This is a genomic window from Rathayibacter sp. VKM Ac-2804 (genome assembly GCF_009866655.1).
Classification (GTDB): Bacteria; Actinomycetota; Actinomycetes; order Actinomycetales; family Microbacteriaceae; genus Rathayibacter.
In genome coordinates, this window is record NZ_CP047420.1 from 3,894,741 (window position 1) to 4,010,083 (window position 115,343).

Sequence of the window (115,343 nt, forward strand, 5' to 3'; positions counted from 1 at the left end):
CGCGTGCTTCTCATGGAATTCCTCTCTCACTGCGACCGGCGACGACGAAGCGGCACCTTCTGGGGCGGCCTCGGCCGGTCACGAGGAGCCATTGTGTTCGAGGCGCACCGCACCCCTTCTCCTCCTGTCGCGCAGTGCGGCATGCCCGCCTGACCCGCTCGAGACGCCGGAAGTCGCGGTGGTCACTCCCGAGTACCGCGGCTTCTGCGGAGTCGATGCCACGACGCAGAAGTTGCGGTAGTCGCATTCGACTACCGCAACTCCTGGCACTGAACCGCTTCTCATCGACGACCGCCGAACGAGCGGTCGACGGGGCCGGCGCAGAGGTGGGCGCCGCGCTCGGGCCCGGTGCAGACCCGCTGTCTACAGCTTCTTCTCGAACAGGTCCCGCCGTGTCCCCTCCTGATCAGCGCCGGAACCATCGACATCCACAGCAGTGACCTTCACCAGATCGCCCGGCTCCGCTTCGAGCTTGAGCAGCATCTGCTCACCCTCGTGATACGCCGTCCGAACACCACGGTCGACACCAGCGCGCAGACCGTTCAGGCCGTTCGCGAACTCGGCACCCTTCACACCGTTCACCCAGATCGTCACCCGCTTCTCGGGAACGGCGAGCGCCTTCGAGATCCGCACGACCGCTCGCTGATCCTCATACGACACCGACGCCACCGGACCGTCCTGAGGGTGCATCAACCCCTCGAACAGCACCGGATCCGCACCGCCCCGATCAGCAGCAGTCCCGGCGACATCGGCCAGAGTGACCTTCACCTGATCACCCAGCTCCGCCTCGACCTTGATCACCAGCCGATCGCCCTTGTCAGAGGCCGCCCAGACACCGGCTCCCAGACCGTTCATGCCGTTCACGACGTCCGCGGTCTTCACGCCGTTCACCCAGACATCCACCCGCTTCTCGGGAGACAGGATCGCCTTCGGCAGAGAGATGACCGCCCGATCCTCCTCGTACGACGCCGTCACCAGCGGAGCACCCGCAGGCGCGTCCTTCGACGGGGTCGGAGCGGGGGTCTCGGTCGTCGGAGGAGGCGGCGCCGTCGTCGGAGTGGGCGGCGCGGTCGTCGGAGCGGGCGGCGCCGTCGTCGGCTCGGGCGCACCGAGCGTCCCGGCGAACAGCCTCTGCCGTCGGAGGGAGTCGTCGAATTCGGTGTCCAGTGATCCCAGGTACTCGGTGACCGCCACACGCTCACCGGGCTTCACACCGGGGATGTGGAAGGTCGTCCGACCGCCGACGGCATCGGCCGTCGTGCTCGCGACGCCCCGCGTCTCGTCGTCATGGATCTGAGCGACGAATCTGCCCTCGACGATGACCACGATCCGCTTGTCCGTCCGGTAGACGTCGTCGGACAGCGTCACCAGGGCCTGATCGCCCGAGAGCGACACGTCCACGAACGACGACTGCGCGGGCGGTGCCGTCTCCGCAGCGGGCTCGACCGGCGCTACCGGCAGAGGCCGCCCGGGCAGGCGTGCATCCGGGCCACCCGGCTGCTGCGTGTCGGACATATCCGCCTCGCCGCGGTCGGCCTGCCCGGCCGGCACGTCCGTCACGGACGGGCCGAGGAGTCCCGGGCTCGACCGGTCCGACTCCTCATGCTGGACGATGCCGCCGGCACCCCCGTCGAGCGGCTCGGCCATCGCCGGCGTCGCCGACAGCATCCCGAGCAGAGTGGTCGCGGCGAGACAGGCCGCCGCGGTGCGTGTGTTCTTCATGGAGATTCCCTTCGATGAAGGCGACCAGCGAGACGGCAGCCCGTCCGGGAACGGCCACGGCTGGTCGCATCGAGACATTCTCATCTGGACCCACCGACGATCGCTTCGCTGTGGCGCGAGACGCACCCCCGCCATGGAGACGCCCGCGCGCAGAGGGTGCGGGCGTCTCCGCGACGACCGCACCCTCCGCGTCCCGCCCGACCGAGCCGGAGCCTCAGTCGAGTCGGCTAGAGCTGCTGGTCGACCAGCACGCCCTCCCGGAGGTCGGGGCTGAGGGGGTCGTTCAGCTCGCCGCCGTACTGCAGCACCTCCAGCCGGTCTCCGGGCTTCGCCTGGGTGTACTCGAACGACCTGTCACCGTCCTTGTTCGAGCTGCCGTCCTGCCCGTCGGCTCTCTCGCCCTGGATCTCCCCGCGGTACTGCCCATCGATGCGGACGACGATCCGCTTGTTCGCATCGGTGAACTCAGAGGGGACGCGTACGACAGCGCGTCCGTTCTCGAACGACGCGGTCACCGGCGGCTTCTCACCCACCTTCTGGTCGAGGAGCTTCACCTTCCGGAACTCCGAACCGATCCCGTCGCCCAGATCTCCGCCGTACTCCCAGGCCTCCAGCCGCTCCCCGCGCGCGACCCCGCGCAGCGAGAACATCTTGTTCGTGCCCTCGTCCCACCGGATCACGCCGTCGTACGCCGTGTTCCCCATGATCTGAGTGATGGGTCGCCCGTCGGCGAAGAACACGATCCGCCTCCTCGCGGAGAGGTACTCCGCGGGCACGCCCACCACCGCTCGGCCGTCCACGAACGACGCCTGCACGCCCGGCAGGTCGATCCGCTTGCGGAGGAAGTGAGCGTCGTCGGCCGGGTCGGCCAGCGTTCCCAGGTACTCGGAGACCTGCACACGAGCCCCGGGCTTCGCGATCTCGAAGCGGTACTTCGCCTCGTCGTCCTGGATCACCGTGCTCACCGCCCCTCGGGCCTGACCGGCGAAGATCTGCCCGACCACCTCCCCGTCGGCGAGCACCACGTAACGGGTCCACGCAGTGACCAGGGTGTCGGGCACCGTGACCGCGACCTCGCCGTCCTCGAAGTACGCGGTCACACCGGAGCTCTCCATCGGCCCGTAGGGCACTGCCTCGTCCGAAGGCGCACTCTGCGACGCGCCGACGTCGCCGGACAGCGGCGCCGCCAGGGCCGGCGTCGCCGTCAGCAGGCCAAACAGGGTCGTCGCGGCCACGCAGGCCGCCACAGTACGGGTGTTTCTCATCGGGTTCCCTTTCCTCGATGCGACCAGCAGCGAAGGAGCGGCGCGTCTCGGAACGGCCGCAGCTGGTCGCGACGAGACATCCTCACCTGGTTGTCTCGACGATCAGCCGGTCGTGGCGCGCCGTGCACGCTCCGCCGCTGGAAGGAGTCGGTCGTCCGGCCGACGGCCGCCGCGCCAGACAGTCGCTCACAGTCGCCGCACATATCGCTGAGTATCGTTCGGAGCGACACGGTCGTTCGGAACGGCACACTCGGAAGACATACGGAGGTCACCATGAAGAACCAGTCCTCGACCGGCGCGTTCGGCGCCGGCAACCCCATCGACGGCATCTGGCAGGCGATGGAGCAGGCCCGCGCCGGCTTCGAGAAGCGCACCGGCAGCCGCGTCGGCCGCGGCGACGTCCGCGCCGCCGTCCTCGCACTCCTCGCCGAGCAGCCGATGCACGGCTACCAGATCATCCACGAGATCGAGGAGCGCAGCGGCGGCAGCTGGAAGCCGAGCCCCGGCTCCGTCTACCCGACCCTGCAGCTGCTCGCCGACGAGGGCCTGATCGCCGCCGACGAGTCCAACGGCCGCAAGACCTACAGCCTCACCGACTCCGGTCGCGCGCAGGTCGCCGCCTCGGGCACCGACGCCCCCTGGTCCGAGTCCGACCAGGTCGACTTCGGCGCACTGCCGAAGGCGGGCGTCGCACTCGCCCAGGCCGCCGCGCAGGTCGGCCGCTCGGGCACCCCGGCTCAGATCCGGCAGGCCGTCTCCGAACTCGAGGACGTGCGCCGACGCCTGTACGCGATCCTCGCGCAGGACTGACCCGGGTGGCGCCGGTCCGCCCGGGTCTGACCGACCCGGGCCGCCGAGCCCGCAGCGACCAGCGTCGCTACCGCCGCATTCTGCGGTTCGCCTCCTGGCACCTCGCGGTGACCTGGTTCTTCGATCTGCTGCTGCCCCGCATCGGGCTGACGGCGGTCGCGCTGCGCACCCGCCCGCAGCGGATGCGGCGCTTCGCGCGCAGCTTCCACGTCCTGGCCGTCGACCTCGGCGGTCTGATGATCAAGGTGGGCCAGTTCATGTCGTCGCGCCTGGACGTCCTGCCGCCCGAGATCACCCGCGAGCTGGAGGGCCTCCAGGACGAGGTGCCTCCGGTGCCGTTCCCCCGGATCCGGGCCCTCGCCGAGTCCGAGCTGGGGACGACGCTCGCACGCGCCTACGCGGACGTCGACGAGACGCCCGTCGCCGCCGCCTCGCTCGGCCAGGCGCACCGCGCCCGGCTCTCCCCGGTGGACGCCGCCGACTCCGGGCACGAGAACGCCATCGTCAAGGTCCAGCGGCCCGGCATCGACGAGATCGTCGAGGTCGACCTCGCGGCGCTCCGGCGCATCGGCGGCTGGCTGACCCACGTGCGCCTCGTCTCCGACCGCGTCGACGCGCCCGCGCTGGTCGAGGAGTTCGCGGTCACGAGCCTCGAGGAGATCGACTACCTGCGCGAGGCGGCCAACTCGGTGCGCTTCGCCGCCGACTTCGCCGGCGATCCCCGCGTCGCCGTCCCGGACGTGATCTGGGAGCGCTCGACCCGCAAGGTGCTCACCCTGCAGGACGTCACCGCGATCAAGATCACCGACGCCGAGGGTCTCGCCGCCGCCGGGATCGATCCGCGCGACGTCGCCCCGGTGTTCGCCGCGGTCATGTTCGACCAGCTCTTCACCAACGGCTGGTTCCACGCCGACCCGCACCCGGGCAACGTCTTCGTGACGCCGACCCCCGGCGGCGAGCTGCCCTGGCGGCTGACCTTCATCGACTTCGGGATGATGGGCGAGGTGCCGCCGTCGACGAGGGCGGGACTGCGCGCGATGCTGATCGCCGCCGCCTCGCGCGACGGCAAGGGCCTCGTCGACGCGGCGCGCAACGTAGGGGTGCTGCTCCCCTCGGCCGACTCCCGCGAGCTCGAGCGCGCGATGACGCAGCTCTTCGCGCGCTTCGGCGGCATGGGCTTCGCCGAGCTGCGCGAGGTCGACCCGCGCGAGTTCCGCGACTTCGCGATCCAGTTCGGCGACGTGGTGCGCTCGCTGCCGTTCCAGCTGCCCGAGAACTTCCTGCTCATCATCCGGGCGATGTCGCTGACGTCGGGGGTGTGCAGCGCGCTCGATCCGGCGTTCAACCTCTGGGACTCGGTCGAGCCCTACGCGCAGCAGCTGATCCGGGAGGAGCGCGGCAACGTCGCGCAGGACGTGGGCCGGCAGGCGCTCGACACGCTCGGGCTCCTCGTGCGCCTGCCGCGGCGCCTGGACGAGCTGGCGACGACCCTCGAGGACGGGACGCTCGCGGTCACCGTGCCGACGGTAGAGCGCCGGCTGAACCGGCTCGAGGGGACGGTCCGGAGGATCGTCTCGGCGGTGCTCTTCGCCGGGCTGCTCATCGCGGGTGCGGTCGTCCGGGCCGACGACACCGTGTTCGGCACGGTGCTGATGGCGGTCTCCGCGCTGCCGCTGCTGCACGCGCTGTTCTCGCGCTCGCGCCTGCTCTGAGGCACGCCCGCGACGGACCGGTTCCCGCCACATGGTCGGACTGCGCCGATTTGTGGAGGCCCGCTCGGACGAGGTCCACGGTGGGATCACGGTCGTTCACCGACGAACGCCCGACCAGGTCCGAGGAAGGGAGTCGTGATGATCTTCGCATTGATCGCCTATCTGATCTCGATCTTCGAGTGACCCGCCCGAGCGATCGCGGCCACCCGCCCAGGGTGACCGCGACCGGCCCGGCGTCCTCGCTGCAGTGCCGCAGCGCGCGACCCCCGCACGCCCTGCGACGGCGGGTCCAGGGACGAGCCGGGGTCAGTTGCCCCGCAGCTCCTCCTCGAGCAGCGGGTACCTCGCGGACCTCGACCCGATCGGTTCGCCAGGACGACCGCCGATCACCGAGACCTCGAGGCGGTCGCCCGCCTTCGCCGGTCCCATCCGGAGGAAGACCCGGTCGCCGATCGACCACCGGCTCGCGTAGTAGGCCGAGCCCGAGTAGGTCTCGCCGACGTACCGGTCGTTCACCAGCACGACGATCCGCGTCCTCGACCGGAGGAGTCCGGCGGACAGGTCGATCACCACGTCGCCGCCCTCCAGGTGAGCGTGGATCGAGTCGTCGACGTGCGACACGGACCCGCCCACGGGCGCGAGGTACGGATCCTGGGGCGTCGCTCCGGCGCCGGCCGCAGCAGCGGTCGCCGGTGTCGCGGACGCGAGGCCGAGGAGCGCTGAGGCGATCACGCCGATCGTCACGGTGCGCAGGAGCATCATCGGGGAGCCTTTCCGTCGGACCCCTCGGATCGAGCGCAGAGGTCGAGACCAGCGCGCGTCGGCGTCGCCGAGAGGGGTGGTCGCCCATCCTGCAGGAGGGGGCCGAGCAGAGCGTCATCGCTGTCACGGATGAGCACGAATGGCACGGATCCGAGCCCCGAACCGCGCCGGAACCGACCGATCGCGCCGCCTCGCACCGCGAGCGCCACGGAGTCGAACGCGCTTCCGCCGTCGGCGACAGTGGCGGCGGTCTCAGCGACCGACCCCACTCCGACACCACGAAAGGACACGCCATGATCCCCAACGCGCTCGTCGCGATCTTCATCGCCTTCTTCGGCTCGCGCTAGCGGACCGCCGACTCCAGCTCGCCGGCGGGAGGAGGCGGGCCGTCCGTTCCCCGCCTCCTCCCGCCGTCGCACTCGCGCGCGCCACCCCCGGGCAGCGACAGGTCCGCGCTCACGGCAGGACGATCACCTTCCCGGTGATCCGGCCGGCGGCCGCCTCGGCATGGATCGCCGGCAGCTCGGCCAGCGGCACCCGGCGGGTGACCTCGACGGCCAGGGCGCCGGCGTCGACGAGCGCGACGAGCTCCGCGAGCCGGTCGCGGTTCGGGAGCACGAACACCGTCGCCGCGCGCACGCCGCGACTCTCGTCGCCGGGGGTGGTCAGGAACGCGGTCGTGCTGACGACGACTCCCCCGTCGCGCACCGCCGCGACGTACGCCGCGAACCGGTCCGGCTCGAGCGGCGCCAGGTTGAGCAGCACGTCGACCTGCTCGCCGAGGGCTCCGAGCACGTCGGTCGTCGTGTGATCGACGACCTCGTCGGCTCCCGCGGCACGGACGGCAGCGCTGCTGCGCGGACTCGCCGTCGCGACCACGCGCACGCCGGCGCGCTTCGCGAGCTGCACGGCGTACTTCCCGACCACCCCGCCCGCGCCGACGATCAGCACCCGCTGACCGGCCTCGAGCCGGCCGTCGTCGAACAGCGCCTGCCACGCGGTCAGCGCGACCGACGGCAGCGCGGCCGCGTCGGGCAGCGGGATGCTCCTCGGAGCGGCGACGACCGCGTCGGCCGGCGCCAGGACAAGGCCGGCGGCTCCACCGTCGCGCTCCATCGGCAGGAACGCGACGACCGGATCACCCACCGCGACCCCCTCGACCCCGTCGCCGACCGCGTCGACCGTGCCGGAGACGTCGTACCCCGGCACGTGCGGGAGCTCGACCGGGATCGGCAGGACGCCGCCGCGCATGCCGGCGTCGGCGACGTTGAAGGCCGAGGCTGCGACCCGGAGCCGCACCTGCCCGGCGCCGGGAACCGGGACCGGGATCTCCTCCTGGACGAGGACCTCGGGTCCGCCCACCTCATGGAATCGCACTGCCTGCATGATCATCTCCGTTCCTCATTTGCTTCCAATTCGAAGCACTGAGTCGACGCTAACACTGCTTCCAATTCGAAGCAAGACTAGGATCGACGACATGACGGACGCCGCCCTCACCCCGACTCAGCTCTCGGCCTACCTGGCCTTCACCGAGGTCGGCAGCCTGCTGCGCCCGGCGGTCGAGCAGCAGCTGCGCGAGGCCGGCGACCTGAGCTACCTCCAGTTCCAGCTGCTGGCGCGCCTGGGCGACGCCCCGGACGGACGACAGCGGATGACCGACCTCGCGGACGGCGTCGCGCACAGCCGCAGCGGCCTCACCTACCAGGCGCAGCTGCTCGAGCAGCGGGGGCTCGTCACCCGCTCGCCGTCACCGGACGACGAGCGCAGCACCGTCGTCGCGCTGACCGCCGCGGGGCGGGAGATCCTCCGAGCCGTCTTCCCCGGGCACATCGCGACCGTGCACGGGCTGCTGTTCGCCCCGCTCACCGAGGCGGATGCGGGTGAGCTCGCGCGCATCCTCGGGCGGGTCGGCGAGCACCTGCGGGCGGCGCCGCCGAGGTCGGCGCGACGGCGACGGTCGAAGCCCGCGAACGGCTCCCCGCTGACCGGACCTCGCGAGTCCTAGAGCAGACCGGTCAGCACGCCGCCGTCGGCGCGCAGGGCCGCTCCGTTCGTGGCGGAGGCGCGCGGGCTGGCGAGGTAGGTGACGAGCGAGGCGATCTCGTCCGGCTCGAGGAAGCGCTCGACGAGGGAGGTCGCGCTGCCGCCGATGATCGCGGCGCGGAGGGCGTCCACCGGAACGCCCTGCGCGGCCGCGATGCCCTCGACGCTGCTCGCGACGCCGTCCGACCAGGTCGGGCCGCCGAGGACCGTGTTGACCGTGACCCCGGTGCCGCGGGTCAGCTTGGCCAGGCCGTTGCCGAGCGCGAGCATCCCCGCCTTGGTCACTCCGTAGTGCGTCATGTCGGCCGGGACGTTCACGCCGGACTCGCTGCTGACGAAGACGATTCGGCCCCAGCCGGCCTCGATCATCGAGTCGAGGACGTGTCGGGACAGGCGGACGCCGCTCATCACGTTCACCGTGAAGAAGCGCAGCCACTGCTCGTCGGTGATCGCCGCGAAGGGAGCGACCTCGAACAGGCCGACGTTGTTGACCAGGACGTCCACCCGGCCGAGGCGCTCCAGCAGGCGGTCCACGGACTCCGCATCGGCGAAGTCGGCGGCGAGGCCGGAGACGACGGCGCCGGGGACCTGCGCGCCGAGACTCTCGACCGCCGCACCGACACCCGCCTCGGTCCGGCCGTTCACCACGACCTCGACACCCTCCCGCAGCAGGGCGAGCGCGATCGCCCGGCCGATGCCCTGCGTCGAACCGCTCACGAAAGCGCGCTTGCCTGTTAGTTCCAGATCCATTCCGGTCGTCTCCCTCGTCTGCCGCACGCGATTGCTTGCCTGGGAAACTGTAGCCGATTCACTTTCCCGGTCAAGTGAATCGGCGCTACGCTCATGAGGTGACCGGCCCTGATCCCGCCCCGCTGAGCGGCGACGACCTCGCAGCGTGGAGCGCGCTCGCGACCGTGCTCGAGTGGCTCCCCGCGACGCTCGACGCACAGCTGCTGCGCGACTCCGGCCTGAGTCACTTCGAGTACGGCGTCCTCTACGCCCTGGCCGCCGCTCCGGAGCGGACCCTGCGGATGAGCGCGCTGGCGGGCTACGCGAACAGCTCGCTGTCGCGGCTGTCGCGCGCGGTCTCGCGGCTGGAGGCACGCGGCTGGGTCGAGCGGCGACCGGATCCGGGCGACGGGCGCACGACCCTCGCGACACTGACCGCGGCCGGCGCCTCCCAGCAGGAGCAGGCGGCACCCGGCCACGAGGCCCTGGTCCGCGCCGTGGTCCTCGATCCGCTGAGTGCACGGCAGCGCCGGGAGCTGCAGGCGATCGCCTCGACCATCGCACGGGCCATCCGCCCGGACGACTCGTGGACACCGCCGGAGGGCCGCTCCTCCCGGTGATCCGGCGAGCCGCGGCCCGGCAGTCGAGGGGGCACGGGACGTGCGGAACGGCGCCGATCGGGGGCGGCGGGCGACCGTTCCGAGCGCCGCGTCAGCTCACGACGATGCGGGTGAAGACGGTCGTCTCGCCGTCGGCGGCGTTCACGTAGGCGTAGCGGCGGGCGGTGGAGAAGGCGACGTGCTGGCCGACCGCGAGCCGGACGTCCGCCTCGCCCTCGCGCTCGAGCACGAGGGCGCCTGCGGTCACGAGGAGGATCTCGTGCCAGCCCTCCGGGTCGGGCTGCGCCCGGTAGCGGTCGCCGGGACCGAGCGTCCAGGTCCAGAGCTGCGCCTCGGCGCGGGCCGGGACGGACGCGAGCAGGACCGCGACGCTGGCCGCGTCGTCGCCGCGCCAGGCCACCTCGTCGATCGCGGCGGGGACGGAGCCGGGCGCGGAGACGAGGGCGGTGAAGCTGGAGCCGAGCGCGACGGCGAGCCGGTCGACGCCGGTGAGACTGATGTTCGCCTCGCCCGCCTCGACGTTGACGATGGTGCGCCGGCTGATGCCGGAGAGCTCGGCGAGCGCCGCCTGACTCAGCCCGGCCTCCAGCCGCGACCGGCGGAGGTTGCTGCCGATGTGGGCGAGGACGGCGGCGGGCTCTGGCGTGCGCATCGTTCTGCACTCTATAGTGTGCAGAATGCTGCGCACCCGCCTCCTCTCGGCCGTCCGGTTCTCGCGACCGGAGTGGGCGCTGATCGGGATCACCGCGCTCTGGGGCGGCACCTTCCTGGCGGTGCACGTCGCGATGCAGCACAGCGGGCCGCTCTTCTTCGTCGGGGTGCGGTTCCTCGCGGCGGGAGTGATCAGCGCCGTGGTCTTCCACCGGTCGCTGCGCGGGATGCGGCGGATCGACCTGGGAGCCGGGGCCGCGATCGGCGCGATGATCTTCCTCGGCTACGGGCTGCAGACCTTCGGACTGCAGAGCATCTCGAGCAGCACCTCCGCCTTCCTCACGGCGCTGTACGTGCCGCTGGTGCCGCTGCTGCAGTGGGTCGTGCTGCGGCGGCGGCCCGGGGTGCTCACGCTCGTCGGCGTCGGGCTGGCGTTCGTCGGGCTGCTGCTGATCGCGGGCCCGCAGACCGGAGTGGGACTCGGGGCGGGCGAGGTCGCGACGCTGATCAGCACCCTCCCGATCGCCGCGGAGATCATCCTGATCAGCGCGTTCGCCGGGCGGGTCGACCTCGGGCGCGTGACGGTCGTGCAGCTCCTGGTCGCGGGCGGACTCTCGTTCGCCTGCATGCCCTTCGCCGGGGAGGCGATCCCCGCGTTCTCCTGGGTCTGGCTCGTCGCCGCCCTCGCCCTCGGCGCGAGCAGCTGCCTGATCCAGTTGACGATGAACTGGGCGCAGCGCTCGGTCTCGCCGACCCGGGCGACGATCATCTACTCCGCCGAGCCGGTCTGGGGCGGGATCATCGGGCGGCTCGCCGGCGACCGGCTGCCGGCGCTCGCGCTGGTGGGGGCGGCGCTGATCGTCGCGGGGACGCTCGTGAGCGAGCTGCGGCCGCGGGGGGCGAGCGAGAACGCGGCGGAGGTGGATGCGCGAGGACCGGAGGAGCCTCTTGAGGCGGCCACCCCCTCTTCGGAGCCGCTCGACCGCACCTCAGGCTCGTGAGTGCTCGCCCGAGACTGGCCCACGGCCAGGAAGTTAGGTTAGGTTAACCTTCGCAACCCCCGTCACCCCCTTCGAAGGATCGCCGTGCCCGTCTCCCGCACCCCCCTCCGCCGCACGCCTCTGCGCGTCTCCGTCGTCGCCGCGCTCGGCCTCTCCGCCCTGCTGCTGACCGGCTGCTCCGCGGGGGCCGACGCCGCCGGCACCGACGGCAGCACCGACGGCAGCACCGACGCCGCCGCGACCGGCGCGGGCTTCCCCGTCACTGTCGAGCACGCGTTCGGCGAGACGACCGTGGAGTCGGCCGACCGCGTCGTCGCGACCAGCTGGACCAACCAGGACGTGGCGCTCGCCCTCGGCGTGACTCCGGTCGGCTTCGCGAAGGCCTCCTACGGCGACGAGGACGGCGACGGCCTCCTCGCCTGGACGAAGGAGGCGCTCGACGCGAGCGGTGCCGAGACGCCCACGCTCTTCGACGAGACCGACGGCGTGCCGTTCGAGGCGATCTCGGACCTCACCCCCGACGTGATCCTCTCCGCCTACTCCGGCATCACGCAGCAGGACTACGACACCCTCACGCAGATCGCCCCGACCGTCGCGTACCCCGGCCTGCCCTGGGCGACCACCTGGCAGGACTCCGCGAAGCTCGACGGCGAGGCGCTCGGGCTGGGCGACGAGGCCGAGGCGAAGGTCGCCGAGGTCGAGGACGAGATCGACGCCGCCGTCGCCGCGAAGCCCTCGCTCGCCGGCAAGACCTTCACCTACGGCTGGTACGACCCGACCGACGCCAGCACCTTCACCTACTACACCGGCAACGACGCGCGGGTGAAGTTCGTCGAGGACCTCGGTCTCGAGCTCGCTCCGAGCGTCGTCTCGCTCACCGGCGACTCCGAGCTGTTCAGCGGCACCGTCAGCTCCGAGAACGCCGACCAGCTCGACGCCGACGTCCTCATCGTCTACGGCGACGACACCACCCTCGCGGCGCTGCAGGCCGACCCGCTGCTCTCCAAGATCCCCGCGGTCGCCCGCGGCTCGGTCTACGTCCTCACCGACGACTCCTCCGCCGCCATGGCCACGTCGTCGCCGAACCTGCTGAGCATCCCGTGGGTGCTCGACGAGTACACCACCGGCCTCGCGACCGCCGCCGACAAGGTGTCGTGACCGCCGAAGCCACGGCACCCCACCGGCGCCCCGGACGCGGCGACATCCGCCTCCGGGGCGCCGGTGCGCGCTGGCGCATCCCGGCGCTGATCGCGGTCCTCGCCGCGCTCGTCGTCGCCTCGGTGCTCTCGCTCGTCTACGGCTCCCGCGAGATCCCCTTCGGCGAGATCTGGCCCGCGCTCACCGCGCCCGACCCGGACTCGATCGTCGACGCGGCGGTGCAGGGCCGCGTCCCGCGCACGGTCCTGGCGCTGCTCGTCGGCGCCGCGCTCGGGCTCGCCGGCGCGGTGATGCAGGGGATGACCCGCAACCCGCTCGCCGACCCGGGGATCCTCGGGCTCAACGCGGGCGCCTCCCTCGCCGTCGTGCTCGGGATCGCCACCCTCGGGGCGGCGACGCTCCCCCAGTTCATCTGGCTCGCCTTCCTCGGCGCGGCGGCGGCGGGCGCCTTCGTCTACGCGGTCGCGTCGCTGGGACGCGAGGGCGCCACTCCCCTCAAGCTCGCGCTCGCCGGCGCCGCGACCGCCGCGGCCCTCGCCTCGCTGATCAGCGCCGTGCTGCTCACCCAGGACGCGACGCTCAACCGGTTCCGGTTCTGGCAGGTCGGCGGAGTGGGCGGCGCCGAGTTCACGAGCATCCTGAAGGTCCTGCCGTTCCTCGCGGTCGGCGGCGTGCTCGCGGTCGGCAGCGCCCGCGGACTCGACGCCCTCGCCCTCGGCGACGACCTCGCGAAGGGACTCGGCCGCCGCGTCGGCCGCACCCGCCTCGTCGCCGGGCTCGCCGCGGTGCTGCTCTGCGGAGCGGCGACCGCGATCGCGGGGCCGATCGGCTTCATCGGGCTGACGGTCCCGCACCTCGCGCGGCGGTTCACCGGGCCGTCGCACTCCTGGCTGCTCCCCTCCTCCGCACTGCTCGGCGCGCTGCTGCTCGTCGTCGCCGACGTGCTCGGCCGGGTCGTCGCGCGGCCGAGCGACGTCGAGGTGGGCATCGTCACCGCACTGATCGGGGCGCCGGTGCTGATCGCGATCGTGCGGCGCTCGAAGGTGCGGGCCCTGTGAGCGCCGCCCCGTCACTCCGCTCTTCTGCGGGCGCTCCCCCGCTCGGCGTCGCCGCGGGCCGTCGCCGCCGGGCGCGCCGCACCGTCCTCGGCTGCACGGCGCTCGCGCTGGTCGCCCTCGCGCTCGTCGTCGTGTCGCTCACCGTCGGCAGCACCGTCTACTCGCCGCTCGAGGTGCTGCGGGTGATGCTCGGCGAGACCGTGCCGGGCGCCTCCTTCACCGTCGGCACCCTGCGCCTGCCGCGCACCCTCACTGCCGTGCTGGTCGGCCTGGGCTTCGGGATGGGCGGCGTGATCTTCCAGACGATGCTGCGGAACGCGCTCGCCAGCCCGGACATCATCGGCATCACCTCGGGTGCGAGTGCGGCAGCGGTCGTCGCGATCGCGTTCTTCGGACTCTCCGGCGGCGCGGTCTCGGTGATCGCGGTCGCGGCGGCCCTCGTCACGGCGCTGCTGATCGCCTGGCTCGCCGACGGCAGCGGCGTGATCGGCGCCCGGCTGATCCTGATCGGCATCGGGATCGCCGCGATGCTGCAGAGCGTCATCGCCTACGTGCAGACCCGAGCGCAGTTCGAGGACGTGCAGGAGTCGCTGCGCTGGCTGACCGGCAGCCTCAACTCCGCGTCCTGGGCGGGGGTGCCCGCGCTCGCGCTGTCGATGCTGGTGCTCGCGCCGCTCGCGCTGCTGCTGGCCGGGCGGCTCTCGATGCTGCAGCTCGGCGACGAGTCCGCGACCGCGCTGGGAGTGGACGTGCGGCGCAGCCGGCTGGGGCTGCTCGCGGTGGCGGTGTGCCTGGTCGCCGTCGCGACCGCGGCCACCGGGCCGATCGCGTTCGTCGCCTTCGTCTCCGGGCCGATCGCGCGGCGGCTCGTGCCGGACGCGCGCGTGCCGCTGATCCCGTCGGCGCTGGTCGGGATCGTCGTGGTGCTCGCGGCGGACCTGGTCGCGCAGCACATCGCCGGGCTCGCCTTCTCGGGCGCCCGCTTCCCCGTCGGAGTGGTGACCGGTGCGCTCGGCGCGCCGTTCCTGCTCTGGCTCCTCGCCCGCCGCAACCGCACCGGAGGATCCCTGTGACCGCCCCGACCTCCCCCGTGGCCGCCGGTCACTCCACGCTGTCCGTCGACGGTGTGACGCTCGCCTACGACGAGCGGGTGGTCGTCGACGGGCTGTCGCTGACGGTGCCGACCGGGGCGATCAGCGTCATCGTCGGGGCGAACGCCTGCGGCAAGTCGACGCTGCTGCGCGCGATGGCGCGGCTGATCACGCCGAGCGCGGGGGCCGTGCTGCTCGACGGCGAGGCGATCCACCGGCTCCCGACGCGGCAGGTCGCGCAGCGGGTGGGACTGCTGCCGCAGACGCCGATCGCGCCCGAGGGGATCGCCGTGGCGGACCTGGTGGCGCGCGGGCGGTACCCGCACCGCGGCTGGTTCGGGCGGGGCGCGTCCGCGGACGACGACGCGATCGTGGAGGACGCCCTGCGCGCCACCGGGACGCTCGAGATCGCGGACCGGCCCGTCGACGAGCTGTCCGGCGGGCAGCGGCAGCGGGTGTGGATCGCGCTGGCGCTCGCGCAGCGGACCGACGTGCTGCTGCTCGACGAGCCGACGACCTACCTCGACGTGTCGCACCAGATCGAGGTGCTCGACCTGCTGACCGATCTCAACCGGGAGCGCGGCACGACGATCGTGATCGTGCTGCACGACCTGAACCTGGCGGCGCGGTACGCCGGCCACCTCTTCGCGGTGCGGGCCGGGGCGCTGTACGCGTCGGGGACGCCGGCCGAGGTCGTGACCGCGGACACGGTGCGCGCGGTCTTCGGCATGGAGTCGCGCGTGATCGCGGACCCGGTGTCCGGGACGCCGCTGGTGCTGCCGATCGGGCGGCACCACTCGGGGTGAGGGGTCCAGCATGTCGCGCCGAGGCGTCCTCGGACGGTCGAGGCGTCCCGGTGCTGCTGGACGTCTCGACCATTGCGGGACGCCTCGGCGGGGTGCACTCCATGATGATCGAGTAGCCCGCACAGCGGGCGTATCGAGATCCACCACCGTCAGAACGCGAGTCTGCAGACCCGCCCTGCTGATGACGGCGGGTCTCGATACGCCCCTACGGGGCTACTCGACCAACATGATGCGGCGCCGCCGCGTCCTTCTTCCCGCCACCGAGACGCGAAGCGTCTTCCCCGCTCGATACGCCCCTCCGGGGCTACTGGACAGCATGGGGCGGTGGGAGCGGTTTCCTGGGGCCGGTGTCGGAGGCGTGTGGCACCCTCCTCCGAGGAGTCCGCAGGCGGCGGACGGAGCGGAGCGGCATGATCGAGCTGGACCTGAGCGGACGGACGGCCCTGGTGACGGGGTCGGGGCAGGGCATCGGACTCGCGATCGCCATCGGGCTGGCACACGCCGGCGCCGAGGTGGTCGTCAACGCGCGATCGGAGCGGTCGGTGCGCCGAGCGATCAAGGACGTGCGCGCGGCCGTGCCCGACGCCTCCGTCCGCGGTGTGGCGGCCGACGTCTCGAGCGAGGCCGGGACGGCGAAGCTGCTCGAGTCGGTCCCGCGGGTCGACGTGCTGGTGAACAACCTCGGCATCTTCGGCAGCACCGAGCCGCTCGACATCACCGACGACGAGTGGCGGCGCTACTTCGAGGTCAACGTCCTCACCGGCGTCCGCCTCACCCGCGCCTACCTGCCCGCGATGACGGAGGAGGGCTGGGGCCGCGTCCTCTACATCGGCAGCGACTCCGCCGTCGTCACGCCGGCCGAGATGATCCACTACGGCGTCTCGAAGACCGCCCTGCTCGGCGTCTCCCGCGGCTTCGCGAAGGCCGCCGCCGGCACCGGCGTCACCGTCAACAGCGTCCTCGCCGGGCCTACGCACACCGGCGGCGTCGAGGACTTCGTCTACGAGCTCGTGGACCACTCCCTCCCCTGGGAGGAGGCGCAGCGCGAGTTCATGCGGCTGCACCGCCCGCAGTCGCTGCTCCAGCGCCTGATCGAGCCGGAGGAGATCGCGAACATGGTCGTCTACCTGGCGTCGCCGCTCGCCTCGGCGACCACGGGCGCCGCAGTGCGGGTGGACGGCGGGTACATCGACGCGATCGTGCCGTGAGGGCCGGGACCCGAGGCGCGTGCACGGACGGCAGGAGGACCTGGCGCACCAGCTCAGGAGGCTGAGCACTGCGTCGGATCACGACTCGCAGGACCGACACCACGCGCCACCGTTAAAGATGAAACCGCCGTGATCGAGGCGATCTACGGCGGTTTCCGAAACCCGACCGCGGCCGGTGCCGGGGGGATATGACCCCGACCATATCATTGTGGACGTGATCCCACAACTCAGCGAAGGAGAGCAGAAGGCTCTGATCGCGAGCCTCGCGAGGCAGCGCTTGCGCAGGTTCCGCGCCGCCACGACCGGCGACCGGGACGCGGTGGCCCTTTATCTGCTCGACGCGGAACTTGCCGCGCACCTCCACGCCGCGGTGCGCTTCGCTGAGGTAGCGCTCCGCGAGGCCCTTCACCGCTCGCTGGCGGCTGCCTACGGCGAGAGATGGTTCCAGACGCAGCGAGGGCTCCTGGACAAGAAGGTCGACGCAGCGTTCGGCGAGGCCGAGGCGACAGTCGGTATCGGCGCTCCGGCCGGGAAGATCATCGCTCACGTCATGCTGGGGACCTGGGTGAACCTCCTCGGAAAGGGTGACGAGAAGCTCGACGGAACGCGTGCGCACTACGTCCGAGACCTCTGAGAACCTGCCCTGAAGCACGGCCTCTCGAAACCGCGCAAGGAAGTCGCGCGTCTGGCCCAACGCATGAATTGGGCTCGCAACCGGATCAGTCACTGCGAACCGGTCGTCTTCGGTCTGCCCATGCCGGGACTCGGCGCCCCGGGTCTCCAGGTGCGCAAGTCGCCGGAGCTGATCCTCGTCGACATCCAGGAGATCCTGCGCCTCACGGCTCCCGGCTTCTCCACCTGGCTCGATCGATGGACGGTGACGCGGAGACTCTGCACCGAACGGCTGGCAGTGCAAGCTCTCGACCACATCGCCCGGGACGGATCCATCCAGCTCGAGCGCTGACGCGGGTGAGGAATCCGACGCCGATCGTGAACACGGCGGCCACCGCTGGCCTCCGCCCAGTACCGGACCGCGGTTCGGGTGGACGGCGGGTACATCGACGCGATCGTGCCGTGACGCCGGCACTCGAGGCGCCAGGCGCCGGAAGCCTCAGCGCGCCGCTGCCGGCGCCGGGGTCGGGAGCGTCAGGGACGTGAAGCGCCGCACCTGCTCCGTCAGGGCGCGCTCCGTCGGCAGCCGCTCCATGGAGGATGCGCCGTAGAAGCCGTCGAGGCCGACCGCGTTGCTGAGCACGTACTGCGCGTCCTCCGGCTCGGCGACGGGGCCGCCGTGCACGAGCACGATCACGTCGCTGCGGACTCGGCGGGCGGCGGCCGCCCAGGCCGTAGCCAGCTGGACGCCGTCGTCGAGGGTCCGTGCGGTCTCGGCGCCGATCGAGCCGCCGGTGGTGAGGCCCAGGTGCACCACGACGACGTCGGCGCCCGCCTCGGTCATCGCGACCGCGTCCTCCTCGGAGAAGACGTACGGCGTGGTCAGCAGGTCCTCGGCACGCGCGGCGCGGATCAGCTCGACCTCCTTGTCGTAGCCCATCCCGGTCTCCTCGAGGTTGGCGCGGAAGTTGCCGTCGATGAGGCCGACGGTCGGGAAGTTCTGCACGCCCGAGAAACCCTGGTCCTTCAGCTGCCGGAGGAAGCGCGGCACGTCCAGGAACGGATCCGTGCCGTTCACCCCGGCGAGCACCGGCGTGCGCTGCGGCACGCCGAGGATCTCGCGCCCCATGTCGACGACGATGTCGTTCGCGTTGCCGTAGGCGAGCAGGCCGCTGAGCGAGCCGCGGCCCGCCATCCGGAAGCGACCGGAGTTGTAGATGATGATCAGATCGGCTCCGCCGTCCTCCTCGCACTTCGCCGAGAGGCCGATGCCGGCGCCGGCGCCGACGATCGGCTCGCCGAGGGCGACCTTGGTGCGGAGACGGTCGAGGATGTCGGTGCGGGCGACGAAGGTCATGAGTGCGCTCCCTGGAGGGTCGGTGTGCGGGGTGCGGTGATCGCCGCATGCAGCCGGGCGACGGCCGCCTCGGCGAAGGCCGGATCGTTGATGTCGGTGTCGAGCTCGACGAGCTCGACCGGGGAGCCGGCGAGTCCGGCTCGGACCGCTCCGAAGAGCGCGTCGTCGGCCTTACCGTCGGCGAAGGGTCCGCCGGGCACGGCGATCGCCGAGACCCCGCCGAGCGGGAGCAGCACAGTGGTGGGCCCGGAGGACTCAGCGACCCGCGCGGCCAGACGCGCGCCCAGTTCGGCACACTCCGCGGCGGTCGTCCGCATCAGCGTGACGCTCGAGTTGTGCACGTGCAGCCGGCGCTCGTGGAAGCGCTCCGGAACCGTGTCGACGGCGCCGAAGTTCACCATGTCGAGCGCGCCGACCGAGACCACCTGCGGCACGCCGGCGGCGGCCGCGGCGCGCAAGCGGTCGGGCCCCGCGGAGAACACTCCCCCGACGAGCTCGTCGGCCAGCTCGGTCGTCGTCAGGTCGAGCACCCCGGCGAAGAAGCCCTGCCGGATCAGCGACTCCATGGCCTTCCCGCCCGACCCGGTCATGTGGAAGACGAGCACCTCGTAGCCGAGCTCCTCGAGCCGCTCGCGCGCCCGGGTCACGCACGGGGTGGTCACGCCGAACATGCTGGCGGCGATCATCGGGCGCACGCCGTCGTCGGGGACGGGCTCGGCGGCGACCATCCCGGCCATCGCCGCCGCGGCGTTGACGAGGATGCGCAGCGAGATCCGGTTCAGCCCGGCGATGTCGACGACCGAGGGCGCGAGGATCAGGTCGCTGCTCCCGACGTACTGCTCGGTCGCTCCCGACGCGGCCGTCGAGACGATCAGCTTCGGGAAGCCCAGCGGCAGACCGCCGAACGCGGTCGCCGCCAGCGAGGTTCCGCCCGTCCCGCCGAGCGCGAGCGCGCCCTGCACGGAGCCCTGCGCGACGAGGTCGCGGACGACGGCGGTCGCTCCGGCCGCCATGACGGCCATCGCAGCGCCCCGGTCCCCCGCGGCGGCGAGCGCCGCAGCGCTCGAGCCGCCGGCGTGGGCCACCGTGTCGCGATCGATGTCCGGCGCGAGCCCCGGTGCGCCGAGCACTCCGGCGTCGATCACGATCGAGTCGACGCCCGCCGATCTCAGGCGGTCGCGGAGGAACGCGTACTCCTCGCCCTTGGTGTCGAGCGTTCCGAGCAACACGACGGTGTGCGGCATCGCGAGGTCCTTCCTCCTCCGGCCCCGTCGCCATCGGTCGATTGACCCGGCCGGGGATTGCTCCCATGATGTGCCGATGACGTATCAGGCAGCGAGTGCCAATGCCTTCCGATTGGTCGCGGTCGGCGCGAACCGGCTCCTCCGGCTGCTCGGCGAGTGGCAGCAGGGCGAGGGGGCCCTGCACGAGGAGCTCGCCGCGGCGCTGCGCACGCTCATCCGCAGCGGGGCGCTGCCGTCGGGGTCGCGGCTGCCGTCCGAGCGGATCCTCGGCGCGGCACTCGGCGTCAGCCGCAACACGGTGACCAAGGCGCTCGACGACCTCCGCGCCGAGGGCCTGCTCTCGAGCCGACGGGGTGACGGGACGTACGTCAGCGCCTCGCGGCATCCGCAGACCAGTCGCGGCGGCGACCGGCTCCGCTCGTTCGTCGGCGAGGCCGCGGCCGTCGACCGCATCGATCTGCGGAGCGCGGCGCTGCCCGGCCTGCCGATGGTCGCGGACGAGTTCAACGCGATCGACAGCTCGCGCACCCGCGATCTCGTGGCCGGCCACGGCTACATCCCGGCGGGTCTCGCCGAGCTCCGGCTAGCGGTCGCCGGGTACTACACCGACCTCGGACTGCCGACGACGCCGGAGCACATCCTGATCACCTCCGGGGCGCAGCAGGCCCTCCGGCTCGCCGCCGCGGTATTCGTCGCCCCGGGCGCCACGGTGCTCGTCGAGGAGCCGACGTTCCGCGGGGCCATCGAGTCGCTCAAGGCGCTGGGCGCACGCCTGGTCGGCGTGACCTCCGGACCGGACGGCATCGACGTCGACGAGCTCGCGAAGCTGACGGTCGCCCTGAAGCCGGTGCTGATCGTGGTGCAGTCCACCGCGCAGAATCCGACGGGCTCGGTGCTCGACCACTTCCGCCGGAGCCGCCTGGCCACCCTCTCGGCGCGGCACGGCGTTCCGGTCATCGACGACGCTACGCTCGCCGACACGATCATCGACGGCGAGCGCCGTCCCATCCCGCTCGCCGCGGGCGGGGAGTTGATCATGACCGTCGGCTCGGTGAGCAAGTCGTTCTGGGGCGGGCTGCGCGTCGGCTGGCTGCGCGCCCGGCCGGACCTCGTCGCCGAGCTCGCCGCGGTGAAGGGCGGCGAGGATCTGGGCACCTCGGTCCTCGCGCAGATCGTGGCCGCGCGGCTGCTCGGGCGGATCGAGCGCGCTCGCGACGAGCGGCTGCTCCTGCTGTCGGAGCACCGGCGCCTGGTGCTCGACGCCGTGGCGGAGCACCTGCCGAGCTGGTCGCCGCAGATCCCGCAGGGCGGCGGCTCGCTCTGGATCAAGCTCCCCGAGCCTCGCGCGACCGCCCTGGCGCAGCGTGCGGAGCGGGCGGGGGTGCGGATCCTTCCCGGTCCGACCTTCAGCGTCGACGACCGCCTCGACGACCACGTCCGGATCTCCTACGCCAACGACCCGGCGCTCACCCGGGCCGGGATCGAGATCCTGGCGACGACCTGGAACACGCTTCCCGACTGAGGGCGCCCCGTGGGCCAACGTGCCCGTATTGGCTCTCTCCTCGACCGGATCGGCCCTCCAGGCTGAACTCGAAGCGGCGACCGTGCCGCTCGACGCCGAGGTCGAACACCCTGACCTCGTCGTCCGACGAGGAGGTCCGGATGAACGACAGCGCACGAGTGACCGACAGCGCAGGACGAACCGACAGCGCAGAGCAGAACGACGGCGCAGAGCAGACGAGACGGCACCGCATCGCGGTGGTGGGCGCCGGTGGCGTCAGCGAGATGCATTTCGACGGCTTCCGCCTGCGGCCCGAGCGGATCGACGTGGTCGCCGTGATCGACCCCTCGCCCGAGCGGCGGGAGTGGGCCACCTCGACCTACGGCGTGCCGAGCGCCTTCGCGAGCATCGCCGAGGCCCTCGCGGCCGTCGAGTTCGACGTCGCGGTGGTCTGCACCCCGAGCCACGTCCGGCTCGAGACCGTCCGCGAGCTCGCCGCGGCCGGCAAGCACCTCCTGGTCGAGAAGCCCTTCGCCGACGGGATCGACGAGGCGCGCGAGCTGGTGCGCATCACCGATAAGGCGGGAGTGCAGCTGGCGGTCGACCAGAACTTCCGCGAGCACTACGGCTTCGAGCTCGCCCGCGAGCTGATCCAGGCGGGCCGGATCGGCCGGGTCCGCGTGATCAACCACCGCGAGCTGATGCATCGCGTCGATGAGGGCTGGCGCAACGATCAGCCCCACCACGCGCTGATGGTGATGGGCGTGCACTGGCTCGACGGCTTCCGCCGGCTGATCGACCAGGACGCCACCTGGCTCACCGCGACCACCTTCTCGTCGCCGTCCGTCCCCGCTGTCGGTGAGACGGACGCGAACCTGCAGATCCGGTTCGGCGACGTCACCGTCACCTACACCGACAGCTTCTCGAGCTGGATCACCCAGTGGGACACCGTCGTCCTCGGCGACGAGGGCACCCTGCACATCACCGGCGGCGGCATCGTCCTGGCCGGCCCCGACGGCACGGAGCGGATCGAGAACCCGCTGTCGACGGGCGAGGCGAAGCCGCTCACCGCCTACGGTGCGCTGGCCGGCCTCCTCGACGCCGTCGAGACCGGGGTCGAGGCGCCCAACTCCGGCCGCGACAACCTCAAGACCGTCTCCCTGATCGACGGGGCCTACCGCTCGGCCGAGACGGGTGCGCCGATCGATCTGGTGAACGGGCTCCTGCCGTGACCACCGTGCTGGAGCCGGCGCGTCGCACGCCCGCACCGCCGCCCGCGGTGACCCCGCCGGCGCGCACTCCCGTCGCGGCGTTCCGCGAGCTCCTCCAGGTCCGCGCCTTCGCGATCCCGCTGCTCCTCGTGTTCGCGGTGCTGTTCGCGTATCCGCTGGTGCAGTCGCTCTACTGGAGCTTCACCGACTTCGGCGGCTACAGCACCGAGGTGTCCTTCGTCGGCCTCGACAACTACGCGGCGATCTTCACCGACCCGTCGATGATCGCCGGCCTCGGCTTCACGATCCTCTTCACGCTCGGCACGACGGTCCTCGTCACGGTGATCGCGATCCCGGCCGCGGTCGTGCTCAACCGGGCCTTCCTCGGCCGGAACTTCGTGCGCTCGGTCTTCTTCTTCCCGTCGATCCCGAGCGTCGCGATCCTCGGCCTCGTCTGGGGGTTCATCCTCTCGCCGCTCGGCTCCGGCGCCCTGAACTCGCTGCTGCGGAGCACCCTCGGCATCGGACCCGTGCCGTGGCTGTCCGACTCCGCGCTCGCCCAGCTCTCGGTGATCGTGGTGGGGGTGTGGTCGACCGCCGGCTGGCACGCGATCCTCTACCTCGCCTACCTGCAGTCCATCCCGGCCGATCTCTACGAGGTCGCGACGGTGGACGGGGCGAGCGCCCTGCAGAAGTTCCGGCACATCACCGTTCCGCTGCTCACCCCGGCGCTGACGATCAGCTGCCTGCTGCTGATGACCAGCGGCCTCAAGGTCTACGAGCTGCCGTTCACGCTGACCAGCGGCGGGCCCGGATTCTCGACCAACACGATCACGCAGACGATCATCCAGAACGGCATCTCGCAGGCCCAATTCGGCCGAGCCTCGGCCCTGGCCGTCGTCTTCATGCTGCTCGTCGGCGCCATCGTCGCCGTGCAGCTCCTGCTCTCGAACCGACTCGAACGGAGGACGTCATGAGCCGCACCGTCGCCGCTCCCGCGACCGCCCCCGATCCTGCGGCTGCCCCCGCGCGCACCGCCGTCCGGCGCTCGGAGCTCCTGCGGCCGGGTGCCCTGCTCACCAGCGCGATCATGCTGCCGCTGGCGCTGATCGTCGGCCTGCCGTTCTACTACATCGTCGTCAACACCTTCAAGACGCAGGCCGAGACGGCCGCCGCTCCGCTCGCGCTGCCGACGGTCTGGCGGCTCGACACGTACACCCGCGTCATAGAGAGCGTGCCGATCGTGCAGGCCTTCGGCAACACGCTGCTGGTGACCGCGGTGTCCATCATGCTGATGCTGCTGATCGGCTCGCTGGCCGCCTTCTCGGTGATCCTGCGCCGGTCGCGGTTCGTCACGATCGTCTTCGTGATCGCCTTCCTCGTGCCCGGGCAGGTGACGCTGATCCCGCTCTACCGGCTCTTCGCACAGCTCGGGCTCGTCGACTCGCTGTGGGGGCTGATCCTGATGTACACCGCAGGATCCGTCTTCTGCTACTTCCTCATCGTCGGCTACATGCGCACCATTCCGGGCGAGATGATCGAGGCCGCCAAGCTCGACGGCGCGAGCCCGTTCCAGATCTACTGGCGCATCGCGCTGCCGCTCATCCGGCCGATCCTGATCACGGTCGGCGTGTTCCAGACGATGTGGGTGTGGAACGACTTCCTCACCCCGGTCGTCTTCCTCAGCTCCCCGCAGAACCAGACGCTGGTGCTGCAGGTGTACAAGGCGGTCGGCGAGTTCTCGGTCGACTGGCCGGCGTTCCTCGCCCTCTCCGTCCTCGCCCTGATCCCGATGGTGATCTTCTTCGTCGCCATGCAGCGGCACATCGTGAACGGCCTCCTCGCCGGCAGCGTCAAGGGCTGACCCCTCCCTCTCTCTCCTTCTTCCTTCCTCTCTCCTCCAGAAAGCGAATCCTGCAATGACGCACAGATCCCGCACCCGCACCCGACTGCGCACCGCCTTTCTCGGCGGTGTCGCGCTCGCCCTCGTGCTGAGCGGCTGCTCCGCCGCCGGTGGCGACGGCCGCACGACCCTCACCTTCATGACCTGGGACAGCCCCGAGGTCATGGAGCCGGTGGTCGCCGCCTTCGAGGAGGCGAATCCGGACATCCGCGTCGAGGTCTCGCACGCGCCTCCGGTCGCCGAGTACATCTCGACGCTGCAGAACCGACTCCTGGCCGGCACCGCCGCCGACGTCTTCGTGATGGGCTCCGAGAACAAGACGAACCTCATCGACGGCGAGCTCGTCGTCGACATCACCGACGAGCCCTACATGGACGTCGTCGCGCCCCTGAACAAAGAGATCCGCGGCAGGGACGGCCGCACCTACGGCCTCTCGATCTCGTCCTGGTCGACGGGGCTGGCCTACGACGCCGATCTCGTGGCGTCGCTCGGCTACGACGAGTTCCCGACCGAGTGGGACGACTTCGTGCAGCTGCTCCGCGACATCAAGGAGACGGGCACGACCCCGTACCTCGAGCCGTGGAGCGCGCTGCCCGACAGCATCGCCTCGAGCGTCGGCGCCGCGAACGCCCGCAACGGCGTCAGCGATCTCGACGCCTTCGACGGCGGCGGCTCCTTCGAGGAGAACTGGGCGGAGCCGCTCGGCCAGTGGGCCGAGCTGTTCGACGGGGGCCTGATCTCGCAGGACGTCGTCGGAGTGAACGGCGACCAGGTGCTGGAGGAGTTCGTCACCGGGCGCGCCGCGATGATCCCGATGGGTCCGTGGAACGTCACGAAGGTGCCGGAGCTGAACCCCGACCTGAACTGGGCGATCGCGGGCTTCCCGCAGCCCGACGGCGAGCCGTGGTTCTCGGGCAACGCCTCGCCCGGCTGGGTGATCAACGCGAAGGCGAAGCAGCCGGAGGCCGCGCAGGCGTTCCTCGGCTTCCTCGCCAGCCCCGAGGGCGTCGCCTCCTTCCAGAAGGCGACCAACTCGATGACGACGACGACCAACTACGAGCCCGCGATCGACGAGCACCTCGCGCCCAACCTGCTCGCCCTGCAGGAGGACCGGGTGTACCTGCCGCAGGCAGCCTGGCCGCGCTATCAGGACGCGCTGAACGTCGAGATGGTCGCGCAGCTGCAGCTGATGGCGCAGGGGCAGCTGACTCCCGCCGAGGTCGGGGCGGCGCTGGACGCGAAGGTCGCGCAGCTCGGGGGCTGACGCTCTCGGCGCCCGGCCTGTCCGGGCCGGGCGCCCCTTTTCTTACTTGATGACACTGACGGAGGAGACGACATGATCGAGAACCAGACCCGCCGCGGCGGCTTCGTGCCCGCCGGAGGCGCCACCACGGTCCCGCAGGACTGGGGCCGGCTCGAGTGGATGATCGCCGGATCGGAGGGGAACTCCGACGTCCTCACCGTCGGCAAGTGCTTCATCCAGCCCGGCCGCAACAATCCGGTGCATCACCACCCCAACTGCGACGAGGTGCTCACCGTGATCCGCGGCCGCATCCGCAACCGGGTGAACGACGACTACGTCGAGATGGGGCCGGGTGACACCATCTCCATCCCGCTTGGCGCCACCCACAACGCCGTGAACATCGGCGACGAGGAGTGCGAGCTGCTCATCGTGTTCGACACGGCCGAGCGCGAGGTGATCGGAGAATGAGCGTGTCGCGGCCGGCGCGGCTGGCGTTCTCGAAGTTCCTGGAGCCTGCGGAGGTTCCGGTGCTCGTGTCGAGCTTCCGGGCGGAGGGGTACGAGGGGCTGCAGCTGAAGGGGGCGCAGTACGCCGAGTACGTGGGAGATCCTTCTCGTGCCTTGGCTTCGCTGGGGGAGGATCCGGGGATCTACTCGGCGCTGATCACCGGGGATTCGCTGGACGAGGCGGGGCAGGAGCGGATCGCGGCGACCATCGCGTTCGCCGCGGCGGTGGGGGCCGAGCGGATCGTGTTCTGCCACGGGCATCCGCATGAGGGGGTGGATGCCGCGATGCGGCGCTCGTTCGCGTCGACCCTGACCGATATCGCCTCTCGGTCGCGGGACGCCGGCGTGGCGTTCTCGCTGCACCACCACACGGACCAGCCGGTGATGGAGCTGGCTGACTTCCGCGAGTTCTTCGACGGGATGGAGCCGGGGGTGCTCGGGCTGACCGTGGACACGGCGCATCTGGCGCGGTCGGGGATCGAGGATCTGCCCGGGTTCATCGACGAGTTCGGAGCGTTCGTGGACAACCTGCATCTGAAGGACTACTCGGTGCCGGTCGGGCGGGACGGGGAGTGGCGGATCGCCGGGGAAGGCGTGCTCGACCTGGACGGTGTGCTGGCCGCGCTCGGGCGGGCGGGGTACGCCGGGTGGATCTGTGCGGACGAGGAGAGTGAGGCGACCCTGGAGGAGGGGCTGCGGCGGTCGCGGGAGTGGCTGCGGCGGCAGCGGGGGTGAGGAGGGATGGTGCGGGCTTGGGTGTGACCGTCGGTCCGGCCCACTGAGGCTCTTGAGCTAAGCCAGCAAGGGGGCTCCAATTTCCGCGCCCCCTCAACGTTTCGCCAGACCACAAGTTCGCGAGGAGCCGCGATCCTGCAAGCTCAGCCCGACGGCTGGGACAATCTCCTGACGATCGTCCGCTTCCGTCTCGTTCGCCACCCTGTTCAAGCGCCCCGTTCTTTCCGTTTTCTCTACACGACCCGGCAATCGTCGAGGCGCCAATGGACCCCTTCAAAACATCGGCAGGATGCTTTTCATCCCCACCTGCCGAGCACCTGACATCTATCGCCCTCAGCCGGAGACGATCGGGGCCCAGCGGGTGGTGAAACGGCGACAGACCGCTCAACGGCCCCGCCGTACTTCGCCGCACCTGTAAAGCGCATCAGAATCGTGCACTGCCCTTCGACGCGCTCCAGCTCTCATGCGCGCTGCGGAAGCAACCGGCGCACAATGACGGTACGAGCTTCCGCCGGACCCACAGCAGCTGCGGATGGGTGGGCGGACCTGGGGGGGGGCGTCACCGAGGCTCCCAGCGCAACCTCCCACGACACGGCTTGCCCTCGAGGGTCGACACCACCGTCATACACCGAGGACGCCAACGACCAGTCGCAACGCAGCGCCACCAAGACCCAAGGTGCCGACCGGCGACTCGACCCGCGGCCCGGGGCCGGGGCCCGTCAAGACGCCACCTCGACGCGCCTGGTGGCCCACGAGCATCCGGCGCTTCGGTAGTCTGATCGCACGGGGGAACGAGCGGCGAGGAGCGTAACTTGTACTTGGGTGAGCCGCACAACAATTCTGAGTCAACAGATCTCGACAACGCGATTGCTCCTACTTCACGCCCATTGCCCTCGGTATCAATTGGCGACGCCTTCGACAAAGTCGTGCAGCTAGCGCCTCTTTCGGTGGACTGCGTTGTAACCAGCCCGCCATACTGGGGTCTCCGGTCGTATGGGCACATACACGACGACTCGGTGCTAGACCGGTGGACATCGGCGCATCCTAGTATTCTCAAAACGGCGATGGCGAATCACGCGCCCGGTTACGCCTGGTACCGCGCAAATGGTGGTGTTCTCGGGTTGGAGCCTTACCCACAATGGTTTATAGGCCACCTCGTCGAGATCTTTGAGCGCCTGAAACCGTCCCTGAAAACTACCGCAAGCATCTGGGTCAACTTGGGCGACACTTACTTTGCGCGGTGGTCGAGCATCCGATCCGATGGACGCCAAGGACTCGGTGCCGGAACTCGAAGCAGACGCCGCACTCCGTCCGGCGGAGTACTGACCGACAAGCAACTGCTTATGATTCCCGCGCGCTTTGCTATCGCGATGCAAGAAGCGGGATGGATTCTCCGCAACGACGTCATATGGGCGAAGACAGCTGTACCGCCTCGCGCCGAGGGCGACCGCCTCCGCCTTTCTCATGAGCACTTGTTTCACTTCGTCTTACGCCCAAAAACCGGTAGAGCGAAGTACTACTACGACGTATCCGCAGCCGAACCAAGAGCTAACGATGTCATTCAAGTCGGAGCCCACAAAGGATCCGACGGACACAGCGCCACATTTCCGAAGGAACTTGTTCGCCCAAGAATCGAAACCTCCTCCCCGCCCGGCGGTCTTGTCGTCGACCCTTTCTGTGGAACCGGACGCGCTCTAGAAGCCGCAATCGACGCAGGGAGGCGTGCATACGGAATCGAGCTTTCTGAGCACTACGCGCGTACTGCTCGACGGAACGTACGACAAGCGAAAGAACGAATTCTAGCGAAAGAATCTGATGATTGACGATAAGGCAACGACACGTAATCGGAACGTGGTAGCCGACCTCTCGCGACTGGCCGACGGCCAATCGGCCAGAGAAGTCATCCGACACGACGCGTTAGAGGCCATTCTGCGCGAGCTTGACTCTATTCACCCAGAGGCTCCCGACTCTATACTCGCAACGTTGCTCGCAAAGAAGATCAACACACAATGCGAGTAACTTTCTCAACTCCAGATGGGAATCTGCGAATCATTCCCACCATTCCCGACCTACCTCTAGCGAGGCTGGAGGGACGTAATGGGATCGGCAAGACGCTAGCGGCAAGACTGCTCGAGCTAATCAGCGGACAGCCCCCGTATGCCGGGCTTCCGCGGGCCTGGAAAAGCTTGGTCGAGCAACTCGGCAGAGTACGAATAGAAATCGAAGAGATCGGACATCACTCAATCCTGGTAATGCTCGACAGCAACGATTGGGATGTGGATAACCAAAGCAACGCAGTTATCAACCCCGGTCAGGTCTACCTGGACGGCAATGCAGTGTCCTGGGATGATCTTCGATCCATTCTGCAAGTGCGACGCATCGCCGGTGACGAGACATTGGGTGAGACCATTGGATTAGCCCTCTACCAAAAGTCTCTAGACGTAGAGATAGTATACAAACGAGTCTCTGCGAAGGCCGACAACTGGTCCAGATCTTGGGATTCATTTCGAATCTCCGCGCACCATCCTCCGCATGACCTAGTTGCACTGGTTCGCGAATTGGACGAGAAAGACGGCGAGCGGAAAATACTTTCGCTCAGGGGCGAAGAAATGTCTACTGCACTCAATAAGGCAACACGCACTCTGGCCCATCTTCAACAACTATCGAATATTGTCGATCAAATGCCTAGCCTTGAGGACTATCGGAAGGCTTGGTCGCTTCGCCAAGAGTTGGCTCAGCAGATTTCCGTTATCGAACGAAGCCTCATGAACCGCAGCGGGAACAATCCGACCCTGTCAGAGGGCGAATTCCGGCGCCTTACGAAAAGAGTGCGGATAAGACGAGACGCTCATACTCGCGCTCTTTTCGCGGAAAACGGTATTCTCAGTGCGCTTGAGCTAAGTTCTCGACCCTCCTCAGCCGAAATTGCAGCACTGCTTCGCGCCTCACAGCAACGCCTCCAAGAACTGGAAAATAATCGAAAATCTCAATTCGCCGCCGGGTCGATTCGGGACACCGCAGCGTCAATTGAGCAGACCCTCCTTAGCCTCCCTCAAGATCTCCACGGAGAGGTAGTCGTGGAGCTAGATCGAAGTGTGACTGTCGATGAACTTGCCGGGGGACTCGCGAGACGGAGGGAAAGCCTTCGAGACGTCCCCAAATCATCAACCGTTCTCAGTATCGAACGGGAAATCAAAGACATATCTGAAAGAATTGACCTTCTTTTTGAGCTACCTGCTGTGATGACCGCCGCTCGGCGAAAAGAAGAAAATTATCGGCAGGCAGATGACGACCTCGAGAATTTTTTCGATCTTTCCGAAACCGAAAGAGCGGACCGAGAAGTGATCTCTGAAGAGCTGGAAAGTAGACGCGAGCAATTTGCAAAAGCAACAAACGTCTTACTCCTCGCATTGCTCCGCCTGCGGACAGCAACCGGCACCGAGACAACTTCGAGCGATGCGCGTCATGCCCTTGAACTGATCGAGGACGAGGAAGAAGATGTCGAGGATTCGGCTTCCACTACAGAAATACGAATTATCGATCCATCAGCTCTTGCCTCAGAAATTGAGGAAGTTGTCCAAGCATCGCGTACGGAGATTCAGGAGCTTAATGCCGTAAGTCTCTCAACCGATTGGGAGACGATCCTGCCATCCGTTCTCGAACAGTGCGAACGCGACATTGTGGGCATCAGGCGCGAGCAAGAGTTTCTTTTCGGCGAAAAGGAGGCTAATGAGTTGGTCTTGGAGCAGGTGCGAACTTCAGTTGCTGACCTGCGAGCAGCCCTGGCTTCTTTTGCGGCTTCACTGTCCACGGCCGATGAGTGGGAAAAAGTTCGAAGCGCCGCCGACCACTGGTTCAGAGCAAAGGGATCTTCTATCGATATTCTGCCTGGGCTCGTCTCGCGACTTCGATCGTCTGCATTTGTGCCGAAGCTGTTACAATATGAAGAGCTTTTAGTAGAATTCGCCACAGACTTGACCGAGCTGATTGACGCGCTGGAGGAGTCCGCGGGGGTGGTGCGCGATCAATGGGGTCTAGCAACAAGCTATATGACTCGCGAAGCCCATAACCTCGCTCCCCGGCTGGTTCACTCAGCCGGCGAGAGTTGGCAGTTCACACAACTAAACGACTCGGATGCTGGTCGACTCTTACAAACCTGGGTCGAAGGGGAGGTTGCCAGCATCCTTTCCCAAGAGGTGTTGCGGGAGGAACTCTTTGAGGGAGCGGCCGAAGTTGATTATGACCTTGATGCACGATCGGTGGTGTGGCGGTCGAAAGAGGGAAGACGCCGACGGCGCCCGCTCGAGGCCTTCTCTTCAGGCGAGCAAGTATTCGCCTACACTCGGGCGAAACTTGAATCCTTACGTCCTATCGCTGAATCCTCTGAGCACTTCCTCATTTTCTTAGATGAATTCGGAGCGTTCGTTGCAAGGGATCGTTTCGGCCAGCTAATGCACTACGTGCAAACTGACGTCATTGGCACCATCGCCGATCAGGTTATCGTCATGTTGCCTACGAGCGATAGCGACTCCGAGTTTGAAGCCAGAAAAGAATCAGCCGCGTTCGCCACAGCAGACTATCTGGTTGAATCGCTCGCCGTTCAAGAGCGGTTGGTATGAAGTGTTCGGACTTAGCGAAGAGCTGTCGACCGACGAGGCCAGCGCGCTTCATGACGTGCTAATACGAGTGCTGCAGGGGCAGTTCGAGAGGGTGTCAGGTATAGAGATCGCGCCCGAGACTTGGACGGAGATCGATCTACGAGCTATGTTGATCAGCCTTCGGCGGTGGTTTAATCCCATTTCTAGTGGGCGGAAGCTACGGGATGAGCTGGCGAATCTGCCGACTATTCGCGTAGATTTACAGTCTTCATGGTCTCAGCTCTTCGTAACTGCTGGCAGGGACCGCTTGTTGGTTACTCCTGAGGGCGTCGTTGTACTCTGGCTTCTGAAAAGCGATGCTGTTCATCTGAGTCGTGGATTTCATGTACAACTCCGAGGAAATCGGAACACTGAACTCGGCCTGCTTACGCTGGCCTCTGTGTACAAGTCGTGGAACGAGCAGCGTTTACGAGGTGTGACGGACCTTCTCGAGAAGGAGACAACTACTCTCCGACCTACCGCAGCAGGCCTACTGTTTGTCCTGCTGATCAATAGAAACACGGATTACTCGCGAAGACTTCCATCTCCGCAAAACAAGCAGCAGTCAGATGAAATTTCCCGAGCGATCGCATTACCAACACTTGCTTTCGCGCATGGTTTGACGCAACACGCGAAGGCAAGCGAACGAGGCTTAGATCTATATAGGGGATGGGCTCTTGGTGAGCTTGCGCGGCGACTTGGGGAAGGTCTACATCGCGGTGCAGATGGAATCTGGATAGATCCCGAGTGGGAGCTGGCAGCTCGACTTCGGTTGCGTGAAGCTCTCGCTGGACGTTCCGCTTCAGGAATAGCGATAGACGAGGCGTTACTCCAGTATGAGGAGATTCGACCTGCTTTGAGCGCTCTGCACATCGCATTCGAGCGGCCCTCGAACACGCGCAGAATACGAAATGAGTTGCTCAGTTGGGCCGATCGAGGTGACGCATTGTGAGTATCCAGACGGTCGACATTCTCGAATGGCTGCGCACAGCGCTGAAGAATCACGAAGCACGAGAGTTTACTGATGAGGCACGATTACTCGCCGTGTGGCTTGCGGAGCGCGAAAAGTGGATTCCTATTATCAGTGAGGTCCTACAAGCGGAAGATGGGGTAGTTGTCGACTCGGTTGGCGCCGGTGCTGACTGGATTGACTGCGGGGCGATTCAAGTGGATGTCCCGGACCTAGTTTCGGCGGTGAGCTTCGTGCTCGACAGTTACAACACCCACAATGCGAACGCTGAGCTTCAGCTCGAGGTGATCGGAAATCGCGCGCGAGTAATTGGAGCACAGGAATATGTTGCCGTCAATGCCGCTCAGCGGGCCCTGCGTGACATCGCCACCGGCCTGTGTAGCATCCGGCTTCGCGAGTCGGAGCTGGTCGCTTTTGCTTATTCCGAGACTTCCTTCGAGCACGACCATACTCAGTTGATTTGGAACGTAGTCACGCGGCTCCCCGAGTTGCTCCAAATGGTCAACGGCTCGGTCATGCTCTTGTCCTGCGAAGGACAGCTCAACTTTGACATCCATTGCGAGGGAAATCCAAGTCTTCTCGCCCGAATTGGTTCAGAAGGCATTGCTTGGCGCAACACATGGGCTAAATCCTTGGTACCACTGGATACTGTGAGTAGGCAAAAACCGGAATCCATGCCTCTCCTTGTTCTCTTTCTAGGCGCTGGGGCAAGTGTGGGCTTCGGGCTCCCGTCAGGAGACAGGCTGCGAAACGAGGTCTTGGGCAGACTTACGGGCCGGACTGTTGACGAAAGTACTTTCGAAGAGGTTGCTCACGGCTGGTGGAAAGATCTGGCCGCTACGCAACAACTGACCGAGTTGGAACTTACGCTAGGCGAGCGCGTCTTTGTCGAGACACTAACTCTTGAAATGGTTCTCGAGCACGAGCAAGAGCAGGAGTCGCAACGATTCTCTAGTTCGCTTTCCAGTTTTGCGGAGTCGCACGATAAGATCGTCGAGAGCTTGCGAGCGCATCCTCCCCTAGACGATCCCTTGCGGTCCCTTGTCGCACTAAGGCAGCGTCTTGTACTGATCACGGTAAACTTCGATCAGGTCATCGAAGCGCGCTGCGGTCCCGGTGATGTTAGGAGCTTTTCAACCCAACACGAACTGGAAGGATTTCCCGCAGCACTTCAGGATTACATTCAGAACGGCGGACCAGTGCCCCTGCTGAAGATGCACGGTGATATCAAAAAGCCCGAAACAATTGTCGCAAACATCAGTCGGACGTCAGCGGGCTTAAATGAAGCTCGTTTCAGTGCGATTCGAAGTGTTATAGATGCGATGGCAGGGAGCCAATTCCGACCGTGGTGGTACGTGGGTTATAGCATGCGAGACAGGGACTTGGACACAGTATGGAAGGATCCAATCTTTTACAAGTTCCAAGAACGATGGGTTTCTCCATTTGCCGACCCGAACGTCTTGGCGTTTCTGCGTGCGTCTCGGGTGCAGGGTTGGACAGATGAACAACTGGTCATCAAAGATTTGAACGACCGGCTTATCACCTGGACTGCGGACGATTTCTTCCGGCAACTACAGCTCAAAGTTGGCCCAGGCTGGAATGCCAGAGGTCGCTTGGGCGGTGTTCCGCCCGGGCTGAATCCTTAGCCGCCGCACCCTGTGACTTTGACTTGCGCATCATTATATTGATGACCAATCTTTTTCGGCCGTTCGAACCGCGGCACGTCGATCGTGTAGGGCCTGATCACCCGATTAGTGGCTCGTTGCGTCTGGTTAGGGATAAGGGAGATCGCAAAGGGTTCAGCGATTACACGCCTGCCAGGGTGGTCAACCGCTGACGCGACGGCACCCTCGGCGCTAGTACCCGGTGCGGCCATTTGGCCGTGTTATACCCGTGCCTAGCGCGGGGGTCGTGATCGTTCTCGCCCGGATGCGGCCTCGCGCAATCCTGTGTTTGGGGTGGACGAGCGGCGCGTGATGGGCGACAAGGTGCTCGTCTGCACAAACCCATCGCTGGACTTACCCTGCTCGCGATCCGTCTCGACCGAGACGCGAGTGGCAGCCTCAACCGCGACCAGCGGAGAGCGAGGGCTTTCTGCGTCTCGATCTTCGTGACGGAGGGGCGTGGCCCGCGCGGTCGCTCGATTCGGTCCTGATGAGTGGCAGCGACGAGCCACTGGCGAGGCGAGCTTGCGCAGCGCGCCCGCCGGCGTCTCGGCGACTTCGTTTGCTGTATCGACGGCTCCCGTGGAAACCGATTGGGGGTCAGCGACGGTCTCCTGCGCTTTGATATTCGCCGCGGATGGTTGCGCATTCTGAGGCTGTGTTTCGCGACGCCGGAGCCCTGATCAGATCTCGAGACGTTGAGCACGGCGAAGGCGCGCGCGAGGAAAAGCCCGCGCTCCCCTCTTCGAGCAGTTGAAGCGACGGACGCCTGGACATCGGCTGCTCCCCATGTAGGAATCAACGACGGCGCCAAGGCGTGACGCTCGTCTGCTGCCCCCGCGATTTACGACGGGAAGCAGCCACTTCACGCAGTGTCTTCCCGTACCCGGACCGCCCGTCTTCGGTGTCCGCCCGCCTCCGCTGACCCCCGGCCGTGGGCCGCAGCGCGGGTCGTCGGGTGGCTTGTCGCCCCGCCGAACGGCCTACCGGCCCGGCGGAGCGCTCCCGACCTCCTGTGAGACAGCTGGACGGACGCCCCGCCAGAAGGCGTGGACGAGCGCTTCCGCACCCCCGCGGGCGATCTTGACCGTTTTCTCAGCCGCCGGTTACGTTCCGCCTGGAGCGAGGGGCCGCTACGAAGCCGCCCGGGTACTCCTCGGGGAACGGGACCATCACGATGAAGAAGACGACCAAGGGCGCCATCGCGGCCGGCGCGGCTGTTGTACTGCTGCTCGGCGGCGCGGGCACGCTCGCGTTCTGGAGCGACTCGGCGCCGATCGACGCCGGCGAGATCGAAGCCGGCAACCTGACCCTCGCCGTGGCTCCGGGCGTCTGGAGCGACGCGACTCCGGGCACCACGACGGGCGCGGAGTTCGACCCCGCCATCGACCGCATCGTGCCGGGCGACGTGATCCGCTACACCACCACCGCGACCGTCGCGGGCATCGGCAAGAACCTCGAAGCGACGTTCACGGCCGTACTGCCCGACGCTGCAGGCGACCTCGCCGAGTACGTCGACACCGCGCTCACCGTCAACGGTCTGAGCGACGAGGGCGCGTCGATCGACGTCGACTTCGAGACCGGTGGCACTCAGACCTTCCCCGTGGTCGTCACCTTCACCTTCGATCCCGCCACGGCGAACCTCGACGGTCAGAACGAGACCCTCGACCTGGCCGAGTTCCAGCTCCTGCTCGAGCAGACCCCCAACGGCGTCACGCCGTAGTCAGCGCGCGACTCACCCAGCAGCCCCATGCCCTCTCGGCTCTCCGCCGTCGCCCTCGGTGCAGCGGCCGTGCTCACCCTCGCTCTCGCGGGGATCGGCACGGCCGCCTACTGGAGCGACGCGGAGACCGTGCCGGGCACCACGCTCCGCTCCGGCAGCCTCGATCTGCTGGCGGGGACGGCGGCCGCGCAGGTGCAGGACCACGTCTTCACCGCCCTCGATGCGAGGAACGCGGGGCCGGGCAGCGTCGCCCAGGCACCGCTCACCCTCCGCAACGCCGGCACCGAGGACCTGCGCTACCGGCTGGACAGCACCGTCGTGACGCCGACGGCCGCGGCCTCGGCGTTCACCACCGCCGCGACCCTCGTGTCGTCGGCGGCCTCGTGCCCGGCGACCGGCACCTCCGCCGGTCTCGCGCTCGTGACCACCGCGCCGCTCGGCTCAGCGACCTCGGCGTACCGGAACCTGCAGAAGGGGAGCAGCGAGGTGTGGTGCATCCGCGTGACCCTGTCGCCCTCCGCCCCGCAGGCCTCCCTGCAGAGCACCAGCACCACCATCGTGTTCCGCTTCCGGGCGGAGCAGCTGTGAGCGCCCCCGCGAGCGTCGAGGCGGACGCCGGAGCGGGGCGGCACGCCGCCGTGCGCTCGAAGGCTCCGCGGCTCAAGGAGGACGGTGCCCTGGTCTGGGTGGGCCGGGTGCTCTCCTGGCTGGCGCTGTTCGTGACCGTGGGCGTGCTGCTGGCGACGGTGGTGGTGCCCCGCGTGACCGGGGCGACCGCCTACACCGTGCTCACCGGCTCGATGCGGCCGGGGCTGCCGCCCGGCGAGCTCGTGGTGATGCGGCCCGTCCCCGCCGACTCGATCGGCGTCGGCACGGTGATCACCTATCAGCTCGCCTCGGGCGAGGGCGCCGTGGTGACGCACCGCGTGATCGCCACGGCCGAGAACGCGCGGGGCGAGCGCACCTTCGTCACGCAGGGTGACGCGAACAATGTGGCCGACCAGGAGCCGGTGCGCGAGGTGCAGGTCCGCGGCGTGCTCTGGTACCACCTGCCGTGGCTCGGCTACCTGAACAGCGCGCTCACCGGTCCGCAGCGCGGCATCGCGACGATCGTCGCCGTGAGCCTCCTCGGCGGCTACGCCCTCGTGATGTTCGGCGGAGCCCTGCTCGACCGCCGCCGGAAGTCCAGGAGGGTGTCGTGACCGGCCCCTCCCGGCGCGCGTGGACTGCGCGGCTGGCCGCCGCCGTCGCCGCGGTGGCGCTGGGCGCGATCGCTCCGCCTGTCCTCGCGCCGGCGCTCGCCCTCGTCGCCTCCCCCGGATCGCTGCCGGTGTCGGAGCAGGGGCTCGATCTGAGCACCGACGGCGACGAGTTCGCGCCGCGGATCGACGAGCCGCTGCTCCGCGGGACGGAGCGCATCGTGCCCGGCGGCACGTCGACCGCCGTGCTGTACGTGCGCAACAGCCGCGCCGAGGACGCCCAGGTGACGGTGGTGCTCGACACCCCGCCGAGCACTCCGCTCTGGGAGGTGCTGGACGTGACGGCGACGGCGGAGGGACGCAGCGTGCCGGTCGCCGAGTCGCTCGAGGTGACCCCCGCGGGCTCGAGGAGCGACCGGCGATCGCTGAGCCTGGGCAGCCTCCCGGTGCCGCCCGGCGGCGTCCTTCCGGTGAGCCTGACGTTCCTGATGGATCCGGCGGCGGGCAACGAGTACCAGAGCATCAGCGCGTCGGTGCGGCTGAACGTGACCCTCAGCGAGCGCCTCGACGGGGCCGGAACCGGTGCCGGGTCCGCCGACGATCGCGGTCCATGGCCGCTCCATCTGCCGTCCACCGGCCTCGCCCTCTCGCCGCCGCTGCTCCTCGCCGCCGCAGGCGCGATGGCCGCCGGCCTCGCCCTCCTCCTCGCGATGCACTCCCGGCGCACGCCGTCCGCCGCCACCGCCGTTCCCGACCCGCACGACCGACCCCGAAGGCAGTCCCCGGATGTCCCGTCCTGAACTCCCGCCGAGCACCTCGGCCTCGCCGCGCTCCCGCCACGCCGCGGAACGCCGCCCGAAGCGCTTCCGTTCGCGCAGCGTCCGCGTGCGCGCCCTGCTCTCCGTCGGCATCCTGCTCGGCGGCGGCGGCGTCGCCACCCTCGCGGCCTGGTCGGACAACGCGACGGCCACCACCACGTTCAGCACCGGGAACATCGACCTCAAGCTCAACAGCGCCGATACCATCACCATCCCGAATCTCACCAACCTGCGCCCCGGCAGCACGCAGGCGGTGGCGATCGCGGTGAGCAACACCGGCACGCTCCCCGTCACGTACACCGTCGTCGGCGCCGGCACCGGGACGCTCGGTCCCGCGCTCACCGCCGCCGTCTACACCGGCGGCACGCCCACGAACCCCGCCGGCGGCACCACCTCCTCCTGCAGCGGCACCGCGATCACCACCACGGGCGCGTCAGCACCCTCGGTGGTGGGCACCCTCGTCGGCACGGGCCGCCCCCTGGCCGGCACCACCGGCACCCCGCAGGTCATCGCGTCGGAGACGCTCTGCGTGCTCTTCACGCTGCCCACCACCGCGGCGACCACCCTGCAGTCGCAGTCGACGAACATCACCCTCACCTTCACCGCGACCACCACCTGAGCCTGTGCCGACCGCCCACCACCTCGCCGAGTCGCCGGACGCCTCCCACCGGGACGATCCGCTGCACGACGCGATCGAGCCCGCCGAGGCGTCGGCGCGCGCCGACGTGCCCGCGCGCCTCGGGCGGATGCGGGCCGTGCTCCGCGAGCTCCTGCTCACGGTCGGAGCGGTGCTCGGCACCCTCTGCCTGCTGTCCGCGCTCGCGGCGCTGCTCTTCGGCATCACTCCGCTCGTCTTCCAGAGCGGATCGATGGGGCCCGCGATCGAGACGGGGGCGCTGGGGATCGCCCGCGACATCCCTGCCGCGGACGCGCGGCCGGGCGACGTGGTGAGCGTGGAGCTGCCCACGGGGGTGCGGATCACCCACCGCGTGGTCTCGAGTACGCCGGTCGGCGGCGACCGGGTGTCCCTCGTGCTGCGCGGCGACGCGAACGGGGTGGACGACGCGGAGCCGTACGTGGTCGACCGGGTGGACCTGCTGCTCACGAGCGTGAACCGCGTGGGCTACGTGGTGAGCGCGCTCGCGAGCCCGCCGGCGCTGTTCCTGGGCGGGCTGCTGGCCGGGCTGCTGCTCATGGTGGCGTTCGCTCCGACGCGGACTGCGCGCCCGACGGCGGCCCCGCAGGCGGCGACCGGCCCTCGCCGCCGGCACCGGCACGCGGCAGGGGGCGCCCTCGGTCTCACCGCCGTGCTGCTCGCGGGCGCGGGCGTCGTCGCTCCCCCGCCGGTGGGGACCACGGCCGCCTTCACGGACACCGCGCTCGCGACGACGACCGCCGCGACCGGCGCCCTGGCGGTGCCGACGATCGACAGATGCACCGTCTCCCTGGCGGGCCTGGTGACCCTCGACTTCACGGTCCCGACGGCTTCGATCACTCAGACCGGGATCGTGGCCACCTACGGCACGGGCGCCTCCACGACGTCGACGACGCCGGTCGAGCCGACGGTCCGCACCATCAGCTTCACCCCCGTCAACACCCTGCTGGCCGTCGGCTCCTCCTGGCCCGTGACGGTCTCCACGGTGCTCACCGGTACGACGTGGCGGGGCACCTCGCCGTCCTACACGGTCACCACCGCGCTGGGCATCGGCGGCATCACGGTGCGCACCTGCAGCCCGACCTAGACGTCCCGGTCCTGCTTCAATGACCTGATGACCTCCCGCGCCGACCACCTCGCCGACTTCGCCGAGTTCCTCACCGCCTCGCCGTCCTCCTTCCACGCCGCGGCCGAGACCGCCCGGCGGCTCGCAGCGTCGGGATTCATCCCGGTCGACGAGAGCGCCGCGTGGCCGACCGCCCCCGGGCGCTACTACGTGCTGCGCGACGGGGCGGTCATCGCCTGGCACGTGCCGGCCGGCGCCTCCGCGGTGACGCCGTTCCGGATCCTCGGCGCGCACACCGACTCCCCCGGCTTCAAGCTCAAGCCCCGGCCGACCGTGGAGTCGAAGGGCTGGCTGCAGGCCGGCGTCGAGGTCTACGGCGGACCGCTGCTCAACTCCTGGCTCGACCGCGAGCTCGAGCTGGCCGGCCGGATCGTCACCCGCGACGGCGCCGAGGTGCTCGTGCGCACCGGTCCGTTCCTGCGGATCCCGCAGCTCGCGATCCACCTCGACCGCGAGGCGAACGACGGCCTGAAGCTCGACCGGCAGAAGCACACCGTCCCCGTCTACGGCCTGGGCGACGCGGACGGGAACGACCTGCTCGGGATCCTCGCCGCGAAGGCCGGGCTCGACACCGCCGCCGACATCGCCGGCTACGACCTCATCACCGCGGACACCCAGCCGCCCGCGCGCTTCGGCCTCGACGACGCGCTCTTCGCGGCCGGGCGGATGGACGACCTCAGCTCGGTGCACGCGGGACTCGTCGCGCTGCTCGCGGCGAGCGCCGACGACAGCGCGGCGCCGCACATCAGCATGCTCGCCGCCTTCGACCACGAGGAGCTGGGCTCCGCCAGCCGCTCCGGAGCGAGCGGCCCGTTCCTCGAGGACGTGCTCACCCGCATCGGCGCGGCGCTCGGCGCGGGTGTCGACGAGCGCGCCCGGGCGATGGCGGGCTCCTGGTGCCTCTCCGCCGACGCGGGCCACTCCGTGCACCCGAACTACCCGGAGAAGCACGACCCGGTGAACCAGCCCGTCGCCGGCAAGGGGCCGCTGCTCAAGATCAACGCCTCGCAGCGCTACGCGACCGACGCCCGCGGCGCGGCGCTCTGGGCGGGAGTGTGCGCGCGGGCGGGCGTGGACTTCCAGGAGTTCGTGTCGAACAACACGGTGCCCTGCGGCTCCACGATCGGACCGCTCACCGCGACCCGGCTCGGGATCTCGACCGTCGACGTCGGCGTACCGCTGCTGTCGATGCACTCCGCGCGGGAGCTGGCGCACGTCGACGACCTCGTCGCCCTCACCCGCGCGATCGAGGCGTTCTTCTCCGCTGTCGACTGACGCGGGCGGGCCTGCAGGCCGCCGTCTCGACGGTGGCGGATCTCGATACGGGCGCTGCGCGCGCTCCTCGATCAGCAAGGGTCGGACCCGGCCCGTTCGACGAGAAGTGTCGGCAAGGCCCGTGCAGAACAGCATTTCTCGTCGAAGGGACGCGTCACCTCCCAGGGAGGATCGTCGCGGGCGGGCGATCGACGGGCGCCCCAGGATCGCAACCCCCTTGTCGGGGTCCCCGGGTACGCGGTGCTCTGGGACATGCGCGAAGTGAAGCTCGTCCGTCTCGTCAGCCGTCTCGAGAACGTGGCCGCCCTCGATCCGCTCGTCGACCGCGTCAAGAAGGTGGTCGACGCGGTCATCCGCCCGCAGCCCGTGCGCGACGTGCTGCACGGCGTCCCGATCGGGCACCCGGTGCATCCGCTGCTCGTGCTCGTGCCCACCGGCGCGTGGGTGTCGGCGGCGGTCCTGGACCTGCTGCCCGGCAACGAGCGCGCCGCTCGCACCCTGATCGCCCTGGGCGTGGTCAGCGTGCTGCCCACCGCCGCCGCGGGCTACACCGACTGGTCCGAGCTGCACGAGCAGCAGAAGCGGGTCGGGCTCGTCCACGCGGCGGCCAACGTGGCCGGAACCGTCCTCTACACCGCGTCCTTCGTCCAGCGCGTGCGCGGACGGCGGGCGAGCGGGAAGGCGCTCGGCATGCTCGGCCTCGCCGTCGTCTCCGGCGGCGGCTACCTCGGCGGCCACCTCAGCTACCGGCAGGCGGCGGGCGCGAATCACACGGAGGACGTCCCGCACCGCTTCCCCACCGGCTGGCAGACCCTCGGACCGCTCGCCGAGCTGCCCGAGAGCACCCCCGTGAAGAAGACCGTCGCCGAGACCCCGCTGCTCGCCGTCCGCCGCGGCGACCGCGTCGACGTGCTGTCGAACGTCTGCAGCCACCTCTCCGGCCCCCTCGACGAGGGCGAGCTGCGCGGCACCGGCGCCGACGCCTGCATCAGCTGCCCCTGGCACGCGAGCGCCTTCTCGCTCGAGACCGGCGAGGTTGTCCGCGGCCCGGCCACCTCGCCGCAGCCGCGCTTCGAGACGCGCGTCACCGACGGCCTGGTGGAGGTGCTGCTCCCGCACGCGGGCTGAGCGGGACCGCCGCGCGCCTCACTCCACTCGCGGCCACTCGCTCGTCAGCGACGCCTCGATCGCCCGGTGGCGGAATCCGTAGAGCTTTCCGCGGTCGATGATCCCGCGGACGGTGTCGAGACGCTGCGCCGTCGTCCCCACCTCCGACGGCTTCGACAGACCGAGCGCGCGGGCGATCCGGGTGAGCTCCGCTGTCGACTGACGCGGGCGGTTCTGCAGGCCGCTGTCTCGACGGTGGGCGGATCTCGATACGCGCGCTGCACGCGCTACTCGATCAGCATGGTGGGGCACCCGCCGGTCGAAGTGGGGCGCCCGCCGGTGTGCCCCGCCATGCTGGTCGAGTAGCGCCGGAGGGGCGTATCGATCGGTGAAGCCGCTTCGCGTCTCGGTGACGGGGGGAGGACGCGGTTGCGCCGCAACATGCTGGTCGAGTAGCCCCGCAGGGGCGTATCGAGACCCGCCGTCATCAGCAGGGCGGGTCTGCAGACTCGTCCTTATGGCGCTGGTGGATCTCGATATGCCCGCTGCGCGGGCTACTCGATCAGCATGACTGGACGCGAACCGGGCCTCAGCCGGCCAGCGGACCCCGTCAGCCGTCCAGTCGCCGGCGAGCGACGCGACGAATGGACGCGGACGGGGCTCTGCGACGGAAGCAGGCCCCGTTCGGGGTCCACTCGACGTCAGGGACGCGAGCCGGGTGCGCTTCCCAAGGGATGTCGTCACGACGCGCTCGGGCAGCGCTTCTCGTCCGACGGAGCCGGATGACGGGCGCCGCCTCAGCGGTCAACTCGGAGCTCGTCCTCGGCGAGCGCCGCGAGTTGCGCGCGGTAGTGCGCCAGCTGCGCGTCCTTGTCGGTCTGCGGGTCGCGCGGGAAGAGCGGGTCGGCGCGGGACCAGTCGTCGGACGCGGGGATCCGGTGCTCCTCCTCGATCCACTGCGCGAAGGCGGCCGTCAGCCGGGCCGCCTCCGCCGCGCGGCCGAGGCGCTGCAGCGCCCGGATCGAGGAGACCGTCTGCGCGTCGAAGCGCGGAGCCGTCACCGCGTCGCCGGTCAGGCCCGCGGCCGCGTCCCAGTCGTCGCGGGCGCCGGCGTCGTCGCCGAGCCGCGAGCGCGCGTCGCCGCGGCGGAACAGGAGATCCGCCGTGGACGCGTGCGGAGGGCGGGCCTCGCCGAGGCACGCGGGCGGCGCGAGAGCGGCGCAGAGGAATGTGAGCGCGTCGGTCGGCGACGAGGCGTCGGCGAGCGCGAGCATCGTCGCGTCCCAGACCTCGAGGACGCGGCCCTCCCGAACCCGGCCCTCGAGGTCGCGACCCTCGCGAACCCAGCCCTCCAGGTCGCGACCCTCGCCGCCTCCGCGCGGCTCGAACCGGCGCCCCAGCAGCAGCCGCTGGGCGCACCCGGCCCGGCCCGCCTCGACGAGCAGCGCCGCGTACTCGAGGGTCAGGTCGTCGCGCTCGAGGACGACGGCCTCGTTCTCCTCGAGCAGGGCGAGCCTCCCCTCGTGCCCGAGGTGCGCGCGGAGCCGGTCGTACTCGGCGAGGAGCTGCGCGTCGCCGGGCGCGATCGACCGCGCGTGCTCGAAGTAGGCGAGCGCCGCCTCCGGATCGCCGTACGCGGCGCAGGACGCGACCCCGAGGTCGCGCAGGGCGAGCACCCGCACGCGGGCCCTCGCATCGTGGGCCGCGACGAACCACCGGGCGGCGAAGGCGTCCTCGATCCGGCCCTTCCCGTCGTACCAGTCGCCGAGGAGGAAGCGGGCGGTGGTGTCGTCGGCGCCGGCCGCCTCGAGCGCCTCGACGTCCTCGAGGCGGATCGCTCGGCGGCCCTCGAGCGGAGAGAGCCGGGCCTCCCGCCGCGCGGCCCGCGCCTGCTCCGTCCGGCCCTCGCACTCGTGCAGGAGCGCGGCGTGGTATTGCGCCGGCACCCCGATCCGCGCCTGCCCGGGCGGGAGGCGCTCCTCCGCCTCGACCGAGAGGGTGAGCAGCCGCAGCGCGTCGTCCCGCAGCCCCGCCGCCCGGTACTCGAGCGCCACCGCGACCAGCACGGCGGCGTCGTCGGGGAGCGGCCGGCCGGCGAGGTCGCGGGCCCACGGGTCGAGCGGGTCCCGGTCGAGCAGTCCCCGCAGCAGCGCCGTCGACTCCTCCTCCCGCCCGGTCCGCCGGAGCACGGTGACGAGCAGGGCCGTCGCCCGCGCGTGCTGCGCGTCGGTCGCGAGCACCTCGCGCAGCACCCGCTCGGCCTCCGCCGGGCGATCCCCCGCGGCGTGCAGCTGCGCGAGCGCGACGCCGGCCGGGTTCCGCCAGGCCGCCGTCCTCCACGCTGTGCCGAGGGCCTCGTCGGCCTCGTCCGCCCGCCCCTGCCGCGCGAGGAGCACTCCCAGCCGGTAGTGCGCCTCGGAGTCGGCCGGTCGCGCGCCGCGGGAGGTCAGCCGCGCGATCGCGGAGCGGAGACGGCGCTCCGCCTCGTCGAAGCGAGCGGCGTCGGTCAGCGTCCGCGCGAGCGCGACGAGACAGCGGACGTCGCCCGGATCCCGCCAGACGGCCTCCTCCCAGTAGTGCTCCGGCACGCAGGCGGCACGGGGGCGCTCCTCGAGGTCGCGGCCGAGGAGGAACAGCTCGTCGTTCGAATCCACGTCCTCCGGCGGAGGCGGGTCGGTCCTGGACGTTCGACCGGTTCCGAGCTCGAGAATGGCAGCGTTGTCATTGCGCATGACGCCCAGTCAAGGCCGGACCGACGGCGCGGCGCAGGTCGCATCCGGTGGAAGATCTGGACAGAACGCTGATCCGAGGGCAAGCTCTCCGGATGACCATCGGCGCAGGGTTCCCGGGAGAGACCATGCACGTGCTCCCCCGCCCCCGCGTGCGGGAGGCGCTGACGCAGCCGGGGACGGCGCACCTCCTCGTCACCGACTGCGGCCACTTCCCCGAGGCGCGCTCGCACGGGCGGGTGCGGAGCCGGCCCATCGCCGACGCCGTCGTCCTGGTCTGCACCCGGGGCTCGGGCTGGTGCACCACGGCGGCCGGCGCCTTCACCGTGACCGCCGGGCAGGTCGTCCTCCTGCCGCCCGGCGAGCCGCACGCCTACGGAGCCGACGACGAGGACCCGTGGACGCTCTGGTGGCTGCACCTCACCGGCAGCGATCTGCCCGAGTTCCTGCGGGCGGCGCGCGCGACGGCCGACGCTCCGGTCCGGACCCTGTCCGACGTGTACGCCGCAGTCGCGCTGATCTCGGCGGTGATCACGCACCTCGAGCGCGATGCGACGACCAACAGCCTGCTCGCCGCATCGGGGGCCGCCTGGCATCTGATGGCGGTCCTCGCCTCGGACCGCCCGCCGGGCGACGCGCGCAGCACCGCACTGGAGCGCGCCGCCCAGTTCCTCCGCGATCACCTCACCGAGAGCATCGAGGTCGCGGAGCTCGCGTCGATGGCGCGTCTGAGCCCGTCGCACTTCGCGGCGCTCTTCCGCCGCCGGTTCGGGATGCCGGTGCTGCGCTACCGGACCGAGCTGCGGATGGCGCGGGCGCGGGAGCTGCTCGACATGACGGAGCGGCCGATCGCCGAGGTCGCCGCGGCCGCCGGCTACGACGACTCCTTCTACTTCGCGCGGCAGTTCAAGCGGATCCACGGACTGACGCCGCACGCGTACCGGACGCGGAACTGACCGCGGGTCGGCCGGGCGGGAGCAGCGGCGCGGGTCACCCCCGCGGCCCCGCGACCGAGCCGCCCGGGCGCCAGGGGCCGCCGATGCGCTCCTGCAGCAGCGGCGCGGCGGGGTCGGCGAGGCGGGCGAGCAGCGCCTCCACCCCGCGGCGGCCGAGGGCGTGGCCCGGGGCGACCAGCACGTCGAGCGCCGGATCCGCGAGGTCGGCCACGTCGGGATCGGAGGCGAGCAGCACGATCGAGAGGTCCTCCGGCACCCGCACGCCGCGGTGGCGCAGCTCGTGCGCGAAGCCGACCGCCGCTCCGCCGTTGATCACCAGGACCGCCGTGGCCGCCTCCGGGTCGAGCGAGCGGGCCAGCGCGCGCCCGCCGGCCGGCGTCTCCTCGCAGTGGAGCAGGACCGTGGACAGGCCCTGCGCAGCGGCGGCGCCCTCGAAAGCCTCCCGCGTGCGCGCATAGGGGCCGAAGTCGGCGCCGCCCTCCGGTCCGAGCACGAGGGCGATACGGCGGTGCCCCTGCGCGGCCAGGCGCTCGAGCGCCTCCTCGACCATGCCCTCGAAGTCGATGTCGACCCAGTCGAGCGCGGAGGGGTCGCGGGTGCGGCCGAGCAGGGCGAACGGGGTGCCGGAGTCGCGCAGGACCGCGACCCGCTCGTCCTCCGAGGTCACCTGCATCAGCACGACGCCGTCGAGCAGCCCGTCGGCGCGCAGATCGGCGAGCTTCTCCGAGCCGCCGATGGTGGGCCAGAGCACGATCGAGTAGCCGTTCTCGGCGGCGGCCTCGGCGGCGCCGGCGAGGAAGGTCGTCGCGGTGTTCAGCGGGCGCGAGGGCACCAGCGGGTAGACGATCGCGATCATCATCGAGCGCCGTCGGGCCAGCGCGCGGGCGAGGGCGTGCGGGCGGTAGCCGAGCTCGCGCATCGCCTCGCGGACCCGGGCGGCGGTCTCGGGCGAGACCGGCTTGGTGGCGTTGACGACGAAGGAGACGGTCGCGATCGACACGCCCGCGCGGCGCGCGACGTCCTGCATGGTCGCCATGCCGTCTCCTCCCGGGTGCCGCGCCCGATGCGGTTGACGCGGGGGCGCGATGTCCCGCAGTCTAGGAGCACGCGCCGGTAAAGCGCTTAACCGCCGCTCCGGCGCCTCGACACCTCCGACGAAGAAGGATCACCCGTGACCACACCCGCAGCCCCCCTCCGTGTCCTCGTCTGGGGCGAGAACCGCCACGAGCAGATCGAGGAGAAGGTCCGCGCGATCTACCCCGACGGCATGCACACCACGATCGCCGCCGGCATCACCGAGAACCTCGGCGAGCGCGCGACCGTCTCGACCACCACGCTCGACGAGCCCGAGCACGGCCTCACCGAGGAGGTCCTCGCCGGCACCGACGTGCTGGTCTGGTGGGGCCACATGGCGCACGACGCCGTCGCCGACGAGATCGTCGAGCGGGTGCAGCGCCACGTCCTCTCCGGCATGGGGCTCGTCGTCCTGCACTCCGGCCACTGGTCGAAGATCTTCGGCAAGCTGATGGGCACCACCTGCACGCTGCGCTGGCGCTCGGCCGAGGACCGCGAGATCGTCTGGACCGTCGACCCGACCCACCCCATCGCCCAGGGCGTGCCGCATCCGTTCACGATCCCGCAGCAGGAGATGTACGGCGAGTTCTTCGACGTCCCCGCGCCCGACGAGCTGGTCTTCCTCTCCACCTTCTCCGGCGGCGAGGTGTTCCGCTCCGGGATGACCTGGAAGCGCGGCCACGGCCGGATCTTCTTCTTCTCGCCCGGCGACCAGGACTTCCCCGTCTACCACCACCCGGACGTCCGCCGCGTGATCGCGAACGGCGTCGAGTGGGCGCGCTCCGACCGGCCCGAGCGCTCGCTCCCGGTGCTGCAGCGCTACGAGTCCGGCGAGTTCTTCGCCGGCGAGGACTACCGGGGAGCGCTCGTCCGATGACCGTCCGTCTCGTCCAGGTCGGAGCGGGCGCCATGGGGCGCGCGTGGATCCGCACCATCCGCGACCACCCCGACGCTGAGCTGGTCGGCCTCGTCGACCTCGACGTCGAGCTCGCCGAGCGGGCCGCCGAGGAGGAGGGGGTCGCCCCGATCGCGGTCGGCAGCTCCGTCGCCGAGGTCGCCGCGCGCTCCGGCGCCGACGCGGTCGTCAACGTGACCGTGCCGCGCGCGCACCTGCCGGTGAGCAGCGAGGCGCTCTTCGCCGGGCTGCCGGTGCTCTCGGAGAAGCCGATCGCGCCGACCATCGCCGAGTCGCTGATCCTCGCCGCGACGAGCGAGGTCGCCGGGCGGCTGCTGATGACGAGCCAGTCTCGGCGCTACTACCCCGCGATCGCCGCCTTCCGCGAGCAGGTCGCCGGGCTCGGGCAGCTGGGCACCGCGTCGGTCCTCTTCGCCAAGGCCCCGCACTTCGGCGGCTTCCGCGAGGAGATGCCGCACGTGCTGCTCGTCGACATGGCGATCCACGCGTTCGACGCGGCGCGCTACGTGCTCGACCGCGACCCGATCGCCGTCTACTGCGAGGAGTACAACCCGGGCTGGAGCTGGTACGCCGACGGCGCCGCGGCGAGCGCCGTCTTCGAGTTCGCCGACGGCGTCCGCTTCAGCTACACCGGCAGCTGGTGCGCCGACGGGCTCGAGACGTCCTGGAACGGCGACTGGCGCGTGAACGGCGCGGGCGGCACCGCGCACTGGGACGGCGACGGCGCCCCCTCCTGGCAGGCGCGCGAGTCGGACGAGGTGCGGACCGCGACGCTCGAGCCCGGCCCGCAGGAGATCGCGGGCTCGCTCGCCGAGTTCGTGCGCGTGCTCGGCTCCGGCGCCGTGCCCTCCGGCGAGGTGCACGCGAACGTGCGGAGCCTCGCGATGGTCGAGGCGGCGGTGCGCTCCTCCGAGACGGGCGCGCGCGTCCGGATCGACGACGTCCTGGAGGAGGGCTACGCCGAGGCGCTGGGCCTCGCGCGCGACGACCGCGTGCGCGCCGCCCTGGCCGGCTGGGGCTCGGCGGCGGCGGGCCTCGCGGCCCGCTGACCCCGCGGATCTCGAGACGACCGCTGCGCGGCCTCCTCGATCAGCAGGTACTCGCCAACGGACCCGCAACGGGGCTCGAGCCCCGAGCGGTCCCCGACGCGCGTCCAGTCGCGAGCGCCGACCCGTGCGAGTGGACGCGCATCGGGCGCTGCGCTTCGGTCGGACCCCGTCCCGCGTCCACTCGGCCATGCTGGTCGAGCAGCCGCGCAGGGGCGTATCGAGACCCACCGTCACCGACAGGGCGGGCCGCAGAGTCCTCACTGTCGAGGCGGGCGTCCCCCGGGCGTTCGCCCGCCGGACACCTGCGCGCGCCGCCGCGTTCACCTGCGGCGGCCAGCGTGGGCGGGTTCCTTCGAACCCGCTCAGGAGACCCGTGCCCCGTCACTTCGCCCCCCGCCGCACCGCCGGCGCCGCATTCACCCTCGTCCTCGCGAGCTGCACGCTCGGCGCCGCACTGCCCGCCGCCGCCGCCGGCGACTCCTTCTTCACTCGCATCGCGACGGTGCCGGCGTACCTCAACGCCGCCGACCCGGCCGTCGACTCCGCTGTCGCCGAGATCTCGAGCGCCTCCCCCGACGGCCGCCTGGTCTACTCCACCGACTCCGCGGGCCAGCGGATCAACGTCCTCGACATCAGCGACCCCGACGCGCCGAAGCCCCTCGGCGGCGTCGGCGTCGGCGGCGAGCCCACCTCGGTCTACGCGACCGGCGAGTACGTCCTCGCGGTCGTCGACACCTCCGACGGCGACTTCGCGAACCCCTCCGGCCACGTCAGCGTGCTGCACGCGAGCGACCTCGCCCCGGTCGCGACGATCGAGCTCGGCGGCCAGCCCGACTCCATCGACGTCACCACCGCCGGCGACCTCGCCGTCATCGCGATCGAGAACCAGCGCGACGAGGAGTTCACCCCCGAGGGCGCCGAGGAGGGCGACCTCCCGCAGGCCCCCGCGGGGGAGCTCGTCGTGATGGACCTCACCGCCGACCCGTCCGCCTGGGTCGCCGAGCACATCGCGCTCACCGGCCTCGCGGGCCTCGACACCCCGAGCGACCCGGAGCCCGAGTACGTCTCGATCAACCCGGCCGACACCGCCGTCGCGGTGACCCTGCAGGAGAACAACGCCGTCGCGATCCTCGACCTGGCGACCCGCACCGTCACCGCGTCCTACTCGGCCGGCACCGCCTCCGTCTCCGGGATCGACACCCTCGACGACGACCGCATCGCGCTGACCGACTCGATCACCGACGTCCCGCGCGAGCCCGACGCGATCGGCTGGGTCGGCGACGACCACGTCGCCATCGCGAACGAGGGCGACTGGAAGGGCGGCACCCGCGGCTGGTCGATCCTCGACGCGGCCTCCGGCTCCGTGGTCTGGGACGCCGGCAGCACCTTCGACCACCTCGCCGTCAGCCTCGGGCTCTACCCCGACAAGCGCTCCGACGCGAAGGGCTCCGAGCCCGAGGGCCTGCTCTCGGCGACCTTCGACGGCGTGCCGTACGTCTTCGTCGGCGCCGAGCGCGCCAACTTCGTCGCGGTCTACGACGTCTCCGACCCGACCGCGCCGCGCCTCGTGCAGGCGCTGCCGTCCACGCCCGGCCCGGAGGGGCTGCTCGCCCTGCCCGAGCGCGACCTGCTGGTCGTCTCGAGCGAGACCGACGACGCCGAGGCGGCGGTGCGCGCGAGCGTGCAGCTCTACGCGCTCGGCGCCTCCGCCCCCGCCTTCCCGACCATCGCGTCGGCCGACGTCGACGGCTCGCCGCTGCCGTGGGGCGCGCTCTCCGGCCTCTCCGGCGACTCGGCCGCCGCGGATCGGCTCTACGCCGTGAGCGACAGCGCGTACGCGCCGAGCACGGTCTACTCGGTCGACACGTCGGTCGTGCCGGCGCTGGTCGACGCCTCGCTGACGGTCACCGAGGCGGGTGAGCCTGCCGCGCTCGATCTGGAGGGCATCGCCGCGCGCGAGGACGGCGGCTTCTGGGCCGTGACCGAGGGCGCGACCGGGCCCGAGAACGCGCTCCTGCGCCTGGACGCCTCCGCCGCCGTGCTCGAGCGCATCGCGCTCCCGGCCGAGCTGGGCGACGCGCTCGGCTCGCAGGGCTTCGAGGGCGTCACCGTCGAGGCGGGCGCCGACGGCGAGATCGTCTGGACCGCGCTGCAGCGCGAGGCGTCGATCGACGCCGACGGGATCGTGCGGCTCGGCCGCTACGACGTCGCGGCCGGCAGCTGGAGCTTCTTCGGCTACCCGCTGGAGGCGCCGTCCGGTGCCGAGGGCGACTGGAACGGCCTCTCCGAGATCACGCTGACGCCTGCCGGGACCCTCGCGGTCATCGAGCGCGACAAGCGCAACGGTCCGGACGCGGCGCTGAAGGCCGTGTACACGGTGCCGCTGCCGACGGGGCCGGGCGCCGCGCTCGGCGAGGAGCTCCCCGTGCTGGAGAAGACGCTCGCCGTCGACGTGCTGCCCGCGCTCGAGGCCGGCAACGGCTGGACGCAGGAGAAGCTCGAGGGCCTGGGCGTCACCGGCGCCGGCGAGGTCTTCGCTGTCACCGACAACGACGGCGTCGACGACGCGAACGGCGAGACGGTGCTGGCGTCGCTCGGCTCCGCGGTGGACGTGTTCGGAGCGGCGGTGACGCCGACCCCGGTGCCGACGACCGAGCCGACCGCGGTGCCCACCGCCGTGCCCACTGCCGTGCCGACGGCTGAGCCGACCGTTGCGCCCACCGCACAGCCCACCGCCGGACCCACGGCCGAGCCCACCACCGCGCCGACCGCGCAGCCGATCGTCGCGCCGACGCACCCGGCCGGTGCCGTGCCGCCGCGGACGGGCGCGGGCTCCGGCTCGCTCGCCTCCACCGGCGTCGAGACCGGCTGGCTCTCGGCCGCCGCGCTGTCCCTCCTCGCCGGTGGAGCCCTCGTGCTCGGCCTCGCCCGGAGGCGCCGCACCGCGCGCTGACCCCCCAGGATCTCGAGACGTCCGCTCCGCGGCCTCCTCGATCAGCAGGACTCTTCTGCTGGTCGAGCAGGCCGCGGCACGCGGCCCCACATGCTGGTCGAGCAGGCCGCGGCACGCGGCCCCACATGCTGGTCGAGCAGCCGCGGTACGCGGCGTATCGAGACCCGCCGTCCTCAGCAGGATGGTTCTGCAGACTCCTCTGTCGACGCGGGTGGATCTCGATACGGCGGCTGCGCGGCCTACTCGATCAGCAGGAGTACTCCAACGGACCCGCGACGGGCCCTGTGCATCGAGCGGGCCCCCGTACGCGTCCACTCGCCGATGCTCGCTCGCGCGAGCGGACGCGCATCGGGCGATGCGCTCCCGCCGGGCCCCGTTCCAGGTCCACTCGCCCGCCCCTGCCTGCTGGTCGAGCAGCCGCGGGACGCGGCGTATCGAGACCCGCCCGTCCGGGCACGAGGATCTCGATGCACCAGCTGCTGGGCCTACTCGATCAGCACGAGTTCGCCGACCAACCTGCAACGGGCCCAGAAGATCGAGCAGGCCCCCCCACACGTCCACTCGAGGGCGCCGACTCGCGCGAGTGGACCTCCTTCTTGCTGGTCGAGTAGCCGCGGGACGCGGCGTATCGAGACCCACCGTTCTCAGCAGGGCGGGCCGGCAGACTCCCCCTGCTGTCGCCGGTGGATCTCGATACGCCCGCCCCGCGGGCTACTCGATCAGCGAAGTGGGAGGCCCGCGAGACGGCCGGAACCCCCGGCACGCGGAAACACCTCCGGCTCGTCGAATCCGTGGATTCCGACGAGCCGGAGGTCGTTCCGCGAGCCGGAGGTGCGGACCGGGGGGTCAGCTGCCGGAGGGGGCGTCCGACTCCTCGGGGGTGGCGGTGTCGCTCGGGGCGTCGGGAGCGTCCCCGGCGGCGGGGCCGGTGCCGGGGCGCGCGGGACCGGCAGGGGGGCCTCGGCGGCCGGCGGCGCGGGCGGGGTCGGCGCGGAGCCGTCGGCCGGGGGCGTCGGGAGCTCGCGTCGCCCGCGGGCGCGGCCGGGGGTCGGCGGCGTCACGGCGTCGCCGTCCGCGGGCGCCGCGGGGGGGTCGGGAGCACTCCGTCGGCGGGCGGGGTCGCGGTCGCGCCGTCCGCGGGCGCGGTCGGAGGCGTGGGCGCCTCGCCGTCGGCAGGGGCGGCGGGCGGGGTCGGCATCTCGCCGTCGGCGGGAGCAGCCGGAGGCGTGGGCGCCTCGCCGTCAGCGGGGGCAGCCTGCGGGTCGGGGTCTCGCCGTCAGCGGGGGCCGCGGGAGGGGTCGGCGCCTCGCCATCAGCGGGTGCCGCCGGCGGGGTCGGCATCGAGCCGTCCGCGGGAGGCGTGGGCGCCTCGCCGTCAGCAGGAGCAGCCGGAGGCGTGGGCGCCTCGCCGTCAGCAGGAGCCGCGGGAGGCGTCGGAGCCTCGCCGTCGGCGGGCGCAGCCGGCGGGTCGGCATCGCGCCGTCCGCACCGGGCGCCGGAGGCTTCGGCAGTCCGGCGCCCGCGGGTCCGCAGGCGGCCGGGCCGGTCGAGGCCGGGCCGGTGAGGGTCGGCGCGTCGCTGGAGTCAGGGGTCGGCGTCGCACTGGCCGTCGCGACCGGCGTGGTCTCGATCGTGCTCGTCGGGCCGGAGGTGGGAGCCGAGTCGGCGAAGGCGGCGGTCGAGCCGATCGCGGCGAAGCCGAGGGCGCCGGCGGCGATGCAGAGCGCGATCGCGCGGGTCCGGGGGCGGCGCGGGCCGAAGCCCGAGCCCTGGGTTCCGGGGGTGCGGCTGTCGGGGGTCTTGCTCATGGGAGTCTCCTCGGTCCGGCCCGGTGCCGTTCCCGTTCGGGAGCGGTTGCGGCCGGTTCCATTTCAGATTCCGAGCCGAATCTGAAGCGGTCCTTAAGAACAGAGGCTCCCCAGCGGAGTGGCGGTCGACGCCGATCCGCGCCCCCTACGGTCGGAGCATGCTCCCCTCCGCCCGCGTGCTCCTCGTCGAGGACGACGACGCCATCCGCTCCTCCGTCGAGGCCGCCCTCCGCGGCGAGCGCTACACCGTGCGCGCCCTGCCGACCGGCGAGGACCTCGCCCGCGAGCTCGCCGACTTCGCGCCCGACCTGGTCGTGCTCGACTGGATGCTGCCCGGCCCGAGCGGCATCGTGCTCGCCGAGCGGATCCGGCGCACCAGCGACGCGGCCGTGATCATGCTGACCGCGCGCGACGCCGTCGACGACCGGCTCCGCGGCTTCGACGAGGGCGTCGACGACTACGTGGTCAAGCCGTTCGTCCTCGCCGAGCTGGTCGCCCGGGTCACCGCGGTGCTCCGCCGGCGCGGCCGCGTCCCCTCGATCATCGAGATCGGCGACCTGGTCGTCGACCCCGACGCCGGCCGCGCCCGCCGCGGCGGCGAGCCCCTCGACCTCACCGCCACCGAGTTCCGCCTCCTGGCGTTCCTCGCGGGCAGCCGCGGCCGCACGCTGACCAAGACGCAGATCCTCACCCAGGTCTGGGGCTACGACCACGTCGACCCGAACCTCGTCGAGGTGCACCTCAGCTCGCTCCGCAAGAAGATGGAGGCGCACGGCGACCGCCTCATCCACACCGTCCGCGGCCTCGGCTACCGGGTGGAGGCATGAGCGTCCCGGCAGGCACGGCCGCCGCGGGCACCACCCCTGCAGGCACTGCCGCCGCGCGCCCGGCCACCGCCCCGCTGCGCACCGGCTCCCTCCGCCTGCGCACGGTGCTCGCCGTGCTCGCGCTGCTCGCGGTGCTGCTGCTGGCGCTGTCCGCGACGGTGCAGGTCGTGCTCGGCGAGCGCCTCCGCGATCAGATCGAGGAGCGCCTCGCCGATCGCGCCTCCGCGGCCGCCGCCCTGGTCGGCACGATCGCCGACGACGAGCTGGCCTCGCGGCTCTCGGCGCAGGGCGTCGCGGTGCGGATCCAGAGCCCCGACGGCGAGGAGGTCGTCGCCGGCCCGACCCCCGAGCAGCTGCGTCAGGGGCCGGGAGCGGCGGACCAGCTGGGCGAGCCGCCGAGCCCGCCCGGGAGCACCAGTGCCGCCGTGCCCACGCCCCGCGACGCCACCGTCACCGTCACCGTCGCCTCGAGCAGCGTCTCCGGCGACGACGGGCTGATCACCCTGCAGTCCGTCCTCAGCGACGGCACCGTCCTGACGCTCAGCAGCGAGGCGGGCTCGGTGGGCTCGACCCTCGCGTCGCTGAACGGGATCCTGCTCGGCGCCTCGGCCGTGTTCCTCCTGCTCGCCGCCGGCGCCCTCGTCCTGGTGGTCCGCGCGACACTCCGCCCGCTCGAGCGGATGACGACCGTCGCCCGCTCGATCGCGCACGGCGACCGCGGCCGGCGCCTGCGCCCCTCGCGGCCGGGCACCGAGCTCGGCCGCACGGCCACGGCGTTCGACGAGATGCTCGACGACCTCGAGCAGGCCGAGCAGTCGGCCCTGGCCGCCGAGCGCCGGATGCGCGCCTTCGTCTCGGACGCGGCGCACGAGCTGCGCACCCCGGTCGCCGGCATCCAGGCGGCGGCCGACGCCCTGGTCCGCGCCGACGGCACCGAGGAGGAGCGCGAACGGCTGTCGGTGCACGTGGTCCGCGAATCGCTGCGCGCCGGTCGGCTCATCCAGGACATGCTGCTGATGGCGCGGCTCGACGAGGGGCTCGCCCTCGACGCCCGGCCGCTGGACGCCGGCGCGGTGGCGGCCGCCGCGATCGAGCGGCAGCTGCTGCGCGACTCCGGCCCCGGCTCCGGCCCCGAGATCGTCCTGCAGCGCGACCCCGCGGCGCCGCCCGTGCACGCCGACGCCGACCGACTCGGCCAGATCGTCGGCAACCTGCTCGAGAACGCCGCCCGCTTCGCCCGCTCCCGGATCGACGTCACGCTCGCGCACGCCGACGGCCGGGTCACCGTGACGGTCGACGACGACGGCCCCGGCGTCCCCGAGGCCGACCGCGACCGCGTCTTCGACCGGCTCGTCCGCCTCGACGACGCCCGCAACCGCGCGGACGGCGGCTCGGGCCTCGGCCTGCCCATCGCCCGCGGCCTCGCGCGCGCCCTCGGCGGCGACCTGGTCTGCCTCCCCGGGGCCGCCGGAGCGCGCTTCCGCGTGATCCTGCCCGCCGGCTGAGAAGGACCACCCTGCGGCGTGGGATCCCCCTGCGGCGTGGGACCCCCATGCTGATCGAGTAGCCCGCGAAGCGGGCGTATCGAGATCCCCCACCGCCAGAACAAGAGCCGGCAGACCGGCTCCGCTGCCGACGGCGGGTCTCGATACGCCCCTGCGGGGCTACTCGACCAGCACGACGGGGAGCCGCGCGTGAGAACCTGCACAGCACATCCGGCGAATGCGCAAGTACGTGTTCAGGGGACGACTCTCGCGCGACGATGGGCGGGATGGACACGATCGACGAGCGCAGCGCCTGGGCGCGGACCGTCGTCGAGCGCGACTTCGGCGTGTGCCTGGTCGACTTCGTGCCGATCATCGGCGGCCTCGATCACGGCGCTCAGGTCTGGTTCGCGACCGACGACACCGGTGCCCCGTGGAGCGTGAAGGCCTCCCGCCGCGACGGCCGCTTCGGCCTCGCCCTCGCAGCCGCCCTCGGCGACGCGCGGGCGCCCGGCATCGCCGCGCCCACCCGCGCCCGCGACGGCCGCCCCTGGACCGAGGACTCCGGCCTCCTCGTCTCGCTCGCCCCGTGGATCGTCGGCGACGACGCGGTCGACTCCGGCGAGGACGCACTGCCCTGGGAGGAGTTCGGCGCTGTCCTGCGCGGAGTCCACGACTCCGCTCCGCCCACCGCCACCGTCCCGCCGCGCCGGGGCATCCGCCGCGCGCCGCGCCCGCCCGCCGCACTGCTCGCCGAGGTCGACGAGCACCTGACCCCCGAGCTCCGCGAACGCCTGCAGGCCCTCGTCGGCGCCGAGCGGCGCCTGAAGCGCTCGCGCACGCCGACCGCGCGCGTCCCCGTGCACGGCGACCCGCACCCCGGCAACGTGGTGATCGACGAGCACGGCAGCCCCTGGCTGATCGACTTCGACGAGGCCACGGTCGCCCCGCGCGAGGTCGATCTGCTCTTGGTCGAGCTGGGGGTGATCTTCGCCCGCCCGATCACCGACGCCCAGCGCCGCGCCTTCCGCGCCGGCTACGGCGAGACCCTGATCGACGACGAGCGGATCGCCCGCTTCGGCTGCGTCCGCGCGGTCGAGGACGTCGCGACCACCGTCCTCCGCTCGCTCGCTCCGGCCCGGGACGACGCCGAGGAGGAGGAGCGGCGACTGCTCCTCGAGGGCCAGCTCGGCCCGCACGGCCTGGTCTCGCTCGTCGAGACCGCCCTCGACCGGCTCGGTCAGCCGGCCGCCTAGGCCCACCCACCGCGCCAGCACCAGCACCGCCACCAGCACCCCCTGCACACAGCACCCACAGAAGAAGGACCCGCCCCTCATGCGCAGACGACTCCTCCCCCTCGCCGCCCTCGCGGCCTCCACCCTCGCCCTCACCGCCTGCAGCGGCTTCGGCGGCGGCGGCGGCTCCTCGGCCGACGGCGACTCGATCACCTTCACCACCTGGGCCAGCGAGTCGGAGCAGGCGGCCTTCGAGTCGCTGATCACCGACTTCGAGGCCGCGAACGACGGCGCGAGCGTCGAGCTCAACGTCGTCCCCTACGACCAGATGTTCAGCAACATCGACGCGCAGCTGAGCTCGGGCGAGGCACCCGACGTCTTCCGCGTCGACTACGGCAACCTCGGCGTCTACTCCAGCCAGGGCCAGCTGCTCGACCTCACCGACCGCATCGACGAGTTCGACTCCTTCACCCCCGCGTTCCAGGAGGCCGTGTCGTTCGAGGGCACCCCCTACGGCGTCCCGCACCAGACCGACGTCTCGGCCCTGCTGGTCAACACCGAGCTGCTCGCCGCCGCCGGCGTCACCGACATCCCCACCACGGCCGCCGACGCCTGGACCTGGGAGGAGTTCGCCGACGTCTCCGCGAAGCTGCGCGCCTCGCTCCCCGCCGAGCAGTACCCGTTCGCCGCCAACTGGCAGCTCGGCGGCACCCCGCGCTGGCTGAGCTGGCTGTTCGAGGCCGACGGCGCCCTGCTCGAGGAGGACGGCACCACGCCCGCGGTCGACTCCGAGGCCGGCGCCAAGGCTCTCGACTTCACCAAGAGCTTCTTCGAGAACGACTGGGTCCCGCCGACCAGCTCGGTCAAGTCCGCCACCTACGCCGACTCCTTCTTCACCGAGCAGAGCGTCGCGATGTCCTTCGTCGGCTCGTTCCTCGTGCCGGACGTCGACAATCTCGCCGACTTCGAGTGGACCGCCACCCCGATGCCCGTCGACGCCCGCGGCGCGACCGACCTCGGCGGCAACGCCCTCGTGGCCACCGCCGAGACCGACAACCCCGACCTGGCGGCCGAGTTCCTCTCCTTCATGACCGAGGCCGAGAACATGGCCGAGTTCTGCGCCGCCACCAACGAGCTGCCGACCCGCACCGACATCGACCCCGCCTCGATCGACTTCGCGGTCCGCGCCGACGTGATGCCCGTCTTCGTCGAGCAGGCCGCCACGATCACCCCGCGCGACGTGCAGCAGCTCACCTCCCCGTTCCTCGCGCAGATCTCGGTCGCGATGCAGGACCAGCTCGAGGAGGCGTTCGTCGGCGGCCGCAGCACCGAGGAGACGCTGACCGGCCTGAGCGACGCGATCGCGCAGGCCACGAGCTGATGACCGCCGTCCCCCTCCGCGGGTCGCCGCCGCGCCGGCGCCGCACCGCCCGCACCCGCGAGGCGCTCGCGGGCCTCGGCTTCGTCGGCCCGAACCTGCTGCTGATGGCGCTGTTCCTGTTCGTGCCGATCCTCTGGGCGATCCAGCTGTCGTTCCAGGAGTCGCGCGGATTCGGCACCCCGGAGTGGGTCGGCCTCGCCAACTACGCGCGGATGGGCGCGGACCCGGTGTTCTGGCAGAGCCTCGGCAACACGCTGGTCTTCACCGCGGTGACGGTCCCGCTGGAGCTGCTCGGCGGGCTCGGGCTGGCGGTGCTGCTCAACTCGGTGCTGCCGGCCCGCGGGATCTTCCGCACGATCATCGTGCTGCCGCTGGTCATCTCCGGAGTCGCCTCCGGCATGATCGCGGTCACGATCTTCAGCGAGTCCTCCGGCATCGTCAACAAGGTCCTCTCCTCGCTCGGGGCCTCGCCGGTCTCCTGGCAGTCCGACGGCACCGCCGCGATGATCTCGGTGATGCTCACCGCGGTCTGGCTTCGGATCGGCTTCAACATGGTCATCTACATCGCCGGCCTCCAGGGCGTCTCGCCCGAGCTCTACGAGGCGGCGCGGATCGACGGCGCCACCCGCTGGCAGCAGTTCCGCTCGCTGACGGTGCCGCTGGTCGGCCCGTCGACGTTCTTCCTGCTGATCATGAACGTGATCGCCTCGTTCCAGGTCTTCGACATCGTCTTCGTGATGACCGGCGGCGGGCCCGGCTTCTCCACCTCCGTGCTCGGCACCTACGCCTACCGCAACGGCTTCCAGGTGCGCGAGCAGGGCTACGGCGCCGCGCTCGGAGTCGTCATCCTGCTCGTCTCCCTCGCCTTCACCTACCTGCAGTGGCGAACGAGTCGCACCCGCGACCTCGTCGAATAGGAGCCTCCCGTGACGTCCTCCACCCTCACCACGCCCGCCGCCGTCGCGGCCGCGACCGTCCGCGAGGCGCCGAAGCGCCGCCGCTCCACCCGCGACGGCTCCCGCGCCGGGCTCGTCCTGCGCATCGTCGTCGCCGTGCTCGCCTCGGCGATCGTCTTCTTCCCGCTCTACTGGATGCTCGTCATCGCGTTCTCGCCGCGCGGCGAGGTCTTCTCGCCCGGCCCGCCGCGGTTCTGGCCGAGCGAGATCTCGCTGGAGAACTTCGCGACCGTCTTCGCCCGCTTCCCGGTCGGCGAGTGGTTCGTCAACTCCGTCGTCATCGGCGCCTTCGTCACCGCCTTCACGGTCGTGCTCAACCTGCTGGCGGGCTGGGGCTTCGCGCGACTGCGCTTCCCGGGCCGCAACCTGCTCTTCCTGCTGGCGCTCGCGACGATGATGATCCCGGTGCAGGCGATCATGGTCGCCCAGTTCAAGCTCGTCACCGGGCTGCAGATCTACGGCACCTACTGGTCGGTGATCCTGCCCGGAGCGGCGGCCGCGTTCGGCATCTTCCTCGCCCGGCAGTTCTTCCTCTCCATCCCGGAGGAGCTGATCGAGGCCGCGCGGATCGACGGGGCCGGCCACCTGCGCGTGTTCCTGCAGATCGTCCTGCCGCTGAGCAAGCCACTGATCGCGGTGCTCATCCTGCTGACGCTGCTGGGCAGCTGGAACGACTTCGCCTGGCCGCTGATCGCGCTGAAGGACAACGAGCTGTTCACGCTGCCGATCGGCCTGCTCTACCTCAAGGGCCAGTCGACGCCGGACTACTCCGCGAGCATGGCGCTCGCGCTGGTGTCGGTGCTGCCGATGGTGCTGCTGTTCCTCGCCTTCCAGCGCTACTTCGTCCAGGGCTTCGCCCGCAGCGGCATCCGCTGAGGCGCGCGCCCCGGCCTAGTCTGAGAGCGTGAACGTCCGCGAGCTGCTCGGCCACCCCGAGCTGCAGCTCACCCTCGTCGGCGGCGACGACGTCCAGCTCGCCCGCGCGATCTCGGGCACGTACACGATCGACCTTCCGGATCCCGGCCGCTTCCTCTCCCCCGGCGACGTCGTCCTGACCAGCGCGCTCTGGACCTCGGGCCGGGAGAGCGTCGAGCGGTTCGTCGGCGGCGTCGCCGACCGCGGGGTCGTCGCCATCGTCGTCGGCCTGATCGCCGTCGGCTCGCTGCCGGCGGGCATGCTCGAGGTCTGCCGCCGGCACGGCGTCGCCCTGCTGACGGTCGCCCCGGACGTGTCGTTCAAGACCATCGCGCAGACGGTCGCCGGAGTGATCGCGCAGGCCGACCTGCCGACGCTCGGCCGCGAGGCCCGGTTCGCGCGGCGCCTGCTCGCCGACCCCGCCTCGGGCGAGGGCGTGCAGGTCGCGCTGCGAGCCTTCTTCGAGGAGTTCGCGCACGGCAGCTGGGCCGTCGACCGGGCCGGCACGCTGGTCGCCTCGGCCGGCGGGCTGCCCACGGCCGCCGACTACGGCGCCGCCTGGGAGGCGTCGCTCGCCTCCCCCGACAGCCGCTGGGAGGTCACCGAGCACGGCCGCTCGCTCTCCCGCCGCGCCCTCTTCTCCGCCGCCGGCGAGCGGCTCGGGGTGCTCGTCGTCACCGGCGATCAGCGGGGCTGGTCGGACGAGACCGCGGACGGCGTCGAGCTGCTCGCCGGCGCGGTCGCCGGCCGGCTCGACCTCGCCCGCCAGCGCGAGCGCGCGTCGGCCGTGCCGCTGCTCGACCTGCTCCGGGCGCTCCTGCACGACGAGCTGCCCGAGTCCGAGACCGCCGTCCGGCTGCGGATGCTCGGGGCGCGCCTCGGGGCGCCGCTCCGGGTGGTGGTCGCGCGCTCCGACGACACGTCCCTGCCTCCGGAGGCGCTGCTGCTGCCGCTGCGCGCGGCCGCCGAACGCGAGCACGCGCTGGCTCTGGGCGCGGTGCTCGACGGCGCCGCGGTGCTGCTGCTCGGCGACCCCGCGGAGGGCACGGCCTCCCCCGGGCCCGCGCTGCGCTCGGCCGTGGAGGCGGCTCCGTGGCTGCTGCACGAGCGCCGGATCGCGATCGGCGTGGGCGACGCGTCGCGCACCGTGTCCCAGCTCGGCGTCTCGCTGCTCGCCGCGCGCGAGCGCGCACGCGGTGCCGCCTCGGACGAGGCCGTCTCGATCGTCGAGCACACGGTCCCCGTCTCCAGCGACGCCCTGCTCGAGCTGGTCGCCCCGCGCACCCGCGCGGCGTTCGCGCTCGCCGTCCTCGGGCCGCTCGTCCGCTACGACGACGAGCACCGCAGCGACATGGTCGAGACCCTCCGCGTCTTCCTCGAGAGCGGCGGCTCCTGGCGCCAGGCCGCCGACCGCCTGCACCTGCATGCGAGCACCCTCCGCTACCGGATGCAGCGGATCGAGGCGCTGACCGGCCGCGACCTCTCCGCCATGGCCGACCGCGTCGATCTGCACCTGGCGCTGCGCTTCCTCTAGCTCCGACGCGCCCTCACGACGAGGCTGCCCGATCTGCGCCATTTCCTTCTTCTCACGCCTGAGTGCCTCAACTGCGCCACCGATGCGCGAGACCGGGTCCGGCGGTGCGATCGTCTCCGAGCTTCACTCGTCATTCCGATCGACACCGCCTAGGAGTTCTCATGACCCCCCGCCGCCTCGACCCTCAGGGACCCCGCCGGTCCCTCGGCACACCGCTCACCCTCGCCGCCTCTCTCACGCTGAGCGCCTGCCTGCTCGGCTCCACCGCCCTCGTGGCGCAGGCCGACGAGATCACCGCTCCCGTCTCCGCCGGCTCGGCCGTGCAGGACGCCGCACCGACGCCCGGCGTGCAGGACGCCGCCGACGTGCAGTCCGCTGCAGCGCCCGCGACCACCACCGGGGACGACGCCCCCGCGCCGGTCGCGCGCGACACCGCCCCGGCGCCCGCCCCCCGCGCCTCCACCACCGCGGACACCCCGCAGGCGCCCGCTCCGACCGCGACCACCACCGCGGAGACACCGGCCTCCGCCGCTCAGGCGCCGACCGCGCCCGCGACCGAGGCGCCCGCGACCGAGGCGCCCACGATCGAGGACGCGCCGGCCGCCGAGATTGCCGCCGCGACGGAGACGCCGGTCTCGACTCCCCAGCAGCAGCCCACTCCGCCCGCGTCCGCCGCCACGACGGACGGCGTGACCGCGACCGTGCGGGGAGCGCTCGACCTCAAGCCCGGCGAGAAGCCCCGGGTCGGCACGCCGGTGACGTGGATCGTCACCCTCCACAACAGCACCCCGGACGCCGTCGACGTCCTCGGCGCCCTCCTCCACCTCGGACCCGGCGAGAGCGCCGAGGTCGAGGACGACCTCCCGCCGACCACGCTCACCCAGGCCGACCTCGACGCCGGCCACGTCAGCTACCGGAGCCGCTACGACATCGTCGCGCCCGGCGGACACTCGATCCTCCGCGTCGACGGCGACCTCCGCCTCCCCGCGAGCACACCGACCCCTCCGCCGTCGCAGCCCGCGACCCCGACCACGACGCCCACCGCCCCCGCTGCCCCCGCCACCCCCGCCGTCACGACGGACGGCGTGACCGCCACCGTGCGGGGAGCGCTCGACCTCAAGCCCGGCGAGAAGCCGACGGTCGGCACGCCGGTGACGTGGACGATCACCCTCCACAACGACACCCCCGACATCGTCAAGGTCCTCAAGGCCCTCGTCCGCATCGGACCCGGAGAGAGCGCCGAGGTCGAGGACGACCTCCCGCCGACGAGGCTCACCCAGGCCGACCTCGACGCCGGCGTCGTCACGTACCGGAGCAGATTCGACGTCGGAGCGGACGGCGCCCAGCAGATCGTCCGCGCGCACGGAGAACTGACCCTCCCGAAGGCCGCACCGGCTCCAGCTGCCGACCGCGTGACCGCGTCGGTACGGGCGGTTCCCGACCTGGAGCCCGGTGAGCAGGTGACGGTCGGCACCGTCGTGAGGTGGATCGTCACCTTCCACCACTCCGCGCCCGACACCGTCAGGATCGGCGGAACCACCCTCGTGCTGACTCCCGGCCGCAGCGGCTACGTCGAGGACACCACCCAGCAGACGACCGTCACCCAGGCCGATCTGGACGCCGGCATCGTCCGCTACTCGAGCGAGTTCGGCATCGACGGGGAGGAAGGGTCGTACACGATCGCTGCGATCGGCGAGATGCGCCTCCGCGACGCCGACGGCCCCGCCGTCGCCCTCACCCCGGGCGAGCTCCCGGTCGTCACGACGGGCGGCACGGAGACGACCGCGACGTCGGGCACGACGGCCGGCACCGAGACGACCGCGACGACGAGCACGACCGCCGGCACGGCGACGACCGCGGGAGCCCCTGCGACCGCCGCACCCGGTTCGACCGCCGCCGGCGAGAGCGTCGCGGACGGAACGGGCTCCCTGCAGAACGCCGTCGACGCCTCGGCGCACGCCCGCGCAGGCGTCGGCTCGAACTCGACCCCGGCCGCTGCCGACGCGGCGTCCGGCGGCACGAGCGCGAAGAGCTCGGGCACGAAGACGGCCTCCGCGGCCCGTCTCGCCCAGACCGGCGTCGACACGGCGTCCGCGCTGCCGGCCGCCGGGATCCTCGGTCTGCTCGGCGCGCTCGGCGTGCTCGTCGGCGCCCGTCGCCGCCGGAACCGCACCGCCGACTGACCCGTCGACGGACCGCGGCAGCGACGGAGGGCGCGGGGCTTCACGCCCCGCGCCCTCTTCGTCGTCCGGCCGTCAGCTCGCGGCGACCGCGATCTCGTTCGGCGTGACCTCCAGCTCGGCCGTCGAGACGACCTCGCCGGTGGTCAGGTCCAGCGCGTGGACGCTGTTCGCCGCGGGGTCGGTGACGTAGGCGATCCCACCGGCGACCGTGATGGCGGGGTGCGGGTCCTGCCACTCGACCGGGCTCTCCCAGGCGTCGACGACGGGGTACGAGTCGCTGATCGCGCCGGTCTCCGGGTCGATCACGTGGACCGCTCCGTCGGAGCCGATCAGGTAGGCGAGGTCCTCCGGGCCGCGGGCGACGCCGCGGAAGGTGTACTCGACGCCCTCGGGCAGGTCGACGACGTCGAGGGTCTTCGCCTCGGTGTCGATCAGCGCGAGGCGGTGCAGGAGGTAGCCCTCGGCGTCCTGGTCGTCCTTGTAGTCGCCGACGACGATCGGGCTGGTCTCGCTGACCCAGGCGTTGCCCATCCGGCCGTAGGGCTGGTCGGGCGCCTCGAGCTTGGTGATCTCGCCGCCGTCGTAGACGAGGGCGCCGTTCTCGCAGCCGAAGACCACGACCTCGTTCTCGGCCGTGCCCTCGCCGTGCACGCCGGGGCACTGGTCGTTCGTGGCGACCACGGCACCGGAGGCGTCGCGCACCTCGATGCCGGTGCGGCCGTCGGCGTTCCCGACGGTCGTCAGGAAGGTGCCGTCCTCGAGGACGATCGAGACGCCGTGGTGCGCCTCGACGCCCGGGATGGTCTCGACCTCGGGCGCCCCCTCGGCGGCGGCGAGGTCGGCGGTCTCGATGACGGTCGTGTCGCTGGTGCCGTCGGCGTAGAGGATCGTCTTGCCGCCGTGACGGACGACGTGGCCGGGGGTGTCGGCGGCGAAGACGACGTCGGTGAGCTCGGGCTCGCCGTCGGTGCCGGCCGCGGTGTCGAGGAGCTGGAAGCCCTCGCTCATGGTGACCATGACGTGGCGGCCGTCGCCGGCCGGGTTCAGCCGGGTGAACTCCTCGGAGTCCAGGTCGGCCACGGTCTCGAGGGTCTCGCCGTCGAGGACGAGGACGCCGCCCTCGTAGGCGACGGCGACGCGGCCGGCCGAGGACGTGGCGGCGGTCGGGATGGCATCGGCGGTCGAGTCGGCCGCGGGGGCGCTGCTCGACGAGCAGGCCGCGAGGGTCGCGATCGTGCCGAGGGCGAGCAGGCCGAGGCCGGCTCGGCGGAAGGGGGTGCTTGGCATGGCGGTGTGGTTCTCCTGATGCTGGTCGTGGGCTCTCACGGTGAGAGCCCGGTGGCGATGCGCTGCGTGTTCACGCGCATCATGCTGAGGTAGTCGGGAGCGCCGCCCTCGGGCCCCGTGAGGGACTCGGTGAACAGCTCGACCACCTCGACGCGGATGTCGGCCTCGCTCGCGAGCGCCTGGACCAGGCGGTCGGGAGACGAGGACTCCGCGAAGATCGTGGGGACGCCGGTGGTCTCGACCGCGTCGACGAGGTCGGCGAGGTCGGAGGCGGACGGCGCGGCGAGGGTGGTGCCGCCGGGGATGACCGCGCCGACGACGTCGAAGTCGAAGCGGTCGGCGAGGTAGCCGAAGACGTGGTGGTTGGTGACGAGGGCGCGGCGCTCCTCCGGGATCGCGGCGAAGGCCGCCGTCATCTCGGCGTCGAGCGCTTCCAGCTCGGCGCGGTACTCGGCGGCGCTGCGCTCGAGGGCCGCGGGATCGGCGCCGTCGAGGCCGGCCAGCGCGGGAGCGAGCGCGTCGACGACGTCGATCATGCGCGCCGGGTCGGTCCAGAAGTGCGAGTCCGGGCTGCCCTCGGCGTCGCCCTCGCGGTAGTCGAGCACCTCGATCGCGTCGCCGGCCACGAAGGCCGGCACGTCCTCGGCGGCCGCGGCGTCGAGGTGCTGCTGCAGCCCCTCCTCGAGGCCCAGGCCGTTGGAGACGACGAGGTCGGCCGAGCGCAGCCGCGCCGCCTGCTGTGCGGAGATCTCGAAGGAGTGCGGATCGGCGTTCGGCTTCATCAGCGTCACGACCTCGGCCTCCTCGCCGACCAGCCGCTCGACGACGTCGCCGAGGATGTTGGTCGAGACGATCACCAGCGGGCGGTCGTCCGCGCCGGCCGAGCAGCCGGTGAGCGCGAGCAGCGCGACGGCGGCCGCGGCGAGCGTCGCGCGGCGGCGGAGCGGGCGGCGCCGGGGGCGTCGCATGCTCACCGGCCCGTCTCGGCGGTGAACGCCGGCTCGCTCGCCGTCTCGAAGCTGCGCGCGAGGCGGGCTCCGTCGGCGTAGTCGATCTCGTGCAGGCGCCGCTCGGCGGGCGCGCTGAGGTAGGCGCGCTGCTGGTCGGCGACGAGGGTCGGGGCGAGGCCCGCGGCGAGCGACTCGGCGGCGAGGGGCTCGGTCTGCGCGAGCAGCGCGCCGTCCGCGCCGTCGAGCACGAGCACCCGGCCGTCCTGCGCCAGTGCGAGCACGTGGTCGTCCTCGTCGTCGACGGCGGTCACCTGCACCAGTGGCGCGGGAGCGGGGAGCAGCGACCACGAGCGGGCGCGGGTGTCGAGCAGCCAGATCCCGTCGCTGCCGGCGAGCCCGGCGACGGTCGGGCGGCCCTCGCGGTTCGCGAAGCTCGTGGTGGCTGGCGCGATCGCGCCGGCCGGGTAGGGGATCCGCTCGACGACGAGCTCCTCGCCGTCGACCGAGGCGAGCAGCGCGCCGTCCGCGCAGCCGATCACCGCGCCGACCCGGGTGGTGATCGTCCCCGCCGGCTGCGGGCACTCCTCACGGAGGCCGGTGGGCTCGCCGTCGGCCGTGTAGCCGGCGACCGAGGCCGACTCCGCCGCACCCTGGGTGACGAGCGCGAAGGAGCCGACCGGGACGACCATCCCGGGCCCCGGCTCGCCGTCGAGGCGGAACGACTCGACGATCCCGCCCTTCGACAGCGCCTCGGTGTCGAGCAGCACCGCCTCGCCCGAGTCGGGGAAGTGCACCCCGGTGCCGCCGGTGGTCGAGAGGTTGGTGGTGGCGACGACGGCCTCGCCCGCGCCCGCGACGGTGCCGAGCAGAGTCGGCTCGGCGCGGTAGTAGTGGAAGTGGTCGACGTGATCCCAGGTCCAGACGCCGCTGTCGACGATCTCGACGCCGGCGGCGGTCTGCGCGAAGAGGTAGCGGCCGTCGGTCGTCAGCGCCGAGGGCGCGCCGATCGTGCCGAGCTCGGCGACGCTCTCGTCGAGCAGGTCCAGGTGCGAGACGGCCCCCGCCGGATCGATCCAGGTGAGTCCGAGGGCGGGCTCGGCGAGCTCCGCGGCTCCGGAGATCGCGCCGTGGCCCTCGCCGGTCTCGTCGTCCGCGGTCGGGGCGGCGGGATCGGCGGAGCAGGCCGCGAGGGCGAGGGCGCCCAGGAGGAGCGCCGGGGCGATGCGCGAGGAGCGAGTGGAGCGGGAGAGCACGGGGTCCTTTCGGAGGGGGACGAGCGGGGCGGAGGAGGTGGCGGTCAGGCGGGGACGGCGGCACCGGCCCGGCGCGGATGACGCGCGGCCGTCGCCGCCCGCAGCGCCCAGGACAGTCCCGAGACGGCGAGGGCGGTGGCGGCGACCGAGGCGCCCGCGGCGGTCGCCGCGTACCAGGACACGAGCAGCCCGACGAGCACGGAGAGCACGCCGAGCACGGCGGCGAGCGCCATCCGGGTCGGGATCCGCGTCGTCCAGTGCCCGGCGGCCACCGCCGGCGCGAGGAGCAGCCCGACGACCAGGAGCGAGCCGACGGCCTGGTACGAGGCGACGACCGCGAGCGTCACCAGCCCGACCAGCGCGGCCTGGGCCGAGCGCGGCCCGAGCCCGAGGACGGCGGCGATCCGGTGGTCGAGTGCGAGCGCCACCAGCGAGCGGTGGAAGACCGCCGCGACCGCGAGCCCGACGCCGGCGGCGATCGCCAGCAGCACCAGGTCGAGGGGCGCGATGGCGAGGATGTCGCCGAACAGGATCGAGGTCGCGTCGGTGGCGAAGCTGCCCGAGTGGCTGATGATGATCACGCCGAGCGCGAGCATCGAGACGAAGAGCATGCCGATGCTGGTGTCGTAGGACAGCCGGCCCCGGCGCTGCAGCGCGGCGATGCCGAGGCTCATCGCGACGGCGCTCACCGCCCCGCCGACCAGCACGGGCGCGCCGAGCACGGTCGCCAGCGCGACGCCGGGGAGCATGCCGTGGGCGAGCGCCTCGCCGAGGAAGGCCATGCCCCGGATCACGACCCAGGTCCCGACGACGCCGCACAGGACGGCGACGAGAGCGCCGCCGACGAGGGCGCGCTGGAGGAAGTCGAGCGCGAACGGCTCGAGGATCCCGGAGAGGAGGGCAGGCATGGTGCCCGACCGTAACGGATAATGAGAACGATTATCAAACTGGTACGCTCGGGATCGTGTCCATCAGCCAGCAGCCCTCCCCCCGCGTCGCCCTCCGCGGGATCGGCGTCGACTTCGGCGGTCGGACCGCACTGGACGGCGTCGATCTCGACCTGCCGCTGGGCTCGCTGTCCGTCGTCGCCGGCCCGAACGGGGCGGGCAAGTCGACGCTGCTGGAGGTGATCGCCGGGACGCGGCAGCCCACTCGGGGCGAGCGCTCGGTCTCCCCCGCGATCGCCTTCGTCCCCCAGCGCACCGCCGTCTCCGACCGCCTGCCCGTGACCGTCCGCGACGTCGTGACGGTCGGCGTCTGGGGTCGCACCGGCCGCTGGCGCCGCGTCGGCGCGGAGCTGCGCGCGGTGGTCGCCGCGGCGATGGAGCGCCTCGAGATCTCCGCGCTCGCGGGCGAGGCGTTCGCCGTGCTGTCCGGCGGGCAGCGGCAGCGGACGCTGCTCGCGCAGGGGCTGGCGCGCGGCGCCGATCTGCTCCTCCTGGACGAGCCGACGACCGGACTCGATGCGGCGAGCGCCGAGCGCATCCGCGAGATCCTGCGCGCCGAGGCGGAGCGCGGCGTCACGGTGGTCTGCGTCTCGCACGACCCGGCCGTGATCGCTCTCGCCGACCGCGTCGTGCCGCTGGCCGACGGCCGCCTGCAGAGCGAGGGCGCCCTCGCCCACTGAGGCGGCTTCGGGAACGGCGGGTCTCGATACGCCCCTCCGGGGCTCCTCGACCAGCACGGGACGCGCCCCTCGGGGACTGCTCGACCAGCATGGACGACGCCCCTGCGGGGCTGCTCGACCGGCATGACGCGCGATCCATGCACGTCTGCTTGGATGAGCAGATGACGGGGAGGCGCAGATGACCGAGGATCTCGAGCCCGCCGCCGAGCTGTTCAAGGTGCTCTCCTCCTCCTCGCGGCTGCGCCTGCTGCGCGCGCTGGCGACGGAGCGGTCGACCGTCGGGCACCTCGCCGAGACCACCGGGCTCTCGCAGCCCCTCGTCTCGCAGCACCTGCGCACCCTGCGCTCCGCCGGCCTGGTCGCCGTCGAGCGGATCGGGCGCGAGGCGCACTACTCCGTCGCCGACACGCACGTCAGTCACATCGTCGACGACGCGGTCCGGCACGCCCTCGAGGGGTGACCGCGGCCACAGCCCTCGAGGACGGCCCCCTGCCTCAGCCCTGGCGGGCCTTGAACCGCGGGGTGAGCTTGTTGATGACGAAGACCCGGCCGCGGCGGCGCACCACCTGCGACCCCGGCATCGACTTCATGGACTTCAGCGAGTTGCGGACCTTCACGAGTGCTCCTTCTAATTGATAACGATTATCGTTTAGAGTAGCTCGTCATGGAGACTCCGAGCCCGATCCACCGCCCGCCCGTCCTCGCCGTCACGCTGGTGAGCGCGACCGACGCCTGCGAGAGCGCCCGGATCGCCCGGCTGCTGACCGGCGGCGTCACCGCCGTCGAGTGCTTCGCCGTCGACCTGCCGGACTCGGACAGCGCCGAGTTCGCGGCGGAGCTGGCCGCCGAGCTCGCCCGGCAGGCCGACGACGGCGAGAGCGGGATCACCGTCCTGTCGATCGACCCGGTCGCCGACCCGATGGAGGTCGCCCTCGTCCTCGAGCACCTCTGCAGCCGGCGGCACCCCGGCGACACCCGGATCGGCGTCCTCGACGTCGTCGCCGTCACCTCGGTCGACGAGGTGACCCGGGTGCTGCTCGGCGAGGGTGCCGAGGACCTCGGGCCCCAGCAGTGGGACCGCGCCGAGCGACTCGCGACGCGCCTCGAGTTCGCGGGCCTCATCGTCCTGACCGACGGCGACGGCGCCGGAGCCTCGCCCGCCGTCGACCTGCTGCGGGCGCTCTCACCGGGAGCGGAGATCCTCACCGAGCGCGACCTCGACCGCTACCGGCAGCGGCGCGCCGTCCTCACCCCGCAGCGCGCGCACCGTCTGGCCTCGGACCTGGGCTGGCAGCGGGTTCTCCGCGGCGTCCCCGGCGACGCGGGATCGGTGACCGCGTTCGTCTTCCGCGATCCGCTGCCGTTCCACCCCGGCCGCCTGAACGCGGCGGTCGCCACGGACTTCGTCCCGCACCGGGTCGGCCGGATCCTCCGCTCGCGCGGCCTGGTCCGGCTCGCCAGCCGCGCCGACCGCGTCGCGTCCTGGTCGATCGCCGGCGACGTCGTCAGCCTCGACCCGACGTCGATCCGGAGCTGGAGCGTCGACGCCCCCGTCGGCCAGGAGATCGCCTTCCTCGGCCGCGATCTCGATGTCGACGAGCTGACCCGCGTCCTGCACGGCTGCCTGCTCACGCCCCGCGAGCTCCTCGCCGGCCCGGACCTCTGGCGCACCCTCGCCGATCCGTTCCCCCGCTGGGAGGACGAGCACCAGCACTGAGCGGCCGGAGCGCGCCAGCGCGACTGGACGCGGAACGGGCTTTGCCACCGCAGCAGACCCCGGCACGCGTCCACTCGAAGAGCTGCGAGCGCGCGACCGGACCCCGACGGGGCGCCACAGCTGAGTCAGGCCCCGGTCCTCGTCCACTCGTGCAGCTCCGCCCGAAGGTCAGCCCGCGTACGCGTCGATCCGCCCGAGCAGCTCCGCCTTCGCCGCGTCGGACGCCCACGAGCCGAGCACCGAGTTGCGGGCGAGCTGCACCAGCTCGTCGCGGGTGAAGCCCGCATCGGCGAGCGCCGCGTAGTTGTCGGCGATGTAGCCGCCGAAGTAGGCCGGGTCGTCCGAGTTGACCGTCACCCGCACGCCGCGCTCGAGCAGCGCGCGCATCTCGGGCGCCTTCGAGTCGCTCGAGACGAAGGAGTTCGACAGCGGGCAGCAGGTCAGCGCGAGGCCGCGCTCGACGAGCACGTCGATCAGCTCGGGCGCCTCGACGATGTTCGTGCCGTGGTCGATCCGGTCCACGCCGATCTCCTCGAGCACCTGGCGCAGGTGCTCGACGCCGTTGGGCTGGTCGACGTCGCAGTGCATCGTCAGGCGCAGGCCGGCCTCGCGGGCCCGCGCGAAGACCTCGCGGAACTTGGCCGGCGGGTTGCCGCGCTCGTCCGAGTCCAGGCCCACGCCGATCAGCCGGTCAGCGAACGGCAGCGCGCGCTCCAGCGTCTCCGCCGCACTCTCGGCCGACAGGTCGCGGAGGAAGCAGAGGATCAGCGCGGCGTCGACGCCCAGCTGCGCGGCGTCCTGCGCGGCGCGGTGGTAGCCGCCGATCACCGCCTCGAACGGCACGCCGCGCGAGGTGTGCGCCTGCGGATCGAAGAACGCCTCGACGCGGACGACCCCGTCCGCCGCGGCCCGCCGGAAGTACGCCGTCGCGAGGTCGTAGAAGTCCTGCTCCTCGCGCAGCACGTCCATCGCCGGGTAGTAGACGGCGAGGAACGAGGCGAGCGAGTCGAAGTCGTAGGCGAGCGCCTCGGGCACGGGCAGGCCGTTGCGCTCGGCGAGCCGCACGCGCAGCTCGGGCTCGAGCGTCCCCTCCAGGTGCACGTGCAGCTCGACCTTGGGCAGACCGAGGAGGAAGGAGTCGGAGGTCACGGGAGCCTTTCGTCGGTGCCGGCGGTGGTGCGGGCGGTGGGGAGCGGAGAGCAGGTTCAGGGACGCGCCGCGATGAAGTCCAGCGCCACGAGCGGCCCCGGCAGCACCGCGCCGATGACGGTGCGGGCCGGCGGATCGACGGCGAACCGCGCCCCGTAGACCGCGGAGGCGGCGGCGAAGTCGCGCTCGAAGTCGCTGAGGATCATCGTGATCCGCACCACGTCGCCGAGCCCGAGGCCGAACTCCGTGGCGAGCAGCCGCTCGATGTTGTCGAGGGCCGCGGCGGTCTGCGCGGTGATCCCCTCCGGGACCGTGCCCTCCGGCACCGAGCCGTCGCCCGGTGCGAACGGCCCGATCGCCGAGCCGTAGACGACGCCGTGCGCCTCGACGGCGTGGCTGTACGCGCCGCGGGGAGCGCCGAGCGCCTCCGCGGTCACGAAGCGGCGGGTCGCGGTGGCGGTCATCGCGGCAGCTCCCCGGAGACGACGCGGCCGCGCGAGACGACGGCGACGATGTTCTCGGCGCGCAGGTCGTCGATGCTCTCCCACGGGCGGCCTCGGAGCACGACGAAGTCGGCGCCGAAGCCCGGAGCGAGGCGGCCGACCTTCGCACCGAGTCCGACGACGGCCGCGGCGTCCGAGGTGGCCGCGACGAGCGCCCGCTCGGACGTCCAGCCGAACGACTCGCGCATCCGCCGCACCTCGTCGAGCTGCTCGCCCCAGTCGACGTAGACGCCGTTCGCGTCGGTGCCGAGCACGAAGCGCACCCCGGCCTCGCCCGCGGCGAGGAAGCCCGCGTCGCGCACGGCGACCACGTCCTGCGCCTTGAGCGACGCCTCCGGCGACGACGGCGCCCGGCCGGCCGCGATCACGTCGTTGATGAAGAGGGTCGGCGCGACGGGCAGGTTCCGCTCGACGAGCGTGGCCCAGTGCTGCGGGCCGATCGCGGTGCCGTGCTCGATCGAGTCGACGCCGAGCGCGAGCGCGCGGTCGAGGCCGACGACGGAGTGGGTGTGCGCCGCGACCGGCATCCCGAGCGCGTGCGCCTCGTCGATGGTGGCGGCGATCTCCTCGTCGGTCTGGTTCCGCCAGCCGACCTTGTCGCCCATCGAGAGCACGCCGCCGCTGGTGTAGATCTTGATGCCGTCCGCGCCGGCCCGCGCCCAGGTGCGCACCAGGCGGCGGCACTCGTCGGGGCTGTCGGCGACGCGGTCGCGGTGCGGGTAGTGCGGCGGCACGAAGAGGTCGCCGTGGCCGGCGGTCATGCCGACGGCGCCGTGGGTGACGATCCGCGGACCCTCCGCGATGCCCTGCTCGAACATCCGCGCCACGGTCATCTGCAGCTCGTCGGCACCGAGGTCGCGCAGCGTGGTGACGCCCGCGCGAGCCGCCTTCCGCGCATTGTTCGCGATGTGGAAGACGCGCTCCTCGCGCGGGGTGACCAGCGGCCAGGAGGCGAAGTCGGCCGTGCCCTCGCCGGAGTAGGCGCCGAGGTGCACATGGGTGTCGACGAGGCCGGGGATTATCGAGAGCCCGCCGCCGTCGCCCGCCGCCCCCTCGACGGAGGCGATCGCGTCGCCGCTCCAGGCCAGGGTCGCCGTGCCGAGGGCGCGGGTGCCGTCCCAGACGGCGCCGGTGATGCTCGTGGTGGTGCTCATGTCCGTCCTCAGTTCTGTCCGCCGAAGCGGACGGCTGCCAGTCGCTCGCCGATCGCGACGACCGCGTAGGCGACGACTCCCAGCGCCGTGATCACCGCGAGCGACGCCCACAGCTCGTCGTAGCGGAACCCGGCGGAGGCGCGCTGCACCGCACCGCCGAGGCCCTGCCCCGTCGCCAGCCACTCGGCCAGCATCGCGCCGCTGAGCGCGGAGGGCACCGCGACCTTGGCGGCCGCGAAGATCGCCGGCACCGCGGTCGGCAGCGCCACCTTGAGCAGCACGTCCAGCGGCGAGCCGCCGTAGACCGAGACCAGCTCGAAGGACTCGCGCGAGAGCGAGCGGAGGCCGAAGCCGACCGTGACCAGCGCGGGGAAGAACACCGCGATCGCGCCGACGGTGGCGACGGCGCCGATCCCGTTGCCGATCGCCAGGGTCACCAGCGGCGTCACCACGATCAGCGGCATCGACTTCAGCAGCATCGCGATCGGCATCACCGTCGCCTCGAGCGAGCGGATCAGCACGAAGAGAACCGCGATCGCGAGAGCGACCAGCAGGCCCGCGACGTAGCCGACGAGCGCGTCGACGGCCGTCACGCCGAGGTTGCCGAAGACGATCGCGCGGTTCTCCGCGGCGTCCGCCTCGACGAAGAGGTACTCGGCGACGTCGGTCGGCGTCTTGCCCAGCAGCGGCGAGATGTCGGTGATCGCGAGGAAGGCGTACCAGAACGCGAGCGCGAGGACCGCGGCGACGGCGAGCGGCACGAGCTCGCCGCGGACGATGCGGAGCACCATCCGGCCGGTGAGGTCGCTCGGCCGGCGGGCGGCTCGCGACGAGGAGGGGGTGCGGGTGGCGGTGCTCATACGACGCCTCCCGTGCTGCGGGCGACCTCGACGCGAGTGCGGCGGCGAGCGGCGCGCGGGCGGCCGACGACCAGCGGCATCAGCCAGCGGCCGAGCGCCGCGATCAGCGCGTAGCCGATGATCGTGACGAGTCCGCTGGTGACGGCGAAGGCCCAGGCCCGCTCGACGTCCATCTGGCGCTGCGCGACCGCGAGGGCGACGCCGAGGCCGGTGGTCACTCCGCCGAGGTACTCGCCGAGCACGGCACCGAGGATGGCCGCCGGCACGCCGACCTGCAGCGCGGTGATCGTCGCGGGCACGGCCGCGATGGCCTGCACCTTGACGATCTTCGCCCAGCGTCCGCCGCGGTAGGCGGAGACGAGGTCGAGCGCGGTGCGCGGGGCCGAGCGGACGCCGAGCAGCGCGCCGATCAGGGTGGTGAAGAAGACGAGCAGCGCCGCGAGGAAGATCGAGGTGGTGCGGCCGCCGAAGATCACCAGGATGACCGGGCCGACCGCGGTCAGCGGCAGGCAGTGGCTGATCACGCCGATCTGCTCGATCACGCGGTGGGTCCACGGGAGCAGCAGCGCGACGGCGGCCAGCGCCAGCGCCGCGAGGTTGCCCCAGAGGTAGCCCTGGCCGGCGGCGAGCACGGTGTCGCCGACGTTGCGGAGGTAGAAGAGCGGACCGTCGCGGACGAACGCGGCGATGATCGCGCCGGGGCTCGGCACGGCGCGGCTCTCGCGGTAGACGGTGTCGGCGAGGATCCACCAGACCGCCACGAAGACGGCGAGCCCGGCGAAGACGCGCCAGTTGGTGCGGATCCAGGGCGTCACGCCTCGTCCTCCATCGCGACACCGTGCTGGGAGAAGAGGATGTCGGTGATGCGGTCCTCGATCGCGTGGAACTCGGGGCTGCGCAGCATCTCGACGGTGCGCGGGCGCGGCAGGTCGATGTCGATCACCTCGACGATGCGGCCGGGACGCGGCGACATCACCGCGACCGTGTCCGAGAGCAGGATCGCCTCGGCGATGCCGTGGGTGACCATCAGCGTGGTCGCGGGCCGCGCGGTCCAGATCCGCTGCAGCTCCAGGTTGAGCCGCTGCCGGGTCATGTCGTCGAGGGCGCCGAACGGCTCGTCGAGCAGCAGCAGATCGGGCTGCACGACCAGCGCACGGGCGATCGAGGCGCGCTGGCGCATGCCGCCGGAGAGCTGCGAGGGGTAGGCGTCCTCGAATCCGGTCAGCCCGACGAGGTCGAGCAGGTCCGGGATGCTGTCGCGCTTCGCCGCCTGCTTGGTGAGCTCCAGCGGCAGCCGGACGTTCGAGCGGACCGAGCGCCACGGCAGCAGCGCCGAGTCCTGGAAGGCGATGCCGAGCTCGGCCGAGCGCTTGGTGCCGAGCACGGGCGTGCCGTGGATCGAGACGGAGCCGGTGGTCGGCTTCTCCAGGCCCGCCAGCATCCGCAGGATCGTCGACTTGCCGCAGCCGGAGGGGCCGAGCAGCGAGAGGAAGGAGCCGCGCGGAGTGACGAGGTCGACCTCGGCGAGGGCCTGCACGGACCGGTTCCCCAGGTCGAAGCGCTTGCTCAGGCCCGACAGGCGGATGCCCTCGTTCTCGATGGTGGTCAACTGCTCGTCCTCTCCGCGCGGTCCGTCGTGGTGCTGCGGCCGGGTCCTTCGCAGGGCCCGGCCGGCGAGGGTCAGCCCTCGAGCAGCTCCGGGTGCTCCTCGTAGACCTCGTCGATCAGCGTGGTGTCGAAGAGCTCGTCGGCGTCGAGCTCGATGCCGGTGAGGGCGAGCGAGGCGACCGACTCGTCCTGCAGCTGCGGCGTGATGGTGAGCAGGCCGTTCGCGTCGGTGTCGGGGGTGCTGATCAGCTCGGTCTGGGTGACCATGACCTGCGCCTGCTCCTCGACCTTGTAGTTCTGGTCGGCGGCGTAGTCGGCGACGACGGTCGCGGCGGTCGCGTCCGGGTCGGCGACGGCGTCCTGCCAGCCGCGGGCGACCGCGTAGAGCAGCGCCTTGACCTTCTCGCGGTCGTCGTCGATGCTCTCCTGCGCCACGACGATGGTCTCGCCGACCATCGGCAGGCCGGTGTCGGCGAGCAGGAACTGCTGCGCCGAGAAGCCGCGCTGGTTGAGCGTGTTGGCGCCGGCGGTCGCGTAGCCGATGTAGCCGTCGACCTGGCCGGTGGTGAGCAGGGTGGAGTCGGTGAGCGGCACGCGGGTGACGTCCCCCTCGTCGATGTCGTTCGCGGCGAGGAAGGCGCGCCAGACCAGGTCGTTGCTGTCGCTGACGCCGATGGTCTTGCCGACCATGTCCTCGGGGGTCTCGATCGGGGCGTCGGTCAGCGAGACGATCGCGAAGGGGTTCTTCTGGTAGGTCGCGCCGACGATCTTCATCTCGGCGCCCTCCGAGATCGCCGGGCCGGTGATCAGCGGCGAGGAGACGCCGGCGAAGGCGGAGCCGCTCGCGATGGCGGTCTCGGCGCCGGTCGCGCCGGTGCCGCCGGGGGTGAGGGTGACGGAGTCGAAGCCGGCGTCGGCGAAGTAGCCGTTCGCGTCGGCGAGGTACTCGCCCGCGAACTCGACGTGGGGGACCCAGGAGAGCTGCATCGTGGCCTCGCCGAACGAGCCGGCGTCGCCGGACTCGGCGGCGTCGGAGCCGTTGGAGCAGGCGGCGAGCGTGGTTCCGGCGACGACGGCGACGGCGAGGACGCCGAGCACGGAGCGGAGGCGGGACCGGGACGGGGCGGTGCGGGGCATGCGGGCTCCAAGGGGCGTCGAGGGCTGGGGGGTGGGGCGGACCCGATGGGGCGGGCCCGGGGGAAGGCACGCGCCGAGGGGGCGGCGCTGACCCAGTCGACCGCAGCCGGGCACTCCGGCGCGTCGTCGCACGGAGGATTTCCGCGCCGCGACGGCCCCCGCTCCCCGATGCACGGACAAACCGTGTTGCGGTGAGGTTTCCAGCCTCGCATCCCGGCCGCCCGCTCCACGCAGAAGGGAGTCTTCGACGCTCTTCAGCGGCAGTTGCTCCACTTTCCATGGAGGGCCTTGGGAGGACACCCGCCCCTCCCCTGCTGATCGAGCAGCCCGCGCAGCGGGCCGTCTCCTCCTGCCGATCGAGCAGCGGCGGCGGGTGGCCCTTGACGCTGATCGAGCAATGGCGGCGGTCGGCCCCTTCATGCTGATCGAGTAGCCCACGTAGCGGGCGTATCGAGATCCACTCGGCGCCAGAAGTGGAGCCAGCAGACAGCGAGTCTCAGAACGGGCCCGTCCGGAAGGGCGGACGACGTCAGGGGCCGTCGGCCCAGCGGATGCCGTGCACCGCGAAGACGCGGGACAGCTCCGGCCCCTCCGCATCGAGGGGCGCCTCACTCCGGTCGAGCAGACAGTGGCTCACGCCCTCTTCCGCGTCCTCCGGTCGCTCGAAGACCGCCCACAGTCGGAGCTCGTCGCCGAATCGAGACCGGAAGGCGACCCCGTCGAGAGCGGCGTCACGGCCGTCAGGGCCTGGCTCATCGAACAGCCAGCGGGCGATGGACCGGGTCAGATCGCGGTGGTCCGGATTCTTGACGACCGAGGCGTCGAGAAGACAGGGCGTCAGCCCGAACCGCTCGAAGGGGAAGGACGCCTGGACGGCGCCGAGGCTCTCGGAGTGGGTGATGAGGCAGTAGCTGCCGGTCTGGCGAGCCGTCCCGACCATCCGGTCCACTGCCCAGCCTCGGCCGACCGTTCCCGCCGCCGCGTCCGGGAACAGCTCGACCCAGCCGTCCGCGTCCACGATCTCGTCCGGTTCGGAGTCGATCCCGGGCTCGGGGCGGAAGTGCGCCAGCACCTCGAAGAGGCACGCCTCGAGGGACTCGCCGGTGTAGAGCGTCCGGAACTCCGCGAGCTGATCGTCCCAGCGCCCGTTGAAGCGACCGTGATCGGTGGCGTACCGCCAGTCGGGCCAGTCCCAGGGCCGCGGGCGATACCCGACGCGCCAGACCTCCCCGGGGTCTTGCGCGACGACCAGCTGCGGTGTCATCCGATGAAAGCGAACGCCTTCGCGGCGCCCATGACGTCCGGGCCGACGACGTCCGGGGCACCCTCGCGCAGCACACGGGCCGGCGAGACGTCGCCGAGCGCCGGATTCATGCCCTTGAACCAGGACTGCACGGTCACCGCCTCGTTCTGCTCGCGGAGGAGGATCGCGACCTGGTAAGCGAGTCGCAGTCGATCGACGTCCGTCTCGCCGGGCTTCCGAGCTCCGTCCGCCCACTCCGCGACCGCACGCGTCGACTTGACGTTCCCGAGGTAGGCGACCAGCCGCACGCCGATGATCTCGCGCAGTCCCGAGACGAGCTCGGGGACGGAGGCGCGGGTCGCCTCCTGATGCGCCCGGAGACCGGGCTTCTGCGTTCCTGCGAGGGTGCTCATCCCTCGAGTGTACGCGGATCGAGCAAGAAGGACTTGTGGAATCGCACTCGGAAAGACACCCCGAATGAACGGTCGATCAGCTGGGCGACAGGCACCCGCGGGGCGAGAGACGGCAGCCCGTCCCTGCTGACCGAGTAGCGCGCGCAGCGGGCCGGCCGATCATGCTGATCGAGTAGCCCGCGAAGCGGGCGTATCGAGATCCGCCGGCTCCGGACGAGCAGCCTGCAGACCACCGTGCTGACAACGGCAGGTCTCGATACGCCCCTGCGGGGCTACTCGACCAGCATGTCTGCGGGCGTCTCTTCCAAGTAGATCCGCCGGCGCCAGTGGTGGAGCCCTCAGCCGGCCGCGTCCGCCGCGACGCGGCGCAGCGCCGCCAGCACGGTGCGGACCGCGGTGCGGGCGAGCGCGTCCGGGCGGGCCAGCACGTCGACGTGGCGGACGAGGCCGGCGCCCTCGAGCGGGCGGAGGACCATGCCGTCGACCGCGAGCGGCGCCGCGGTGATCCGGGGCAGGATCGCGATCGCGGCGCCGGAGCGGACGACTCGAGCGGCGACCGAGAATTCGTTGATCCGGTGCGCGACCCGCGGGGCGCGCCCGATCAGCGCGCCGAGATGCTCGAGCACGCCCGTGAGCGGGAAGCCCTCGTGCGTCGAGACCCACAGCTCGTCGGCGAGCTGCTCGGGCCGGATGCTCGGCTGCGCGGCGAGCGGATGCGCGGCCGGCAGCGCGATGTCGAGCGGCTCGACGAGGAGCGGGGTGACGACCAGCCGGGCCCGCGGCCACTCCGGATCCTGCGGCAGGCGGTGCGCGACGACGAGGTCGTGGTCGGCCGTCAGCCCCGGAAAGCGGCTCTGCGCGACGTCCGCGTCGGCGAGCGCCACCCGCGGGCCGTCGGCGAGCGCCGCGAGCAGCGGACCGAAGAGCGCGAGCCCCGCGCTGTGGAACGCCGACAGCCGGACGGGACGGTCGTCGTGCCGGAGGAACGAGCCGAGCGTGTCCTTCGCCGCGGCGAGCGCCTCCTGCACCCGCGTCCCCGCGATCGCGAGCGCCTCTCCCGCCTCGGTGAGCACGAGCCGCCGCCCCTCCTTCATCGTGAGCGGCACCGGGACGCCCGCCTGCAGGGCGGCGAGCTGCTGCGACACCGCGGAGGGGCTGACCCCGAGCGCCGCCGCGACGGCCGCCACGCTCCCGCGGTCACCGAGCTCGCGGAGCAGGCGGAGGCGGGCGGGGTCCATGGCCGCGAGCCTAACCGCACGCTTCCGCTTCATCGTCGATGAAGAACCGGCCGATCGCTCTTCCGCTTCGCACCCGCGACACTGTCTCCATGCCCCTCCGCTCCCGCCCCGACCTCGCCGTCGACCTGCTGCTGCTCGCCGTCGCCGCCGTCTGGGGCGCGAGCTTCGTCGCCGCGAAGGACGTCGCCGCCGACATCGGCGTCCCCTCGACCGTCGCGCTGCGCTTCCTCACCGCCGCCGCCGCGCTCGCCCTGCTCTGCCTCGCCCGTCGCGAGCGCCTCCCCCGCGGTCGCGGGCTCGCCGTCGCCGCCCTCCTCGGCGCCTCGCAGGCTGCGATCATCGGGCTCGAGACCTGGGGCGTCCACCTCACCTCGGCGACCAACGCGGGCCTGCTGATCAGCCTCGCCCTGGTGCTGACTCCCGCGCTCGAGGGCCTCGCCTCCCGCTCCTGGCTGCCGCGCTCCTTCTTCGTCACCGCCGTGGCCGCCGTGGTCGGAGTCGCCCTGCTCGTCTCGGACGGCGGTCTGCGCACCCCGACCTGGGGCGACGCCCTCGTGCTCGCGGCGGCCGTGGTGCGCGCCGTGCACGTCACGGCCAGCGCCCGGCTCGTCCGCGGGCGCACGGAGGGCTCGCTCGGCGTGGTCCTCGTGCAGCTGGTCGTCTGCGCCGCCGTCTTCTCGCTGCTCGCCGGGCCGGACCTGCCCGCGGCCGCCCTGGCCCTCGACACCGGCGGTTGGGCCGGCGTCCTCTTCCTCGGGCTGCTCTGCTCGGTCTTCGCCTTCGTGGTCCAGCTCTGGGCGGTCCGGCGCACCTCGGCGGCGCGCGCCAGCATCCTGATGGGGACGGAGCCGGTCTGGGCGCTGCTCGTCGGCGTCGTCGTCGCAGGCGAGGCGATCGGGCCGCTCGGGGCGGTCGGCGCCGCGCTGATCGTCGCCGCGGGCTACGCGGGCCAGGCGATCGAGCGCCGGCACCGGCTCGGCGCGAGCGCGCCCGCCGACGACCGGTCGGTCGACCCGGTCAGTGCGCCACGAGCTCCTGCAGCCCCGTGACGCGGAGCAGGTCGAGCCGCGTCTGGTCGGTGGAGCCGGGCGTCGCCGTGTAGACGACGATCCGCAGGTCGCCGCCCGGCACGGCCAGCACGTCGCAGTCGATCGTGATCGGTCCGACCGGCGTCGAGGTCACCGTCTTCCGGCTGGAGCGGTGCTCGGCGACCCGGGCCACGGCCCAGCGCCGCTCGAAGTCGGGCGAGGTCGCCCGCAGCCGCGCCACCAGGTGCGCGAGCGCCGCGTCGTCCGGGTAGCGGCCCACCGCCGCGCGCAGATCCGCCGCCAGATCGTTGGCGAAATCCTCGGCGTGCTGGTCGTCGAACTCGGTGCCCTCGTGCCCCTGCGTGAAGGAGCGCCAGACCAGATTGCGGTCCAGGCCCGTGTGCCGCGAGGGGTCGCCGTTCAGCGCCGCCCAGAGCGGGTTCCACAGCAGGATGTCGTGCGCCGCACTGAAGACGGCCAGCGGCACGTCGCCGCAGCGGTCGACGATCCGCTGCACGCCCGGGGTGATGTGCTGCGGCACCTGCGTCGCGGTCGGCGGCGCGACCCCCGCGACCCGGTAGAGGTGGTCGCGCTCCGCCTCCGTCACCCGCAGCGCGCAGGCCAGCGCGCCGAGCAGCTGCGCCGAGGGGTGCACGGCACGGCCCTGCTCCAGCCGCACGATGTAGTCGACGCTCACGCCCGCCAGCGCGGCGAGCTCCTCGCGGCGCAGGCCCGCGGTCCGGCGGCTCGGTCCGGCGGGCAGGCCCACCTCGGCGGGCGTCACGCGCTCGCGCCAGGAGCGGAGGACGTCCGCGAATTCGCTCATGCCCCCATGATCCCCCGCGGGGGCGGAGCGGTCCTGGTACTGCTGGTCCTCCCGTCGACCGGGGCCTGGGCGGGCGGGGCAGCGGGGCGGAGCATGGAGCCATGACAACGACACTGATCACCGGGGCCAACAAGAGCCTCGGCCTCGAGACCGCCCGCCGCCTGATCGAGGCCGGCCACACCGTGTACGCCGGCATGCGCGACCCCGCGAAGGGCGACGCCGCCCGAGCGCTCGGTGCGCAGGTCGTGCAGCTCGACGTGACCGACCAGGCGAGCGTCGACGCCGCCCTCGCCTCGCTCCCCGCCCTCGACGTCCTCGTCAACAACGCCGGGATCCTCGGCACCTCCTTCGGCGTCGACGACCTGTCGGCGGAGGCGATGGCGAGCGTCCTCGAGACGAACGTCGTCGGCATCGTCCGCGTGACCCAGGCCGCGCTGCCGCTGCTGCGCCGCTCGGCCGCGCCCGTCGTCGTCAACGTCTCCTCCGGAGTCGGCTGGCCCCGCGCCCTCGCCACCCCCGGCCGGGACGAGTTCGGCGTGCCCGCGATCCCCTACGCCGCCTCGAAGGCCGCGGTGATCACCCTGACCGTGCAGTACGCGAAGAACCTCCCCGAGTTCCGGATCAACGCGAGCGACCCCGGCTACACCGCGACCGACTTCAACGGCCACGGCGGGCACCAGACCGTCACCGAGGGCACCGACGCGACCGTCGCGCTCGCCCTGCTCGGCCCCGACGGCCCGACCGGCGAGTTCCACGACCGGCACGGACGCATCGAGTACTGAGCTCCGCCGCAGGCTCGTCACCGAGGGCTCGCCGTGGATTCGTTGCACCTGGCAACAAACCGGCGGCGAGCCCGGCAGAATGGAGCCATGACGCAACGGAGCAACTGGGCGGGCACGTACGAGTACCGCGCCGCCGACATCCTCGAGCCGGAGTCGATCGACGAGGTGCAGAACCTCGTCCGCGGGAACGAGCGGGTCCGCGCGCTCGGCACCCGCCACTCCTTCAACGCCCTCCCCGACACTCCGGGGGCGCTGCTGCACCTCGGCCGCATCGCCTCCGACCCGGTGATCGACGCCGAGGCGAGCACGATCACGGTCGGCGGAGCCACCCGCTACGGCATCGTCGCCTCGCACCTGCACAGCAACGGCTACGCCCTGCACAACATGGGCTCGCTCCCGCACATCTCGGTGGCCGGCGCGATCTCGACCGGCACCCACGGCTCGGGCGACCGCAACGCCAACCTCTCCTCCGCCGTCTCGGCGCTCGAGCTGGTCACGGCCGACGGCTCGCTGCGCACGATCCGCCGCGGCGAGCCCGGCTTCGAGGGCGTCGTCGTCGGCCTCGGCGCGTTCGGCGTCGTCACCCGGGTGACCCTCGACATCCAGCCGACCTTCGACGTCCGCCAGGACGCCTTCGTCGACCTGCCCTGGGACCGCGTGCTCGACGACTTCGACGCGATCACCTCCTCCGCCTACAGCGTGAGCCTGATGACGCACTGGTCGAGCCCCACCGTCGAGCAGCTCTGGCTGAAGACCAAGGTCGAGCAGGGCTCGGTCGCCGACGTCGACGCGACGCATCTCGGCGCGGTCGCCGCCTCCGCCTCGCTGTTCGCCGTCTCCGAGGGCGTCGACTCGAACCTCAACCCGTTCGGCGGCTCGGTCGGCCCCTGGTCGGAGCGCCTGCCGCACTTCCGCCTCGACCGCGAGCCGAGCGCCGGCGACGAGATCCAGAGCGAGTACATGGTGCCGCGCGAGAACATCCGCGAGGCGCTCGTGGCCCTGCGCGCGATCGGCGAGCGGATCGACGAGGTCCTGCTGATCACCGAGCTGCGCACCATGGCCGGCGACGACCAGTGGCTCTCCCCCGCCTCCGGTCGCGACAGCGTCGGCATCCACTTCACCTTCAAGAAGGACCGCGCCGGCGTCGACGCCGTGCTGCCCGCCGTCGAGGGCGCGCTGCTCCCGCTCGGCGCCCGTCCGCACTGGGGCAAGCACTTCCTCGCGACCGCCGCCGATATCGCCCCGCTCTACCCGCACCTCGACGAGTGGCGCACCCTCCGCTCCGCCTGGGACCCCACCGACCGCTTCGCCAGCGCCTTCGTCCAGGACCGCCTCCTCGGCTGACCCTCTCCCCCTCTCCTCCTCCGCGAGATGCCACTTGTGTACGCGACACGCCGACGAAAGCGTGCACAAGTGGCATCTCGCGGCGGGGGACGGCGGGGGTAGCGTCGAAGCGACGAGAGGGAGGCAGCATGCCCGCGAAAGAGGAGATCCCGTCGACGATCGAGCGGTCGGACGAGCACGCGCAGAAGCTGTGGTCGGCCGCGCACGACTCGGCCGTCGACAGCTACGGCGAGGGTGAGCGAGCGCACCGAACGGCCTTCGCCGCGCTGAAGCACGAGTACGAGAAGGTCGGCGACCACTGGGAGCGCAAGGCCGAGAGCGGCCCCTCCGACGACCGCGCCGCCCAGCGCGGCCCGGACGGCGACGGCGACACGGCCGGCGGAGTCGACGCGAACGCCACGAAGGCCCACCTCCTCGACCTCGCGAAGCGCCTCGACGTCTCAGGCCGCTCCCGCATGACCAAGGCCGAGCTCGTCGACGCCCTCCAGCGCGCGAACGCGAAGCAGACCCGCCGCGCCCGCGACTGACCCGCGCGCCGCAGGGGCCGACATCCCGCCACTCTCCAGAAGTCGTCGCACTCGGCGCTCGAGTACGACGACTTCCGAGGACTCGCGGGATCGACGACGACTCCGACGCGCTGGGCATCGGCGAGAGCCTGAGAAATCAACGAGCAGACGCAGATCCACCGCGCACCTAGCGTCGAGGGCGACCCTCCCCGACCCGACCCCGGAGCGCCATGACCCCCCTCGCCCCCACTGCCCTCGCCGGCGGCACCGCCCCTGCACCCGCCCGCACGACCCCCGCCCCCACCGCGGGAGCGGCCGCATGAGGGTCACCGACACCAGCGACCTGTGGTGGCGCGCCGCCGTCTACTACAACCTCGACGTCAAGACCTTCATGGACTGGGACGACGACGGCGTCGGCGACCTCGAGGGTCTCGCGCACCGGATCGACTACCTCGCCGAGCTCGGGGTCAGCTGCCTCTGGCTCGCGCCGTTCTACTCCTCGCCCGGCAAGGACAACGGCTACGACATCAGCGACTTCTACGGTGTCGACGAGCGCTACGGCCACCACGGCGACGTCGTCGAGGTGATCCGCACCGCGCACGACCGCGGGATGCGCGTCATCGTCGACCTGGTCGTCAACCACACCAGCGACCAGCACCCGTGGTTCCAGGCGGCGCGATCCTCCCCCGACAGCCCCTACCGCGACTACTACGTCTGGCGCGACGAGCCGCCGGCCGACCAGCCGGCGAACGTCTTCCCGGACGTTGAGGACGGCGTCTGGTTCTTCGACGAGGAGGCCGGGCAGTACTACCTGCACAACTTCTACCGGCACCAGCCGGACCTGAACACCGACAACCCAGCGGTGCGCGACGAGATCGCCAAGCTCGTCGGCTTCTGGCTGCAGCTCGGGGTCGACGGCTTCCGCGTCGACGCGGTGCCCTACCTGATCGAGCCGGGCGCCCGCGACGAGCACGAGTGGCTGCGCCTGCTGCGCCGCTTCATCAGCCGCCGCTCGGGCGAGGCGATGCTCCTCGGCGAGGTGAACACGACCCGCGACGAGCAGCTCGCCTTCTTCGGCGGCGAGGACGCCGACGAGCTGTCGATGCAGTTCGACTTCATCGGCAACCAGCGCCTCTACCTCGCACTCGCCAGGGAGGACGCGACGCCGCTCGTCGAGGCGATCGCGAGCCGCCCGCCGATCTCCGTCGGCAGCCAGTGGGCGAACTTCGTCCGCAATCACGACGAGCTGACCCTCTCGCAGCTCACCGACGACGAGCGCGAGGAGGTCTTCACCGCGTTCGCGCCGGAGGAGTCGCAGCGGATCCACGGCCGCGGCATCGTGCGCCGCCTCCCGCCGATGCTGGACGGCGACCCGCGCCGCATCCGCATGGTGTACAGCCTGCTCTTCTCGCTGCCGGGCGCGCCGGTGCTCTACTACGGCGAGGAGATCGGGATGGGCGAGAACGCCGACATCCCGGGCCGCAGCGGCGTCCGCACGCCGATGCAGTGGACCTCCGCCGCGAACGGCGGCTTCTCGCGCACCGAGCCCGGCGACCTCCTCGCGGCCCCACCCGGCGGCGGCTTCGGCCCGGAGCACGTCAACGCCGCCGCCCAGCTCCGCGACCCCGGCTCGCTGCTCGCGCACATCAAGGGTCTCGCCTGGCTCTACCGCCGCTCGCCCGAGATCGGCTGGGGCGAGTACACCCACCTCCCGGCCGACCAGTCCTGCGTCTTCGCGCACCGAATGTCCGCGTCGACCGGCACGACCGTCGCGGTGCACAGCTTCGCCTCGAGCCCGCGCACGGTGACGATCACGCTCCCCGACTCGGAGCCGGGCTCGCGCCTGGTCGACTCCCTCGGCGGCGAGTCGCAGCCGATCGGCGACGACGGCACGGTCACGGTCGGCGTCGACGGCTACGGCGCCCGATGGTTCCGCGTGGTCACGGAGGGGTCGCGCCGCCTGGTCTGATCCGGGAGCGCGGCTGGTCCGATCCGGGAGCGCCGACAGGTCCGATCCGGGAGCAGCGGCGGGAGAGGTCAAGCCCCTTCTGAGCGTCGGAGGGCCCTGCCTACCGTCGAAGCGCGGGCGACGAGGTCCGCACCGACTGCTCCCGGAAAGGTACGACCGCATGTTCTTCCACCGTCAAGAGCTCCAGTTCACGTCCTCCCCCTCCAAGCCCGACGCCGTCTTCGCCCGCCGGTTCCAGGAGGTGCTCGGCGGCCAGTACGGCGAGATCACCGTCGCCATGCAGTACGGCTTCCAGGCCTGGAACGCCCACGAGCCGGGCAAGTACCGCGACCTGCTCTACGGCATCGGCGCAGAGGAGTTCGGCCACGTCGAGATGATCGCGATCATGATCGCCCAGCTGCTCGAGAAGGCCCCCGTCGAGCAGTCCGAGGACGCGATCAAGAAGGACCCGGTCCTCGGCGCGGTCATCGGCGGCACCGACATCCAGGCCGCGATCGTCGCCGGCGCGGGCGTGCGCCCCGTCGACAGCAACGGCAACCCCTGGCAGGGCTCGTACATCACGGCGAGCGGCAACCTGCTGGCCGACTTCACCGCCAACGCGAACGCCGAGATGCAGGGCCGCCTGCAGGTGGCGCGGCTGTACCACATGACCGACGACCACGGCGTGCGGGACCTGCTGTCGTTCCTCCTGGCCCGCGACACGATGCACCAGAACCAGTGGATCGCCGCCGCCGCCGAGCTGCGCGCGGAGGGTGCGGAGGACCTGCCGGTGCCGTCGAACTTCCCGCTCTCGAAGGAGGAGCGCTCGGTGTCCTACGAGTACATCAACTTCTCGGACGGCGCCGCCGCCGCCGAGGGCAGCTGGGCGTCCGGACCCACGCCCGACGGCAAGGGCGAGTTCAGCTACCGCACGGCGAGCCCGGACGACGGCGTGCCGATGCCGCCGCCCACCCAGCCGGACGAGCGCTTCTACGGCACCTCGCCGAAGCCGAACATCGTCGAGAAGGCGGTCGGCGCCGTCAAGGACGCGGTGACCGGCAAGTAGCGCGCGCGGCCGCCGGCGCCGGGAGGCGAAACGATTCGCGTCGTTTCGCCTGCCGGCGCTGTCGCAATGACCGGGGATGCACCTAGGCTGGCTGCGAATCGTTTCGCCTCACGACCCCGAGGAGTGGCATGGACGCCGCCGACACCGCCGCCAGCATCACCGCTGCCCCGCCGGCGCACCGCATCCTCGCGAGCGGCCGCCGCATCCCCGCGATCGGCGCCGGCACCTTCGGCTCCGACCGCTACGACGCCGAGACGGTCGGTCTCGCCGTCGAGCACTCGCTCCGCGCCGGCTTCCTCCTGCTCGACTGCGCCACCGTGTACGGCAACGAGCCGCGCGTCGGCCGGGCGATCGCCGACTCCGGAGTGCCCCGCGACGATCTCTTCGTGATGTCGAAGATCTGGAACGACGCGCACGAGCCCGAGGCCGCCGTCGCCTCGGTCGAGCGCTCGCTCGAGGACCTCGGCCTGGACGTGCTCGACGCCGTCTTCGTGCACTGGCCCTTCCCCAACCACCACCCGCCGCACGCGGAGACCGACGCCCGCGACCCGGAGGCGCGCCCCTACGAGCATGCCGCGTTCCTGCGCACCTGGGCGGCGCTCGAGTCGCTCGTCGACCGCGGTCTCGTCCGGCATCTCGGCACCTCCAACGTCACGATCGCCAAGCTCGAGCGGATCCTCGCCGACGTGCGCATCGCGCCCGCGCTCAACGAGATGGAGCTGCACCCCTGCTTCCAGCAGCCGGAGCTGTTCCGCTACTGCCTCGACCACGGGGTCCAGCCGATCGGGTACTCGCCGCTCGGCTCGCCGTCCCGCCCCGAGCGCGACCGCGTCGACGGCGATCTGGTCGACATCGAGCACCCGGCTGTGCAGGCGATCGCCCGCGAGCGCGGCGTGCACCCGGTCGTCGTCTGCCTCGCCTGGGCCGTCAACCGCGGCCAGATCCCGATCCCGTTCGCGGTGAAGCCCGAGCAGATCGAGGCCAACCTGGCCGCCGCCTCCCTCGCCCTCACCGCCGCCGAGCAGGAGTCGCTGCGCGGTGCCGAGCGCAACAACCGGCTGATCAAGGGGCAGGTCTTCCTCTGGCCGGGCAGCACCGACTGGCTCGACCTGTGGGACGCCGACGGGACGATCCCCGGCTGGGACGGCTACGGCTCCCCCGCCCTCTGAGATGGCGACCTACAAGGACCTGCAGCGGCTCACCGGCCTGTCGCTCTCCACGATCTCGAAGCACTACAACGGCCTGCCGGTGCGCCCCGAGAACGCCGTCGCGATCGAGGCGGCGGCCGCGCGGCTCGACTTCCGCGTCAACGGCTTCGCCCGCGGGCTGCGCTCGCGGCGATCCCGCACCGTGGGCGTGCTGCTGCCGGCGCTGGACAACGAGTTCCACCTCTCGATCATCGCCGGGCTCGAGCGGGCCCTGCGGAGCGACGGCATCGGCGTGCTGATCGGCGTCAGCCTGCCCGAGCCGGGCGCCGCCGTCGGGCTGCTGCTGGAGAAGATGGTCGACGGGATCGTCGCCGTCCCGACCGCGGGCGACGTCGCGGCCCTGCGCAGCGCCTCCGAGCAGGGCACCCCCGTCGTCACGGTGGACTGGGTCGACGACGCACTCGCGACCGACCGCGTGGTGCTCGACAACCGCGCGGCCGGCGCCTCCGCCGCCCGGCACCTCGCCGACCACGGCCACCGCTCGATCGCGGTGCTCGGCGGCGATCCGGACGTCTCGACCACCCGCGAGCGCACCGCCGGCGTCCTCGAGGAGCTCGCCTCCCGCGGACTCGAGGCCCCGCACGTCGAACTCGGCCCGCTCACGCTGGACAGCGGCGTCGCGGCGATGGAGCGGATCCTCGCCCGCCGCGACCGGCCGACCGCGGTCTTCGCCAGCAACCGCGAGCTGACGATCGGCGCGCTGACCGCGCTCGGCGACTCCGGTCTCCGCCTCCCCGCCGATCTCTCGATCGTCGGCTTCGACACGGTCGAGCTCGCACGGGTGGTGCGGCCGCCGCTGACCATCGTCGTCCAGCCGACCGACGCGATCGCCGCCGAGGCCGCCGCACTCGTCCGCGCTCGGCTCGACGGCGGCGCCGAGCCCTTCGAGACCCGCACCCTTCCCAGCCGGCTGGTCGCCGGCGCCTCCGTCGCCCACCTCCACCCGAGCACCTAGGAGCACCATGCTGACCACGACCCTCCTGCACCCCGAGATCCTGCACGCGCTCGCCCGCGCCGGGCACGGCTCCCGCATCCTGATCGCCGACGGCAACTACCCCGTCGGCACCACGCTGGGTCGCAACTCCGCGCTCGTGCACCTCAACCTGCGGCCGGACACGCTCACCGTCGACGAGATCCTCGAGGCCCTGCTCACCGCGATCGTCGTCGAGGAGGCGACCGTGATGACCCCCGCGCCCGGCCTCGACGTGCCCGCGCAGGACGCCTTCCGCGCCACCCTCGACGGCGTCCCCTTCACCTCTGTCGAGCGCCACGCCTTCTACGCCGAGGCCCGCACCGACGACGTCGCCCTCACCATCGCCAGCGGCGACCGCCGCATCTACGCGAACCTCATCCTGACGATCGGCGTCCGCCCCGGCGACGCCTGACCGCCGGCTGCTCCCCGCACCCCCCGCCACTCTCCAAAAGTTGCGGTACTCGCCACCGACTCCCGCAACTTCTGAGGAGTGGATTCGTCCCGACCACGAGCCCCCCTCCTCACCCTCCAGAAGTTGCGGTAGTCGGGCGCGACTACCGCAACTTCTGAGGAGTCGAGCCGGCGGAATGAGTGCGGCCGCCCGCGCCCTAGCCTGAGAGAGCGCGAGGCGTTCTCCGAGCGGACGTCCGTACTCTGAGCACCGTGGATCTGGACACCCTCCTCAACATCGGCCTCGTCGTGCTGTTCGTGCTCATCGGCGGGGTGTTCGCCGGCACCGAGATGGCGATCGTCAGCCTGCGCGAGAGCCAGGTGCGCGCGATCGAGGCGGGCAGCGAGCGGGGCCGGCGCATCGCCGAGCTGGTGCGGAACCCGAACACCTTCCTCTCGGCCGTGCAGATCGGCGTGACGCTCGCCGGCTTCTTCTCCTCCGCGTACGGCGCCTCGACGATCGCGCCGGACCTCGTGCCGCCGCTCGAGTCGCTCGGGCTGTCGAACGGCGCGGCGTCGACGGTCGCGCTGATCCTGATGACCCTCGTCATCGCCTACCTCTCGCTCGTCCTCGGCGAGCTCGTGCCCAAGCGCCTCGCGATGCAGAAGTCGGTCGCGTTCACCAAGGTGCTCGCCCCGCCGCTGAACACGCTCGCCCGCCTGATGCGACCGATCATCTGGCTGCTGTCGGTCTCCACCGACGCCGTCGTCCGACTGCTGGGCGCGGATCCGCGCGAGAAGGGCGAGAGCGTCTCGGCGGACGAGGTGCGCGACATGATCTCGAGCAACACCGAGATCGCCGAGGACAGCCGCCAGCTGCTCGCCGACGTCTTCCGTGCCGACGACCGGCGCGTCGCCGAGGTGATGCGCCCGCGCCCGGACGTCGACTTCCTCCGCGGCGATCTCCCCGTCGCCGAGGGCTACGCGGAGGTGCTCGGCCGGCCGCACTCGCGCTACCCGGTGGTCGGCGAGAACCGCGACGACGTCCTCGGCTTCGTGCACGTGCGCGACCTGATGGCCGCCTTCCCGGAGGCGGGCCGCGACGGCACCGCGAGCCGCGTCGCCGACATCACCCGCCCGATCCTGGCGGTCCCCGGCACGACCAAGGTGCTCGCGGCTCTGCGCACGATGCGGCAGGACGGCCACCAGATCGCGGTCGTCATCGACGAGTACGGCGGGACCGACGGCATCATCACCCTCGAGGACCTGCTCGAGGAGCTCGTCGGCGAGATCTACGACGAGTACGACGGCGCGCGCCAGGACGTCGACGCGAAGGCGGCCGAGCAGCTGCAGGACCTCGACGGCGGCATGATCCTGGAGGACCTGGAGGAGCTGCTCGGCATCGAGCTGCCCGAGGGACCGTACGAGACGATCGGCGGCTACGTGCTCGACCGCATCGGCCGCGTCGCCGTGGTGGGCGACACCCTCGTCGTCGGCGACCACGTGCTCCGCGTCGCCGAGACCGACCGCTACCGGATCTCGCGGGTCACCCTGACGCCTCAGCCCGCGTCGGAGCCGTCCGCGGCGGTCGACGCCGACTGACGGTCGGCGCGGCGGCCCGAGTGCGTCGGGGCGGCCGCGTCAGAGCAGGAGCGTCAGCGCACCCGCGTCACGGAAGCCGTGTCTCGACCCAGCGCGGCGCCGGCAGCCCGGTCGCTCCGGGCCGCGCGAGCCACAGTCCACCCGCGAGCGGGTACCGCGCCCGCTCGTCCGCCGACAGGTCGCGCGAGGCGGACGACACCACGGCGATGTCGAGAGCCTCGCCCGCGAACGCGATGCTGGAGGCGTGCGGCGCGTCGATCGCGATCCCCTCGCCCTCGAGGCGCCGGCCCTCGGAGTCGTAGACGCGCACGCCGCTCCCGCCCCAGACCGAGCACCACAGCCGGCCCTCGGAGTCGACGGTCATGCCGTCGAGGAAGACGCCCTCCTCCGGCTCGAGGAAGGTCTCGCGCGGACCGTTCACCCCGTCCAGGTACGGCCGCCGGTAGATCACGCCCGACTCCGTGTCGACCGAGTACATCACCGCGCCGTCGGGCGACCAGGCGAGGCCGTTCGACAGCCGCAGGTCGTGGTCGAGCACGGTGACCGCTCCGTCGTGCTCGAGCCGCAGCAGCACGTCGTCGCCGACCGACTCGCCCAGCGTCAGCGAGCCGACGACCAGCCGGCCCTGCGGGTCGATGGAGCCGTCGTTGAAGCGGTGCCCCTCGGGCAGCAGCGCGGAGCCGCGGGTCAGCGAGCCGTCGACCTCGAGGATCGCGAGGCGGCGGGTGAGCGCGACGAGCACCCGGCCGTCGCCGAGCGGCAGCGCGCAGCCGACCTGCTCCCCGACGTCCGAGCGCGTGATCGCGCCGATCCCGTCGGTGGTCAGCGGCGCGGACAGCACGGCCCCCGCCTCGATGTCCACCCAGGTGAGCCGGCCGGTCTCCCCGTCCCAGACGGGCCCCTCGCTCAAAACGTAGGCGGGCGTTCCAGCGGGCGTCGCATCGATCATCCCCCCACGCTACCCACCCCGCCCTCCCCCGTCCGCGAGATGCCACTTGTGCACGCGACACGCCGAGGAAGGCGTGCACAAGTGGCATCTCGCGGAGGGGAGCAGACGCGCACGTCGCCGGATACACCCGGCAGCAGCACCGTGGCAAGGGGTGCATAGCCCGGCGATGCTCGGGTCTATCGTCGTCTCGCCGCGTCCGGGACCGCGCGCATCAGCAGCGCAGCCGGGGCGACAGGAAGGCGCGAGCCATGTCGACCGACACCGAAGAGCGCGGCCCCACCCGGAGCCTCGTCCCCGCCCGCATCGACCGGCTCCCGTGGACGCGGTTCCACTGGTCGATCGTCGTCGGCCTCGGCTTCTCCTGGGTGCTCGACGGCCTCGAGATCCAGATCGTCGCGAGCGCCGGCTTCGCCAAGGAGTTCGACCTCTCGGCCGCGCAGGTCGGCGTGCTCGGCACGGTGTACCTGGTCGGCCAGATCGTCGGCGCGCTGATCTTCGGGCGGCTGAGCGACCGGCTCGGGAGGCGCAAGCTCTTCATCCTGACGCTGGTGATCTACCTGGTCGCGAGCGGCCTGGCCGGGCTCGCGCCGAACTACCTCTTCCTCGCCGTCTTCCGCTTCTTCGCCGGGATGGGCATCGGCGGCGAGTACGCGGCGATCAACTCCGCGATCGACGAGCTGATCCCCTCGAAGTACCGCGGCCGCGTCGACATCGCGATCAACGGGACCTACTGGGGCGGCGCGGCGCTCGGCTCCGCGGCGAACCTCTTCTTCCTCAACGACGAGCTCTTCGCCGAGAACGTCGGCTGGCGCCTCGGCTTCTTCCTCGGGCCGATCCTCGGGCTCGCGATCATCTACCTCCGGCGGCACATCCCCGAGAGCCCGCGCTGGCTGATGACCCACGGCCGCGAGGAGGAGGCGGAGCGGACGGTCGACGAGATCGAGCGCCGCGTCGAAGCGGAGGGCGGCACCCTCGAGCCGGTCGACGACTCGCAGGCGATCACCGTGAAGGCGACCGAGAGCATCCCGTTCCGCACCATCGCGCGGGTTCTGATCAAGCAGTACCCGAAGCGGACGCTGGTCGGCGCGACCATGATGATCACCCAGTCGTTCCTCTACAACGCGATCTTCTTCACCTACGCGCTGGTGCTGGAGAACTTCTACGGGGTGGAGCAGAGCGCCGTCTCGTACTTCTTCTTCCCGTTCGCGATCGGCAACCTCGTCGGTCCGCTGGTGCTCGGCCACCTCTTCGACGTCTGGGGCCGGCGGAAGATGATCTTCCTCACCTACGGCGTCTCCGGGGCAGTGCTCGCGCTGTCGGCGCTGCTGTTCAGCATGGACGTGCTGACCGCGACGACCCAGACGATCCTCTGGTGCGTCTCGTTCTTCTTCGCCTCCGCCGGCGCCTCGAGCGCCTACCTGACGGTCAGCGAGATCTTCCCCCTGGAGCTGCGCAGCCAGGCGATCTCGTACTTCTTCACCCTCGGCCAGATCGCCGGCGCCGTCGCGCCCACCCTCTACGGCGTGCTGATCGGCGACGGCAGCGACCGCGGCCCGCTCACCGTCGGCTACTTCGTCGGCGCGGCGGTGATGATCGTCGGCGGCCTCGTCGCCCTGATCTTCGGCGTCGACGCCGAGCGCCGCAGCCTCGAGAGCATCACCGAGCCCCTCTCCACGGTCCGCGACTGACCCCCCTCCTCCCGCCGCGAGATGCCACTTGTGCACGCTTTTCACGGCGTGTCGCGTACACAAGTGGCATCTCGCAGCGGGGAGGGGGCGAGGCGCGTACGCTGAGAGGACACCCCCGGACGCTTCGGCTACCGGGCGCGAGGCCCCTTCTCCGTAAGGGGCCTCAGCTCTTTCCGCCCCATGCAGCGGGGCGGCGGAGGACGCCGCGGTCGTCGTGGAGCACATCCGGGAACTGGCTCCGCTCGAGCGCACCACGGCGGATCTTGCGGAGATGGGCGGGAGCCACCGCGAGCAGCGAGGCCGACGGTCTGTCGGTCGGCGAGATCAGGCCGATCTCCTTCCCTGCCTCGTCGGGCACTCTCCCGCGAGATGCCACTTGTGCACGCTTCTCACGGCGTGTCGCGTGCACAAGTGGCATCTCGCGGCGGGGAGGGAGCAGGCGGGAGGGTCAGCCGACGTGGACGCCCGGGCGGCGCTCGCGGCGGGGCTCGGCGCGGCGCAGGACCTCGCGGGTGACGGGGGCGACCTCGCCGGTGCCGGTGATCAGGAAGCGGAACATGTTGGAGAGCGGGCCGCCCTCGGTCCACTCGAAGTAGACGTCCGGGACGACGCCGGTCAGCGCGCGGATCTCGAGGAGCACCGTCGCGATCGTGTTCGGGATGTTGCCGCTGGTGACCGTGAGCACGCGGAAGCCGTGGCAGACGCGCCCCTGCACGATCAGATCCTCCTCGAAGTCGGACGAGTCCGTGGTGTGCACCTCGAGGAAGAGGACCGGGCCGCGCATCGGCAGGTTGCTGTCGCGCTGCTCCTCGGCCAGCTTGTCGCGGTACTCGCGCTCGGAGCCGTCGTCGGGCTCGTTCGCGAGCACGCGGATCACGCCGTAGTCGTCGGCGTCCGTGCTGAGGAAGTCGAGCGCCTGCGCGTCGAAGGTCACCGAGGTCGCCCGGAGCTGGAACGAGCGCTGCACCCGCGAGATCAGCGACACCACGAGGATGCCGAGGATGAACAGGCTCGCGATCCGCACGCCGTCCGGCCGCTCGACCACGTTCACGACCGTCGTGTAGACGAAGACGAGCGCGATCACCGCGAAGCCGACCGCGCGCTTGCGCTGCTTCTTGCGCTTCGCCGAGAGGAACACCGCGACGGAGGCGGAGGTGATCAGCACCAGCACCCCGGTCGCGTAGGCGCCGCCCTGGGCGTCGACATCGGCGCGGAACAGGATCGTGATCAGGAACGCCACGGCCGTGAAGACCAGCACCAGCGGGCGCACCGCAGCGGCCCACTGCGGCGCCATCCCGTAGCGAGGGAGGTAGCGCGGCACGATGTTGAGCAGCCCCGCCATCGCCGAGGCGCCCGCGAACCAGAGGATGCAGATCGTGCTGATGTCGTAGGCGGTCCCGAAGGCGTCGCCGAGGTACTCGTGCGCGAGGAAGGCGAGGGCGCGGCCGTTGGCCTGCCCGCCCGGCTGGAACTCGGCCTGCGGGATCAGCAGCGTCGTCACGAAGCTCGAGGTGATCAGGAACGCCGACATCGTCACGGCCGCGGTGATCAGCAGCCGCTTCGCCCCGCGGATCCGCCCGAGCGGGGCCGCGTCGGTGTCGCTCGCGTCGCCGCGGATCTGCGGCATCACGGCCACGCCGGTCTCGAAGCCCGACAGCCCGAGCGCCAGCTTGGGGAAGACGATCAGCGCGATGCCGACCATGACCAGCGGATTCCCGTGCTGCGTCGTCAGCGCCGACCACCAGTTCCCGATCACGACCGGGTTCTCGGCGACGTGCGCGATCGCGACGACGATGACGACCGCGTTGAGCACGAGGAACACCGCGACCAGCACGACCGCGATCGAGATCGCCTCCTTGAAGCCGCGCAGGAAGACGATCCCGAGCAGCGCGACCAGTCCCAGCGTCAGCGGCACCTCCGCGCCGTGGAACCAGGCCGGCGCGAACGGGTTCTCGACCGCGTGCGCGGTGGCGTCGGCCGCCGACAGGGTGATGGTGATCATGAAGTCGGTCGCCGCGAAGCCGAGCAGCACCAGCACGAAGAGCTTGCCGCCCCACCAGGGCAGCAGCCGCTCCAGCATCGCGATCGAGCCCTCGCCGCGGAAGCTCTCGCGGGCCACGCGGCGGTAGACGGGCAGCGCGCCGAACAGCGTCAGCAGCACCAGCACGATGGTCGCCAGCGGCGAGACCAGGCCGGCGGCGAGCGCCGCGATCGCCGGCTGGTAGCCGAGCGTGGAGAAGTAGTCGACGCCGGTCAGGCACATCACGCGCCACCAGGAGTGCGTCTTCTCGGTGGTGGAGTGCGGCCCGGGGTGCGCGCCGGAGTCGCTGCGCAGTCCCTCGAGCAGCCACGCCTTCACTCCGCCGCGGGGCGCTCGGCGGAGGGGCGAGGGTTCGAGGGCGTCGGCGTCACCGCGGACGAGAGAGGAGGTCACTGGACGTGTCTACTCGGCGCAGGCGGCTCCGGAGCCGAGAACGCCCGGATCCATACGGTTCCCTAACGGGCAGTTCGCGGGCGGGCGCCCCGACGGAAGCGGATCACCGTCGCGAGGCGTACACGAAGAAGGCTGGATGCCCGGATCAGCCCGGAAAAGGAGCGATCGCGGCCATCCAGCCTTCTTTGTGCACGGAGCGCGAGGACTACTCCTCGACGACGATCGTGGTGATGACCGGGTTGCGGCGGTGACGGCGGGTCAGCCAGCGGCCGAGGGTGCGGGTGATCAGCTTCTCGATCGCATCGCGGTCGGTCGGCTGGCCGGCGGCCTGCAGCACCGCGTCGTCGATCGCCTTGCTGGCGTTGTCCTTCCAGCTCGGCTCCTCGACGAAGCCGCGGGTGAAGAACTCGACCGGCTCGCCGAGCGTGCCGCGGTCGAGGTCGACGATGGCGAGCACCGTGATGGCGCCCTCCTCGGCGAGGACGCGGCGGTCGACCATCGCGTCCTCGGTCGCGACGCCGATCGTGGTGCCGTCGACGAAGACGAGGTCGGCGGGGATGCGGCCGCTCATCCGCGCGCGCCCCTTGACGAGGTCGATCGAGACGCCGTCCTCGATGACGAAGACGTTCTTCTCGTCGATGCCGGTCCGGGTCGCGATCGCGGCGTTCGCCGTGAGGTGGCGCCACTCGCCGTGCACGGGCAGGACCGCGGTCGGACGGAGGATGTTGTAGCAGTAGGCGAGCTCGCCCGCGCTGGCGTGACCCGAGACGTGCACCTTGGCGTTGCCCTTGTGCACGACGGTGGCGCCCCAGCGGGTGAAGGCGTTGATGATCCGGTAGATCGCGTTCTCGTTGCCGGGGATCAGCGAGCTGGCGAGCAGCACGGTGTCGCCGGGGCCGATGTCGATGATGTGGTCCTTGTTGGCCATCCGCGAGAGCGCCGCCATCGGCTCGCCCTGCGAACCGGTGCAGATCATCACGATCTCGGTCGCGGGCAGCTTCTCGAGCACCTTCATGTCGACGACGAGGCCGGCCGGGATCTTGAGGTAGCCGAGCTCGGCGGCGATGCCCATGTTGCGGACCATCGAGCGGCCGACGAACGCGACCTTGCGGCCGTGCTTCTGCGCCGCGTCGAGCACCTGCTGGATGCGGTGCACGTGGCTGGCGAAGCTCGAGACGACGATGCGGCGCGGGGCGGTGCGGAAGACCTGGTCGATCGCGGGGGCGAGGTCGCCCTCCGAGATCGCGAAGCCGGGGACGTCGGCGTTGGTGGAGTCGACCAGGAAGAGGTCGACGCCCTCGTCGCCGAGGCGCGCGAAGCCGGGGAGGTCGGTGGTGCGGCCGTCGAGCGGGAACTGGTCCATCTTGAAATCGCCCGTGTGCAGCACGAGGCCGGCCTCGGTGCGGATGGCGACCGCGAGGCCGTCGGGGATGGAGTGGTTGACCGCGAGGAACTCGAGGTCGAAGACGCCGGCGTCGATCCGGTCGCCCTCCTTCACCGGGCGGGTGCGCGGGGTGATGCGGTGCTCGGTGAGCTTCGCGGTGATCAGCGCGAGGGTGAAGGTCGACGCGATGATCGGGATGTCGCCGCGCTCCTTGAGGAGGTACGGCACGCCGCCGATGTGGTCCTCGTGGCCGTGGGTGAGCACGATCGCCTCGATGTCCTTCAGGCGCGAGCGGATCGCGGCGAAGTCGGGCAGGATCACGTCGATGCCGGGCTGGTTCTCCTCGGGGAAGAGCACGCCGCAGTCGACGATGAGCAGCTTGCCCTTGTGCTCGAAGACGGTCATGTTGCGACCGATCTCGCCCAGGCCGCCGAGCGGCGTGATGCGCATGCCGCCCTTCTCCAGCGGCTTCGGGGCGGGGAGCTCGAGGTGGTGGCGAACGGGCTTGGCGGTTCTGGCGTTTCGCATGGGTGCTTTCCGGTGGGGGACGTGGCGTCGTGCTGGTGCGCGCGGCCCCCGCTTCGTGCGGAGCGCCTCGGCGCAGGTGGTCTGTGTGGTCGCAGGCGCCGGGTGGGTCCGGTGCTCTGCACAGCCTCGTCCGCGGCCACCCGGGTCGTGCTCCGCGCCGCATCGTGCGGCACCGGGAGCTGTGCGGGTGGGGGCGCGGGTCGCGGTGAGGAGGTGGATCCGGAAGTGATCGGATCGCTGCAGAGACCGCGGCGGCCGCGTCCAGCATGACAGCATCAGCCGCGAGTTGCCCGCACAGCGCCGGATTCGACGCGCCTCGGCACGACGAAGCCCCCTCGCCGTCGCCGGTCGAGGGGGCTCAGCGCCTTCCGCGAGATGCCACTTGTGAGCGCGACACGCCGAGGAAAGCGTGCACAAGTGGCATCTCGCGGGATCGTCAGCGCAGGGAGTCGAGGACGGCCTCCAGCTCGTCGACGGCGAAGTCGATCTCGGCGGCGGTGACGACGATCGGCGGGGCGAGGCGGATCGTCGAGCCGTGGGTGTCCTTGGCCAGGACGCCGCGGGCCATCAGGGCCTCGCAGACGGCGCGGCCCGAGGCGAGAGCGGGGTCGATGTCGATGCCGGCCCAGAGTCCGGCGCCGCGGACGGCGACCACGCCGCGCCCGATGAGCGCGGTGAGGCGGGCGTGCAGCTGCGCGCCGCGCTCGCGGGCCAGCGCCTGGTACTCGCCGGTCGCGAGCAGCTCGACGACCGCGAGGCCGACGGCGGCGGCGAGCGGGTTGCCGCCGAAGGTCGAGCCGTGCTGGCCGGGCTGGAGCACGCCGAGCACGTCGGCGTTCGCGACGACCGCCGACACCGGCACGATGCCGCCGCCGAGCGCCTTGCCCAGCAGGTAGACGTCCGGGACGACGTCGACGAGGTCGCAGGCGAAGGTCGCACCGGTGCGGCCGAGGCCGGACTGGATCTCGTCGGCGATGAAGAGGACGTTGTGCCGGGCGGTGATCTCGCGGACGGCGGGGAGGTAGTCGGCCGGCGGGACGACGATGCCCGCCTCGCCCTGGATCGGCTCGATCAGCACGGCGACGGTGTCCTCGTCGATCGCGGCCTCGAGGGCCGCCGCGTCGCCGAAGGGCACCGTGCGGAAGCCGGGCGTGAACGGCGCGAAGCCGTCGCGCGCCTCCGCGTCGTCGCTGAAGGAGATGATCGTGGTGGTGCGGCCGTGGAAGTTGCCGGCCGCGACGATGATGTTCGCGCGGCCCGGCGCGACGCCCTTCACCCGGTAGCCCCAGGCGCGGGCGACCTTGATGCCGGACTCGACCGCCTCGGCGCCCGTGTTCATCGGCAGGACCATGTCCTTGCCGGCGAGGGCGGCGAGCGCCGTCACGAACGGGCCGAGCTTGTCGTTGTGGAACGCGCGGCTGGTGAGGGTCACCCGCGAGAGCTGGGCGCGCGCGGCGTCCAGCAGCACCGGGTGCGAGTGGCCGAAGTTGACGGCGGAGTAGGCGGCGAGGCAGTCGAGGTAGCGGCGCCCCTCGACATCGGTGATCCACGCGCCCTCGCCGGTCGCGGCGACGACGGGCAGCGGGTGGTAGTTGTGCGCGGCGTGCGCCTCCTCCGCGGCGATCAGCTCGGCGGAACGGTCGGTCTCGGTGATGCTCATGTCGTGCCTCCTGAGGACGATCGACTCCTCAAGAGTCGTCGTACTCGAGTGCCGAGTACGACGACTTTTGGAGAGTGGGTGAGGGAGAAGGGGGGCGGCTCAGCGCCGCAGCTCGAGGGTGCAGCACTTCACGCCGCCGCCCCCGAGCAGCAGCTCGGACAGGTCGACGCCGATCGGGTTGTAGCCGCGCTCGCGCAGCTGGCGCTCGAAGCCGACCGCGCGCGAGGCGATGACGACGTTCAGGCCGTCGGAGAAGGAGTTGAGGCCGAGGACGGACGCGTCCTCCTCCGAGACCAGGATCGCGTCGGGGTAGAGCTCGCGCAGGACGCGGTTGCCCTCCTCGCTGAACGCGCTCGGCAGGTAGGCGATGTTCGTGTCGTCGAGCACGGCGATCGCGGTGTCGAGGTGGTAGAACGACGGGTTCACCAGCTCGAGGGTGACGACCTCGCGGCCGAAGATCCGGGCGACCTCGGCGTGCGAGTCGGAGGCGGAGCGGAAGCCGGTGCCGGCGAGGATCCGCTCGCCGACGAGGAGGAAGTCGCCCTCGCCCTCGTTGACCTCCTCGGGCACGCGCACGTCGAAGCCGGCGCCGCGGAACCAGTCCATGTAGGCGGGGCCCTCGGGCTGGCGCTCGGGGTAGGTGAAGGAGGCGCCGTAGGCGATGCCGTCGATCACGAAGCCGCCGTTCGCGGCGTAGACCATGTCGGGCAGGCCGGCCTCAGGCTCGATCAGCTGCACGTCGAAGCCGAGCCCGACGTAGGTGTCGTACAGCGTCTGCCACTGGCGCACGGCGAGGGCGGTGTCGGTGGGGACCTGCGGGTCCATCCACGGGTTGATGCGGTAGACGACGGTGAAGTGCTCGGGGCGGCACATCAGGATCGTCTTGGAGACGGCGGTCCGGGTCGGGGCGGTGGCGAGCACGGCGGTGTCGGTCATTCGAGTCCTCCTGCGAAAGGATGCGGATGAGCGGACCGGGTCCAGTGGCTCCGTCCCCCGCACGGCGGGGTGGAGCACGCTCGCAGCCAGTCTCCCACGCGCAGATCCTGCGATTTCCGCCAGGAGACGCACGGAATCGCTCACTTTCGGAGTCCTGCGCGCAGGATCGCAGCGGCGAGGCGCTCCAGGCCGCGGAGGGGTGGATCGACGATCCGTGGCACGGGCGCCGCGGCCGGGGTAGAACGGGAGTACCGACGAGAGGCGGCTCCGTGATCGATCGCGACGGCCTGGCGATGTTCCTCCGACTCCGCCGCGAGGCGCTGCAGCCCGAGGACGTCGGGCTCACCCGCGGTCCGCGCCGCCGCACCGCAGGGCTGCGGCGCGAGGAGGCGGCCGCGCTCTGCCACATGTCGACCGACTACTACGCTCGGCTCGAGCGCGGCACCGGGCCGCAGCCGTCGGAGCAGATGATCGCGTCGATCGCGCAGGGGCTGCACCTCTCGCTCGGCGAGCGCGACCACGTCTTCCGCCTCGCCGGTCACCGCCCGCCCGCCCGGGGCAGCGCGGGCGAGCACATCGAGCCCGGCCTGCTGCGGATCCTCGACCGGTTGCGCGACACCCCCGCCGAGATCGTCACCGAGCTGGGCGAGACGCTCCGGCAGACCCCGCTCGGCGCGGCACTGCTGGGCGACGCCTCGCTCCGCACCGGCGCCGAGCGCAGCCTCGGCTACCGCTGGTTCACCGAGTCCGCGGCGCGGGAGGCGTATCCGGAGGAGGAGCGGGCGCAGCTCTCGCGGGTCTACGTGGCGGGGCTGCGCGAGCTCGCGACCCTGCGCGGCCCCGGCTCGCGGGCGGCGGAGCTCGCCGCTCTCGTGGCGGGCCGGAGCGAGGAGTTCCGGGCGCTCTGGGCCGAGCACCAGGTCGGGCTCCGGCCGCCGGCGATCAAGCGCTTCCGGCATGCGACGGTCGGGCTGCTCGAGCTGGAGTGCCAGACGCTGCTCGATCCGGAGCAGTCGCACCGGCTCCTCGTCTACACGGCGGTGCCGGGGAGCGAGAGCGCGGGGAAGCTGGAGCTGCTCGCGGTGGTGGGCGCTCCGGTCTGAGCGGCGGGCGGCGGGCCGGTGGCGGCGGGTGCGGGACCGCAGCCGTGCGTCGCAGCGGTGGACCCCGCATCGGTGGATCGGCGGGCCCTGCCTCCGCTCGCCGGATCGGCCGAGCATGGGACGCACACCGACCAGCGACCGCCCACCGGCACCGAGGAGTCCCCATGACCCGCAGCATCCCGATCCCCGACCTGTCCGGTCGGCTCGCCGTCGTCACCGGCGCGAGCGACGGCATCGGCCGCGTGATCGCCACCCGGCTCGCCGCGGCCGGCGCCGAGCTGGTCCTGCCCGTGCGCTCGGCGGCGAAGGGCGAGGCGGCCGCGGCGGGGATCCGGCGCTCGACGCCCGGCGCCGTCGTGAGCACGCGCCCGCTCGACCTCTCCTCCCTCCGCTCGGTGTCCGCGCTCGCCGAGGGCCTGCTGGCCGGCGGCCGCCCGATCGACCTGCTCGTGAACAACGCCGGCGTGATGCAGCCGCCGCAGCGGCAGGTGACGGAGGACGGCTTCGAGCTGCAGTTCGGCACGAACCACCTCGGCCACTTCGCGCTGACGCTCGGCCTGCTGCCGCTGCTCGCGAACGCCCGCGTCGTGCACCAGACGAGCATCGCCGCGCGCAGCGGAGCGATCGCCTGGGACGACCTCGACGGCGCCCGCGAGTACGACGCGATGCGCTCCTACGTGCAGTCGAAGATCGCGGTCGGCCTCTTCGCCCGCGAGCTGGAGGCCCGGAGCGCCGCGGCCGGCTGGGGAGTGACGAGCACCCTCGCGCACCCCGGCGTCTCGCCGACGAACCTGCTGGCGGCGCAGCCCGGCCTCGGCCGCACGGAGCAGGTGCGGGGCCGCGGCCTGATCGTGCTGCTCGCGCGGCTGGGCATCGCCGGCACCGTCGAGAGCGCCGCGCAGCCCGCCCTGCTGGCGGCCACCGCTCCTGACGGCGGCGGGTTCTACGGCCCGACCCGGCTGATCGGCGGGCCGGCGGCGCGCCGCACCCCCTGGGCACCGCTGCGCAGCGCCGACGACGCCCGCCGCCTCTGGGACGTCTCGGAGCAGCTGACGGGCGTGCGCTCCCCGGCGTGAGGGCGCGTGGATCTCGATACGCCCGCTGCGCGGGCTGGTCGATCAGCATGGCGCGCCGCCGCGGCCGCGGCCGCCATGGGGCCGCCGATCCGCGCCGGGCCCCCGGATGGGGGTCTGCAGGGGCGGGGCCGCGAGAGTTCTCGAGGCACCCTGGCAGCTAGCATTCAGGCACCGTGTCCGCCCGCGGTCCGCCGCGGATCCTCTCGAAAGATCTGCCGTGACTCCTCGCCGCCGTCGGCCGCTCGCTCCTCTCACCGCACTCGGCGTCTCCGCCGTGCTGCTCACCGGCCTCGCCGCCGGTCCGGCGCAGGCGCAGGAGGACGGCCCAGTCGGCGCCGCGACGCCGACCGCGAGCACCGACGCGTTCGACCGCGCGCTGTCGAACGCGAAGACGCAGCGCGACGCCGTCGCCGCCGACCCGGCCGCCGAGATCGTCCTCTCCGGCACCATCTCGCTGAAGGACACCGACGAGGCGCACCCCGCCCCGACCGGAGCCGCCTACCGCCTCCGCGTCGAGAACGGCGCGGGCACCGAGATCCGCACGATCGCCACCGAGGCCGCCTTCTCGCTCACCCTCCCGGGCGGCGAGGCCTACTACCTCCTCGCCTCGGTCGACGGCGACCCCAGCTGGTACCCGACCTGGTTCGGCGACACCCCGATCGACGTCGAGGCGGACGGCATCGGCGAGTCCCGGACCGACGTCGCGATCAGCCTCCCCCGCGCGACCGCCGCCTCCGGCACCGTCACCGCCGCCGCGGTCTCCGGCGTCTCGACCACCTCGTTCGTCGTGCAGCCCTACTGGTACGAGCGCGCGTCCAAGGCCTACTACCCGTTCGCCGAGGTCCGCACCTCCGGTCTCCCGGGCGCGGCCGACGCGTGGACCACCGCCCAGGAGGCGCTCCCCGCCGGCGAGTGGGTCTTCCGCCTCGCCGAGCCCGGCTACCCGTCCTACGACGACCAGTACTTCTCGAACCTTCCCCGCCTGAACGGCGCGGCGATCGTCCCCGTCCCCGCCGCCGGCCGCACCGGCGTCGACTTCACCCCGACCGCGTACGTGTCCGAGGTCGGGCGCCTGCAGGGCGACGATCGCATCGCGACCGCCATCGCGGTGACCAGGGCCTACTTCCCCGACGACCTCCCCGTCCTCTACGTCGCGAGCGGCGAGAAGTGGGCGGACGCCCTCAGCGCCGGCCCCGCGGCCGCGACGCAGGACGGCGCCCTCCTCCTGACCAACCGCGACGACGTCCCCGACGTCCTCGCCGCCGAGATCACGCGCCTCTCGCCGAGGAGGATCGTCGTCGTCGGCGACGCGTTCTCGGTCTCCGACGCCGTCTACGACCGGCTCGCCACCTTCGCCCCGGCCATCACCCGCATCGCCGGCTCCGACCGCTACGACACCTCGCGGAAGATCGTCGAGAACGCCTTCCCCACGCCCGGCTTCGGCACCGTGTTCCTCGCCACCGGCGGCAACTTCCCCGACGCCCTGTCGGTCGCGCCGATCGCCGGCCGCACCGACCAGCCGGTGCTCCTCGTCGACGGAGCGCAGCCCGCTCTCGGTGAGCCGACCCGGGCCGCGATCGACCGCCTCGACGCCGGCCGCGGCCAGCTCATCGGCGGCACGAACACGATCTCGAGCGGCATCGAGTCCGAGCTCCGGGCCTCGGGCCTCACCGGCACTGTGAACCGCATCGCGGGCACCGACCGGCACGACACCAGCCGCCTGCTCAACGCGGCCTACCCGCCCTCGCCGCTCGTCGACACCGCCTTCCTCGCGTCGGCGACCGGCTTCGCCGACGCCCTCGCGGCCGGCCCGGCCGCCGCCTCGATCGGCGCCCCGCTCTACCTGAGCGAGCCGAACTGCGTCCCCGCCCTGACCCGCCGGGCGATGCAGGGCCAGGACCTCGACCGGATCTTCCTGCTCGGCAGCGTGCGCACGCTCTCCGCCGACGTGGCCTCGCTCCGCGGCTGCTGACGCCGGGCCCGGGAAGCACCCCGCGAACGCGCCCCGGGCGGGGGACCACTCCTCCGACCGGGGCCGTTAGCATTCGAACCATCGTGTCCGCCGCGGCCCGCCGCGCTCAACGGAAAGCCACACTGTGACTCCTCGACGCCGCCGTTCCTCAGCGCTCCCGCTCGCCCTCTCCACGCTCGCGGTCGGCGCCCTCGCCGTCACGGGCCTCGTCGCCGGGCCCGCCTCCGCCGCGACGGCCGCCGACGGCGCGATCAGCGGCACCGTCACCGCGCCCGCCGTCGCCGGCTCGCACCGCTTCGTGGTGCAGGCCTGGGACATCGACGGCGACCCGAGGGACGCGGACCTCGTCGCCTCGACCGAGACGACCCTCGGCGCAGGAGCGGCGGGTGGCTACACCCTCACCGGCCTGGAGAACGGCTCGTACGTCGTCCGCGTGGTCGAGAAGCCGACCGGCTCAGCGGTCCCCACCGTCGGCGACCAGTTCTGGCAGCGCACCGACTGGGTGGGCGACTCGACGGAGGTCGCCGTCAGCGGCGGCCCGGTCACGGCCGTCGACTTCGCGCCCGAGCCCTGGTCCTTCTCCTCGATCCGCATCTCCGGCAGCGACCGCTACGGCACCTCCGTCGCGACGACGCAGTCGGTCGCGCCCGGCGTGCCGGTGCTCTACGTCGCGAGCGGCGGCGGCTGGGCGGACGCGCTCAGCGCCGGTCCGGCCGCCGCGGTCCAGGGCGGCGCCCTGCTGCTGACCGACCCGGATCAGCTCTTCCCCGTCACGCGCGCCGAGATCCAGCGGCTCGCCCCGAAGAAGGTCGTCGTCGTCGGCAGCGACCTGACCGTCTCACCGGCCGTCTTCCAGGCGATCGACGCCGTCGCCGGCTCGGTCGTGCGCATCGGCGGCACCGACCGCTACGACACCTCGCGCCTGCTCGTCGCGGACGCGTTCCCCGCCGGCTCGGCCGACGAGGTCTTCCTCGCCACGGGCGGCAACTTCCCCGACGCACTCTCGGTCGCGCCGGTCGCCGGCCGCCTTGGCGAGCCCGTGCTCCTGGTCGACGGCGCGGAGCCCGACCTCGACGCGGCCAGCCGCACGGCGATCTCCCGCCTCGACCCGGCGACCGCCGTCGTGATCGGCCAGGAGCCCTCGATCTCCGCGGGCATCCAGGCCCAGCTCGTCTCGTCGGGCGTGGTCGACGGAACGGAGCGGATCGGCGGCGAGAGCCGCTACGCCACCAGCCGCCTGGTCAACGAGGCCTACGCCCCGGCCGAGCTCACCGACACGACCTTCCTCGCCTCGGGCGAGGGCTTCGCCGACGCGCTGTCCGGAGCGACGGCCGCCGCCGCGAACGGCTCGCCGATCTCGCTGAGCCGGCCCGCCTGCGTCCCGGCCGAGACGGTCGACTCGCTGAAGCGCCTGCACCTCGACTACGCGACCGTCCTCGGCAGCGAGCTCACGCTCTCGTCCGCGGTCGCCAAGGTCGCGGCCTGCTGACCCGGTGACCTCCGCAGCGCAGAGCCGCGCCCTCCTCCTCGGCATCGAGACCGGCGGCACCAAGGTCGTCGCCGCGGTCGCCGGCCTCGACGACCCCGAGCGGATCCTCGCGAAGACGACCCTGCCCACCCGCGGACCCGCGGAGACCCTCGGCGACCTCGCCGCGTTCACCCGCGACCACGGCGTCGAGGGCACGATCGCCGCGATCGGCGTCGCCTCGTTCGGCCCGCTCGACATCGACCCCGCCTCCCTCAGCTACGGCCGGCTCACCTCCACGCCCAAGCTCGGCTGGGAGGGCGCCGACGTGCTGTCCCCGCTCGAGGCCGCGGCGCCCGGCGCGCGCACCGCCCTCGTGACCGACGTCAACGGCGCCGCCCTCGGCGAGGCGCGCTGGGGTGCCGGGCAGGGCGAGCCCGACTTCGTCTACCTCACGGTCGGCACGGGAGTCGGCGGCGGCATCATCGCCGGCGGACGCCTGCTCGCCGGCAGCGGCTGGCCCGAGGTGGCGCACGTGCTGCCGCGCCGGCACCCGGAGGACCGCTTCGAGGGCACCTGCCCGTTCCACGGCGACTGCCTCGAGGGGCTCGTCGCCGGCCCGGCGATCTCGGCGCGCTGGGGTGTGGACGGCTCGAGCCTCGGCCCCGAGGACGCGGCGGCGAATCTGCGCATCAGCTCGTTCTACCTAGCGCAGCTCGTCACGACGCTCGCCTACGTCGCGGGCGTCCGCCTCGCGATCGTCGGCGGCGGCGTCGCCAAGACCCCCGGCCTGCTCGCGGCCACCGAGGCGGAGGTGGAGCGCCTGATGGGCGCTCCCGGCGCGAACGGCACCGGCGGAGGCCGCCTGCGCCTGGTCCCCCCGGCGCTCGGCGACGAGGCCGGCGTCCGAGGCGCCCTCTCCCTCGCGGAGTCCCTGCTCTGACCCCCCTCCGCGAGATGCCACTCGGGTACGCGACACGCCGTGGAAGGCGTACCCGAGTGGCATCTCGCGGGAGGGAGTGGGGACTAGAGGGCGTCGAGGTCGTGGAGGGCCGCCAGCGCGCGGGCGAGGCGGGCGGGCTCGGGCTCGTCCCACCACTTCGGGCCGCGCTCGCCGAGGCCGTGCTTGGCCAGGCCGGTCCGCCGGCGGGCGGCGGCGACCGCGGCCTCGTCGCCGGCCTTCTTCGCCGTGCGGACGCCGGAGCGGCCGCGGCCGAGGTGCGACTTCAGCGCCGCGACGACGTCCTCGGGGAGGCTCGGGTCGGTGCGGCGCCAGCGGCGGCCGTTCACGACCAGCCAGCGTCCGTCGTCGGTGGGTCCGTCGTCGAGCGGTCCGTCGCCGGCGGGCCCGTCCTCCGTGCTCACGACGCGGCGTGCGCCAGCGCAGCGTAGGCGCGCTCGGGTCCGGTCGTCTCGAGGAGCGCCGCCGACAGCTCGTCGAGCCGCTCCCGCGCCGCCCCGTCCAGCGCCAGCATCCGACCGGCGGCGACCGCCAGCTCGGGCGCCGTCGCGCTGTTCGGATCGAGCACCTCGGCCACTCCCGCGTCCTCCAGCGCCGCAGCCCCGGCGAACTGATCCGTCGAGAACGGCAGGACGACGAGCGGCACTCCCGCCGTCATCGCCTCCGTCACGCTGTTGTTGCCGCCGTGCGTGACCGCCAGCGCGGCCCGCCCGAGCAGCGTCACCTGCGGCAGGAAGCCGCGCACCAGCCAGCCGGCGGGCACATCGCCGAGCGCCGCCGGATCGGTCGCCCCCGACGCGAGGGCGACGCGCACCGGCCGCCCGTCGACCGAGACCCCGGCCAGCGCCGCGACCACCCGCGCGAGCACGTCGTCGCGCACCGAGAGGAAGCTGCCGAAGCTCACGTAGACCACCGGGTCGTCCGACGCGGCCAGCCACTCCTCCACCTCGGCGTCGCGCGGCTCCCCGCGGACGGCCGAGCCGAGGAAGGCGTGCGGCGGCAGCTGCGCCGTGCGCGCCGCGTCGTGCAGCTCGCCGGGGTAGTTCAGCAGCAGCACGTCGCCGCTCTCGGCGAAGGCGTCGAGGCTGGGCGCCGCAGCCGGATCGAGCGCCACCAGCGCCGCGTTCCACTCCGCCGTGAAGGAGTCGCGGACCCGCTCGCAGAGCGCCCGCAGCCGGGCGAGGTCCTCGGCCGACGGCTCGAAGGCATCGGGCCAGACCGGCGGGAAGCCGTAGACCTCGCCCGGCACGGTCAGCGCGCTCGGGTGCCCGAGCACGACGTCGCCGTAGGGCACGCCGAGCGCGCGCAGGGCGACCCGCGCGGTGAAGGCGAGGTGGTCGACGACGATCGCGTCGGGCCGGACCTCGTCGAGGATCTCGCGCAGCCGCGCGGAGACGCCCGCCGGGTCCCAGAGCAGATCGGTCAGCCGCTCGCGCGCCTGGTACTCCAGGGTCGGCACCATGCCGCGGCGGGTCGCGTCGAAGAAGCCGCGGAGCGAGTCGCCCTCGTCGGGCGCCTGCTCCTCCGCCCGGATGGTCCCCGGGTTCGAGCCGCGGCCGAGCCGGAGCGGGACGTGCTCGAAGCCGAAGCCGTCGACGATCGAGCGCGTCGCGTCTCCGGTCGCGACCACGACGCGCTCCCCGGCCGCGCGCCAGGCGGTGCCGAGGGTCGCCAGCGGCAGCAGGTGCGACGCGTAGTCGGGGCTGACGATCAGCAGGGTCACGAGGCGCCCAGCACGAGGTCGCAGCGGAGCGGGCGCTCCTGGTCGGCGGTGGCGCGGACGTAGACGCCGGAGAGCGCGTGCGCCATCGCCTCGATCGTGTAGCGCTCGAGCACCATGGCGCGGCCTCGCTCGGCGGAGAACTCGGCGAGCGGGCCCGCGGCGAGGTCGAGCGCGAGGCAGGCGGCGACGGCGAGCGCCTCGTGGTCGGTGGTGTCGACCAGGAAGCCGGTCACGCCCTCCTCCACGTAGGTCGCGGGGCCGCCCGTGGCCGGGGCGACGACGGGCAGGCCCGCGGCGAGCGCCTCGAGCAGCGCGATGCCGAACTCCTCCTTGACGCTCGCGCAGACGTACGCGCCGCCGGCCGCGGCGAGACCGGGCCGGCCGTGGCGGACGGCGCCGAGCCAGCGGGCCACCGTGCCGTTGGGGCGGTGCCCGGCGAGCAGCAGACCGCCGGCCGAGCCGGACCGGGCGGCGACGGCGCGGAGGCGGTCGAGCTGCTCGGTCTCGTCCGGGCTCGGCTCGGCGAGGTCGCCGCCGACCAGGAGGAGGTTCGCGCGATCGCGCAGCGGCGAGCCGGCCCACGCCTCGGCGAGCGTCGCCATCCCCTTCACCCGGTGCAGGCGCCCGACGCTGAGCAGCAGCGGCAGCCCGCGGCGCTCGGCCGGCAGCTCCGCCAGCAGCGCGGCGAGCGCCGAGAGGTCGTCGCCGGCGTCGAGGGCGACGTCCTCGCCCGCGGCGGCGGCGCGGGCCGCGTCCTCGCCGCGCTCGACGAGGCGGACGTCGATCCCCTCCGGCACGATCGTGTGCCGCTCGGGGTGCGCGGTGATGTCGATGCCGAGCATGTCGCGCATCGTCTCCGCCAGCTCGGCGCGCGGGAAGAGCACGGTGTGCGCCGCGTCGGCGGCGAGCCGCTGCACGAGGCGCACGCGGAACCAGAAGTGCTCGACGGCGTCGCGGTCGCCGAAGTCGGCGCGCGAGAGGGCTCCGCTCGCGTCGAGTCCCGCGATCAGGGCGTGCGGGTCGGGCGCGACGGTGAAGACGACGGGGATCTCGAGCTCGCGGGCGACCGCGGCCGCGGCGAGCGAGCCGACGTCGGCCATCCGCAGGTGCAGGACGTCGACGCGGCCGGCGGCGCGGAGGATGCGGCGGATGCCGCGCTCGGCGGCGATGCGGCGCGGCCAGGCCTGCGGCATCGGCACGGCGTCGCCGACGAAGGGCACCGGGGCGAAGCCGTGGCCCGCGGCGGGCAGATCGGCCAGGGCGCGCTCGGCCTCGGCGGGGGTGCCGCGCGAGAGCGTGAGGACCCGGTCGATGCCCTCCTCCTCGGTCAGCGCGTCGCCGAGGCGGACGAGGAGGGTCGCGATGCCGCCGTTGTCGCCGGCCCCGACGCGGGTGAGGGTGCCGTCGATGTCGGCGTGCACGAAGAGCTGGGCGACGGTCGGGCCCGCGCCGGTCACCGGGGCGATGGCGCGGTCGGCGAGCGCGACGCGCGCGACGGGTCCGAGCGGCTCCGGCATCTCGCCGAGGCGGGCGAGCATCAGCGCGGCGTCGTCGGAGGGCCGCTCGCCGAGCGCGTCGGCGGCCGCGGCGCGCGCCTCGAACACCTCGCCCTCGTCGGCGGCGATGTGCAGGAGGGTGCGCTCGGCGATCGCGCCGGGGACCAGCCCCATCGTCTCGACGTAGCGGGCGCGGACGTCGCGGTCGCGCTCGCCGATCAGCGCGCCCTCGAGCGCGAGGGCGACGAGGTCGGGCGCGGAGGACGCCCAGAGCAGCAGGGTGCGCTGCGCGAGCATGCCGGCGAAGCCGCCGTCGCGGATCATCCGGAGCAGCGGTCCGACGGCGGCCGGCCGCGGCAGTCGCCCGCCGAACGCCCAGGCGGCGTGCTCGCGGAGGAAGGCCCGCTCGTCGGCGAGCAGCCGGAGCAGCGCGAGGTCGGCCTCCTCGTCGAAGACCTGCGCGAGCGAGTGCACCGCGGCGATGGCGGTGAGCTGGTCGGCGGGGTCGAGGGCCGCGCGGGTGAGCAGGCGCACGGCGCGACCGCCCCCGTCGCTGACAGCGGCGATCGTCAGCGCGTCGGCCGCCCGGATCGCCTCCAGGAGGGTGGGCGCTGCGCGCACGGCGTCGAGAACGGTCTGCGTGGCCACGGGATCACCTGGTCTGGTCGGAGCGGAAGGGGGCGCGTCACAGGACCGCCCCCACGAGCATGCCGCTCCCCGCGCTGGGAAATCACTACTTGCGCCCGAACTCCCCCCGCGCTAGCTCCTTCTGTCAAGGGGGTACCACCCGTGACTTCGCTTTCCGCAGATGCCACTTGTGTACACGACACGCCGTGAAAAGCGTGCACAAGTGGCATCTCGCGGCGGGGGATCAGCCCGCCAGCCACTCCAGGAGTCGCGGGAGCGGCCACGTCGTGACGATGCGGGCGGGCGGGACGCCGAGGCGCTCGGCGCGCGCGGCGCCGTAGTCGAGCAGGCCGAGCTGGCCGGGGGCGTGCGCGTCGCTGTCGATCGAGAAGAGGCAGCCGGCCTCCAGCGCGAGCGCGATCAGCTCGTCCGGCGGGTCCTCCCGCTCGGGACGGGAGTTGATCTCGACCGCGGTCCCGTGCTCGGCGCACGCCTGGAAGACGGCCTCCGCGTCGAAGGTGGACGGCGGGCGGGTGCCGCGCTCCCCCGTGACGAGCCGCCCGGTGACGTGCCCGAGCACGCGGGTCCGCGGGTGCGCCGCCGCCGCGATCAGGCGCCGCGTCATCTCCCGGCTCGGCATCCGCAGCTTCGAGTGCGCGCTCGCGACCACCACGTCGAGCCGCGCGAGCATCTCCTCCGACTGGTCCAGCGCGCCGTCCTCCAGCACATCGACCTCGATCCCGCTCAGGAGGCGCAGCGACCCGGTGTCGAGGCCGGCCAGGTGCTCCAGCTGGTCGGCGAGCCGCTCGGCGCTCAGCCCGTGCGCGACCCGCAGCCGCGGCGAGTGGTCGGTCAGCGCGAGGTACTCGTGCCCGAGCGCCCGGGCCGCATCGGCCATCGCGGCGATCGGCGTCGCACCGTCGGACCACTCGCTGTGGCTGTGCAGATCGCCGCGGAGCAGGCTCCGGAGCGCGCTCTCCGGCAGGGACGCCGTCCCGCGCAGCCCGGCGAGGTAGTCCGGCACCCGCCCCTCGAGCGCCTGGCGGATCACGGTGAAGGTCGTGTCGCCGATCCCCGGCTCCGCGCGGACGAGCGCCAGGTCGGCCCGCTCGCCCTCGGCCATGCCCTCGAGCACGGCGAGCGCCTTGCGGAACGCCTTCGCGCGGTACTTCGACGCCCGCTCCTGCTCGAGCAGGGCGGCGATCTCCTGCAGTGCCGCGAGCGGATCCATGCCCCCGGTCTAGCAGACGCAGAGCGTCGCCTGAGTGATCGCCGAGCACTCTTGCTCGCGGCCGAACACGCGATATATCGTGACTTTCATCGACTCGCGTCATATCGCGAGTCGTCCCGGCACCAGCAGCAGCACGATCGCCCCATGAGGGCGCAGGAGGAGGAGCACCATGTCGCTCGAGAAATGGCTCGTGCAGGCGGGCGAGACGAAGGTCATCGACCTCGACGTCGTCCGCGCGATCAAGATCGCCCTGGTCGGCGGTCAGATCGACGTCATCGGGCACGACGAGCCCACCGCCCGCGTCGAGGTGCACAGCGTCTCGGGCCGGCCGCTCAAGGTCTCGATGGACGGCGACCGCCTCGAGGTCGACCACATCCAGCTCCGCTGGGACACCGTCGTCGACGTCGCGAAGGGCCTCGGCCGCAACGGCGACCGCGCCGACATCAGCCTCCTCGTCCCCCGCGGCGTCGCGCTGAAGTTCGACACCGTCTCGGCCGACGGCCTCGTCTCCGGACTGCACTCGGACGCCCGCGTCTCCACGGTCGGCGGCGACATCGTCATCGACGGCCTGCGCGGCGACATCGAGGCGAACACCGTCCACGGCGAGCTCTCGGTCCGCAACCACACCGGCCGCGTCACCGCGCACACCGTCTCGGGCGACGTCACCACCGCCGGCGCGCTCACCCGCTTCTCCGTCGACGGAGTCTCGGGCAGCGTCTTCGTCGACGCCGAGGACGCCCCGGACGAGATCCAGTGCAACACCGTCAGCGGCGACCTCACCATCCGGATCGACGAGGGCCTCGGCGCCCGCTACCGGATCAACACCGCCACCGGCACGCTGCAGCTCGACGGCGAGGTCGTGAAGGGCACGTTCGGCCGCGGCTACACCGCGACCACCGGCTCGCTCGACTCGAAGTGGGTCGACGTCACCGCCAACTCGGTGACCGGCGCCGTCACCGTCGTCCGCCGCTCCCCCGCCGCTCCCGCCGCGCAGCGCCTCACCGACGCGAGCGCGCTGTGAGCCCCGTCTTCGCGCACGGACGTCTGCGCCTCTACCTGCTCAACCTCCTCGCGGAGTCGCCCAAGCACGGCTACGAGCTGATCCAGGCGCTCAGCGAGCGCTTCGGCGGCACCTACGCCCCGAGCGCCGGCACGGTCTACCCGCGCCTGGCGAAGCTCGAGGAGGAGGGCCTGGTCACCAAGGAGGCCGACGGCCGCAAGACCGTCTACTCCATCACCGACGCGGGCCGTGCCGAGCTCGCGAACCGCGCGACCGACCTCGGCGACATCGAGGAGGAGCTGACCGACTCCGTCCGCCGCCTGGCCGACGAGGTGCGCCTCGGCGTCGCGGAGGCGATGAAGAGCCTCCGCGCGGACCTGGCGTCCGCCGCCCGCGACTCGCGCCCGTCGCGCGGCGGGCCGGAGCACTCGGCCGAGACGCCCGCCCCGGCGGAGTCGACGGACTCCACCACGGGCGAGCGCCCGCAGGACGCTCCGTCCGACTCCGCGGAGCACGCCGCGCCGGTCGACGCGCGCACCGCCTCCCGGCTCGCCCTGCGCGACGCCGAGGTGCTGCTCACCGAGTTCCGCGACGAGCTGCGCGCCGAGCTGCGCACGGCCGCCGCCCACGGCTCCGTGATCGCGGCGAGCACGGACGCCCTGCGCAACGCGCTCGACCAGGCGCGCGCGGCGGTCCGCTCCACGCTGAGCTGACGCCCACCGCGCCACCGCTGACGGCGGGGATCCCCTCGGGGGTCCCCGCCGTTCGGCTGTCCGCCCGCGCACCTCCGCACAACGAAGGCTCACCGCCCGATTCCATCGATGACGTCGCCGATCACCCTCCCCAGCCTTGGTTGCGCCGGGCCTTCGCCGACCACCCGCCCCTTGCGCTCCGCCGCTCCAGGACTATATTTCCTATAGGATCTTTTGTGCGGCCAACGCCGGTCGCATCGAGCGCAATGGAGCACTGATGAGCGAGAGCACTCCCACGCCGAACCTCCAGGGGGCGCAGTCCTGGGACGGCGTCGACTGGAACCCGGACACCTGGACCGCCGAGACCTGGCCGATCGCCACCTGCCTGCACGGCATCCCGCCCGTCGGCCGCGACGGCGTCGCCCTGCACGACGCGGCCCCCGAGGTCTGGGACGACATGTTCGCCCAGGTCGAGCAGGTCGGC

The 115,343-nt window shown here is 72.0% G+C and carries 100 protein-coding genes (2 of these 100 cut by a window edge); 63 read left to right on the forward strand and 37 right to left on the reverse strand.

The window, feature by feature from the left end; all coding sequences use genetic code 11:
- The 3 genes from GTU73_RS18080 to GTU73_RS18090 all read right to left on the reverse strand — a co-directional run.
- On the reverse strand, positions 1–14 hold the start of the coding sequence (locus GTU73_RS18080) for a hypothetical protein (protein WP_160091004.1). Its footprint begins 1,420 nt before the window's first position; the window shows 14 of its 1,434 coding nt (coding positions 1–14); the start codon lies at positions 12–14; its stop codon lies beyond the left edge, outside the window.
- 349 nt (positions 15–363) lie between these two features.
- Positions 364–1,722, reverse strand: coding sequence for a hypothetical protein (locus GTU73_RS18085; protein WP_160091005.1), 1,359 nt, complete (start codon positions 1,720–1,722; stop codon positions 364–366).
- 227 nt (positions 1,723–1,949) lie between these two features.
- A complete protein-coding gene (locus GTU73_RS18090; protein ID WP_160091006.1) occupies positions 1,950–2,987 on the reverse strand; it encodes a hypothetical protein in 1,038 nt (345 codons plus the stop codon).
- A 273-nt stretch (positions 2,988–3,260) separates the two neighbouring features.
- Here GTU73_RS18090 and GTU73_RS18095 point away from each other — a divergent pair, with 273 nt between their 5' ends.
- A complete protein-coding gene (locus GTU73_RS18095) occupies positions 3,261–3,797 on the forward strand; it encodes a PadR family transcriptional regulator (RefSeq protein WP_160091007.1) in 537 nt (178 codons plus the stop codon).
- Positions 3,798–3,802: 5 nt separating this feature from the next.
- A complete protein-coding gene (locus GTU73_RS18100) occupies positions 3,803–5,509 on the forward strand; it encodes an AarF/UbiB family protein (protein WP_160091008.1) in 1,707 nt (568 codons plus the stop codon).
- Between the two features lie 306 nt (positions 5,510–5,815).
- Here the strand turns inward: GTU73_RS18100 and GTU73_RS18105 are convergent, their stop codons facing one another.
- On the reverse strand, positions 5,816–6,271 hold the full coding sequence (locus GTU73_RS18105) for a hypothetical protein (protein ID WP_160091009.1): 456 nt from the start codon (positions 6,269–6,271) through the stop codon (positions 5,816–5,818).
- Positions 6,272–6,727: 456 nt separating this feature from the next.
- Positions 6,728–7,657, reverse strand: a complete 930-nt coding sequence (locus tag GTU73_RS18110) for an NADP-dependent oxidoreductase (RefSeq protein ID WP_208543700.1) — start codon at positions 7,655–7,657, stop codon at positions 6,728–6,730.
- A gap of 91 nt (positions 7,658–7,748) precedes the next feature.
- Here GTU73_RS18110 and GTU73_RS18115 point away from each other — a divergent pair, with 91 nt between their 5' ends.
- Positions 7,749–8,276, forward strand: a complete 528-nt coding sequence (locus tag GTU73_RS18115) for a MarR family transcriptional regulator (protein WP_160091011.1) — start codon at positions 7,749–7,751, stop codon at positions 8,274–8,276.
- Here the strand turns inward: GTU73_RS18115 and GTU73_RS18120 are convergent.
- The gene (locus GTU73_RS18120) at positions 8,273–9,031 is read right to left on the reverse strand and encodes an SDR family NAD(P)-dependent oxidoreductase (protein WP_244231691.1); all 759 of its coding nucleotides are present in this window, start codon (positions 9,029–9,031) and stop codon (positions 8,273–8,275) included. The genes GTU73_RS18115 and GTU73_RS18120 overlap by 4 nt on opposite strands.
- A 131-nt stretch (positions 9,032–9,162) precedes the next feature.
- Here GTU73_RS18120 and GTU73_RS18125 point away from each other — a divergent pair, with 131 nt between their 5' ends.
- The gene (locus GTU73_RS18125; RefSeq protein ID WP_160091013.1) at positions 9,163–9,663 is read left to right on the forward strand and encodes a MarR family transcriptional regulator; all 501 of its coding nucleotides are present in this window, start codon (positions 9,163–9,165) and stop codon (positions 9,661–9,663) included.
- Between the two features lie 91 nt (positions 9,664–9,754).
- Here GTU73_RS18125 and GTU73_RS18130 read toward each other — a convergent pair whose 3' ends face one another.
- Positions 9,755–10,315: a helix-turn-helix transcriptional regulator gene (locus GTU73_RS18130; RefSeq protein WP_160091014.1), complete on the reverse strand. Its 561-nt coding sequence runs from the start codon at positions 10,313–10,315 to the stop codon at positions 9,755–9,757.
- Positions 10,316–10,340: 25 nt separating this feature from the next.
- Between GTU73_RS18130 and GTU73_RS18135 the strand changes: the two genes are divergently transcribed.
- The 8 genes from GTU73_RS18135 to GTU73_RS18170 all read left to right on the forward strand — a co-directional run bounded on the left by GTU73_RS18135 (position 10,341) and on the right by GTU73_RS18170 (position 17,600).
- Positions 10,341–11,315, forward strand: coding sequence for a DMT family transporter (locus tag GTU73_RS18135; RefSeq protein WP_160091015.1), 975 nt, complete (start codon positions 10,341–10,343; stop codon positions 11,313–11,315).
- An 84-nt stretch (positions 11,316–11,399) separates the two neighbouring features.
- Positions 11,400–12,473, forward strand: coding sequence for an iron-siderophore ABC transporter substrate-binding protein (locus GTU73_RS18140; RefSeq protein WP_244231692.1), 1,074 nt, complete (start codon positions 11,400–11,402; stop codon positions 12,471–12,473).
- Between the two features lie 77 nt (positions 12,474–12,550).
- The gene (locus GTU73_RS18145) at positions 12,551–13,531 is read left to right on the forward strand and encodes an iron chelate uptake ABC transporter family permease subunit (RefSeq protein WP_160091472.1); all 981 of its coding nucleotides are present in this window, start codon (positions 12,551–12,553) and stop codon (positions 13,529–13,531) included.
- Positions 13,528–14,604 carry an iron chelate uptake ABC transporter family permease subunit gene (locus tag GTU73_RS18150; protein WP_160091016.1) on the forward strand — a complete coding sequence of 359 codons (1,077 nt, stop codon included), beginning with the start codon at positions 13,528–13,530 and terminating at the stop codon, positions 14,602–14,604. Before GTU73_RS18145 ends, GTU73_RS18150 begins: the two co-directional genes overlap by 4 nt.
- The gene (locus GTU73_RS18155) at positions 14,601–15,428 is read left to right on the forward strand and encodes an ABC transporter ATP-binding protein (protein WP_244231693.1); all 828 of its coding nucleotides are present in this window, start codon (positions 14,601–14,603) and stop codon (positions 15,426–15,428) included. The genes GTU73_RS18150 and GTU73_RS18155 overlap by 4 nt, the downstream gene beginning before the upstream one ends.
- 413 nt (positions 15,429–15,841) lie before the next feature.
- Positions 15,842–16,636 (forward strand): SDR family oxidoreductase, encoded by a 795-nt coding sequence (locus GTU73_RS18160; RefSeq protein WP_160091474.1) that lies wholly within the window; start codon positions 15,842–15,844, stop codon positions 16,634–16,636.
- A 214-nt stretch (positions 16,637–16,850) separates the two neighbouring features.
- Positions 16,851–17,270 (forward strand): Abi family protein, encoded by a 420-nt coding sequence (locus GTU73_RS18165; protein ID WP_160091017.1) that lies wholly within the window; start codon positions 16,851–16,853, stop codon positions 17,268–17,270.
- 120 nt (positions 17,271–17,390) lie between these two features.
- Complete coding sequence (locus GTU73_RS18170; RefSeq protein ID WP_160091018.1) at positions 17,391–17,600, forward strand: hypothetical protein; 210 nt, start codon at positions 17,391–17,393, stop codon at positions 17,598–17,600.
- 147 nt (positions 17,601–17,747) lie between these two features.
- Here GTU73_RS18170 and GTU73_RS18175 read toward each other — a convergent pair whose 3' ends face one another.
- Both GTU73_RS18175 and GTU73_RS18180 read right to left on the reverse strand, forming a co-directional pair.
- On the reverse strand, positions 17,748–18,605 hold the full coding sequence (locus GTU73_RS18175; RefSeq protein WP_160091019.1) for a phosphoenolpyruvate hydrolase family protein: 858 nt from the start codon (positions 18,603–18,605) through the stop codon (positions 17,748–17,750).
- Positions 18,602–19,849 carry a Tm-1-like ATP-binding domain-containing protein gene (locus tag GTU73_RS18180; RefSeq protein WP_160091020.1) on the reverse strand — a complete coding sequence of 416 codons (1,248 nt, stop codon included), beginning with the start codon at positions 19,847–19,849 and terminating at the stop codon, positions 18,602–18,604. The genes GTU73_RS18175 and GTU73_RS18180 overlap by 4 nt, the downstream gene beginning before the upstream one ends.
- A 76-nt stretch (positions 19,850–19,925) precedes the next feature.
- On the opposite strand from GTU73_RS18180, the gene GTU73_RS18185 reads away from it, so the two are divergent.
- The 17 genes from GTU73_RS18185 to GTU73_RS18270 all read left to right on the forward strand — a co-directional run bounded on the left by GTU73_RS18185 (position 19,926) and on the right by GTU73_RS18270 (position 42,143).
- The gene (locus GTU73_RS18185) at positions 19,926–21,371 is read left to right on the forward strand and encodes a PLP-dependent aminotransferase family protein (RefSeq protein ID WP_160091021.1); all 1,446 of its coding nucleotides are present in this window, start codon (positions 19,926–19,928) and stop codon (positions 21,369–21,371) included.
- A gap of 140 nt (positions 21,372–21,511) precedes the next feature.
- Positions 21,512–22,582: a Gfo/Idh/MocA family oxidoreductase gene (locus GTU73_RS18190; RefSeq protein ID WP_160091022.1), complete on the forward strand. Its 1,071-nt coding sequence runs from the start codon at positions 21,512–21,514 to the stop codon at positions 22,580–22,582.
- Entirely contained in the window at positions 22,579–23,538 is a 960-nt protein-coding gene (locus GTU73_RS18195) for a sugar ABC transporter permease (protein WP_244231694.1), read from the forward strand. Before GTU73_RS18190 ends, GTU73_RS18195 begins: the two co-directional genes overlap by 4 nt.
- A complete protein-coding gene (locus tag GTU73_RS18200; RefSeq protein ID WP_160091023.1) occupies positions 23,535–24,425 on the forward strand; it encodes a carbohydrate ABC transporter permease in 891 nt (296 codons plus the stop codon). The genes GTU73_RS18195 and GTU73_RS18200 overlap by 4 nt, the downstream gene beginning before the upstream one ends.
- A 55-nt stretch (positions 24,426–24,480) precedes the next feature.
- Positions 24,481–25,728, forward strand: a complete 1,248-nt coding sequence (locus tag GTU73_RS18205) for an extracellular solute-binding protein (protein WP_160091024.1) — start codon at positions 24,481–24,483, stop codon at positions 25,726–25,728.
- Positions 25,729–25,800: 72 nt separating this feature from the next.
- Positions 25,801–26,175: a cupin domain-containing protein gene (locus tag GTU73_RS18210; RefSeq protein ID WP_132436793.1), complete on the forward strand. Its 375-nt coding sequence runs from the start codon at positions 25,801–25,803 to the stop codon at positions 26,173–26,175.
- Positions 26,172–26,948, forward strand: a complete 777-nt coding sequence (locus GTU73_RS18215; protein ID WP_160091025.1) for a sugar phosphate isomerase/epimerase — start codon at positions 26,172–26,174, stop codon at positions 26,946–26,948. The genes GTU73_RS18210 and GTU73_RS18215 overlap by 4 nt, the downstream gene beginning before the upstream one ends.
- Before the next feature lie 2,252 nt (positions 26,949–29,200).
- Positions 29,201–31,567, forward strand: coding sequence for a hypothetical protein (locus GTU73_RS18225; protein WP_160091027.1), 2,367 nt, complete (start codon positions 29,201–29,203; stop codon positions 31,565–31,567).
- A gap of 966 nt (positions 31,568–32,533) precedes the next feature.
- Positions 32,534–34,201 carry an SIR2 family protein gene (locus GTU73_RS18230; protein WP_160091028.1) on the forward strand — a complete coding sequence of 556 codons (1,668 nt, stop codon included), beginning with the start codon at positions 32,534–32,536 and terminating at the stop codon, positions 34,199–34,201.
- A gap of 1,195 nt (positions 34,202–35,396) precedes the next feature.
- A complete protein-coding gene (locus GTU73_RS18235) occupies positions 35,397–35,942 on the forward strand; it encodes an alternate-type signal peptide domain-containing protein (protein WP_160091029.1) in 546 nt (181 codons plus the stop codon).
- Positions 35,943–35,969: 27 nt separating this feature from the next.
- Complete coding sequence (locus GTU73_RS18240) at positions 35,970–36,530, forward strand: SipW-dependent-type signal peptide-containing protein (RefSeq protein ID WP_160091030.1); 561 nt, start codon at positions 35,970–35,972, stop codon at positions 36,528–36,530.
- Positions 36,527–37,144, forward strand: a complete 618-nt coding sequence (locus GTU73_RS18245) for a signal peptidase I (RefSeq protein ID WP_208543701.1) — start codon at positions 36,527–36,529, stop codon at positions 37,142–37,144. The genes GTU73_RS18240 and GTU73_RS18245 overlap by 4 nt, the downstream gene beginning before the upstream one ends.
- The gene (locus tag GTU73_RS18250) at positions 37,141–37,941 is read left to right on the forward strand and encodes a hypothetical protein (RefSeq protein WP_160091031.1); all 801 of its coding nucleotides are present in this window, start codon (positions 37,141–37,143) and stop codon (positions 37,939–37,941) included. Before GTU73_RS18245 ends, GTU73_RS18250 begins: the two co-directional genes overlap by 4 nt.
- The gene (locus GTU73_RS18255) at positions 37,928–38,578 is read left to right on the forward strand and encodes a TasA family protein (protein WP_160091032.1); all 651 of its coding nucleotides are present in this window, start codon (positions 37,928–37,930) and stop codon (positions 38,576–38,578) included. The genes GTU73_RS18250 and GTU73_RS18255 overlap by 14 nt, the downstream gene beginning before the upstream one ends.
- A 4-nt stretch (positions 38,579–38,582) precedes the next feature.
- A complete protein-coding gene (locus tag GTU73_RS19145) occupies positions 38,583–39,701 on the forward strand; it encodes a hypothetical protein (protein WP_208543702.1) in 1,119 nt (372 codons plus the stop codon).
- A 27-nt stretch (positions 39,702–39,728) separates the two neighbouring features.
- Positions 39,729–41,015 (forward strand): M18 family aminopeptidase, encoded by a 1,287-nt coding sequence (locus GTU73_RS18265; RefSeq protein WP_160091033.1) that lies wholly within the window; start codon positions 39,729–39,731, stop codon positions 41,013–41,015.
- Between the two features lie 252 nt (positions 41,016–41,267).
- A complete protein-coding gene (locus GTU73_RS18270; protein WP_160091034.1) occupies positions 41,268–42,143 on the forward strand; it encodes a Rieske 2Fe-2S domain-containing protein in 876 nt (291 codons plus the stop codon).
- Between the two features lie 18 nt (positions 42,144–42,161).
- Here GTU73_RS18270 and GTU73_RS19540 read toward each other — a convergent pair whose 3' ends face one another.
- Positions 42,162–42,284 carry a hypothetical protein gene (locus GTU73_RS19540; protein WP_279630800.1) on the reverse strand — a complete coding sequence of 41 codons (123 nt, stop codon included), beginning with the start codon at positions 42,282–42,284 and terminating at the stop codon, positions 42,162–42,164.
- Positions 42,285–42,919: 635 nt separating this feature from the next.
- Positions 42,920–44,776, reverse strand: a complete 1,857-nt coding sequence (locus GTU73_RS18280; RefSeq protein WP_160091035.1) for a tetratricopeptide repeat protein — start codon at positions 44,774–44,776, stop codon at positions 42,920–42,922.
- 170 nt (positions 44,777–44,946) lie between these two features.
- Here GTU73_RS18280 and GTU73_RS18285 point away from each other — a divergent pair, with 170 nt between their 5' ends.
- Positions 44,947–45,807, forward strand: a complete 861-nt coding sequence (locus GTU73_RS18285; RefSeq protein ID WP_208543703.1) for a helix-turn-helix domain-containing protein — start codon at positions 44,947–44,949, stop codon at positions 45,805–45,807.
- Positions 45,808–45,841: 34 nt separating this feature from the next.
- Here GTU73_RS18285 and GTU73_RS18290 read toward each other — a convergent pair whose 3' ends face one another.
- The gene (locus GTU73_RS18290) at positions 45,842–46,843 is read right to left on the reverse strand and encodes a LacI family DNA-binding transcriptional regulator (protein ID WP_160091036.1); all 1,002 of its coding nucleotides are present in this window, start codon (positions 46,841–46,843) and stop codon (positions 45,842–45,844) included.
- Between the two features lie 135 nt (positions 46,844–46,978).
- Here GTU73_RS18290 and GTU73_RS18295 point away from each other — a divergent pair, with 135 nt between their 5' ends.
- The 11 genes from GTU73_RS18295 (at position 46,979) to GTU73_RS18345 (ending at position 64,122) form a co-directional block, all read left to right on the forward strand.
- Positions 46,979–47,758 carry a ThuA domain-containing protein gene (locus GTU73_RS18295; protein ID WP_160091037.1) on the forward strand — a complete coding sequence of 260 codons (780 nt, stop codon included), beginning with the start codon at positions 46,979–46,981 and terminating at the stop codon, positions 47,756–47,758.
- Entirely contained in the window at positions 47,755–48,846 is a 1,092-nt protein-coding gene (locus GTU73_RS18300; protein WP_160091038.1) for a Gfo/Idh/MocA family oxidoreductase, read from the forward strand. The genes GTU73_RS18295 and GTU73_RS18300 overlap by 4 nt, the downstream gene beginning before the upstream one ends.
- Before the next feature lie 373 nt (positions 48,847–49,219).
- On the forward strand, positions 49,220–51,799 hold the full coding sequence (locus GTU73_RS18305) for an esterase-like activity of phytase family protein (RefSeq protein WP_244231695.1): 2,580 nt from the start codon (positions 49,220–49,222) through the stop codon (positions 51,797–51,799).
- 1,966 nt (positions 51,800–53,765) lie between these two features.
- On the forward strand, positions 53,766–54,434 hold the full coding sequence (locus GTU73_RS18310) for a response regulator transcription factor (RefSeq protein WP_123446969.1): 669 nt from the start codon (positions 53,766–53,768) through the stop codon (positions 54,432–54,434).
- Entirely contained in the window at positions 54,431–55,939 is a 1,509-nt protein-coding gene (locus GTU73_RS18315; RefSeq protein WP_160091040.1) for a HAMP domain-containing sensor histidine kinase, read from the forward strand. The genes GTU73_RS18310 and GTU73_RS18315 overlap by 4 nt, the downstream gene beginning before the upstream one ends.
- 266 nt (positions 55,940–56,205) lie before the next feature.
- Complete coding sequence (locus tag GTU73_RS18320) at positions 56,206–57,174, forward strand: aminoglycoside phosphotransferase family protein (protein ID WP_160091041.1); 969 nt, start codon at positions 56,206–56,208, stop codon at positions 57,172–57,174.
- A 79-nt stretch (positions 57,175–57,253) separates the two neighbouring features.
- Entirely contained in the window at positions 57,254–58,534 is a 1,281-nt protein-coding gene (locus GTU73_RS18325) for a sugar ABC transporter substrate-binding protein (protein WP_160091042.1), read from the forward strand.
- Positions 58,534–59,451, forward strand: coding sequence for a sugar ABC transporter permease (locus GTU73_RS18330; protein ID WP_160091043.1), 918 nt, complete (start codon positions 58,534–58,536; stop codon positions 59,449–59,451). The genes GTU73_RS18325 and GTU73_RS18330 overlap by 1 nt, the downstream gene beginning before the upstream one ends.
- A 9-nt stretch (positions 59,452–59,460) precedes the next feature.
- Positions 59,461–60,366, forward strand: coding sequence for a carbohydrate ABC transporter permease (locus tag GTU73_RS18335; protein ID WP_244231696.1), 906 nt, complete (start codon positions 59,461–59,463; stop codon positions 60,364–60,366).
- A gap of 28 nt (positions 60,367–60,394) precedes the next feature.
- The gene (locus GTU73_RS18340) at positions 60,395–61,939 is read left to right on the forward strand and encodes a PucR family transcriptional regulator (RefSeq protein ID WP_160091044.1); all 1,545 of its coding nucleotides are present in this window, start codon (positions 60,395–60,397) and stop codon (positions 61,937–61,939) included.
- A 161-nt stretch (positions 61,940–62,100) separates the two neighbouring features.
- Complete coding sequence (locus GTU73_RS18345; RefSeq protein ID WP_160091045.1) at positions 62,101–64,122, forward strand: LPXTG cell wall anchor domain-containing protein; 2,022 nt, start codon at positions 62,101–62,103, stop codon at positions 64,120–64,122.
- A gap of 72 nt (positions 64,123–64,194) precedes the next feature.
- Here GTU73_RS18345 and aztD read toward each other — a convergent pair whose 3' ends face one another.
- From aztD to aztB, 4 genes are read right to left on the reverse strand one after another with little or no spacing between them, the layout of a single operon-like run.
- Positions 64,195–65,409, reverse strand: a complete 1,215-nt coding sequence (gene aztD, locus GTU73_RS18350) for a zinc metallochaperone AztD (protein ID WP_208543704.1) — start codon at positions 65,407–65,409, stop codon at positions 64,195–64,197.
- 35 nt (positions 65,410–65,444) lie between these two features.
- The gene (aztC, locus tag GTU73_RS18355; protein ID WP_160091480.1) at positions 65,445–66,377 is read right to left on the reverse strand and encodes a zinc ABC transporter substrate-binding protein AztC; all 933 of its coding nucleotides are present in this window, start codon (positions 66,375–66,377) and stop codon (positions 65,445–65,447) included.
- Between the two features lie 2 nt (positions 66,378–66,379).
- Complete coding sequence (locus tag GTU73_RS18360) at positions 66,380–67,612, reverse strand: ABC transporter (RefSeq protein ID WP_208543705.1); 1,233 nt, start codon at positions 67,610–67,612, stop codon at positions 66,380–66,382.
- 44 nt (positions 67,613–67,656) lie between these two features.
- The gene (gene aztB, locus GTU73_RS18365; RefSeq protein WP_160091046.1) at positions 67,657–68,520 is read right to left on the reverse strand and encodes a zinc ABC transporter permease AztB; all 864 of its coding nucleotides are present in this window, start codon (positions 68,518–68,520) and stop codon (positions 67,657–67,659) included.
- 56 nt (positions 68,521–68,576) lie between these two features.
- Here aztB and aztA point away from each other — a divergent pair, with 56 nt between their 5' ends.
- Both aztA and GTU73_RS18375 read left to right on the forward strand, forming a co-directional pair.
- Positions 68,577–69,239 carry a zinc ABC transporter ATP-binding protein AztA gene (gene aztA / locus GTU73_RS18370; protein WP_160091047.1) on the forward strand — a complete coding sequence of 221 codons (663 nt, stop codon included), beginning with the start codon at positions 68,577–68,579 and terminating at the stop codon, positions 69,237–69,239.
- Between the two features lie 178 nt (positions 69,240–69,417).
- Entirely contained in the window at positions 69,418–69,699 is a 282-nt protein-coding gene (locus GTU73_RS18375) for a metalloregulator ArsR/SmtB family transcription factor (protein WP_160091048.1), read from the forward strand.
- A gap of 34 nt (positions 69,700–69,733) precedes the next feature.
- On the opposite strand, the gene ykgO is transcribed toward GTU73_RS18375, so the two are convergent.
- A complete protein-coding gene (ykgO, locus tag GTU73_RS18380; RefSeq protein ID WP_160091049.1) occupies positions 69,734–69,856 on the reverse strand; it encodes a type B 50S ribosomal protein L36 in 123 nt (40 codons plus the stop codon).
- 47 nt (positions 69,857–69,903) lie between these two features.
- On the opposite strand from ykgO, the gene GTU73_RS18385 reads away from it, so the two are divergent.
- The gene (locus GTU73_RS18385; protein WP_160091050.1) at positions 69,904–70,956 is read left to right on the forward strand and encodes a GTP-binding protein; all 1,053 of its coding nucleotides are present in this window, start codon (positions 69,904–69,906) and stop codon (positions 70,954–70,956) included.
- A 168-nt stretch (positions 70,957–71,124) separates the two neighbouring features.
- On the opposite strand, the gene add is transcribed toward GTU73_RS18385, so the two are convergent.
- From add to GTU73_RS18435, 10 genes are all read right to left on the reverse strand, one after another.
- Complete coding sequence (gene add / locus GTU73_RS18390) at positions 71,125–72,105, reverse strand: adenosine deaminase (RefSeq protein WP_160091051.1); 981 nt, start codon at positions 72,103–72,105, stop codon at positions 71,125–71,127.
- Positions 72,106–72,161: 56 nt separating this feature from the next.
- Positions 72,162–72,569 carry a RidA family protein gene (locus tag GTU73_RS18395; protein ID WP_160091052.1) on the reverse strand — a complete coding sequence of 136 codons (408 nt, stop codon included), beginning with the start codon at positions 72,567–72,569 and terminating at the stop codon, positions 72,162–72,164.
- Positions 72,566–73,762 (reverse strand): amidohydrolase family protein, encoded by a 1,197-nt coding sequence (locus GTU73_RS18400; protein ID WP_160091053.1) that lies wholly within the window; start codon positions 73,760–73,762, stop codon positions 72,566–72,568. The genes GTU73_RS18395 and GTU73_RS18400 overlap by 4 nt, the downstream gene beginning before the upstream one ends.
- 8 nt (positions 73,763–73,770) lie before the next feature.
- Positions 73,771–74,622 (reverse strand): ABC transporter permease subunit, encoded by an 852-nt coding sequence (locus GTU73_RS18405; RefSeq protein ID WP_160091054.1) that lies wholly within the window; start codon positions 74,620–74,622, stop codon positions 73,771–73,773.
- Positions 74,619–75,437, reverse strand: a complete 819-nt coding sequence (locus GTU73_RS18410) for an ABC transporter permease subunit (protein WP_160091055.1) — start codon at positions 75,435–75,437, stop codon at positions 74,619–74,621. The genes GTU73_RS18405 and GTU73_RS18410 overlap by 4 nt, the downstream gene beginning before the upstream one ends.
- Positions 75,434–76,231: an ABC transporter ATP-binding protein gene (locus tag GTU73_RS18415; RefSeq protein WP_160091056.1), complete on the reverse strand. Its 798-nt coding sequence runs from the start codon at positions 76,229–76,231 to the stop codon at positions 75,434–75,436. The genes GTU73_RS18410 and GTU73_RS18415 overlap by 4 nt, the downstream gene beginning before the upstream one ends.
- A 71-nt stretch (positions 76,232–76,302) precedes the next feature.
- Complete coding sequence (locus GTU73_RS18420; protein ID WP_160091057.1) at positions 76,303–77,367, reverse strand: ABC transporter substrate-binding protein; 1,065 nt, start codon at positions 77,365–77,367, stop codon at positions 76,303–76,305.
- 529 nt (positions 77,368–77,896) lie between these two features.
- A complete protein-coding gene (locus GTU73_RS18425; protein ID WP_160091058.1) occupies positions 77,897–78,631 on the reverse strand; it encodes an RES family NAD+ phosphorylase in 735 nt (244 codons plus the stop codon).
- Positions 78,628–79,023 (reverse strand): hypothetical protein, encoded by a 396-nt coding sequence (locus GTU73_RS18430; RefSeq protein WP_160091059.1) that lies wholly within the window; start codon positions 79,021–79,023, stop codon positions 78,628–78,630. Before GTU73_RS18430 ends, GTU73_RS18425 begins: the two co-directional genes overlap by 4 nt.
- A 338-nt stretch (positions 79,024–79,361) precedes the next feature.
- Positions 79,362–80,261 carry a LysR family transcriptional regulator gene (locus GTU73_RS18435; protein WP_160091060.1) on the reverse strand — a complete coding sequence of 300 codons (900 nt, stop codon included), beginning with the start codon at positions 80,259–80,261 and terminating at the stop codon, positions 79,362–79,364.
- A gap of 89 nt (positions 80,262–80,350) precedes the next feature.
- Here GTU73_RS18435 and GTU73_RS18440 point away from each other — a divergent pair, with 89 nt between their 5' ends.
- The gene (locus GTU73_RS18440; protein ID WP_160091061.1) at positions 80,351–81,310 is read left to right on the forward strand and encodes a DMT family transporter; all 960 of its coding nucleotides are present in this window, start codon (positions 80,351–80,353) and stop codon (positions 81,308–81,310) included.
- Here GTU73_RS18440 and GTU73_RS18445 read toward each other — a convergent pair.
- Complete coding sequence (locus GTU73_RS18445) at positions 81,279–82,115, reverse strand: helix-turn-helix transcriptional regulator (RefSeq protein WP_160091062.1); 837 nt, start codon at positions 82,113–82,115, stop codon at positions 81,279–81,281. The two genes, GTU73_RS18440 and GTU73_RS18445, sit on opposite strands and share 32 nt — an antisense overlap.
- Positions 82,116–82,216: 101 nt before the next feature.
- On the opposite strand from GTU73_RS18445, the gene GTU73_RS18450 reads away from it, so the two are divergent.
- From GTU73_RS18450 to GTU73_RS18490, 9 genes are all read left to right on the forward strand, one after another.
- On the forward strand, positions 82,217–82,897 hold the full coding sequence (locus GTU73_RS18450) for an SDR family NAD(P)-dependent oxidoreductase (RefSeq protein WP_160091063.1): 681 nt from the start codon (positions 82,217–82,219) through the stop codon (positions 82,895–82,897).
- Positions 82,898–82,984: 87 nt separating this feature from the next.
- On the forward strand, positions 82,985–84,241 hold the full coding sequence (locus GTU73_RS18455) for a D-arabinono-1,4-lactone oxidase (protein ID WP_160091064.1): 1,257 nt from the start codon (positions 82,985–82,987) through the stop codon (positions 84,239–84,241).
- A gap of 128 nt (positions 84,242–84,369) precedes the next feature.
- Positions 84,370–84,768: a ChaB family protein gene (locus tag GTU73_RS18460; RefSeq protein ID WP_123706382.1), complete on the forward strand. Its 399-nt coding sequence runs from the start codon at positions 84,370–84,372 to the stop codon at positions 84,766–84,768.
- 298 nt (positions 84,769–85,066) lie between these two features.
- A complete protein-coding gene (locus GTU73_RS18465) occupies positions 85,067–86,716 on the forward strand; it encodes an alpha-amylase family protein (RefSeq protein WP_160091065.1) in 1,650 nt (549 codons plus the stop codon).
- A gap of 160 nt (positions 86,717–86,876) precedes the next feature.
- A complete protein-coding gene (locus tag GTU73_RS18470; protein ID WP_123736530.1) occupies positions 86,877–87,761 on the forward strand; it encodes a manganese catalase family protein in 885 nt (294 codons plus the stop codon).
- Between the two features lie 128 nt (positions 87,762–87,889).
- Complete coding sequence (locus GTU73_RS18475) at positions 87,890–88,930, forward strand: aldo/keto reductase (RefSeq protein WP_160091066.1); 1,041 nt, start codon at positions 87,890–87,892, stop codon at positions 88,928–88,930.
- Position 88,931: 1 nt separating this feature from the next.
- The gene (locus GTU73_RS18480) at positions 88,932–89,924 is read left to right on the forward strand and encodes a LacI family DNA-binding transcriptional regulator (protein WP_160091067.1); all 993 of its coding nucleotides are present in this window, start codon (positions 88,932–88,934) and stop codon (positions 89,922–89,924) included.
- Positions 89,925–89,931: 7 nt separating this feature from the next.
- A complete protein-coding gene (locus tag GTU73_RS18485; RefSeq protein ID WP_160091068.1) occupies positions 89,932–90,354 on the forward strand; it encodes an RbsD/FucU family protein in 423 nt (140 codons plus the stop codon).
- Positions 90,355–90,605: 251 nt separating this feature from the next.
- On the forward strand, positions 90,606–91,934 hold the full coding sequence (locus tag GTU73_RS18490; RefSeq protein WP_160091069.1) for a hemolysin family protein: 1,329 nt from the start codon (positions 90,606–90,608) through the stop codon (positions 91,932–91,934).
- A gap of 67 nt (positions 91,935–92,001) precedes the next feature.
- Here the strand turns inward: GTU73_RS18490 and GTU73_RS18495 are convergent, their stop codons facing one another.
- Positions 92,002–92,883, reverse strand: a complete 882-nt coding sequence (locus tag GTU73_RS18495) for an SMP-30/gluconolactonase/LRE family protein (RefSeq protein ID WP_160091070.1) — start codon at positions 92,881–92,883, stop codon at positions 92,002–92,004.
- Positions 92,884–93,131: 248 nt separating this feature from the next.
- Here GTU73_RS18495 and GTU73_RS18500 point away from each other — a divergent pair, with 248 nt between their 5' ends.
- A complete protein-coding gene (locus GTU73_RS18500; protein WP_160091071.1) occupies positions 93,132–94,571 on the forward strand; it encodes an MFS transporter in 1,440 nt (479 codons plus the stop codon).
- Positions 94,572–95,019: 448 nt separating this feature from the next.
- Here the strand turns inward: GTU73_RS18500 and GTU73_RS18505 are convergent, their stop codons facing one another.
- The 4 genes from GTU73_RS18505 to ddaH all read right to left on the reverse strand — a co-directional run bounded on the left by GTU73_RS18505 (position 95,020) and on the right by ddaH (position 101,513).
- Positions 95,020–96,930: an amino acid permease gene (locus tag GTU73_RS18505; protein WP_347877758.1), complete on the reverse strand. Its 1,911-nt coding sequence runs from the start codon at positions 96,928–96,930 to the stop codon at positions 95,020–95,022.
- Positions 96,931–97,210: 280 nt separating this feature from the next.
- A complete protein-coding gene (locus tag GTU73_RS18510) occupies positions 97,211–98,839 on the reverse strand; it encodes a ribonuclease J (protein WP_208543821.1) in 1,629 nt (542 codons plus the stop codon).
- A 514-nt stretch (positions 98,840–99,353) separates the two neighbouring features.
- The gene (gene rocD, locus GTU73_RS18515) at positions 99,354–100,577 is read right to left on the reverse strand and encodes an ornithine--oxo-acid transaminase (RefSeq protein WP_160091074.1); all 1,224 of its coding nucleotides are present in this window, start codon (positions 100,575–100,577) and stop codon (positions 99,354–99,356) included.
- Positions 100,578–100,676: 99 nt separating this feature from the next.
- Positions 100,677–101,513, reverse strand: a complete 837-nt coding sequence (gene ddaH / locus GTU73_RS18520; protein ID WP_160091075.1) for a dimethylargininase — start codon at positions 101,511–101,513, stop codon at positions 100,677–100,679.
- A gap of 269 nt (positions 101,514–101,782) precedes the next feature.
- Between ddaH and GTU73_RS18525 the strand changes: the two genes are divergently transcribed.
- The 5 genes from GTU73_RS18525 to GTU73_RS18545 all read left to right on the forward strand — a co-directional run bounded on the left by GTU73_RS18525 (position 101,783) and on the right by GTU73_RS18545 (position 108,072).
- The gene (locus GTU73_RS18525) at positions 101,783–102,616 is read left to right on the forward strand and encodes a helix-turn-helix transcriptional regulator (protein ID WP_160091076.1); all 834 of its coding nucleotides are present in this window, start codon (positions 101,783–101,785) and stop codon (positions 102,614–102,616) included.
- Between the two features lie 164 nt (positions 102,617–102,780).
- Positions 102,781–103,692, forward strand: coding sequence for an SDR family oxidoreductase (locus tag GTU73_RS18530; RefSeq protein ID WP_160091077.1), 912 nt, complete (start codon positions 102,781–102,783; stop codon positions 103,690–103,692).
- 217 nt (positions 103,693–103,909) lie between these two features.
- On the forward strand, positions 103,910–105,664 hold the full coding sequence (locus tag GTU73_RS18535) for a cell wall-binding repeat-containing protein (RefSeq protein ID WP_160091078.1): 1,755 nt from the start codon (positions 103,910–103,912) through the stop codon (positions 105,662–105,664).
- 124 nt (positions 105,665–105,788) lie between these two features.
- Entirely contained in the window at positions 105,789–107,153 is a 1,365-nt protein-coding gene (locus tag GTU73_RS18540) for a cell wall-binding repeat-containing protein (RefSeq protein WP_160091079.1), read from the forward strand.
- Between the two features lie 4 nt (positions 107,154–107,157).
- A complete protein-coding gene (locus tag GTU73_RS18545; RefSeq protein ID WP_160091080.1) occupies positions 107,158–108,072 on the forward strand; it encodes an ROK family protein in 915 nt (304 codons plus the stop codon).
- Positions 108,073–108,155: 83 nt separating this feature from the next.
- Here the strand turns inward: GTU73_RS18545 and GTU73_RS18550 are convergent, their stop codons facing one another.
- The 4 genes from GTU73_RS18550 to GTU73_RS18565 all read right to left on the reverse strand — a co-directional run bounded on the left by GTU73_RS18550 (position 108,156) and on the right by GTU73_RS18565 (position 113,167).
- Entirely contained in the window at positions 108,156–108,425 is a 270-nt protein-coding gene (locus GTU73_RS18550; protein WP_208543822.1) for a biopolymer transporter Tol, read from the reverse strand.
- Between the two features lie 65 nt (positions 108,426–108,490).
- Entirely contained in the window at positions 108,491–109,813 is a 1,323-nt protein-coding gene (locus GTU73_RS18555) for a glycosyltransferase (protein WP_160091082.1), read from the reverse strand.
- Complete coding sequence (locus GTU73_RS18560) at positions 109,810–111,957, reverse strand: glycosyltransferase (RefSeq protein ID WP_160091083.1); 2,148 nt, start codon at positions 111,955–111,957, stop codon at positions 109,810–109,812. Before GTU73_RS18560 ends, GTU73_RS18555 begins: the two co-directional genes overlap by 4 nt.
- A 223-nt stretch (positions 111,958–112,180) precedes the next feature.
- Positions 112,181–113,167 (reverse strand): PHP domain-containing protein, encoded by a 987-nt coding sequence (locus tag GTU73_RS18565; RefSeq protein ID WP_160091084.1) that lies wholly within the window; start codon positions 113,165–113,167, stop codon positions 112,181–112,183.
- A 169-nt stretch (positions 113,168–113,336) separates the two neighbouring features.
- Between GTU73_RS18565 and GTU73_RS18570 the strand changes: the two genes are divergently transcribed.
- From GTU73_RS18570 to GTU73_RS18580, 3 genes are all read left to right on the forward strand, one after another.
- Positions 113,337–114,188: a hypothetical protein gene (locus tag GTU73_RS18570; protein ID WP_160091085.1), complete on the forward strand. Its 852-nt coding sequence runs from the start codon at positions 113,337–113,339 to the stop codon at positions 114,186–114,188.
- Positions 114,185–114,880 (forward strand): PadR family transcriptional regulator, encoded by a 696-nt coding sequence (locus GTU73_RS18575; protein WP_160091086.1) that lies wholly within the window; start codon positions 114,185–114,187, stop codon positions 114,878–114,880. Before GTU73_RS18570 ends, GTU73_RS18575 begins: the two co-directional genes overlap by 4 nt.
- A 256-nt stretch (positions 114,881–115,136) precedes the next feature.
- Positions 115,137–115,343 carry the beginning of a sugar phosphate isomerase/epimerase family protein gene (locus tag GTU73_RS18580; protein ID WP_160091087.1) on the forward strand. It continues 801 nt past the right edge of the window, so 207 of the gene's 1,008 nt are visible here — the first part of the coding sequence; it begins with the start codon at positions 115,137–115,139; its stop codon lies beyond the right edge, outside the window.

What these genes read in the sequence shown, in the direction of transcription:
- GTU73_RS18085 (WP_160091005.1), bottom strand. Translation starts at nt 1,722, where the DNA reads ATGAAGAACACACGCACCGCGGCGGCCTGTCTCGCCGCGACCACTCTG.
- GTU73_RS18090 (WP_160091006.1), bottom strand. Translation starts at nt 2,987, where the DNA reads ATGAGAAACACCCGTACTGTGGCGGCCTGCGTGGCCGCGACGACCCTG.
- GTU73_RS18095 (WP_160091007.1), top strand. Translation starts at nt 3,261, where the DNA reads ATGAAGAACCAGTCCTCGACCGGCGCGTTCGGCGCCGGCAACCCCATC.
- GTU73_RS18105 (WP_160091009.1), bottom strand. Translation starts at nt 6,271, where the DNA reads ATGATGCTCCTGCGCACCGTGACGATCGGCGTGATCGCCTCAGCGCTC.
- GTU73_RS18110 (WP_208543700.1), bottom strand. Translation starts at nt 7,657, where the DNA reads ATGCAGGCAGTGCGATTCCATGAGGTGGGCGGACCCGAGGTCCTCGTC.
- GTU73_RS18115 (WP_160091011.1), top strand. Translation starts at nt 7,749, where the DNA reads ATGACGGACGCCGCCCTCACCCCGACTCAGCTCTCGGCCTACCTGGCC.
- GTU73_RS18130 (WP_160091014.1), bottom strand. Translation starts at nt 10,315, where the DNA reads ATGCGCACGCCAGAGCCCGCCGCCGTCCTCGCCCACATCGGCAGCAAC.
- GTU73_RS18135 (WP_160091015.1), top strand. Translation starts at nt 10,341, where the DNA reads ATGCTGCGCACCCGCCTCCTCTCGGCCGTCCGGTTCTCGCGACCGGAG.
- GTU73_RS18170 (WP_160091018.1), top strand. Translation starts at nt 17,391, where the DNA reads ATGCCGGGACTCGGCGCCCCGGGTCTCCAGGTGCGCAAGTCGCCGGAG.
- GTU73_RS18175 (WP_160091019.1), bottom strand. Translation starts at nt 18,605, where the DNA reads ATGACCTTCGTCGCCCGCACCGACATCCTCGACCGTCTCCGCACCAAG.
- GTU73_RS18180 (WP_160091020.1), bottom strand. Translation starts at nt 19,849, where the DNA reads ATGCCGCACACCGTCGTGTTGCTCGGAACGCTCGACACCAAGGGCGAG.
- GTU73_RS18185 (WP_160091021.1), top strand. Translation starts at nt 19,926, where the DNA reads ATGACGTATCAGGCAGCGAGTGCCAATGCCTTCCGATTGGTCGCGGTC.
- GTU73_RS18190 (WP_160091022.1), top strand. Translation starts at nt 21,512, where the DNA reads ATGAACGACAGCGCACGAGTGACCGACAGCGCAGGACGAACCGACAGC.
- GTU73_RS18200 (WP_160091023.1), top strand. Translation starts at nt 23,535, where the DNA reads ATGAGCCGCACCGTCGCCGCTCCCGCGACCGCCCCCGATCCTGCGGCT.
- GTU73_RS18205 (WP_160091024.1), top strand. Translation starts at nt 24,481, where the DNA reads ATGACGCACAGATCCCGCACCCGCACCCGACTGCGCACCGCCTTTCTC.
- GTU73_RS18210 (WP_132436793.1), top strand. Translation starts at nt 25,801, where the DNA reads ATGATCGAGAACCAGACCCGCCGCGGCGGCTTCGTGCCCGCCGGAGGC.
- GTU73_RS18215 (WP_160091025.1), top strand. Translation starts at nt 26,172, where the DNA reads ATGAGCGTGTCGCGGCCGGCGCGGCTGGCGTTCTCGAAGTTCCTGGAG.
- GTU73_RS18225 (WP_160091027.1), top strand. Translation starts at nt 29,201, where the DNA reads ATGCTCGACAGCAACGATTGGGATGTGGATAACCAAAGCAACGCAGTT.
- GTU73_RS18235 (WP_160091029.1), top strand. Translation starts at nt 35,397, where the DNA reads ATGAAGAAGACGACCAAGGGCGCCATCGCGGCCGGCGCGGCTGTTGTA.
- GTU73_RS18240 (WP_160091030.1), top strand. Translation starts at nt 35,970, where the DNA reads ATGCCCTCTCGGCTCTCCGCCGTCGCCCTCGGTGCAGCGGCCGTGCTC.
- GTU73_RS18255 (WP_160091032.1), top strand. Translation starts at nt 37,928, where the DNA reads ATGTCCCGTCCTGAACTCCCGCCGAGCACCTCGGCCTCGCCGCGCTCC.
- GTU73_RS18265 (WP_160091033.1), top strand. Translation starts at nt 39,729, where the DNA reads ATGACCTCCCGCGCCGACCACCTCGCCGACTTCGCCGAGTTCCTCACC.
- GTU73_RS18270 (WP_160091034.1), top strand. Translation starts at nt 41,268, where the DNA reads ATGCGCGAAGTGAAGCTCGTCCGTCTCGTCAGCCGTCTCGAGAACGTG.
- GTU73_RS18285 (WP_208543703.1), top strand. Translation starts at nt 44,947, where the DNA reads ATGACCATCGGCGCAGGGTTCCCGGGAGAGACCATGCACGTGCTCCCC.
- GTU73_RS18290 (WP_160091036.1), bottom strand. Translation starts at nt 46,843, where the DNA reads ATGGCGACCATGCAGGACGTCGCGCGCCGCGCGGGCGTGTCGATCGCG.
- GTU73_RS18300 (WP_160091038.1), top strand. Translation starts at nt 47,755, where the DNA reads ATGACCGTCCGTCTCGTCCAGGTCGGAGCGGGCGCCATGGGGCGCGCG.
- GTU73_RS18310 (WP_123446969.1), top strand. Translation starts at nt 53,766, where the DNA reads ATGCTCCCCTCCGCCCGCGTGCTCCTCGTCGAGGACGACGACGCCATC.
- GTU73_RS18315 (WP_160091040.1), top strand. Translation starts at nt 54,431, where the DNA reads ATGAGCGTCCCGGCAGGCACGGCCGCCGCGGGCACCACCCCTGCAGGC.
- GTU73_RS18320 (WP_160091041.1), top strand. Translation starts at nt 56,206, where the DNA reads ATGGACACGATCGACGAGCGCAGCGCCTGGGCGCGGACCGTCGTCGAG.
- GTU73_RS18325 (WP_160091042.1), top strand. Translation starts at nt 57,254, where the DNA reads ATGCGCAGACGACTCCTCCCCCTCGCCGCCCTCGCGGCCTCCACCCTC.
- GTU73_RS18330 (WP_160091043.1), top strand. Translation starts at nt 58,534, where the DNA reads ATGACCGCCGTCCCCCTCCGCGGGTCGCCGCCGCGCCGGCGCCGCACC.
- GTU73_RS18345 (WP_160091045.1), top strand. Translation starts at nt 62,101, where the DNA reads ATGACCCCCCGCCGCCTCGACCCTCAGGGACCCCGCCGGTCCCTCGGC.
- aztD (WP_208543704.1), bottom strand. Translation starts at nt 65,409, where the DNA reads ATGCCAAGCACCCCCTTCCGCCGAGCCGGCCTCGGCCTGCTCGCCCTC.
- aztC (WP_160091480.1), bottom strand. Translation starts at nt 66,377, where the DNA reads ATGCGACGCCCCCGGCGCCGCCCGCTCCGCCGCCGCGCGACGCTCGCC.
- aztB (WP_160091046.1), bottom strand. Translation starts at nt 68,520, where the DNA reads ATGCCTGCCCTCCTCTCCGGGATCCTCGAGCCGTTCGCGCTCGACTTC.
- GTU73_RS18375 (WP_160091048.1), top strand. Translation starts at nt 69,418, where the DNA reads ATGACCGAGGATCTCGAGCCCGCCGCCGAGCTGTTCAAGGTGCTCTCC.
- GTU73_RS18385 (WP_160091050.1), top strand. Translation starts at nt 69,904, where the DNA reads ATGGAGACTCCGAGCCCGATCCACCGCCCGCCCGTCCTCGCCGTCACG.
- GTU73_RS18395 (WP_160091052.1), bottom strand. Translation starts at nt 72,569, where the DNA reads ATGACCGCCACCGCGACCCGCCGCTTCGTGACCGCGGAGGCGCTCGGC.
- GTU73_RS18400 (WP_160091053.1), bottom strand. Translation starts at nt 73,762, where the DNA reads ATGAGCACCACCACGAGCATCACCGGCGCCGTCTGGGACGGCACCCGC.
- GTU73_RS18405 (WP_160091054.1), bottom strand. Translation starts at nt 74,622, where the DNA reads ATGAGCACCGCCACCCGCACCCCCTCCTCGTCGCGAGCCGCCCGCCGG.
- GTU73_RS18420 (WP_160091057.1), bottom strand. Translation starts at nt 77,367, where the DNA reads ATGCCCCGCACCGCCCCGTCCCGGTCCCGCCTCCGCTCCGTGCTCGGC.
- GTU73_RS18425 (WP_160091058.1), bottom strand. Translation starts at nt 78,631, where the DNA reads ATGACACCGCAGCTGGTCGTCGCGCAAGACCCCGGGGAGGTCTGGCGC.
- GTU73_RS18430 (WP_160091059.1), bottom strand. Translation starts at nt 79,023, where the DNA reads ATGAGCACCCTCGCAGGAACGCAGAAGCCCGGTCTCCGGGCGCATCAG.
- GTU73_RS18435 (WP_160091060.1), bottom strand. Translation starts at nt 80,261, where the DNA reads ATGGACCCCGCCCGCCTCCGCCTGCTCCGCGAGCTCGGTGACCGCGGG.
- GTU73_RS18440 (WP_160091061.1), top strand. Translation starts at nt 80,351, where the DNA reads ATGCCCCTCCGCTCCCGCCCCGACCTCGCCGTCGACCTGCTGCTGCTC.
- GTU73_RS18445 (WP_160091062.1), bottom strand. Translation starts at nt 82,115, where the DNA reads ATGAGCGAATTCGCGGACGTCCTCCGCTCCTGGCGCGAGCGCGTGACG.
- GTU73_RS18450 (WP_160091063.1), top strand. Translation starts at nt 82,217, where the DNA reads ATGACAACGACACTGATCACCGGGGCCAACAAGAGCCTCGGCCTCGAG.
- GTU73_RS18455 (WP_160091064.1), top strand. Translation starts at nt 82,985, where the DNA reads ATGACGCAACGGAGCAACTGGGCGGGCACGTACGAGTACCGCGCCGCC.
- GTU73_RS18460 (WP_123706382.1), top strand. Translation starts at nt 84,370, where the DNA reads ATGCCCGCGAAAGAGGAGATCCCGTCGACGATCGAGCGGTCGGACGAG.
- GTU73_RS18465 (WP_160091065.1), top strand. Translation starts at nt 85,067, where the DNA reads ATGAGGGTCACCGACACCAGCGACCTGTGGTGGCGCGCCGCCGTCTAC.
- GTU73_RS18470 (WP_123736530.1), top strand. Translation starts at nt 86,877, where the DNA reads ATGTTCTTCCACCGTCAAGAGCTCCAGTTCACGTCCTCCCCCTCCAAG.
- GTU73_RS18475 (WP_160091066.1), top strand. Translation starts at nt 87,890, where the DNA reads ATGGACGCCGCCGACACCGCCGCCAGCATCACCGCTGCCCCGCCGGCG.
- GTU73_RS18480 (WP_160091067.1), top strand. Translation starts at nt 88,932, where the DNA reads ATGGCGACCTACAAGGACCTGCAGCGGCTCACCGGCCTGTCGCTCTCC.
- GTU73_RS18485 (WP_160091068.1), top strand. Translation starts at nt 89,932, where the DNA reads ATGCTGACCACGACCCTCCTGCACCCCGAGATCCTGCACGCGCTCGCC.
- GTU73_RS18495 (WP_160091070.1), bottom strand. Translation starts at nt 92,883, where the DNA reads ATGATCGATGCGACGCCCGCTGGAACGCCCGCCTACGTTTTGAGCGAG.
- GTU73_RS18500 (WP_160091071.1), top strand. Translation starts at nt 93,132, where the DNA reads ATGTCGACCGACACCGAAGAGCGCGGCCCCACCCGGAGCCTCGTCCCC.
- GTU73_RS18510 (WP_208543821.1), bottom strand. Translation starts at nt 98,839, where the DNA reads ATGCGCATCACGCCGCTCGGCGGCCTGGGCGAGATCGGTCGCAACATG.
- rocD (WP_160091074.1), bottom strand. Translation starts at nt 100,577, where the DNA reads ATGAGCATCACCGAGACCGACCGTTCCGCCGAGCTGATCGCCGCGGAG.
- ddaH (WP_160091075.1), bottom strand. Translation starts at nt 101,513, where the DNA reads ATGACCGACACCGCCGTGCTCGCCACCGCCCCGACCCGGACCGCCGTC.
- GTU73_RS18530 (WP_160091077.1), top strand. Translation starts at nt 102,781, where the DNA reads ATGACCCGCAGCATCCCGATCCCCGACCTGTCCGGTCGGCTCGCCGTC.
- GTU73_RS18565 (WP_160091084.1), bottom strand. Translation starts at nt 113,167, where the DNA reads ATGGATCCGCTCGCGGCACTGCAGGAGATCGCCGCCCTGCTCGAGCAG.
- GTU73_RS18570 (WP_160091085.1), top strand. Translation starts at nt 113,337, where the DNA reads ATGTCGCTCGAGAAATGGCTCGTGCAGGCGGGCGAGACGAAGGTCATC.